This window comes from Solihabitans fulvus (genome assembly GCF_008386585.1).
Taxonomy (GTDB): Bacteria; Actinomycetota; Actinomycetes; order Mycobacteriales; family Pseudonocardiaceae; genus Solihabitans; species Solihabitans fulvus.
In genome coordinates, this window is the sequence record NZ_VUOB01000028.1 from 115,344 (window position 1) to 219,511 (window position 104,168).

The window sequence follows — 104,168 nt, forward strand, 5'->3', positions numbered from 1 at the left end:
GCGGCAACCGCGCTGGCGCCAGGCCGCCCGCCTCCGGCAGGAACTCGAAGTGCCACCACTCGTTGTCGTAGACACGGTAGAGGTCGAAGCGGTTGCCATGCCGTTCGAGCCAGCGCGCGCCCTGGACCGGGCGGACGTCCATGGCCGTGCCCCGCACATGGCTGGACTCGTTCGGCGGCAACACCCTGCGCCGCGCCGCCTCCGGCGAGCCCGTCCTGCGGACCTCGACGGCGAACAGCTGGTGCTGCGTCGCCGCGTCGCGATGGCCCGAGGTCAGCCCGATCAGTTCGCCGTGCCGCCACAGCGCCTCCGTGCGCGCCGAGGTGAACGCGGCCCGCGTCGCCTCGGTGAGCCCGGCGAGGTTCTCGGCGGGGAACCGCACGGCCAGCGCCCACTGGCAGGCCGTGTGGCGGGCACGACCGGGGGCGCGCACGGCGGCCGCTGGCAGCAGGCACAGCGCCAGAAGTCGGGCGGCGATCCGCATGACGTGGTCGCGCAACCGGTCCGGAACGACGTCAGGTGAGGTCATGACCTCACGATCGGCGGCGACTGTGCCGCGGGGTCCGTGGGACGACGACAGCGCCGTGACCGAATGTCACAGTTGCGCACGGGCCCGGGCGCTCCCAACGCCGGCGGGACAACCCCAAGCTCCGCCTACCCGGTCACCACCTCGGCACCTGACCGGCGGCGGTCGCGTACGCCGGCAGCACCCCGTTGGGGCAGCACAGTTCCCCGGAGAACACCCGCACCGCCTCGCCGGCCAGCCACACGTCACGGTGGCCGTCCGTCGGGTCGCCGAGGTCGACCGACAGCGAGCCGGCCGACCGGTTGGACACCAGCACCCGCCGGCCGGCCAGCAGGCCAAGCCGGCTGGCGACCACGGCCGCGCTGACCGCGCCGCTGCCGCTGGACAGCGTCTCGCCCTCCACCCCGTGCTCGAACGTCCGCACCCGCAGCTCCGAGCCGCCCTGGGGCGTCACGAAGTTCACGTTCACGGGGAGGTGCGCCAGCGGCGCGTGGCGGCGCACGGCTGGACCGAGCACGGCGACGTCACAACTGTCCACATCGGACACCATCGCCACCGCGTCCTCGTTCGGCGTCGGCACGTAGTACACGGCGAGGCCGTCGACCTCGTAGGGGCCCTGCGGCCGGGGCACGGCGCCGACCCGCACGGACACCTCGTCGCCGGCGCACTCGGCCGCGTGCTCCCGCCCGTTCATCACCAGCGTCGCGGACCGTTGGCCGTAGCGGTGCCGGATCTCCCGCGCCGCGCACCGCAACGCGTTCACCGACATCTCGCTCGGCGTGCCGTCCGGGTTGAGGCTGTCGACCGCGAACCGCCCCTGCTGGTGATGGGTGAGCACGACCAGCCCGTCCGCGCCGACCCCCAAGTGCGGTTGGCACGCCCAGCGCGCCAACGCCGGCCAGTCGTGAAAACTCTGGTCCGCGGTGTTCACCACGATGTAGTCGTTGCCGGTGCCGTGCACCTTGCTGAACCGGATGTCCATCGGTCACCGACCAACGGGCGCGCCGGCCGGCGCCCATCGCTGGTCCCGCGCGGCATGGTGGTCCGCATAGCGCGACAGGGCGGCGTCGGCGCGGTCGAGCGGCGGCAGGCCGGCCCGCCGGGCGAGCGCGTCGGCGCGGTCGGTCTCGAACTGCGCCGCCGTGCCCTGGAACAGCTCGGCGACGCGCGCCGCGACATCGGGACCGTCGGCCGGCGGGATCACCGCGAGCGCGCTGCGCAGCGGGGCGTCGTCCGGCCGGTCGGCCGCGACGCCGCGCAGCACGTGCCAGAACTCGGTGTAGTCCAGCCGACGCAGGTCGAACCGCGTCGCGAAGGCCCCGAGGACGTCGTCGAGCGCGACCGGTCGCGGTGCCAGCACGTGGAAGTGGCCGGTCGCGGCCGAGGCGAGGCCAGCGACCACCAGCCTGCCGACCCGGTCCACCGGCGTGTAGTCGGTGACGCTGCCGCTGGAGAAGACCGCGCCGACGCTCAGGCACGCGTGCACCAGCAGCTCCACGAGGCTGCGCGGATTGGGCACGCCGGTCGCCGAGTGCGGCATGACCTCGCCGAGCCGGTACACGGCCACCGGGATGCCGCGCTCCGCCGCGGTCTGGAGCAGCCGCTCGGCCACCCATTTGGACTGGCTGTAGCCGTCCGCAGGCGCGGTGTCGGCCGGCACCGGGCCCTCGGGGAACCGGCCGGCGCGGCCGTCGGCGACGACGACACCGAGCGTCGACACGAAGTGCACCGGCTTGGTCCGCGCCTCGGCGGCCAGCCGCAGGACGTTCAGCGTGCCCGTGACGTTGGCCAAGCGGTGCGCGCCGTAGCCGAGCAGCAGGTTCACCAGCGCGCCGTTGTGCACGACCGCGCCGACCCGCTCGGTCAGCTCGCCGTAGGTGTCTCCGGACAGGCCGAGCCGGACGGCGCGCAGGTCGCCGGGCACCGCGACGATCCGGTCGGCCACGGCGTCGTCCCAGAGCCGGTAGGCCCGCAGGGTGGTGGCGAGCCGGCGTTCGGCCTCGGCCGCGTCTGCCGCCCGCACCACGCAGTGCACCGTCGCGTCGGTGCCGGCGAGCAGGTCGGACACCAGCTGCGCGCCGACGAACCCGGTCGCGCCGGTCAGCAGCACATCGTCCACTGTGGACGACGCGAGCGGCCGGTCTCCGGTGATGTCCTCCGGCAGCAGGACATCCGCCGAGGGCTCCTCCGGCGTGCGCGCGCGAACGGCGGCCACCGGCGCGCCGGCGACCAGCTGGGCCTGCTGCTCGATGGTCGGCACGGTCACCACGTCCCGCACGGTGATCCGCACGCCGAAGTGGTCGGACAGGGCCAGCGCCAGTCGTTGCGCGCTGAGCGAGTCGCCGCCGTGCTCGAAGAAGTCCGCCGAGGTGTGCGGGATCGGCTCGGCCAGCAGCCGCCGCCAGATCGTGTGGATCACCTGCCGTACGTCGCCGGACTGCTCGGTGTCCTCCGCTTCGGCCGAGCGGTCGGCCAGCTTGGCGAGCCGACGCCGGTCCGTCTTTCCCGTTGGGGTCAACGGCATCGCGTCGAGCAGCACGAACTGCTTGGGCACCAGGTAGGGCGGCAGCGCGTCGCGGGCGTGCCGCCGCAGCGCCGCGACGTCGGGATCGTCGCGGTGGGTCAGGAACGCCACCAGCCTTGCGGCGCCGTCCGTCCCGCTCAACACCACCTTCGCGTCGAGCACCTGCGGGTGCGACAGCAGCGCGGACTCGATCTCGGACAGCTCGACCCTGACCCCGCCGACCTTGACCTGGTTGTCCCGCCGCCCAACGAAGCCGAGCAGCCCGTCCGGCCGCACGTACCCGATGTCGCCGGTCCGATACAGCTGCGGCCCAGGAATCTCGTCGAACGGGTTGGGCACGAACGCGGCGGCCGTCTTGTCCGGGTCGTTCAGATAGCCGAGGCCGAGGCAGTCGCCGCCGATGTGGATCTCGCCGTGCACCCCTGGCGGCACGAGTTCGCGGTTCTCGTCCAGCACCACGGCGTAGGTGTTGTCGATGGGTCGGCCGATCGGGATCGACTCGGCGTCGGCGTCGGTCACCTCGTGGAAGACCGACCCGATGGACGCCTCGGTCGGCCCGTAGGTGTTGGTGATCCGCACCTGCGGCAGCAGCCGGCGAAACCGTTGCACGGCCCCGGTGTTGATCTCCTCGCCGCCGATCAGCAGGCGGCGCAGCGACCTCAGCTCGCCGGCCAGTTCCGGCGTCGCGTCCAGCATCTCCACCAGGGTGTTGAAGATCGACGGCACGAAGTCGGTCATGGTCACGCCGTGCCGCTTGATCAGGGCGGTGGTCGCGGCCAGGTCGAGGATGCCGGCGCGGTCCGGGATGACCACCTGGCTGCCGGTGGTCAGCGGCCACAGCAGCTGCCACAGCGAGGAGTCGAAGGCCGGCCTGCTGTTCTGGAGCACCACCTCGTCGGTCCGGTCGCTGAACGCGCGGGTCATGTAGCCGAACCGGTTGAGCAGGCCACGATGGATGTTCAGGGTGCACTTGGGCAGCCCGGTCGACCCCGAGGTGTAGAAGCCGTAGATGAGGTCGTCCATGCCTGCCGGCGACCCGTGGTCGTCGGAGTCGCGCTCGGCAAGGTCGTCGACGTCGACCGACAGCGTCGCGGGCCAACCGGGGCGCGGTTCGGTGGCCGGCGAGCACACCAACACCGTCGGTCGGAGGGTCTCGATCATCCGGTCCAGCCGGTCGCCCGGCCACAGGTCGTCGAACGGCACGAACGGCGCGGCGAGCTTCATCGCCGCCAGCATCGACAGCGGCAGCTCGAACCCGTTGCGCAGCAACAGCGGCACGAGGTCGCCCCGGCCGACACCCGCCTCGCGCAGCCGCCCGGCCAGCGTGTTGGCCAGCCGGTTCAGCCTGCCGTAGGTCAGGGTGCGGTCGCCGAAGGTCACCGCTGGGGCGTCCGGCTGCCGTCTCGCCCTGTCCTCGAAGAGTTGGAGAACCGTGCGATCCTGTGGGTAGAACACCCTTCTGCCGTTGAACTCTCCGAGCAAACGGCTGCGCAGCTCCGACGCGACCGGTGCCATCCCGCTCCCCCTTGTTCGACTCGCCATGACTGCCCGAAACTATTGGTGGCGACCGAAAACCCACCCCAAACCCTATCGGCGGCGGACATTTGCGGCGGGTAACGCTGGAGCTAATCGTGAGTAATCACCACACTTACCCGGCCGACGAAAAAGTAAGCAGAACTCGCAGTGACCTCGCGTTCGTTGACACCGCGAACGCGTTAGATATAGCGTCCAAAACACAGATTCGGCCAGAAATCAAGCCATACGTCCAAAAATCCTCGGAGTGCGAACTACTCCGATCGCGATGAAATGGGGGAAACGTGGAACTTGACGAACTTCGGGGCGAACACGTCGGCATGCTCGTGTCAGGCGGTTTATCGTGCGTCGCGGTGGCCGCCTGGCTGGCGGAGTGCGGCGTCGACGTCACCTGCTTCGTGGCTGATCTCGGCCAGTCCGCGCCGTTGCCGCCCGCGGAGCTCGTCACGCTGCTCGGCCGCCAGGGGCTCAAGGCCAAGCTGGTCGACCTGCGCAGGGAGATGGCCGAGCTGTACGTTGACGTGCTGCGCTACCAGGCAAGCTACGAGGGCGGCTACTGGAACACGACCGGCGCCTCGCGGGCCGTGCTGGTCGCGGGACTCGCGGACACGTTGCGCGCCAGCGGATGCACGGTGCTCGCGCACGCGTGCGTCGGCGGCGGCAACGACCAGGCCCGCTTCGCCCGCTACGGCGCGGCGATCGCGCCCGACCTGCGCGTGTTCACGCCGTGGACGTCCCGGTTCATGCTCGACCGGTTCCAGAACCGGGCCGACATGTCGCGCTACCTCACCGAGATCGGCTATCCGGCCGAGATCGCCGACTACGCCACCTACTCCATCGACGGCAACCTCGGCGGCTTCTCGCACGAGAGCGACGAGCTGGAGGGCCTCGGCACCTCGGCGCAGGCGGTCCGTCCGCTGATGACCGCGTGGCCGCAGCGGGCCCCGGACTTGGTGGAGGACTTCGAGGTCCGGTTCGAGCGCGGTCGGCCAGTCGCGGTGAACGGCAGGCCGGTGTCCGCGTTGGAGGCCGTGCTCGCGGCCAACGACGCGGGCGGACGCAACGGGCTGTCCATCCAGACCGTGGTGGAGAACCGGGTCAACGGCACCAAGTGCCGAGGCACCTACGAGGCGCCAGGGCTCGAACTGCTCGGCCGCTGCCTGACCGCGCTGTACCAGGTGAGCCTGGACAAGGCGGCCACCGAGCTGATGCGCACGCTGTCCGTCCGGCTCGGCCGCGCGGTGTACGAGGGCAGGCTGCGCGAGACCGACACGGTGGCCGCAGCCTCGGCGGCGGACACGCTCACCGCAACCGCGACCGGCACGGTGCAGGTCGGGCTGTACAAGGGAAACGTCATCTTCCAGGGGCTGACCGACCTGGTCGACACCCCCGGCACCGCCCGCCAGACCCGGTTCAGCAACGGCGGCCACGCCTGGCACGTGCTCCCGGTGTGACCGTCGGCGCCAGGAACTCCCGACACGATGGCCATTCGGCTCGCCATCGTGTCGGGAGTTCCTAGCCCGCCGCGACCATCACTGGGACCACTCGGTCGGTTCCCGGTCCCAGCGGTGTTCGCGCAGCCGCGCGAGGAGTTCCGGCGACAGCGGTGTGCCGTCACTGACACCGAGGTTCTGCCGCACCCGGTCGATGTGCCGCATGCCGGGGATGACCGTGCTCACGGCGGGGTGCTGGAGGATGAAGCGCAGCGCCAGCTCGGGCATGGTCATCCCCGGCGGCACGATCTCCTTCACCCGGTCGGCCCGTTCCACGGCGGGGATCAGGTTCTCCGGCACGAAGTACGAGTTGCGCCAGTCGCCCTCCGGCCAGGTCGAGTCCTTGGTCAGCGTGCCGGTCAGGGTGCCCTCGTCGAACGGGACCCGCGCGATGACCGCGATGTCCTTCTCCTGACAGATCGGCAGGAGATCGTCCTCCGGCGCTTGGTCGAACACGTTGTAGATCACCTGGACGGCGTCGATCAGCCCGGTCTCCAGCGTCTTGAGCACGTTGGTCGGCTCCCAGCGGTTGACGCTGATCCCGATGCCCTCGACCAGGCCCTGGTCCTTCAGCTCCGTGACCGCCCGCTGCCAGCTCTCGTCCTCGGCCCAGGCGTCCTCCCACACGTGGAACTGCAACAGGTCGATGCGCTCGACGCCGAGCCCGGCGAGGCTCTTGTGGGTGTACTCGACGATGTGGTCGGCGGGGAAGACATCGGCGAGCGCGGACTCCCTGGTGGACGGCCAGGTCCGGTCCTTCGGTGGGATCTTGGTCGCGGCCCACAGCCGGGTGCCGGCGTTGGCCCGCAGCAGCTCGCCGAGCATGCGCTCGCTGTGTCCCCTGCCGTAGATCCACGCCGTGTCGAAGAAGGTGCAGCCGAGGTCGACCGCGCCTTGCAGCGCGGAGTGACCGACAACGTCGTCAGCGCCCGTCCAACCGCCCTCGCCGCCGGCAACGCCCCACATTCCGTAACCGACCTCGCTGATTTCCCAGCCGAGTCGACCAAAACGACGGTACTGCATTCATCACCCCTGTTCACGGATGCTCGACGCGTCAACCATAGCGTTCGACAATTGCACTGGTAAGGCCCGAACCAGTCAGGTCACGCTGCGCTACGCTTGGCCTTCGGCACCGTCTTTGCACGGAAAGCGAAAGGGGCACCCGACGTGGCTGTCAATCCAGGGCTGTACGCGCTGTTCGTCACGGCGGCCCTGCTGATCTGCGTCACCCCCGGGCCGGACATGATCTACATCCTGACCCACGGCCTGAGCCAGGGCACCAGGGCCGCGCTGGTCGCCGCCGGCGGCATGGCCGCCGGCATGCTGTGCCACACAACGGCTGTGGTGTTCGGGGTGGCCACGCTGGTGCGGTCCAGCCCGCTGGCCTACGAGATCCTGCGCTACGCCGGCGCGGCCTACCTCGCCTACATGGGGGTGCGCACGCTGCTGTCGACGCTGCGATCGCACACCGAGGAGGAGCTGGTCACCGACGCGGCTGCCCTGCCGACGTGGCTGATCTTCCGCAGGGCCGCGCTGACGAACCTGCTCAACCCGAAGATCCTGTTGTTCTACCTGGCCTTCCTACCCCAGTTCGTGTCGTCGTCCGACGGGCCCGCCGGGGTGCAGCTGCTGGTGCTCGGCCTGACCTTCGTGGTGCTCGGCCTGGTGGTCGACGGCCTGATCGCGTTGCTCAGCGGCAAGATCGGCACGCTGCTGCACCGTCGTCCGCGCGCGAGCACCTGGCTCGACCGGTTCAGCGGAGTGGTGTTCCTCGGCCTGGCCGCCAGGGTCGCCATCGCCTGAGCGGGTCCCCTGCTTGATCAGACAGACAGCCGCCTGGTCAGGAGGTACTCGTAGAACGGCAGGTGGTACTCGTAGAACTCGGCCAGCCGGGGATGGTTGTCCACGGTGGCCTCGTAGGCGGTCTCGGTGCGCACGAACGCGCCGGTCTGTCCGGCGTCGAGGTGCCAGCGCTCGGTCTTGCGCCACTCCTCCGGCATCCTCGGCTGCCAGGAGAGCCGGTCCGCGTCGAACGGCAGGCCGACCCGCTCGCAGTAGGCCCGCACGACCGCTTCCGGTTGCGTCACAAGGTCGTCTGCGTCCACGACGACCGGCTCCGCGCCGGTCGCGTCCACCACCGCCAGGTAGAGCTCGTGCAGCCTGGCGAAGCCGACCTCGTCGCGGGTCAGCCCCGGGTGGAGCGCGAAGTGCGACGGGATCACCTCTCGCGGATGCCGGATGATGAACGTGTGCCTTGCGGCGCCGAGGAAGTCCCGGTCCGCGAGCAGCCCCGGATACGCGTAGTCCGTGGTGTCCTTGAAGAAGACCGTCGTGTGGCCGGCAAGATCTCGGATCGCGGCGATCAGCTCGGCCTCAGTGCCGGCGGTCGTGTCGGCCACGGCGCTCGTGCCGAAGTGGACCAGGCTGGAGAACGGCTCGTGCAGCGTCGTGACCTCCTCCCATTCCATGATCATGCGTAGGAAAGCCGTCGACCGGGAACGCGGGGCGCTCCACAGTGCGATCACCGGCAGCCCGTCGCGATCCCGTTCGTTCACGGTCCGTCCTCCCCGTAGCGATCATCGAACCGGATCCAACGGTAATGGCTCGGAAGGGCCCGGATCCAGCTACACAATGGGCGACCGTTCTGCGCCGAATGGCGGTAAGTTCCGTTCCTGTCGGCATCGCTCGTCCAGCGACACCGACGCCACACCCTCGGCGGGCACGCGAAAGCCGGAGCGGCGTCCGCACCGTGCGCAGGCGTAGACCGCGACGTCGACCGCCCGCTGGCCGGAGCAGTCGGCGACCCGCTCGACCGGCGTCTCGCGGTGCTCGCCGACCGTGCCGCACAGCGGGCAGGCGCGGGTCACCGCGCGCCTCCCGTCCGGTCCGCCTGCGGCAGCGCCGGGAGACCGACGCGCCTGCCGGACAGCAGCGCCGCGGCCACCAGGAACACCTCGGGGCGCAGCAGCGCGAAGCCGCCCGACCCGGCCGAGCCCGACAGCACAAGGACGAGCCCGATGCCGAGCACGGCGATGAACGCGATCGTCCTTGCCTGGACGGCGATCCTGAGGTCGAAGTACATGACGACACCTTTCCGATCTTCCTGGTGGCCCTCGGCCTGACCCGCCCACAGCGGAGCGGTGGCGGTAACACCAAGGATCCCGTTCGCTCACGGTCGGTGCGCGGTTTTCGACACCGGGCGACAAGCGCCATCAACCGTCCGGACATGCCGATCGGGTCGAATGCCGGCGACAGGCGCCGACAACGCGCGACAATCGTCGACAGGGCCATCACCGGGAGGGTTTGCCGTGCCAGCTCAGCAGTCGCCACCGCCGGAGCCGCAGGCGGCGTTCGCCGCCAAACTCCGCGACCTGCACGCGCGCTGCGGCAGTCCGACCCAGGTCACCCTCGGCGAGAAGATGAACGCCGTCCACTCGACGATCTCGGAGAAGCTGACCGGCCGCCGTTTCCCGACGTTGGAATGGGTCGAGCGGTTCGTCAGGGCGTGTGCGCCCGATGCCAACCTCGATCCCTGGCGAGCCGAGTGGTACGCGACCCGCAGAGCGCTGGACGCCATCCGGCACTAGCTGCCCGGCGCCGACCTCGCCGCGAAGCAGGAAGCCGAGTCGGACGGGGCCCGGTCCCTGTTCGCCCAGCCCGAGATCACCGCGACGAGCACCATCGGCGCCACCTGGTACACCAACCACATCGAGTTCTACGCGGCGTGCGCCGAGCAGGCCCGCCGCGCCACGACCGAGATTCGCGTGACCTACGTGCGGCGGTACCCACCGACCGACTTCACCACGCCGACCTCGGCCGAGTACTTCAAGGCGCTGCTCGACTGGGCCGACACGCGCGACGACAGCGAACGCAGCGTCCGCCGCATCATCGGCGTGCCGGAGAAGAACGGCGTGCCGGAGCCGGCCATGCTGGACTGGATCCGCGACCACCACGCCGCGACCAAGGACATCCGCAACTACGAGATCGCCGTGCTGCCCTGGCACACCACGGCGGACGGGCTGAACATGGCCCTGATGGACCAGCACACGGCGTTCGTGGCGTTCTCCGGCGGCAGCAGGCAGAAGCTCAACGGGTTCAGCGTGGCCGACCCGACGTTCACCGCGTACTTCATCCGGCACTTCGACCAGCTCTGGGCTCAGCTCGACCCCCTGGACGTCTTCCTCAGACAGCTGGGGTCCACCCAGTCCTGACCACCAGGAAGCCGGCCGGGCTTATCACGCGCCTTCCGCCAGGCCCGGCCGTAGCCGGGTGAAGAAGTCCAGCGTGGCGCGCGTCTTGGTCTGCTGGGCGCCGGCGAGGTCGATGCCGCGCGCACGCAGCAACGCCGCCGCCTGGCCGGCGACCCGCAGCGCCACGTCGGCCGCGCCGCGCGTGGACAGCTCGAGAAGCCGGGAACCGTCGGGATAACGCCACTGCTGGACGACCAGCACGCCGTCGACACCGGCCGGCGTCACCTTGCGCCTGCGCACCTCGACCGGCCCGAAGACGGTGAGCCCGTCGAGTCCGGCGTGCCGGGGCGCGTAGGCGGCGAGCAGGGCGAGCTGCGGTTTGGAGAACAGCGAGCGCAGCGGGTGCCCCAGCGTCACCACCCGCTCGACGTCGGCCACGCCGAGGCGCTTCTTCAGCGCGCCGGAACACACGTAGCCGCCGGGCATCCCGTCGACCTCGACGACGAACCCCCGCGCGCGGCGCAGCGCGGGCGGAAGGTCGGCCGGCACGACTGGCCGCAGCTTGATCACCGAGTCGTCCGGCTTGCGGTCGATGCTGCGCACCCTGGCGACCACGCCATGCCGGTGCAGCGCAAGGTCCTCGGTGTCGAGGAAGTACACCCGGCGGAGCCGGGCGCGGGCCAGGTCGACCCCGAGCGTCGCGCAGGCGGCCTCGTGCGCGGGCTCCGGGACGACGAGCTTCAGCTCGGTGCGGCCCGCCTCGCGGATCAGCGCGAGCAACTGGTCGAGCTCGTCGTCGGGCAGCTGCCAGAACTCCCGCGCGGCGCGCAACGTCACGGCGGCGTGCTGGTCCACCGCAGCACGGTCCGAACAACGCATCAGGTCCCCCTCGCCGCGCCGACCGTCCTTCGGGTGTCGCCGCTCCCCCACCGGTAACGATCCCAGATCGCCCCGGCATCGTCCGCCCCCGGGCTGCCGCTGGACCCGCCGATCGCCCGACTCGGCTGTGTCGTGGCACACGCGCTCTCGCCACGCCACCGTGCACGAGCTACCCCATGCCCCGCAGCCACTCGCGGGTTAGGGTGTTGCTCGGATGCGCCGGGAAGTCTGGTCGGCAATGGGACTCGACCCGGTGGAGGGCCGCAGCGATGCGCAGCGTGGAAACCGTTCTCTTCCTCGTCGTGGTGGCCACGCTCGTGGCCACGTCGGCGCGACGGTTGCGCGTGCCGGCCCCGTCGCTGTTGGTCGTGGCCGGTGTCGTGGTCGGCCTGCTGCCGGGTGTGCCGGAGATCCGCGTGACACCCGACGTGGTGAGCCTCGTGGTGCTGCCGCCGCTGCTGTACGCGGCCGGCGAGGAGATGTCCTGGCGGGACCTGCGGCGGGTGTGGCGGCCGGTCACCGTGCTCGCGGTCGGCCTCGTGCTGGCGTCCGCCGCCGCCGTCGGCGCGGTGGCCAGCCTGGTCGCCCCGCTGCCGACGAGCATGGCGTTCGTGTTGGGCACGGTGCTCGCCAGCACGGACCCGGTCGCGGTGTCCGCGCTGGGCCGCCGCCTGTCGCTGCCGCCGAAGGTGCAGGTGCTGGTGCAGGCGGAAAGCCTGTTCAACGACGCGACGAGCCTCGTGCTGTTCCGGGTGGCCGTCGCGGTCGCGGTGGCCGGCGGCGCCGTCTCCTGGGGGCACGCGGGCGGCCAGTTCCTCGTGCTCGCCGGCGGCGGCCTGGTGATCGGCGGACTGGTGGCCGGCGGGCTGCTGCTGATCCGCCGCCGCACCCAGGATCCCGTGCTGGAGACCGTCATCGCGCTGGTCACGCCCTACACCGCCTACGTGCTGGCGGAGGCCGTGCACACCTCGGGGGTGACGGCCGTGGTGGTGGCCAGCGTGCTGCTCGGCGCGCAGCACGCGCGGCTGACCACCGCGCACATCCGCCTCCAGGTCGGCGCGGTCTACCAGACGGTGATCTTCCTGTTGGAGAGCGTGGTGTTCGGCCTGATCGGCCTTCAGCTGCCGTGGCTGATCCGCACGTTGGAAGGCTCGGACCGGAACTGGCCGTGGCAGGCGCTGGCCGTCACCGGGACGCTCATCGCGGTCCGAGTGCTGTGGGTGTTCCCGCTGTCCGTGGTGGCGCAGCTGCGTCGCGGCGCGCGGCGACCGGCCTGGCAGGTGCCCGCGGTGGTGTCGTGGGCGGGCGCGCGGGGCGTCGTGCCGCTGGCCGCCGCGCTGTCCATTCCGCTGACCACCGACGGCGGAACCCCGCTGCCGCAACGCAATCTGGTGTTGGTGTTGGCCACGGCCGTGATCGTGACGACGCTGGTGGTGCAGGGTTTCACGCTCGCGCCGCTGGTGTGGCTGGCCGGGGTGGTGACCAAACCGGACGAGACGCGCAACGAGGAGACCTCGGCCCGGCTGCACCTGGCCAGGGCGAGCCTCGCCCACCTCGACCAGCTGTCGGATCTGGAGGCCGTGCCCGACGTGGTGGTGCAACGGTTGCGGCGCAACCTGACCGCCAGGGTGGATCGGACGCGGGCGCGGCTGAACGGCTCGCCGCCGACCGACTCCACGGCGTCGGCCTACCGCAGGCTGCGGCGCGACCTGATCGCGGTGGAGACCGCGGCGCTCAACCAGCTCTACGACGGCGGCGAGGTCAACGACGCCGTGCGGCGGCGCATCCAGCGCATGCTGGACCTGGAGGACGCCGGCCTCGGCGACGACGCGTGACCGATGTCGAATCTCGACACCGTCGGGAGACGCGCCGCGAGGTGAGCTCGGCGTTCGGGTTTCGTCAAGACGTGCCCCGACGGCGTCCCGGCGGGCTATCGTTACCGCCGGAGAGCCGGGAAGCCTGGTCGGCGCCGCTGTCACAGCGGCCAACCGATCCAGAGAGGCACCTCGATGATCTCCGTCGCCGCACGCCGCCGCATCTCGTGTCAGGTCCACTGTGGACACTTTCGGCACGCGCACTTCCCTCCGCGATGAGCATCGGCAGCCGTCGCCTCGCGGCGCGCATGGGCCTCAGCCCCGCACGCACACACCGCATCGCGGTGCAGCGCGACCTCGCCGTTCCCATGCATGACGGCGTTCCCCTGCTCGCGGACCGCTACTACCCGCGCGATCTGGACAGCGCGCCGGTGATCATCCTGACGAGCCCCGACGACCACCGCCGGGGGCACGGCCTGATGGCCAGGCTGATCGCCGAGCGCGACCATCAGGTGCTGGTGCGCAGCACGCGCAGGGTGGGCCGCGACGAGGACGGCAACCTGGTCGCCCCCGTGGGGGTCGACGACCACGAGGCCACCGTGGACTGGCTGCGCCAGCAGTCCTGGTGCAACGGAACGGTGTCGACCCTCAGTCCCGGCGTGCTCGGCCTCGGTTGAGGCTCTTAGCGCCGCGTGAGGACTTCGCTGGTCGGCGTCAAGGGTTCGTCAGCCCGTCGTGCGCATCGCCGCGCGGCGGGCGCATCCTGGCCTCCGGCACCGCGGTCGGGCGCGGCGGAGAAGGGACGAACACCGATGACTGACTTCGGCTACACGATGGTGCTCATCGGCGGGTTCGTCGTGGTGGCGCTGGTGTTGCGCGCGCTGGAACGCTCATCTCGGTGACCCGCGCGGACTGACCCCGCCGATCAGAACACGGCCGCCGGGTCGGCCGCGCTCCTGGCCAGGTTCGCGCGCGAGGCGCGTACGGTGGTCGGCGTGATCAAGGATCCCCGGCTGCGCTGCGGTGCTGGTCGAGGGGCCGCGTGCGGTGCGGTGGCCGCGGCGGCATCAGCGGAGTCGACGGGCGGATGGTGGAGCGTGACGGCGGGGAACCCACGGTTGACGGGCGGGGTCGGGGCGAGGCTACTGCTGGGGTCCGCGGCGGTCGTCCTGGCCGCCGTCGTGACCGGGTGTTCGCCGTCGCCCACCGGCCAGGGGGCCGCCCCGGCGAGCGGGTCCGCGTCGTCGGCGACCAGCCCGGCACCCGCGCCGAGTGCGAGCGCGCCGAGCCAGGGCTCGCCGGCACCGAGCGCGGACTACCGCCCGGAGCGCTTCGCCGACCAAGTCGCCACCCATGCGGCCAGCGCGGGAGTCGACCCGCAGCTGCTGATGGCGATCCTGTACAACGAGTCGTACAAGCCGCACGACCCGGCCTTCGAACGCGCGTGGCAGAAGTCGAAGCCGGACTCCGCGTTCGGCATCGCCAACATGCACAAGGCCGCCTTCGACGAGGCCAAACGGGGCCGCCCGTTCGCCGGCAGGGACTGGCAGGAGCTGCCCGACGACCCGAACCTGGCCGTCCAGGCCGCGGCCTGGCACCTGCACGACCTCGCTGCGCAACTGCCCGGCACGTGGCCGGCCAGCTACACCAAGGACGAGATGCTCGCCTTCGGCTACAACGCGGGCGCCGGCAACATGATCCTGTTCGCCCAGGGAACGAAGCCGGGCACGCAGGCCCAGTCCTATGTGGACACGCTCCGTTCCAACTGGGACAAGGCCGGACAGACCATGAAGCACTCCCGTTAGCCCGACCCGACGGCCGCGCCCCGGCCTACCCCAGCTTCTCGAGAATCCGGTGCATCCCGCTCTCCCAGTTGCCCTTCAGCGCGGCCACCGCACCGGCGGCGTCCCCGGCCGCCAGGCACTCGGCGATCTGCTCGTGTTCCTCGGCGGACCGTTCCAGCACCTGCTGGTCCCCAACCACCACGCGCTCATACCGGTGCATCGTCAGCTTCAGCGTCGTGATCAGGTCCATCAGCCGCTCGTTCTGGCACCCCGACAGCAGCATGTCGTGCCACGCGTCGTCGTAGCGTTCGATCACCTCGTACTCGGCCTTCGGCGCGGAGAACGCGTGCGCCTCCTCGAGGAGCCGGGGCGCGATGTCCTTGAGGTACTCCGGCGGCGACAGCTCCAGCGCGAGGGCTTCCAGCGTGGCCACGATCGTGGTCAAGTCGCGGAACTCCTGGGGGCTCATCGGCGCGAAGCGGAAGCCCTTGCCCCGCTCGCTGACGATGATGCCCTCGCGTTCGAGGCCGATCAGGGCCTCACGCAGCGGGGTGCGGCTGACGCCGAGCTCGGCGGCCAGGTGGACTTCGTTGATCGGTTGGTCGGGGTGGAACTCGCCGCGACCAAGGCGTTCCAGGAGAACGTCCTTGATCTGCTCGCGTAGTGGCCGACGCTCGATCGACATCGTTGCGGTCACCTCTTCCGGGGGAGATCGGCCTGGTCGACATTGTCCATATGGTTCGGCGACTCCGCCCGCTCAGGCGGTGCCGGCTCCGTCGACCGGGATGATGGCACCGCTGACGAACGCCGCCGCGTCGCTCGCGAGGAACGCGACCGTGTTGGCGATGTCGCGGGGCTGGCCGATCCGGCCGAGCGGTCGGTCGGCCGCGTCGGTGTAGAAGGACTCGACCGGCTGGCCGAGCTGGCGGGCCTCGTCGGCGAGCATCCCGGTGGCGGTGTCGCCGGGGCACAGGCAGTTCACGCGGATGTTCTGCGGGCCGTGGTCGATGGCCATCGCCCGGGTCATGTTGACGACCGCGCCCTTGGACGCGCAGTAGGACACCGCGCTCGCGCCACCTTTGATACCCCAACCGGAACCGGTGTTGATGATACTGCCGCCGCCCGCCGCAGCCATCAGCGGGACCGCGCGGCGGCTCAGCAACATGATCGACTTGATGTTGACGGCCATCACCAGGTCCCAGTCGTCCTCGGTGATCTCCAGGACGGTGGAACGGCGGATGATGCCGGCGTTGTTGAAGAGAATGTCGACGCCGCCGTAGGTCTCGGTGGCGGCGGAGACGACGGCGTCGCAGTCCGCTGCCCTGGACACGTCGCAGCGCACGAAGGTTCCGCCGATCTCCTCGGCCGCCTCGGCGCCGCGTTCGGCGTCCAGATCGGCGAGGACCACGCCTGCGCCGAGCTCCGCCAGCACGGCTGCGGTGGCGCGGCCGATGCCGGAGGCGGCGCCGGTGACGATGGCGGTCTTGCCCGTGAGGTCCATGAGACTGGCCATATCGAGGGTTCCGTGTTCCTTAGCTCGTGGGATAGAGAAGCGTACGGCGGCGGCCGGTGACCACCCGCAGGTAGCGCTGGAACTCCCGGTCAACCCCGTCGTCGCCGGTGTCGATGAGGAGCGGACGGCCGCGCAGCGCGGCCACCTTCGCCTCGGTGGCGACGACGAGGACGCGATCGGGGCCGACCGCGCGCAGGACGTCGGGAGAGAGTTGCTGGTTGCCTCGCCCGAGGAGGAAACCCTGACCGCCGATGGGAGTGACGGCGATCCGGGCTGGCGTGGCGGAGACGAGGGCGAGCAGGCGATCGGCGGAGACGTCGGACGCGACGAGGCCCGCGGTGCGGTTGTCGGTGAGGCGCAGCACGTTGACCCCCATGACCGGCACGTCGACGCCGAGGACGGCCGCGATGGACCGCATCGTGGTTCCCGGCCCGAGGACCAACAACTCGCCGGGAGCCAGCGAGTCGACGAGTTCGGCCGCGATGCCCGCGACCGCGTCCGGCGACACCGAGGAGCTGCCGGTCTTGCGCTGCTGGATCCGGACCGGGACGTCCGGCACGCGCAGGTGGCCGTAGAGGCGCGCGGACACCCTGCCCTCCCGGACCGCGTCCTCGTCGAGGTCCATCACCTCCGCGTCGCGGAGACCGGAGAACGACGCGGCGATCTCCCCGGCTGCCCTCGGGTTCACCGCGAACACGGCGGAGTGCATCTTGACGCCGGTCGGGATGCCGAGCACCGGGACGCCGGTCCCGACCGCGTCGAGGATGTCCCTCGCCGTGCCGTCGCCGCCGGCGAAGAGGATCAGGTCGACGGCGCCGGCCAGCGTCGCCGCCGCCGCGACCGTGTCGGCGGCCGAGGTCGGCGCCGACTCCGGCCGATAGACGACCTCCGGTTCCAGCCCGGCGGCCCGCGCCGCCTCCTCCCCCATCGGCCCCGCCGCGGTCAGGACCGTCGGAGGTCGTGTCCCGTGGATCTTTTCCGTCGCGAGCGGGGATCCAGGTGTCGTCTCGCAAGGCGCGCACGCGTCCCCATCCCGGTGTTGGATGGGGGCGTGGGCGCAACGCGGCGAGGCGGCAGCTGGGCCCCGCGCAGCAGGAAAGAGATCCACGGGACACGACCTAGAACCCAGCCGCGCGACCAGTTCCGTCAGGGCCACGCCCGCGCGCGCCGACGCCAGCGGGACGGCGCCAAGCTCAAGCGCCCGCCGCTGCACCTCGGCCCCGTCGCTGCCCTTCAGGCCGACCCGGCCGCCGATCCCGGCGACCGGGTTGACCACCAGTCCGAATCTCACGCGCCTGCGCCGAGCTTCCGCCGGTAGGCGCGCCACGTCACGGCCCACGTGTCCGGGTCGTCCAGCGATTCCTGCCTCAGCTGGTGGATCGTCGACCGGTGCGGAGCCGTCCGCACCACCTCGGGCTCCTCGTAGGCCTCCCGCGCGACCTCCGCCAGGATCGCCGCGTACTCGTCCAGATCGGCCTGCGAGTACGACTCGGTTGGCTCCAGCGTCATCGGCTCCGGCACCACATAGGGGTGGTGGCTGGTCCAGTAGTGCGTCCCGAAGTCCGCGGCGCGCACCCCGATCTGCTCGGAGTGGATCCCGGTGTCCGCGTTGAGCTGTTCCCAGCTGTAGCGCGCCTGCTCGACCCGCCGCCGCCCCTTCGCGTACGGCGCCGAGACGCCTCGGATCTCCAACACCTTGGCCATCAGGTAGTTGTTGTTCAGCACGGCGGTCTCCGCGACCTCGCGCAGCCCTTCTGCGCCCATCGACATGATCCACGCGTAGGCCCTGACCAGGTTCGGCACGACGCCGTAGAACGGCCGGATCTTGCCGACCGACTCCGGTCGGTCGTCCTCGAGGCGGTACCGGGAGCCGTCGAACTCGACCGTCGGCCGGGGCAGGAACGGGACGAGCGCCTCGGAGACCCCGCACGCGCCGGCCGCCGGGCCGCCGCAGGCGTGCGGCGTGGAGAACGTCTTGTGCAGGTTGAAGTGGCACAGGTCGAAGCCGGCGTCCCGCGCCCTGGTGATCCCCAGGATCCCGTTGGCGTTCGCCTGGTCGTAGCAGCACAGCCCGCCCGCCTCGTGCGCCAGCCGGACGAACTCCTCGATCCTCGGGTTGAAGATGCCGGTGTCCTCGGGGTTGGTGATGAGCAGCGCGGCGGTGCGCGGCCCGACCGCGGCCCTGAGCGCCTCGATGTCCGGGTAGCCGTCCTCGTCTGGCATCAGGGTGATCACCTTGTACCCGGCCACCTTGGCGCACGCGGCGTTCGACGGGTGGGAGAACATCGTGGTGATGACCTCGTCGCGCTGCTCGGCCTCACCGCGCGACGCATGGTAGGCCCGGATCATCGACACGTTCGCGTAGATGGCCGCCGATCCCGCACCGGGCTGGAGCGAGACCCGGTCCATGCCCGAGATCTCCTTCAGCAGGCCTTCCAGCCGGTAGATGATCTCCAGGACGCCCTGCACGGTGCTCTCGTCCTGCAACGGATGCAGCTCGCTGATCCGCTGGTCCACGACGAACGTGTCGTTCACCTTCGGGGAGTACTTCATCGTGCAGGTGCCCTGGCCGACGTCGATGTTCAGGTCGACGCCGAGATTCTCCTGTGACAGCCGCAGATAGTGCCGCAGCACGTGCAGCTGCGACAGCTCGGGAAGCTGCGGGGCGCTCTCGCGCGCGAGTCCGGCCGGCAGGGCCGGCACCGGCAGGTCGGTCGTCGGCACGCCGACGCCACGCTCGCCCGGGCTGGTCAGCTCGAAGAGCAGCGGCTCGTCCCAGCTGGCCTGGTGGAAGCGGCGCAGCCGTGGCTTGGCGCCGACGCGCGCCTCGGCTGGCGGCACGGAGGTTCGGGGCGAGTGCGCACTCATGCGGTGATCTCCTCCAGTGCCTGCGCGAGGCGGTCGATGTCCTCGCGGGTGTGGATCTCGGTGACGCAGTACAGAGCGTCGGTGGCGGACAGCACCTTGCCGCCGTGGATGCCAAGGGCCAGCAGCCTTGTGTTCACCTCCGCGGCGGTCAGCGAACCCGTGAACCGCACCAGGAAGTCGGCGAAGGACACCTGCCCCGCGGCCGCGCTCGGCGCCTCGACACCGGGGATCTCGGCCAGGCGCCGCTGCGCGTAGGCGGTGTTCGCGAGGATCGTCTCGCCGATCTCCCGCATCCCCTGCGGGCCCATCAGGGCGAGGTAGACGCCGGCCATGATGCCGTGCAGCGCTGCGGCGGTGCCGACCCACTCCTTGCCCTCCTCGCGCACCGCGAATGAGGTTCGCTCGTAGTCGACGTCGCCGAACCCGTACTCGCCTTCCACGGTCGTCGGGATGACGCCGAACAGCCGCGAGGGAAACTCGGAGACCAGCCGCGGGTCGTCGCGCGTGGCGATGAAGCCCGCGTTCCCGCCGCCGAAGCTCATCCGGATGCCGAGCGGCTGGATGTCGCCGCACACGATGTCCGCGCCGTAGGCCGACGGCGGGGCGACCACGCCGAGCGAGATCGGGTTGCACCCGGCGACGAGCAGCGCGCCCGCCGCGTGCGCCCGTGCCGCCAGGGCGGGCACCGAGGCGTCCAGGATCCCGTGGTAGTTCGGGGTCTCGCAGTAGACCGCCGCGACGTCCGCCGACAGGTCGAGGTCCGCGACGGCGGCCGCGTCGACCAGCACCACGTCGTGATCTGGTCGCACGTAGTCCGCGATCTTGGAGAGCTTGTCCGGGTCCACCGGCCCGACGATCAGCAGCGTGCGGCGCCCGGTGACCCGGCCGGCCATCCGCAGCGCCGTTCCGGTCGCCTGGAATCCGTCGTAGGTCGGCACGTTGACGACGTCGAGCTCCAGCAGCTCGCCCATCAGCGACTGGTACTCCCACAGCGCCTGGAACCGGCCGTGGTCCTCGTAGGGCTCGCCAGCGTAGGCGGTCAGGAACTCGCTTCGGGTGGCGACCTCGTCCACCACGGCGGGCACGTGGTGCTGGTAGCAGCCCGCGCCGAGGAAGCTCAGCGCCCCCGGGGTGTTCCTGGCCAGCAGGCCGTCCAGGTGCCGCACCAGCTCGGCCTCGGAGCGCAGCGGCGCCGGCAGGTCGAGGGGACGCCGCAGCCGGATCGACTCGGGGATGTCGGCGTAGAACTCCTCCACGCTCGCGGCGCCGACGGCCTTGAGCATGCGCTCCCGGACCGCCGGAACGCTGTTCGGGATGTAGGGGTGGGCCACGGACTCTCCGTTCTCCTGGCTCGAACCTCTTGACGACGGTCGTAATGCAGTGTGCTGTATACAGCATTCAGTATCACAGACCGAGGAGGCACGGTGTCAACAGGACGAACGCGGCGATCGGTGTTGCTCGCCGGGATCGTGGCCCTGACGACGGTCACGGCGCTGGCAGCCGGCGGCTGCGCGACCGGCGGGACGGCAGCCAAGCCCGCACCGGCCGTCAGCACGCAGGACCAGGTCGGTGGCACGGTCACCGTCTGGTCCTGGGACGTGGCGGCCAAGGCGCTCAAACGCCTGGCGCCCGAGTTCGAGAAGCAGCACCCCGGGGTCAAGATCGACGTCGTCGACATCGGCTACGACAACGCCTACGACAAGATCACCGTCGGGTTGAAGTCCGGCTCGGGGCTGCCGGACATCCTCCAGGTCGAGGGCCCGAAGATGCAGAGCTACCTCAGCAGCTTCCCCAACGGCTTCTACGACCTGACCGCGCTGGCCGGGAAGGACAAGGGCGACTTCAACGCCGCCGCGTGGCGCACCGGCACCGACGACAGCGGCAAGGTCTTCGCGCTGCCCTGGGACATCGGCCCCTGCGGCCTGTTCTACCGGACCGACGTCTTCAAGGACGCGGGCGTCGACCCGGCTTCCATCAAAACCTGGGACGACTACGTCGCGGCCGGCGAGCAGATCAAGGCAAAGACCGGCAAGAAGCTGCTGGTCATCGACCCGACCAAGGACAGCACCTTCCCGACGCTGCTCCAGCAGCAGGGCCAGCGGTTCTTCGTCGACGGCAAGGTCGCGGTGAACACCCCGCGAGCAGTCAAAGCGATGACCGTGTTGAAGACCCTCGCCGACAAGGGGCTGGTCGACTACGAGAAGGGCTGGGACGCCCTGGTCGCCGCCACCAAGGACGGCAAGGTCGCCACCACGCCGACCGCCGTGTGGTGGTCCGGCACGCTGTCCAGCGAGATGGCGGAACTCAAAGACAAGTTCGCGGTCGCGCCGCTGCCCGCCTTCGAACCCGGCGGGACGCAGACCTCGAACGACGGCGGCTCGTTGCTGAGCATCTCCGCGCAGACCAAGAACTCCGCGACCGCGGCGGCGTTCATGCGGTTCGTGCTCACCGACACCGGCAACCAGGTGTCGATGCTGAAGAACGAGGGCCTGTTCCCGGCGTACATGCCGGCACTGTCGGACTCCTACGTCACCGGGCCGCAGGACTACTACGGCGGCCAGACCGCCTTCAAGACGTTCGCCGACCTGGCTAAGAGCATCCCGCCGGTGGAGTACACCGGTGACAACTCCAAGGCCGCCGACATCATCGACCAGGCGACCGCCGGCGTGATGCAGGGCGGCAAGGATCCGAAGGCCGCCCTGGACTCCGCGGCCCAGCAGATCGCGTCCGCGACCGGCCGGCAGATCGTCCCTGGCTCCTAGGAATCCAGCCGATGTCAACGGATTCACTCACGTCGTCACCATCGGTGGCCGCGCCTGAGGCCGCGCTCCGGCGCGCGCGGCCCCGGGTCCGGATCACGCACTGGGCCTTCGCCGGCCCGGCCGCCGCGCTGTTCGTGTTCTTCTTCGCCTACCCGCTTGGCGCCAGCCTCTACCAGAGCTTCACCGCCGACCGGGCCGGCGTGCCGACCTGGGTCGGATTCGAGCAGTACCAACGGATGCTGCACGACCCGGTGTTCTGGAAGTCGCTCGGGAACACCGGGCTGCTGCTGGTGATCCAGGTCCCGCTGATGATCGTGCTGGCCCTGGTGCTGGCCGGCATCCTGAACCAGTCCTGGCTGCGGTTCCGCTCGTCCTGGCGCATCGCCTACTTCCTGCCGTCGGTGACGATGCTCGTGGCCTACGCCATGGTCTTCAAGGTGCTACTCAAGACGGATGGCGGCATGGTCAACCAGGTGCTCGGTTGGCTCGGCGCGCAACCGGTGGACTGGCTGAACAACCCGGTGTGGGCGCGGGTCTCGCTGATCGCCTCGATCACCTGGCGGTGGACCGGCTACAACGCGGTGATCCTGCTCGCCGGGCTCCAGGCCATTCCGAAGGAACAGTACGAGGCCGCGTCGATCGACGGGGCCGGGCCGATCCGGACCTTCGCCACGATCGTGGCGCCCCAACTGCGGCCGGTCATCCTGTTCTGCTCCGTCACGTCCACCATCGGCACGCTCCAGCTGTTCGACGAGAACCTCGTGCTGACCAGGGGCGGGCCGGACAACGCAACCATGACGCCGGTGCTCTACCTGTACAAGATCGGATTCGACCAGCTGGACTTCGGCTACGCCTCGGCGATCGCCTGGGCGGTGGTCCTGATCATCGGAGTGCTGTCGTTCCTACAGTTCCGGTTCTTCGGCAACGCTGAAAGGGAGAAGCGATGAACGCCGCCGCAAGCCCGCGCCGGCTCGGTCGTGCGCTCGTCGTGCTGGTGCTGGCGGCCGGCGCGGTGGTCAGCGTCGTGCCGTTCTACTGGATGATCGTCGCCGCAACGCACAGCAACTCCGAGCTGTTCCACTCGCCGCCGCCGTTCCTGCCAGGCGGGAACCTCCTGCGCAACCTCGTCGCGCTGGAGGACTCGATCGGCTTCAGCAGGGTGATGCTGAACAGCCTCGGGATCGCGGTGGTCTACACGCTCGGCAGCGGGCTGATCTCGGCGATGTGCGGCTACGGCCTGGCCAAGTACCGGTTCCGAGGTCGGGGGCTGCTGCTCGGTCTGGTGCTGGCGACCATGATGGTGCCGTTCCAGGTGCTGCTCGTCCCGCTGTTCCAGATGATGGCGAGCCTCGGCTGGGTGGACAGCTACCAGGCGGTGATCCTGCCGTTCCTGGCCAACTCCTTCGGCATCTTCCTGATGCGCCAGACGTTCCTGGCCTTCCCGAACGAGCTGATCGAGTCGGCGCGGATCGACGGGGCCGGCGACCTTCGGACCTTCTACCGGATCGTGCTGCCCTCGGTGCGACCGCAACTCGGCGCACTGGCGATCTTCACCTTCATGAGCCAGTGGAACGCCTTCCTGTGGCCGCTGCTGATGCTGAACTCCGAGGACAAGTACACCGCACCGGTCGCCCTCTACACGCTGGTCGGCGGGACGCACGTGGACTACGCCGGGCTGATCCTCGGCTCGTTCCTCGCGACGCTGCCGCTGATGGTCATCTTCTTCCTGTTCCAGAAGCAGTTCGTGTCGGGTCTGTTGGGAGGTGCGGTCAAGGGATGATCACGCGGGTCGAAGGGCTGCTGTACGGGGCCGACTACAACGCCGAGCAGTGGCCGGAATCGGTGTGGGAGCAGGACGCGAAGCTCATGCGGGAGGCCGGCGTCACCATGGTGACGCTCGGGGTATTCTCGTGGGCCAGGGTGCAGCCCTCGGAGGACGAGTGGGACTTCGGCTGGCTGGACCGGCTGCTGGATCTGTTCCACGCGAACGGGATCGCGGTCGACCTGGCCACCGCGTCGGCGTCGCCGCCTGCCTGGCTGGTGCGCAAGTACCCCGAGGTGCTGCCGGTGACCGCGGACGGCGTGCGGCTGGAGTTCGGCTCCCGGCAGCACTACTGCCCGTCATCGCCGATCTTCCGCGCCGCGGCGACGCGGCTGGCGCGGGCCCTCGCGCAGCGGTACGGCTCGCATCCGGCGTTGGCGTTGTGGCACATCCACAACGAGTACGGCGACCACGTGACCGAGTGCTTCTGCGCCGAGTCGGCCAGCGACTTCCGGCGTTGGCTGCTTAAGCGCTACGCGGACGACATCGAGCGGCTGAACTTCGCCTGGGGCACCGAGTTCTGGGCCCAGCGGTACTCCTCGTTCGACCAGGTCGAGCCGCCGCGCACCGCGCCGGGACCGGTCAACCCCGGCCAGGTGCTTGACTGGCGGCGGTTCTGCTCGGACGCGTTGCTCGCCTGCTTCCTCGACGAGCGGGAGGTGCTCAGGGAGCTCTCGCCGCAGATCCCGGTGACCACCAACTTCATGTCGATGTTCAAGGCCCTGGACTACTGGACGTGGGCCGCGCACGAGGACCTGGTGTCGGACGACGCCTACCCGGACCCCTCGGGCGCCTCGGACCACGTGCTGGCCGCGATGAACTACGACCTGATGCGGTCGCTCGGCGGCGGCCGCCCGTGGCTGCTGATGGAGCAGGCACCCTCTGCGGTGAGCTGGCGGACGGTGAACGTGCCCAAACCTCCTGGACTGCACCGGTTGTGGTCGTTGCAGACGGTCGCGCACGGGGCCGACGGCGTCATGTACTTCCAGTGGCGGGCGTCGCGGGCCGGCGCCGAGAAGTTCCACAGCGCCCTGCTTCCGCACGGCGGGACCGCCACCAGAGGGTGGCGGGAGACGGTCCGCTTCGGGGCCGAGCTGCGGCGGTTGGCCGAGGTCGCCGGGAGCCGGTCCTCGGCGTCGGTCGCCGTGGTCCTTGACTGGAACTCGTGGTGGGCGCTGGAGATGGCGGACCACCCGTCGGCGCGGGTGAAACTCAAGGAGCAGGTGCTCGGGTGGTACTCCGCGCTGCACGCGCGGAACGTGGCCGTCGACTTCGTGCCGCCGGGCGCGCCGCTCGAGGACTACCGGCTGGTGCTGTGCCCGAACCTGTACTCGGTGAGCGTGCCGACCGCCGAGTGGCTGACCTCCTATGTGGCCGGCGGCGGACGCCTGGTCTGCGGCTTCTTCAGCGGGATCGTCGACGAGCTCGACCACATCCATCAGAGCACGGACGGCAGCGGCGGCGGCTATCCCGGACCGCTGCGGGAGGTGCTCGGCGTCGTGGTGGACGAGTTCTGGCCGGTCGCCGACGGCGATGCGGTTCCGGTCCTGGTCGCGGACAACACGACCGCCGCGACGGTGTGGAGCGAGTGGCTGGACGCGACGACCGCGACGACGACCGGCTGGTACGCGGGCTCGGGTCCGCTCGCCGGACGTCCGGCGATCACCAGGAACGCGCACGGTTCCGGCGAGGCCTGGTACGTGAGCTGCCAGCTCGGCGCCGGCATCGACGTCGTCCTCGCGGAAGCACTTGGCGCGGCCGGGATCGAACCCGTGCTGGCGGTGCCGGCCGGCGTCGAGGTCACGCGGCGGACCGGCCCCGACGCCGCCTATCTCTTCCTGCTCAACCAAAACCACGACTCCGTCGACCTCGCCTCGCTGCCGCCCGGCGCGGTCGACCTGTTGTCCGACAACACAATCGACACGACACTCCGCCTCCCCGCCCTCGGTGCCGCCGTCCTCAGGATCCCTGCCTGACCCTCGTCCCCGCCCACCCCTTCGCCCCGCCCAGTCCCCCGTCCCGCTCCCTCTACCCCCGTTTCCCTCCCCTCCTCCCCCGGAGAGCTGATCATGCTTCGTTCCCTGCGAATCCTGGCCGTGGTGACTCTCGGCCTGGGTCTTGCGCTTCCGGCGGGGGCGGCCTCGGCCGCCGCTCCCCCGCACCCACTCACCTCGTTCGCCGACATACTCGACCTGCGGGGCACGCCGACGTCGGCGCAGCCCGCGGTGCAGGGCACGGACGTCAGCGACATCAACGTCTTCGCCGACCGAGGCGCGTGGCACGCCTACGCGCTGCCGAAGGCCGGCGACAGCTCCTCCTACGGCGCCTTCACCGGGCCTCTCTATGTCGCGCAGGAATATCCGTGGTGGCTGAGCAAGGGATTCAGCCGCCTGAACCTCAGCGAGGGCGGCCAGCCGCTCGACCTCGCCGCGGCGCGGAATCCGGTCCTCACCTCGCTGCCGGGCCTGCTGCGCCAGAGCTTCGACCTCAACGGCCTGCGGGTCACCATGGAGCTGCGCTACGCCAGCAACCGAACCGCGCTGGTCCAGTCCTCGGTGGAGAACACCGGGAACAGGCGTCGCTCGCTCGGTGTCGGCTGGAGCGGCGCGCTGCTGCGGCCCGACGCCGAGCCGATGCGGAGCGCGCCGTCGCTGTCGGCCACGCCGCAGGGTGTCGCGGTCGGCTTCGCCAAGGTCCGGGAGACGTGGAACTACCTCACCGATGGCACCGAACGTTTCCAGGTGACGCACGCCGAGCCGGTGACGACCACCGTCTCCGGCGACTCGTACGCGACGAGCCTGAACGCCCCGGTCGAGCTGAGCCCGCACGGCCGGCAAACCCTGACCTGGGCCGAGTCCTACACCTTCACCCCGGCCGAGGCCGCCACCGAGCAGCCGGTGGTGGCCCGGGCGCTGGCGCAGCCGTGGCTGACGGTCGCGGCCGACGAGGCGCGCTGGTTCGGGTACGTGGCCTCGGCGACGCGCGGCGTCCCGGTCTCCCGGCAGCGGCTCGCGGTGAAGTCGGTCGAAACCCTCGTCACCAACTGGCGCAGCGCGGCCGGGGCACTCAAGCACGACGGCATCACACCGTCGATCTCCAACAAGTGGTTCAACGGCCTGTGGGCCTGGGACACCTGGAAGCAGGCGGTCGGCACCGCGATCTTCGATCCGGCGCTGGCCGAGGCGCAGGTCCGGTCGATGTTCGACTACCAGGTGACGGCGGCGTCGGCGGACCGTCCGCAGGACGCCGGGATGATCCCGGACTGCGTCTTCTACAACGACGTGGCGCACGGTGGCGGGAACTGGAACGAGCGCAACTCCAAGCCGCCGCTGGCGGCGTGGGCGGTCTGGTCGATCTACCAGCGCAACGGCGACATCGGTTTCCTGCGCGAGCTGTACCCGAAGCTGGCCGCGTACAACGCGTGGTGGTACCGCAATCGGGACCACGACGGGAACGGCCTCGCCGAGTACGGCGCGACCGTCGACCCGAGCAACGTGACGGCCGAGGACAAGCGTCAGGCCGCGGCGTGGGAGAGCGGAATGGACAACGCGCCACGCTTCGATGCGACCCTCGGCGCGACGGTGGTCGACAACACCTCGGCGTCCGGGGCGGTGGTCGGCTACTCGCTGAACCAGGAGTCCGTCGACCTCAACTCCTACCTCGTGGCGGAGAAGCAAACGCTCGCGCTGATGGCCGACCGGCTCGGCGACCACTCGGCCGCGGCGACCTACCGCGCCTCGGCCGCGACCAGCACCGCGGCCATCCAGCAGACGATGTTCGACCCGGCCAGCGGCTGGTTCTACGACACCGCGCTGGGCACCGGCCAACCGCTGACGGCGCGCGGTAGGGGGATCGAGGGCGCGGTCCCCCTGTGGGCAGGCGTCGCGACCCCGCCCCAGGCGGCCGCGGTGCGCTCGAAGTCGGTGTCGGCAACCGAATTCGCCACACCGGTGCCGTTCCCGACGACCTCTGCCAGTTCGCCCTACTTCCAGCCGACCGGCTACTGGCGCGGCGCCGTCTGGATGGACCAGGCGTATTTCGCCCTGGAAGGCCTGAAGCGGTACGGGTTCGGCAACGACGCGACCGCACTCGCCACCCAGCTGCGCTCGACCGCGTCCGGAATGATGGGCAACGGCCCGCTGATGGAGAACTACAACCCCACCACCGGGGCCGCGCTGAACTCCCGAGGGTTCAGCTGGTCCGCAGCGATGCTGCTGGCCCTGGACCACTAGGCCAAGCCGAACCGACTGGCCCTTTCCCGACGCCGGGGAAGGGCCAGTCGCGTCCTATCCGGCCAGTCCGGCAGGAATGTTGCGAATACGGTCGCGGCAATCGGCACACGGCGAAATTCCCTTACCCGCGTGTACTGAACACCGGTAGCGACCGGTCGAGCCGCGCCTCGTTCATCGATTGTTCGCGCGTCACCAGTAGCCGGCCACGGTGTCGCGGCACAGGATGCGGAGGGTTTGCGAAGGCGTCGGGCAGACGGTTTCGCATCCTTTTCCTCCGACCGATCCAGTGTCGCATTGTGGAGGTCAGATGAAACGCGTCCTACGACACGCTGTCGCCGCTTTGTCCCTGGTGGCCGCTTCGGTTCTCGCGCTCCCCGGCGGCTCGGCGAGCGCGTCGACGTTCCCCGGGTACGACCACGTGTTCACGATCATGATGGAGAACCAGACGCTCAGCAGCATCATCGGCAACCCCGCCGCCCCGGAGCTCAACGCCCTCGCCAACGACTACGGGCTGGCCACCAACTACACCGGCGTCGGCGACCCGAGCGAGCCCAACTACGTTGGCATGCTCGGCGGCAGCACCTTCGGCCTCTCCGACGACAACCCGTACTTCTGGCCCGGCCACACGCAGAACGCCGCGAACCTGATGTCGCAGCTGGAGGCCGCCGGCAAGAGCTGGAAGGGCTATCTCGGCGGCCTGCCCTACGCGGGCTACAAGGGCTTCTGCTACCCGGAGAAGTGCATCGGCATCCCCGACAGCGACCCGCTGTACGCCTCCAAGCACAACGGCATCGTGAACTTCGCGAATCTCCAGACACCGGGCGAACTGGCGAAGATGACGCCGATCGCCCAGCTGTCCACCGACCTGGCCGCGGGCCGGTCGCCCAACCTCAGCTACATCGTGCCGGACATGTGTCACGACATGCACGGCGCTCCGCCGTACTGCGTGGACTCCGGGAACGGCAAGAGCATCGAGGACACCTGGTTGACCGCGACCGGCGACGCGTTCGTCGGCCAGACCGTCAACCAGATCACCGCCTCGTCGGTGTGGTCGACCGGCAACACCGCGATCGTGATCACCTTTGACGAAGGCAGTTCCGCGACCAGCAAGACCGCGAACATCGTGGTCGCCAACCACGGCCCCCGCGGCGTGAAGGACAACACCTCCTACAACCACTACAACCTGCTCGCCAGCCTGCAACAGACCTTCGGGCTCGGCTGCCTGCTCAACAGTTGCGGTGCGACACCGATGACACCGCTGTTCCAGATCACCGGCTCGACCACCACCCCAACCCTGCCGCCGCCCTACGTCACTCCGCCCAACGGCACCAACTCCGTCTCGCCCGCGAGCGTGATTGCCAGGGGCACCGCGGCGTCGCTGACCTGTGCCGGCGGCTGGAACCGGGTGCCAAGCCCCAGCGTCGGCAACCTGGACAACAACCTCGACGCCGTGTCGGCCGCGTCCGCAACCGACGCCTGGGCCGTCGGCAACTACTACGCCGCAACCAATCCGGCCGTGTTCGCGACCATGGCGCAACACTGGGACGGCACCAGGTGGACCGAGTACGCGCTCCCCGACGTCGGCGCCAACCAGAACACGCTGTACGGCGTCTCTGAGCTGCCGTCCGGGCACACCTGGGCGGTCGGCTACTACACCAACGCGAACTACGTCGACCAGACGTTGATCGAGCACTGGGACGGCAACGCCTGGTCGGTCGTGCCCAGCCCCAATCCCGGCGCGCAACGCAACCTCCTCTACGGCGTCGCCGCGATCTCCGACACCGACGTGTGGGCCGTCGGGCAGCAGACGGACTCCGCCGGCACCTGGCACACCCTCACCGAACACTGGGACGGCACCGTCTGGTCGGTCGTGCCCTCCGCCGACCCGGACGCGGGCGGGAACCTGTTGTTCGGCGTGAAAGCCGTGTCCGGCACCAGCGTGTACGCCGTCGGCGAGCGATCCGGGTCCGGATTCCCCGACAGGGCCCTGATCGAGCACTGGAACGGCTCGACGTGGTCGGTGCTCGCCTCGCCGGCGGACAGCTCCGAGAGCCTGATCGCCTACGGTGTCACCGGTTCGGACACCGCGCTGACCGTCGTCGGCAACCGGGCCAGCGGCACCGCGCCGTTCACCACGCTCGCGGCCGCCGGCGCGCCGAACGGCCTGGCATTGCAGAACACCCCGAACGCCACGGGTGAGAACAACCTGTACGCCACCACGACTGCGGCAGACGGATCCACCTACGCCGCAGGATGGTCGGTCGACCCGAACACCGGCGTGTACCTCAGCGAGGTCCTGCACGGCGTCAACGGGCAGTGGTCCATCGACACGACCCCCAACCCCGGCAACGGATCGAACGGTTTCGCCGGCGTGACCGCCGTGCCAGGCGACGGCGTCTGGGCGGTCGGCGTGACCAGCAACAAGGCCAACAACTCCACGTTCATCGCCTACCACTGCTGAGCCCACTCACTGCTGAGCCGACTCGCCGCTGAGCCGACGAACCACCCACCCGCTCGCGCGCGGCGAGCGGAGATGCGGCCGGCCGACCGGACCCGCCACACCCGGTCGGCCGACCCATCGATCCACCGGTTCGCGGTATTTCCTCCTCGATTGTTTCGAAACGGTTACCAGTCTCACCCGCGGCGCGACGCCACTTTTTACCTGAAGTCACGACAGATATTGCAGCCGCTTTCCCTCCGCCGAAGTCATGAGCCCGCATGCGCCGTCCCAGCAGCTAAGACACGACCATCGACGGTCACTGGCGCGTCAACTGGCAACGCCTTCGGAATCGAGAAACCTCCTTGCCCGACCCGAGTTCCATGATTAACGTTCGGGCTCGTTTTACCTCTCCCCTGCAAGGAGTGTGAAATGGACGGAAAGTACTGGAGCCGCATACTCGCCACCATGGGCGCGTTGACCGTATTGGCGGGAATGGGCGCCACGCAGACCGCGACCGCCGCGCAGCCAGAGACGGTCAGCCACGGGATGGCGATCCGCGACGGCCACGCCACGACCGCCGCCCCGACCCGTCGAACCACCAACCTGAGCTACCACGGCGGCCAGGTCTCGGTGGCCCCGAAGGTCTACATCGTCTACTGGGGCTCGCAGTGGGGCTCGGCAGGCGGCGGCGGGCTGCCCACGCAGGACCCCTCCGGCGTGGCATCCGTGCAGACGTCGTTCTTCCAGCACCTGTACGGCGCCGGGGACGCCTGGAGCAACTCGACCACGCAGTACTGCGAGGGCGTCGCCACGGGCACCACGCAGTGCGGCACCTCGGGCACGCACGTCGGCCACCCGTCCAGCTCGCCGCTTGCCGGTAGCTGGGTGGACAACACCGTGACCACTCCGGCCACGCCCTCCAGCGCCGACATCACCGCCGAGGCGCAGCGGGCCGCCGCGCACTTCGGCGACTATTCCAACGGTGTTCAGTACATTGTGGACTCACCGCACGGCGTGATCCCGCAGGGCTTCGCGGCTGGCGCGGGCGGAACCTACTGCGCGTGGCACGACTCCACGGTCGCCTCGGGCGGCACGATCGCCTACACGAACATGCCCTACATGCCCGACGCGGCCGCCAGCTGCGGCGCGGGCTTCGTGGCCACGGGCGGTTCCGGGGTCAACTCCGCCACCGAGGGCGTCACGATCGTGGGCGGCCACGAGTACGCCGAGACGGTCACCGACCAGTGGCCCAGCACCCAGCTGGCCTGGGTGGACAGCAGGGGCGCCGAGAACGGCGACAAGTGCGCGTGGATCTCCAGCGGCCAGGGCGCCTCGGCGATCGTGAACCTCAACGGCGCGTCCTTCGCCGTGCAGTCCCTGTGGAGCAACAACTTCAACAACGGCGCCGGCGGTTGCGTGGTCAGCTACACGTCCGCCACCAACCAACACTAGGAAGAATCCGCACCGGACAGGGTCGGGGTGGCGCGCGTGGCACGCCACCCCGACCGCCGGCCGAAACCCGGGCGCCGTCACCGGGTCAGCGAGGCGCGATGCCGACGACGAAGCCGTGCAGGAGCGCACCGGTCCTGTCGGGGGCCTCGAACATCGGTGTGTGGCCGACGCCGTCGAGGATCTCGATCCGGGCCGAGGGAACTCGGCGGTAGTCCTGGGCGGAGGCCGGCTGCCAACGCCGGTCCTGGGCGCCGAAGATCACCAGGGTCGGCAGGCCGAGGTCGGCGAGCCGGTCGGGCACGGGCCGCTCCCTCATGAACGCGTCGGAGGCCTGGTCGGTCTCGGTGAGGCTGCGGTAGGTCATGCCCCGGATGTCGGCGATGATCTGGTCGGGGACTCGCACTTCGCGGGTGAACGCGGTGTCCAGCGCGCCGCGGATCGTGGTGTCGCTGCGCAGTCGCCAGATCAGCTGCCCCACCACCGGCACGGTCACCAGGTGGCCGACGAAGCTGTCACCGACGAACGCGTCCACCCGGGGGCCGGTGTCGATGACCACGATGGCCGCCACCAGATCCCGCCGCTGCTCGGCCAGCGATGTGGCGACCGTGCCGCCGGTGGAGTGCCCGACGACAGTCGCGCGGCGCACCCCGAGCTGGTCGAGCACCGCCCCGACCCGGCGCGCCTGCTCCGCGATCCCGTAGCCACCAGCAGGTTTGGCCGATCCACCGTGCCCGAGCAGGTCCACCCGCACCACGTGCCGGTCCCGCAATGCCGGCAGCACCGGGTCCCACCATGCCGTCGAGCCGGCGAGGCCGTGCAGGAGTACCACCGTTGGCGCGTCGGGCGGGCCGTCCTGCACGACGTGGATGTCACCGCCGGGCAGGCGCACGATCTGCCCGCCGGAGGCCTCGGCCGTCTGCGCGAGCACGGACACCGTGTTCCCCGCGAGCAGGGCGGCCAGCACGCCGACGGTCACCACCGTGATCCGCCGCCGTCGGCCCCACGCCCGCCATCCCTTCGGGGCACCCGGCGCCGCGCCGCCGCGGCCTCGGATGTGGTGGCGTTGCGCGACAGTCGTCTCGTCCATGGCTCCTCCATCGGTCGGTCCGCGACGCCACCACCCTCCCTGCGGCCACCGCGACGCGTCTTGGAGAAATGTCGGAGCCCGCGTGGACTTGGCCCCGCCGCAGAGCCGCTCGTACAGTCACGGCGTGCGAGCAGTTCGCCGAACGGCAAACCCCACCGCAGCCTGGGAGATCGCGCGACCGTCGCGGACGGCCGCGCCGCGTGGCGTCGACATGGCGGGGTTCCGCATTCGCGGCGACAGCCCGATCGAGCTGCTGGCCATCCCCCACCCGGCCGTGACCATCGCCGTCGAGTTCGGCGACCGCTCGTTCGACGTGCACGGCGAGGCGGGCCGGATGCGGTCGGGAAGCCTGGCCGCCGGGCTCGCCTTCGGCGCGTTCCAGGTGCGCGCCGAGGCCGTCGAGTGCGTGCAGATCCGGCTGTCCCCGGTTGCCGCGCACGCCGTGCTCGGGGTCCCTTCGGTGGAGTTGGGCGGGAGCGTCGTCGCGCTCGACGACCTGTGGGGCCGCGATGTCGCGCGCCTGCGCGAGCGGCTGCACCACGCGCAAACCTGGCCGGAACGCTTCGCATTGGTCGACGCGGAGCTGTCCAGCCGACTCCTGGCGGGCCCGGCGGTCGACCCTGAGGTGGCTTTGGCCTGGCGGCAAATCGTGGCGAGCCGGGGCCAAATCCGCATCGGCGACCTCGCCGCCGGAGCGGGGTGGAGCCGCCAGCGCCTGTGGTCGCGCTTCGGCGCGCAGATCGGACTGACGCCCAAACGCGCCGCCATGCTGGTCCGCTTCGACCACGCCATCCATCGGCTGGCTGACGGACACGCCCCGGCACAGGTCGCCGCGGACGGCGGCTACGTCGACCAGTCCCACCTGCACCACGACGTCCGCGCGTTCACCGGGGCAACCCCCACCGCCTCAGCGAACGAGCCATGGCTGGCCGCCGACGACACGGCCTGGCCTGCGCACCTCAGTCCGTAGCCGGCCGACCGGCGAGCAAACCAGCTGACCTCGCCCCAAAAGCCTCCAGGGCGAGGTCAGGCTCAACCACGTCCGCTCGGAGCCTGCGGCGTCGACGCCTTCGCCGGGCTGGCGGGAGATGCGGCTTGCAGGACGGCGTCGGCGCGCTGGTCGATGAGGCCGGTGAGCAACTGCTGGGCGTAGCCGAAGATCACGGCATAGGTGAGGATCGCGGCCTGGCTCTGTAGCTGGCCGATGCTCGAGACGATGCCGGAACTCAGCAGCAGGACGCCGATCACGGCCGTCGTCGCGCCCGCGGTCGCCTTCAGCGTCGCCTGAGCCACCGCGAGCGAATACGAGGACTCGACCTTCCGGCTCGCCGAGATTGCCCGGACCCCGGCCAGCGCCGCCCCGACGAGCCCCATCAGCTCGACCAGAAACACGTCTCCTCCGCTGGGACCGTTGCCCAATCCGTAACGGACGTTGGTGGGGCAGATCAGTTGCGGCCCCGACCCCGACGCGGCACCCGCGTGCGGAACGCAGAGCGACACCGCCGCGGGCCAGCGCGAACCGACCAGACCCAGCCCGATCAGCAGCACGCCCATGGCGAGCGCGGCGCCGAGCAGAATGTTGCGGAAGCTCCGCACCCTGGCGTGTTCGGTGTCGCCGTACAGGTAGGCCGCGCGCAGGGTGGTGGCGATCAACTCGCGGTGCTCGTCCTCCACTCTCGCGGGCCGAGGACGCACCCTCAGCGACGACCACGGCACGCTGGTGGCGGCGGTGGTCCCGGCAGCCGATCCCCAGTCCTCCAGCGCCAACCGGCGGAGATCATCCGGCGGCAGGTAGGCCTGCACCGTGCTCCGCACCTCGGCCAGGTGTCCGGTCAGCTGATCCTCGGGCAACAACTCGATCAGCTGCACCTCGCCCTCGTGGATGTGCGCGAAGGCCGTCTCGACCGAGCTTCCCCGCAGCCAGCCCAGCAGCGACGGGGAGCGGTGCGTGACACATCGCTCGGCACTGTCGGCGTGGTGCACGACGTTGCGATAGCCGGCGACCCAGCGTCGCTGCCTGTCGGACGTCCCCGGCTCGACGTTTCCGTTGGCGCCGAAGGTCATCCCGCGCCCGAGAGCGGCCAGTTTCGCCGAGGCGCGCAGCGCGTCCGCACGCGCCACCACTCGCGAACACCACGGTGGCCGGTTCGTGGATCTGCTCATCGCACACCCCAACACCATCACCGAACATGGCGGGGCGAACCGCGACGTCGCGGCAGCGACACAGGGAAACGTGGCAGCGGTCGGCCTCCTGTGCACTGTTAATCGGACTTCCACGCCGGAGGGTTACCTTGTCCGTCAGGTCCACCATGGACGTGACCCCATCGAGACAACGACACCGGTCACGCTCCCCGGACCGACCGCGCCACGGGCCGTCGGGTCTGGGCAATCGGGCCCGCACCATGGCAGCCCGAAAGACTTCGCCCCAACGGTTCTTGGCCCGGTTCTCGACCGAACCGGGCCGAGATCCGTTGGGGCGCAATCCAGGCACTCAGCAGTCCTGCCACCACCAGGTCACGCCGTCGTACTCGTAACCGCCGCAGGGTTGCCCTCCGGAGTAGTCGCCGCCGTCGCCGAACCAGGGCACATAGGGCTCGCCGGGGCCCATCGGGTAGTGGCCCGTCGGCGGCACGGGATGACTGCCGCCGCCGGCGGGCTGGGAGCCGGCCGGAACGGGGATCAGCGCGTCGCCGTACTCATCGACCTTGGCGGTCGTCTTGGTGATGTATCCGGGCCTGATGCCCGGCTGGTTGGGCTGCATCGGCCGGGCGAAGGGCAGGTTGAAACCCGGGTAGCGCAGCGTCGGGAACTTCGCCTTCAACAGCTGGTAGATCACCGGCAGGTAGAGCCGGGCCATCGCTTCGGTGCCCTCGCGGTTGGGGTGCCCGGACTGCTGGACCATGTTGAACGTGCTCATCCTGGCGCCCAGATCGGACAGCGACACGACCAGCCCGTTGACGTAGTTGTCCAGCACGCCGAGCTCATGGCCGTCGAAGGCGCCGTACAGGTCCACGAGGCTGGCCGGCACCCCGTGGGCGACCAGCAACCGTTGGGCGCGCTTCATCGACTCGTCCAGGTTGCCGGCCAGCTTCCACAGCTCGTTGCTTTCCTCCTTGTCGATGTAGCCGTGGAACTGGATCGGGGTCAGGTCCTGGCGCAGGCCCTGCGGATAGGTCGCCATCAGGATCTTCGCGTTGGGCGCCCTGGTGTGCACGTCCAGGGCGATCTGGGTGAGCCGCCCGGTGATGGTCTGCGCCAGCCGGTAGACGTTGCCGACGATGTCGGGCTGTCCGTCGGCCCACTCCGTGGCGTCGGCGCGCGCGGCGAGCAACGGCGCGTACTGGGCCATCAGGTTCTTGAGGTCCTGCACGTTGTCCGACCGCAGCGCCTTCTCGATGAGCGGCCCGAACTTCGCGTCGTTGCCGCCGAAGCCCATGATCACCAGGTCGGCGTCCGCCGTGACGGCGTCGCGCTGCGCGGGGTTGTTGCGGCCGTTGTCGCTCTGCGGAATCCAGTAGTTGGTGGTCTCCGCGCCCGACGCGGCCACGAACTTCACCTCGATGACCACCTGCGGGTTGGCCGTGCGCAGCGCCTGGAGCGCGAGCAGAGCCGGGGCGTGCACGGAGCGGTGGCTGAAGTCGGGGATGTAGTCGTCCCAGCTCGCGCCCGCCGGCAGCACGTAGTTCCCGTTGATGTCGCGCGTGAGCGCCTTTGCCAGCACCCCCTTGAGGTTCAGGTAGTCGCCGGCGCCCTCGCCGGACATGTAGGAGTCGCCGATGATCACCACGCGGATGACCTGCTTGGTCGGCGGGTAGGGCTTGACGGGGTCCGGCGGGGTGAACGCCGGGTCCATCGGCCCGGACGGCGCCGGCTTCTCGGTGATGCCAAGGGTGTCCACGACCCCCTGCCAGCCGTCGACCGTCGGCTTGGGAGCCGGTGGGGCCGGCGGCGCGGGCGGCGCGGGGTCGTCCGGCTCGGTCGGTGGCTTCGGATTGCCCTGGCAGGTGCCCGGCGGACTGGGGCACTGGGTGGGCGGTGGCGTGGCAAATGCCGGCGCCGTCGGCCCGAACAGCGCGGCGGCGGCGAGCAGTGCCGCCGCCAGGCGAAATCTCTTCGTCACACGGTTCCCTCCTCGAGCGGCTTCTTCCTGACGAGGACCGCGAGTCTGATCGGGACGTGTTGGAAGGCTGTTGGAACGTGATTGGACAGCGCGAGCAACGGCGGCGAAGCGCGGCGCGGCTGGCGCCCGACGCGACGGAGTTACCGCAGTGAGTCGCCGCGCGGCCGATGCGCGGCCAGGAAGACCCGGACGGCCTGGTCGGCATACCGGTCGAGGTCCGCAGCGCCCAACCTGCTGTCCTCCCCGCAGAACATCATCTGGTTCACCGGCACCCAGAGGATCAGCCCGGCGAACTGGTGCGCGGCCAGCAATGGATCCGGGACCGTCAGGTGCCCGGCCCTGGCCAGTTCCGCCAAGCCGGCGCCGAGCGTGCGCAGGCCGCGTTCGAAGCCCTCGTCCCAGTAGCTGCGACCCATCTCGGGGAAGCGCTCGGCCTCGGCGATGAGCATCCGGCGGAACTGGATCACGTGGGGCTGGAGGATCGAGTCCGCGAGCTGACGGGCCAGCGCGCGCAGGTCGCGCTCGGGATCGTCGGTGCCGTGCAGCGCGCGGGTCGCGGCGACCAGCCGCTCGTCGACCATGCTGACCGTGTCCGCCACGATCGCGGCGAACAGGCTCTTCTTGTCGGAGAAGTGCTTGTACACGGTCTGCTTGGACACGGCGGCCCGCGTCGCGACCTCGTCCATCGAGGTGCCCGGGTAGCCGTTGCGCAGGAACGCCTCGGTGGCGGCGGCCATGATCACTGTGCGTTTCTGGGCCGAGCGGCCCTCCTCGACGGTCATGACCCCAGAGTACTGGACAGTCTAGTTCTTCGTGCAGTACTGTACCGTCCAGTTCCCAACCGAGGAGATCATCATGTTGAAGGCAGTCTCGAAGGACGGCACCACCCTCGCGTACGACCAGCTCGGCGACGGCCCGGCCGTGCTCATCGTCGGCGGAGCCTTCACCGACCGGCGCGCCACCCGCCCCCTCGCCGACCTGCTCGCCGCCGACTTCACCGTGCTCAACTACGACCGGCGCGGCCGAGGCGACAGCGGCGACACCGCGCCCTTCGCGGTCGAGCGCGAGATCGAGGACATCGCCGCCCTGATCGAGCAGGCCGGTGGAGCCGCGGCCGTGTTCGCGCACTCCTCGGGAGCCGCGCTCGCCATCGAGGCCGCCAGGGCACTGCCCGGCATCACCCAGCTCGCGCTGTACGAGCCGCCGTTCATCGTCGACGACAGCCGGCCGCCGCTGCCCGGCGACTACGTCGCGCACCTCCAGGAGCTCACCGCGGCGGGGAAGCGCGAGGAGATCGTCGAGTACTTCATGACGGTCGCAGTCGGGCTGCCCGCCGAGTTCCTCGCGCCGATGCGAGACGGCGAGATGTGGCCGCACATGATCGCGCTCGCCCCGACCGTCGCCTACGACGGGGCCGCCGTCGCGGCCAACATGATGGGCAGGCCGCTTCCCTCGGAGTGGTCGGGCGAGATCACCGTCCCGACCCTGGTGCTCGACGGCGAGAACAGCCCCGCCTGGCAACGGGATTCCGTGCAGGCGCTCGTCAACCTGCTGCCCGACGCCCAACGGCACAGCCTGCCTGGCGCGGACCATGGCGCCCCGCCGGAACAGCTCGCCCCCGTGCTGACCGCCTTCCTTCGCTGAGTCCCTTATGGACACTGCCCGCCGGGCACGTTCGTGGTCGGTCGGTTATCCGCGGACAGGGACATCGAGTTCGGCGAGCAGGCTGCGGACGCGGCGTTCGATCTCGTCGCGGACGGGCCGGACATCGGCCACGCTCTTGCCGGCCGGGTCGTCCAGGGTCCAGTCGAGGTAGCGTTTGCCGGGGAACACGGGGCAGGCGTCACCGCAGCCCATGGTGACGACCACGTCGGCGGCGCGGACGATCTCCTCGGTCCAGGGCTTGGGGAACTCGCGGGAGATGTCGATGCCGCGTTCGGCCATCGCGGCGACAGCCGAGGGGCTGACCTCGTCGGCGGGTTCGGAACCGCCGGACCGGGCGACCGCGCGGTCCTGGGCGAGGTGGTGGAAGAACCCGAGCGCCATCTGGCTGCGGCCGGCGTTGTGCACGCACAGGAACAACACCGTGGGCCTGCCGTCGCGGGCACGGCCTCCCACGGGAGAGTCCTTGCGGTGCTGCCCTTGGGCGTCAGTCATCGTCATCTCCAGGGTTGCGCCCGACGGGGGCCAGCCGGTCGACCCGGTCGGCGAGATCGCGGAACGCGTGGTCGAACGCGGCGGCGCTCCACCAGCTTCAGGTGGTGGGCCAGCAGATTGCTGGGCAACTCCAGTTCGCGTCCGATCTCGCCGGGCGAGGCGTCGCCCAGCAGCAGCTGGTCCACGATCGCCAGCCGGGCGGGCTCGCTCAGTGCCGCGCAGGCCCGCACGCGCCACCAACGAAGACGACCACTCAGCGTTCATTGACTCAATGATGGTTGACGCGGGCGTCTCCGTCGAGGCGTCCCCGTCAGGTGCTCGGCACCGGGACCGGCCTGGCCAGCACCTGGTCCAGGACCCCGGTGAGGAACCGCACCGGGTCCGGTGCCGGCGCCATGGCGCGCATCGCGACGATCCCGTCCGGACGGACGAGCAGGGCCCCATCGTCCGAGAGCCACGGGACCGCGACGCGGTGGGCGGGGAGCCCGACGTCCACCGCGGCGGTGAGCCAGCCTTCACCCTCGGCACCCACCAGCAGGGTCCACCGGGACGCCACCAGGTCAAGCGTCGAGACCCCGTCGATCCACGCGTGGGGCACCCGTGAACCCGGTGAGCCGTCCAGCGCCGCCGCCAGGTCCACTGTGGATGGGAGCTCCGGCCGAGGGTCGACGACGGCGGCCGAGTCGTACCGCTGGCCCAGGTGCACCACCGGTGCCGCCCACACCCCCGCCGCCACCCTGGCGGCGTCGGCCTCGGGTCCGCGTCCCCAGTGCAGTCCCGGGTCGGCGAGCCGGCGCATCGCCTGGTCCAGCGTCGCCGCGGCGACCGGTTCGCGTTCGTGCGCGTAGGTGTCGAGCAGGCTTGCGCCTGCCGCACCGTGGTGGACCGCGGCCAGTTTCCACGCCAGGTTGTGCGCGTCGGCGACGCCGGTGTTGAGGCCGAACGCGCCGATGGGTGACACGGTGTGCGCGGCGTCGCCGGCGAGGAACACGCGGCCGACCGCGAACCTCTGGGCCGCGGCGCTGCGGGGGCGCCAGGAGAGGACGCTGCGCACCTCGACGTCGAGGTCGGGATCGCCGACCGCCGTCCGGACGATCGCGGCGCAGCGCTCGGGCGTGAAGTCCTCGGGGCGTTCGCCGGCGTCGACGTCGCAGGCCACGTGGAAGACCCAGTTCGTCTCGCCGTCCACGGTGGCCAGCAGGCCGGGTGCCTGCGGCGTGGTGATGGTGCAGGTGGCGAAGGCCATGCCGCGCAGGTGGGGTCGGAGGTCGGCGCGGAACAGGATGTTGATCATCGACTTGCCGAGGTCGCCAGGGCCGGTGGTGCCCACGCCGAGGGCGGTCCGCACGGTGCTGTGCGTGCCGTCGGCGGCGACCACGTGCGCGCACCGCAGCGCGTAGCGGCCGTCGGGTCCGTCCAGTTCGACGTCGACCCCGTCGGCGTCCTGCGCGATGCCGACCAGGCGGGTCGACCAGCGCAGGTCCGCTCCTCGGCGCGACAGGTCGGCGGCCACGACGGCGTCGAGCCGGTCCTGCGCGCAGACGCCGCGCAGCCTGAACGGCGTCACGTCCGGTTCGTCGGCGGAGGGGGTCGGCATGGGCACGGTCACGACATCGCCCGCGCCCATGTCGACGACGGTCCGCGCCACCGCCTTGCCCACGCCGCCCCGGAGGTCGACCGCGGCGGCGTCCACGGCGGCGTCGAGCCCGAGTTCGCGCAGGATCTCGACGGTGCGCGCTCCGATGCCGGTGGCGCGCGGGTGGACCGAAGGACCGGACCGCCGTTCGACCAGCACCACAGGGACGCCATGGTGGGTGAGCAGCGCTGCGGCGAGCAGGCCGACGCTGCCGCCGCCCACCACAAGCACCGGCACTTCTGGATACAATGTTTCCGTCATGGATACACCGTAGCCAGAAGGTAGGATGGGGGTCAACGAGGAAAGGAATCGCCCCGATGACCGAACCCGCCCCCTCGTCGGTGTGGACACGGCCGCGCCCCGAACCGCGTCGACGCGCTCCCGGAGTGGACCAGTACGTGGCCGCCGCGCTGGCCGTCGCGGACGCGGAGGGACTGGCGGCGGTGTCGATGCGCAGGGTCGCGGGCGATCTCGGTTCCGGGACCGCCTCGCTCTACCGGTACATCACCAACCGCGACGAGCTGGTGGACCTGATGATCGACGCGGCGCAGGGCGAGGATCCGCTGCCCGAGTCCACCGAGGACTGGCGCGCCGGCCTGGGCGCGGTCGCGCACGCGCTGCGCGCGACGCTGCTGCGACACCCCTGGCTGGCGGGTGAGCTGACGGGAAGGCCCGCCCTCGGCCCCAACTCGTTGCGGCGGTCCGAGTCCGCGCTGCGGGCCGCCGTCGCGCTCACGCCCGACATCACCCTGGCCTCGCAGGCGCTCGGCGCCGTGCACGCGTACGTGCTGGGTTCGGTCGCCACCCAGCAGGCACTTCGACGCGCGGAGCAGCGCACCGGCCTGACCGAGGAGGAATGGCAGCGCAGCGTCGGTCCCTACATCAGCGAGGTCCTCGCGGCGGGTGAGCACCCGATGCTCGCCCGCCGCGTCCTCGAAGCCGAGGAGCTCGACCCCGACGTCGAGTTCGCGTTCGGCCTGGACTGCGTGCTCGACGGACTCGCCGCCCGACTTGGTCGCTGAGCGGACAGGCCGGGACCGCCGGTGGACGTGCTGGTCAGCGACCACCCGGCAGGCCGGCGTTGGGCGGCCACGCTGGGTCGTTCCTGGGCAGCAGTGCCGGCGACGGTCGCAGTAGATAGCGGGCGATGAGACAGTCGATCACGGCAATCGCGCACGCAGCGAACGGGAGCAGCAAGTAGACCGGGACCGGCAGGCCGCCGTGCACGTCTGGCCGGGCCGTTGATCCACCTGCGTGCGTCGGGGTCATGACCAGGACGAAGCAGGCCAGCGCTGCGGTGCCAACAGTGGCGATGCCCAGCACGAGCAGGACGCGCAGCGCGACCCGAGTTCCCGCGATGTCGAGGTACTCGCCGGTCGCGTAGCTCGTGGCCCACAGGAGGCTGAACGCGATCAGGAGCAAGAAGAACACCGAGCACAACTCGATCGCGATCATCATCCAGTTGAAGGGACTGCGGGCGTTGGGCAGCGCGCCGCCGCCCCACCACATGAGGACTCCCACCACCAGGCTCACGGCGGCCGAGACGGCTCCGGTCAGCATGCTGGTGGCGCGGATCTTCCGCACCACTGAGGACGACACCCAGAGGTACTGGGGCGTCGGTTCCTGGCCCTGGATGATGATCATGCGTTGATGTGCCAGTTCATTCCGTCGGGGTCGTTCACGCTGGCGTGCCCGAGCAGGTCGGCGTTGGTCCTCGCCCAGTCCCCGAGGTCGTCGTGGATCTTCTGCTTGATGTTGCCCTGCTCGATCGCGATGGTCTGGGTGAACGACTGCATCGCCACCACCGCGGCGATGATCAGGCCGATGGAGAGCCCAGCCGCCCCGGCCAAGGCCGCGACGGCCGCGGGAAGCCCCACGACCGTGCACGCGGCGACGATGGCACCGATCGCCCCGACAACGAATATGACCAGAGCGGCGATGATCGCGATCCAGAAGTTGTCGATCGCGTTGGCCAGATTGACCAGCGACGACTTCATCTGGTTGGCGAGGTCCTTGATGCTGTTGAGGCCCGACACCTGCGCGGGGACGATGGCCTTGTACGCCTCGGCGGCGCGTCCGTGCCACTCGACGGTGGTCTTGAGCTTGTCCAGCGAGAGGTTCCCGGCGATGTCGCCCGCCGGGTTGCCGATCTGGTTCACCCACTGGTCGCCGACGTTCTTCAGCCGGTCGGAGTCTCCGGCCTTGTCGAACAGCTGGTTCACCTTGCCCCAGAACTCATGCACCTTGTCCCGCAGCACGATCAGCCCGGCACGAATGGGATCGACAAGATCGGACAGGAAGTCGGGCACCCAGCTGAGGATGCGGTCGGCCTTGTCGAAGAACTCCCTGAGCTTGCGGTCGATGTCCCGCGTCTTCTGTCGAGCCTCGGCGATCAGAGTGTCGGCCATGGCGTTCTCCCCCCTAGTAGATTCCGTTGAGCCGGTGCAGGTTGGCATCCTCGTCGCGCTGGTAGACGTCGGCCGAGGCGCGCAGCGCGGTGCCGACCGCGTGCAGGTTGTCCGCGGCCTGCTTGATGATGTCCTCCAGCTTGGTGCGGGCGTCGTTGTAGGTCGCGTCGAGGCCATGGTCGGCGGCCCACTTCGACACGTCGTCCGGGGTGAGGTGCAGGCTTCCGATGGTGGTCCTGGGTCCACCGGTCAGGTCTGCGGCCGCGTTGTCCCACGTGGTGGCGTCGGACCGCAACGCGTCCAGGGCTACGGCGACCTGTTTGCCGTTCGGTGTCGGGCTCATCCTCTGCTCTTCCCATCCCTCATGCGACCGGTGGCGTGGGCATCAGCCCGAGCCTGCGGAGAAACGCGGTCGGATCGCTGACCAGCGCGGTGAGTTCGCTGATTGCCGGGCTGTGCGGCCCACTCGCGAGCTCGCCGGGCGAACTCCTGGTGTGCAGTTGCCGCAGCACGTTCAGCAGTTCGTACTCGATCTCGGAGTTGCGCGCGCCCGCCGCCCAATGCGCGTCGACCACCAACGACAGGATCCGGCCTTGTTTGGCCGTCCCGCTGGCGTGACGGCCGGGACTCTCCGCCGCGACCGTGCGGTCGACGATCGGGGACACTTGGTCGGAGAACCGCGCCAGGTCCGCCGACACGGCATCGACCAGTCTCATCACGTCCGCCCGGCTCAACGGCACCTCCTCGACCCGGCTCGATGGCGTCGGCCCTGTGTCCGGTGTGGACGATTGCTGTTCCACCTGCACGGCAAGGGCTTGCATGGTGGCGGCGTTGGTCGCGGCCAGCACGCAGGCGTGCAACCCGTGCGGATCCACCAGCGTCTTCCACTCGGCGGCGAGGTTCACCGACACCACGTCCGCCGTCGGAGTGACCGCGACCGTGATCACACCGTCAGGGTCCCGGCCCTCGATGCTGTCGGCGGCGGCCTCAGCCGACGGTGTGGCCGGTCGAGCGTTGTAGTCCTCGTCGTCGGCTTCCTCGAAGCCCCAACGGCGATCGTTCATGTCCCGCTCCTGCGGTTGGTGACGGCGGCCAGCATCTCGGCCAGTCGTTGGTTGATGCGATCCCCTGTGACACACAGCAGCGCTTCGACAGCACTGCGTAACCCCCGGCGAGATGGTGCCACAGCCCGCCGGCACGTCGCCACCACTTGAGCCAGCCGACGCATCTCCTTGCCGCGCACGGCTCCCGGCAATCCCCGCTGCTTTCATCCGGCGAGACACCGCCGACCGGCCCGGCCACTGGATCGTTTCACCACTATTGCCGCTTGCCAGTGAAAAGCGCGCGCCGATACAGTGCCTTTTTATTAGGAAACTTTCTTAACAGTTAGGTTCCAGGCCCCAGGTCCACGAACGACCCGAGTTCCCTGTCCGGCCCGAAGGAGCACGACGTGCGCCCACACCTCCTCCGCCGAACCCTGTCCGCGCTCGTGGCCGTCACCGCCACGGGCTTCCTGCTCTCCTCGGCCGTCTCCGTTCCCGCGTACGCGGCCGACATCCTGCTGTCCCAGGGAAAACCGGTGGCCACCTCCACCGTGGAGAAGCCTTCGCTCAGCGGTGACAAGGCCGTCGACGGCGACACCACGACGCGGTGGGCGAGCGCCGTGAGCGCCGATCCTCAGTGGCTGCGCGTCGACCTCGGCCAACCGTCCACAGTGCACAGAGTGCAACTGAACTGGGAGGCCGCCTACGCCAAGAAGTACCGGATCGAGATCTCCGACGACGGCGTGCACTTCAGCGTGGTCACCACCGTCGACAACGGCCGCGGCGGGACCGACACCCTCTCCGGCCTCAACGCGCACGGCCGGTACCTGCGGTTCGTCGGCACCACCCGCGCCACGAAGTACGGCTACTCCCTCTGGGAGATCCAGGCGTTCGGCACCGCCGACTCGACCGGCGACACCCAGCCCCCGACCAGGCCGACCGGGCTCACCACCGGCGCGGTCACCGCGAACAGCGTCGCGCTGTCCTGGTCGCCCTCGACCGACAACGTCGGTGTCGTCGGCTACGACGTGCTGCGCGCCGGTCAGGTGGTCGCGACCAGCGCGACCACCTCCTACAACGACACCGGTCTCGCCCCGGACACCAGCTACACCTACGCCGTCCGCGCCAGGGACGCCGCGGGGAACACCTCGGCGGCCAGCGACGCGGTCACCGCGCGGACGCAGTCCGGCGGCACCGGCTCGTTCGTGCTCGCGGCGGCCGGCGATATCGCGGAACGCTGCACCGCGAGCGACCCGAACTGCGTGCACCCGAAGACCGCGAAACTGGTCGAGGCGATGCGGCCAGCAGCCGTGATCACCATGGGCGACAACCAGTACGACGACGCCCACCTGTCGGACTTCCAGAAGTACTACGACACGACGTGGGGCAGATTCAAGAACATCACCCACCCGATCCCCGGCAACCACGAGTCCTACGACAGCCCGAAGTACCAGGGCTACCACGACTACTTCGGCCAGATCGCCACCCCGCAGGGCAACAACTACTACAGCTGGGACATGGGCAACTGGCACTTCGTCGCGCTGGACTCCAACGACTTCGTCACGCACGAACTCGCCGAGTCCCCGCAGCTCACCTGGCTGAAGCAGGACCTGGCCAAGAACACCAAGGGCTGTGTGGCCGCCTACTACCACCACCCCCGGTACAGCTCCGGTGACCACGGCGACAACCCGGACAGCATCGCGCTGTGGCAGCTCATGGTCGACAACAAGGTGGACCTGGTGCTCAACGGGCACGACCACGACTACGAGCGGTTCCTGCCGCAGAACACCGACGGCAGGGCGGACCCGAACGGCCCGGTCGAGATCGTCGGCGGCACCGGCGGCGCCGACCTCTACGACCTGCACGCGACCCACCCCACCACGGCGAAACTGCTGCGCACGTACGGCGTGCTGAAGCTGTCGATGACCGACACCACGTTCGCGACGCAACTCATCGGCGTCGACGGGGCGGTCCTGGACAGCAGCCCGACCTACACCTGCCACTAAGAGCTCCTATGTACATCGCCGCGAACCACGCCCCTGACCCGCCGACCGCCACCGACCGAGGCCCCGGGCTGAGCCGGGTGTCCGCCAACGTCGTGGCGCTCGGCATGGTCAGCCTGGTCACCGACGTCTCCTCGGAGATGGTGACCGCCGTGCTCCCGCTGTACCTGGTGCTCGGCCTCGGTCTGAACCCGTTGCAGTTCGGCCTGCTCGACGGGCTCTACGCCGGGGCGACCGCGATCCTCCGGATGCTCGGCGGGCACCTCGCCGACCGCTGGCGGCGGCTCAAGGCGGTCGCCGGTGTCGGCTACGGCCTGTCCGCCGTGTGCAAGCTCGGCCTACTGGCGGCCGGGTCCTCGGTCGCCGCGATCGGCGTCGTGCTCGCGGCCGACCGCACCGGCAAGGGCCTGCGCACCGGGCCGCGCGACGCGCTGATCTCGCTGAGCAGCGAGCCCGCGCTGCTCGGCAGGTCGTTCGGCGTGCACCGGACGCTGGACACCGTCGGCGCGTTCCTCGGTCCGCTGGCCGCGATGGCGGTGCTGGCGCTCAGCCTCGGCAGCTATCCGTCGGTGTTCTTCGCCAGCTTCTGCGTCGCCTCGGTCGCGGTGCTGCTGTTGGCGCTGTTCGTCCGCGACCGACGGGGAGCCGTCGAGCGCGCCGAGGTGTCCGTGCGGGCGGCCGTGAACCTGTTGCGGCACGGCGACTTCCGCAGAGTGGCCCTGTGGGCGGCGGTGCTTGGCCTGGCCACCGTCGGCGACTCGTTCGTCTACCTGGCGCTGCAACGGCGTTGGGACGTCGCGGCGACGTACTTCCCGCTGCTGCCGCTGGGCACCGCAGGCGTCTACCTGCCGCTGGCCGTCCCGGTCGGCCGACTCGCCGACCGGATCGGCCGGTGGCCGGTGTTCCTCGCCGGGCATGCGGCGCTCGGCGCGGCGCTGCTCCTGCTGTGCGGACCGGTGTCCTGGGCGGGTTTCGCCGTGCTGGCGCTCGGCCTGCACGGCGTGTTCTACGCGGCTACCGACGGGGTGCTGATGGCCGCGGCCGGACCACTGGTCCCTGCCGGGCTGCGGGCCACCGGGCTCGCGGTCGTGCAAACCGGGCAGGCGGTCGCCAGGATGCTCTCGTCTGTCCTGTTCGGACTGTCGTGGACTCTTCTTGGGCTGCGCCCCGCCATGCTCGTCGCGGCGGGCGCGCTCACCGTTGTCGTCCTCGTGGCGGCGTTCAGCAGACAGGTGCGGACATGAGGAAGATCGTTCTCGCGCTCGCCGGGTCGATCCTGCTGATCGGGGCGGCGGTGATCTTCACCGTGACCGCGCGCCAGGGCTCCTCCTCGGCGGAGCCCCCGGTCGAGCAGCTCACGCTCGCGCCCGGCCAACTGTTGTTCCGCAGCAACGACACCGGAAGGGTCACTGCGGTGCCGCTGGCCGACCCCGGCGGGGCTCGCCGATCCAGCGGCATGAAGTGCGACCGGTTCGCCGTCGCGCGGCAGACCGCGGTGTGCCTGGCAGCGCGGCCGGGCGTGCTCCCACCGGTCACCGATATCATGGTCCTCGACGCCAATCTCGCCGTCCGCCACCAGGAGGCCCTGCCGGGAACGCCGAGCCGCGCCAGAGTGTCCCCGGACGGGAAGCTCGTGCAGTGGACGCTGTTCGTCACCGGAGACTCCTACGCCGCAACGGGTTTCTCGACGAGGGCCGGGCTGTACGAGGTGGAGACCGAGCGACTGGTCAAGACGATCGAGGAACTTCCGGTGTTCCTCGACGGCAACCGGTACTTCGCATCGGACGTCAACTACTGGGGCATCACGTTCGCGCCGGACGGCAACCGTTTCTACGCCACCCTCGGCAGTAGGGGCAGGACGTACCTGGTCGAGGCGGACTACGCGCGCTACCAGGGCAAGGCGATCCGCGAGAACGTCGAGTGCCCGTCGCTGTCCCCGGACGGCACCAGGATCGCGTTCAAGAAGAAGGTCGGAGACGGAGTCTGGCGACTGTCGGTCCTCGACCTCGCGACGCAGCAGGAGACCGCACTCGCCGAGACCCTCAGCGTCGACGACCAGGCGCTCTGGCAGGACGACAGGACCGTCCTCTACCGGCTGGACAACGACATCTGGGCAGTCCAGGCCGACGGCACCAGCAGTCCCCGGCTGCTGGCCCGCGACGCCTCCTCGCCCGCGGTCACAAGCTGAGCAGGAAACGAGCACAGCTCCCGCAGAACGGTCCAGCGAGCCCGCTCGGCTCCGGCCAACTGGTTGACCGTGAGCCTCTCGTTGGCGGTGCCCGGATCCCGTGGACCACCCTCCTGGCCCATGACAGCGCCGTGTCAGGAGTGCTGTCACCGCGGTGGCCGTCCGGTGTCAGCGCGGCGGGCGATCGTTGCTTCCGTGATCAGCACGGGGTCCCCACCAACGGGGACGCCCGAACGAGTTCTCAGGAGCACACCATGCAGACCTTCGCCACCCCCTCCCCCGTCTCCGTCGTCCTGGACATCCCCGCCGGGCGCGTCCAGTTCATCGCCGCTGACCGGGCCGACACCACCATCGAGATCGCGCCGGTCGACGCCTCCAGGGGCCGCGACGTGAAGGCGGCCGAGCAGATCACGGTCGACCACGGCGACGGCGTGCTGCGGATCCAGGCCCCTGAGGCGCGCAACCAGTACTTCGGCCAGTCCGGATCCGTCGAGATCACGGTGTGGCTGCCCACAGGTTCCCGGGTCGAGGCGACGGCAGGGGCCGCCGAGCTGCGCACTGTGGGACGGCTCGGCGACCTCGCCTTCGAGGGCGCGCACGGCGTGGTCGAGCTTGACGAGGCCGACAGCGTCCGCCTCACCGTGCACGTCGCCGACGTCTCGGTCGGCCGCCTGGGCGGACCAGCGGAGATCAGCGTCGCCAAGGGCGACATCCGCATCGGCGACGCCGCGCGCGGCAAGGTCACGCTGAGCACTCAGGCCGGGTCGATCTCGGTCAGCGCCGCCCCCGGCGTCTCGGCCGCCCTCGACGCCAGCACCTCCTACGGCCGGATCAGCAACAGCCTCAGGAACGACGGCACCACCCAGCTCGACATCCACGCGACCACGTCCTACGGCGACATCTCCGCGCACAGCCGCTGAACAGCACCTCCAGGAAATCGCTGCGGCCCTGACCGCCCTGACCCGTGAACCCCGTGGCCGGTCAGCCCGCGCGGTAGCGCTGGTCCTGGTCCAGCGCCGGCGCCACCGAGGGCTGCCGCCCGGCCTCCTCGGGTGCCGGCTCCACCACCAGCCGGCTCGGCGTCTTCCTGCCGGACTCGACCTGGGTAGCCATCTCCTCAGCCAGCAGCTGTTCCCTGCGGCGCCTACGGATCCGGATCAACACCACCATCACACAGCCGTGCACCAGGGCGAGCAGCAACAGCGTGTAACCCAGCTTCGCAACGAGGTTCTGCGCCGGGCTGCCCACATCGATCCGGACGGTCGACATCAGGGCGAGCAGACCGAGCATCACCAGGTGAAACAGCCCCACGACGAGCTGGTTGGCCGACCGAGCCCCGGGCTCGTCGGCATGGAACTCCGTCAGATAGGCACGGCCGCTGCGCGCGAGCAACTGCCCGTCCGCCAGGACGAGCACAACGCCAATGACCAGGTAGACGACGTATTCCTGAGTGCCCATCACGCGTCCTTCCTCGTTGGCTCCCGACACCGCCCGGCCGGCGAGGTCGCTCACGAAGGGGAATACCCCGCGACGGCCGCCACCATGCGGCAGACGCGGTCACAGCCCTCTCGGGTATGCACAGCGGGTCCCGCAGTGGGGCCGCCGTCCGCCGCACCCAGGCTCGCTGCCGTGTCCGAGAGCTGACCGGCCAGACCGTCTGGCGTACCGTTTCGGCAGCGATCCATGTCGACGCTCGCTGACACGGGGAGGCTCGATGACCGACGCGCTGCGGTTGGGCAACTGGGAAGGCGAGTGGCCCGAGGTGAAGCTGCTCGACGAGCGGCTGTACGTCCAGCTCGCCCCGGAGAGCGACGACTTCCAGGCCACGCTGCTGGCCGAGTACGGCCGGCCTGGGCAGGTGGCCACCCGGCACGACTTCCGTTGGGGCACACTGACCGCGATCGCATTCCCGGCCGCGCCGGAGCGGCCGGAATGGATCACGCACCTGGTGTTCGGTGGCTGCACCGAGCCGCAGGCCCGCGAACACCTGGTGGCGATCGGCCTCGGCGGCGCGCCGATCACCACGGTGTACCCGCCGGGCGTGCCGATCGAGGGCGGATCGCCTTCGGACGATCCCGACGAACTGTGACTCCGTTGGCGCTCACCCCCTACCGGGCAGGAACTCCGGCGTTGCGGCGGTAGGGGGTGCCGGGGCTGGTCAGCCGCTGGCGTGGGCGGCGTTGTCGAGCCAGTGCTGGGCGAGGTCGGTGTCGCCGTCGACGCTGATGTTGGTGGTTTCGCGGTCGGTGAGAGGGAGTCGTCGGGTCAGGATCAGCAGCAGCGATCGCGCCGGGCCGGTCACCGTCACATCGGCCCGCTGGGTTCCGGGCTGCCACGTTGCCCCGTCCGGCCGCCGTTCGACGAACCACGCGCCCGCGCCGTCCGCGGTGTCGGTGGCCAGCCACTGGAGGGTCTGCCCCGTGCCCCGGAAGGCGTGAGCGGACTCGGGCCGCTGCATCTCCCAGGTGGGCGAGGTGAGCATCGCGAGGTGGTTGGTGATGAGCGCGGCCGCGATGTCGGCTTCGATGTCGGCCGGCCGGCCCGCCGCGTTGGCTGCGTCAAAGCCGTGGACGACCGCCTCGTTGAGCATGCTGGCCATCCAGAATCGCGTCCCGGACCGCTGGTCGCCCGCGGCGTTGAACACCGGCGCGTCAAGCGCGTCATCGGAGCAGGCGCTGGCGACCCGCTGCGCGGACTCCGACAGCCATGCCTGCCACTCGCGGGGGTCGGTGGGAGGCACCGCCATCTCCATGGGCAGCTGTGTGGGGTCGGTGATGCGCCGCTCGATGATCTCCGCGACCCAGTGCTGGGTCTGGCCCACGTGGTTGACCAGGTCAGTGACAGTCCACTTCGGGGCCGTCGGCACGGCGGCGTCAGGTCCGGCCGCGACAGCTGATTCCGCCAGGCGCCGGGTGTGTTCGACGATCGCGCGCCGGGCAGTTTCCGCGTTCAGTTCGGTCATGAGAGCTGAGCATGCCATCAGGGCGCTCTACTTTCGACTGTGGCGGCAGCACACCGAGCCCAACGACCCAGAGACCGGCTGGCCACTCAACGCAAGGAGCGGACTACCGGGCTCACGGCGACCAGGCAGGCGCACGCCAACACCGCGCCGCCGCAGACCAGAAACAGCGTCGTCGTGCCGTACGGGAGCAGGACGCCGGCGACCGTGTAGGAGAACGGCTCGAACGCCACCGTGGCCAGAACGACGAGGCTCATCACCCGGCCCAGCAGCTGCCTTGGCACTCGCTCCTGCAACGTGGCCACGACGACCACGCCGAGAAACGCGGACCCGAGGCCGACGAGTGTGACGACGGCCGTCGCGGCGACGACCTGGGTGACGGCTGCCAGTCCGGCCGTGCCCGCGCCGATCGCCGCGATCCCGCCGACCACGGTCCAGCCGCGCCGGGTGGGCGGACGCCACCCGGCCATCAGTGAGCCGGCCACCGAACCAGCGCCGAAACCGGAAAGCACGATGCCAAGGGACCCCGCGCCACCAAGGCGTTGGTCGGCGAGCACCGCGCCGCCCACGATCACGGGGCCAACGACCGCGATGTTGATCACGGCGATGGCCACCAGCATCCCCCGCACCAGCGGTTCGCGCCAGGCGTAGCTCAGTCCCGCGCCGAGGGCACGCGCACTGCTGAGCTGCCGCTCACCGTCGATGGCATCCGGATCGGCGTCGTCCCCGGCACCTCCACGACGTCGCACCACCCGGACGAGCGTGCTGAACGCGATGGCGGTCAACGCCGCCAACACAGCGATCCCACCCAGCGTCGCGTCAAAGCCGATCGCCGCGATGGCCCCGGCAGCCACCGCAGGACCGACCAGATCACCCCCCGACTCCGCACCCTGCACCAGCGCGTTGACCCTGGCGAGCCGCTCGGTCGGCACGACGGCCGGCAACAACGCCAGAGCCGCAGGGAAGTACGCCGCGTCGGCCGTACCGAGCAGCGCGGCGAGCAGCGCGACCATCGTCACCGACGGCGAGGTGAACGTGATCAGCGCGCCAAGGGCGAGCAGGACCGCGACCCGCAGCCAGGCGGCGGCGACCGCGACACGGGCCGGATCGAAGCGGTCGACCAGTACTCCGGCGGGCAGCAGGAGCACCGCTCGCGGCAGCGCCACCGCCACAAGCACAAACCCTGTGGCGATCCCGGGTTCCGACAGCCTGAGCACGAAAAGCGTGAGCCAGATGACGAACAGCGCATCGACCACGGCCGCCAGCCCCTGACCCACGACCAGGCGGCGCAACTGCGGATCGCCGAGCGGTTCGTGCGGAGGAGAGTGGGCGGTTGATCCCCTCGTCATCGCACGCTCCTCAGGCCACCGAGTGGATCGGCCCCGTCGGCGGCAGCCGCGGCGTCCACGCGGCCACTCCCGGCCATCCCGAGGCGGCCAGGTCCGCATCGCGCACCGATCAACAGCATGAACACCTCCGCTCGTAGATTCCGGTGGGACGTGCTGCTCGGCCAGAACCGTGTGACTAGCCGATGTGCGTGCCTCCGTCCACCGTCAGGGTGGCGCCGGTGATGTAGGACGCCGCGTCGGAGACAAGGAAGACCAGAGCCGCGGCGAGTTCGTCTGGCCGCCCGACGCGGCCCGCGAGCACTCGCGGCATCATCGCCTCGAGATAGCCCTCGGCGTAGCCGTCGGTCATCGCGGAGGTGAAGAACCCTGGCGCCAGGGCGTTGACGCGGATGCCCTTGCTGGAGGTCCACTGCTGGGCGAGATCGCGGGTCAGCCCGAGGATCCCGGCCTTCGACGCCGAGTAGGCCGCCTGCGGCAGGCCTCCCGTGACCATCGCGAGGATGCTGGAGACGTTGACGATGGCACTGCCCGGCAACATCACCGCGCCCGCGGCCTGCGCCATCCAGTAGGAGCCGTTGAGATTGATGTCGATGACCTCGCGGAACTGCTCCGGGGTTTCGTCCGTCGCGGGTTGCTCACTGCTGACCCCGGCGTTGTTGACGAGAATGTCCAGCCGCCCGAACTCGCGCACAGCCGCGTCGACCAACGCACGGCAGTCCTGCGGGTTGGCAACGTCGGTAGGCACGGCGACGGCCCGGCGACCACGCTTCTCGACGGCCGCGCGCGTGGCCTCCAGCCCCTCGATGCGCCGCGCCCCGAGCACGACGTCCGCGCCGGCCTCGGCGACCGCGGTGGCGAAGGCGACGCCCAGTCCGGAGGACGCGCCCGTGACCACGGCGACCCGACCGTCGAGCCGGAAGCGGTCAAGCACGCTCATGGCGCGCGCCCCTCACCGGTGGTTTCGGTGTTGTCCACCATGGGTTTCTCCTTCTCCGCTTGGCCGACCTGATGGCCTGCCGGTGGGTGTGGCGTGCCTCGGCGGAGGCGTCAGACCCCGAGGCGCCGTCGGTAGGTCAGGAGGGTGCGCAGGAAGCCGTCCATCTGTTCCTCGGTGTGGCCCGCGTGCGGGAACAGGCGCAGCAGCGCCTGGTTGCGTGCGACGGCCGGGTAGGAGAAGACGGGGACGAGGTAGCCGTCCTCGACGAACCACTCCCGCATCTGTAGGGCGGCGGCGTCGTTTCCGATCGGCACCGAGAGCATGTACGACTCGGTCGGCGTCGTCGGCGTGTTGATGTCGTGCATCTGCTGGCGAAGGCGGGCGGCATGCGCCAGGTAGTCGTCGACGATCTTCGGGTTGCCAGCAAGGACCTCGATGGTGCGCTCGGCGGCGTAGGCGGTGGGCGGTTGGATGGCGGCCGTGAACATCGAGGTGCCCGACAGCAGTTCGAAGGCGTCGATGGCCTCAGCCGGCCCGGCGATCGCGCCGCCCTCCAGGCCGATGGCCTTCGACAGCGACACCATCACGAAGTCGGCTCGCTCTCGGATCGCGGCCGCCTCCCGCGCGTACGGACGGTTCTCGGGCCCGTAGACCATGAAGCCGTTCGCGTCGTCGATCATGCTGATGGCGCCGTGCCGGTCGCACTCGTCGAGGATCTCCACGATCGGTCCCATGGTGCCGTCGGCCGAGTAGATGCTCTCGGCGATCACCACGGTCTTGCGGGTCCGGACCCGGCCGAGGATGCGGGCCAGGTCGACGACGTCGTTGTGTCGGAACGCGTGGACGTTGCGGCCGTAGCCAAGTCCTTCCAGGCCCTTCCAGATACTCCAGTGGACGTCGCGGTCGACGACGAAGACGGTGTCGCGATTGCGCACCTCGATCCCGACGTCGAAGTGCGCGGAACTGCTCATGGCGTTCACGAACCCGATGTTGGCCAGTAGCCCGGTGGCGAAGCTGATGGCCCGTTCCTTGCCGGTGTGGCGGGCGATCGTCTCCTCCAGCACCTGATGCGGGCGGCAGATCCCCTGGGTCATCCTGGATCCGCTGGTGCTCAGGCCGTGGGCGAGCGCACCCTCGGCGAAGTGTCGTCGGACCGGAACGTGGCGCTCCAGATCGAGAAAACTGATGCTGGCGAAGTTCACCAGTTCGCGGCCGTTACGGACGATGGTCGCACCGACCGGACCGTCCACCACCGGCGGGCGGTAGGCGGTCTCGTGGGTGTTCGCCTCGACGAAGGCGGCGAAAGCCCATGGGGCCAGGCGGTCCACGGACTGTGCGGAGGCGCGGGAGGCGGTCATGGCGAGGGTTCTCCTCCACAGTGGACACGGGATGATAGGGGCTTCAGGGCTGCGGCGAGGTGGCCGAGCGAGGTCGTCCCGGCCAGCTCGTCCGACGCGATCCCGGTGAGGCCGGACTTGTGCAGCAGCGCCAGCAGCCGAGGGATGGCGACCAGCGTGACGCCGTGGTCGGCGAGGCAGCGGTTCATGTCCACAGCGCCGGGGCCGTCGACGGAGTCGGCCGCTGGCTCGTCGGGTCGGACGGCGGCCACGGCGGCGGCCAGGGCGCGTTCGGCGACCGTCGCGGGCGGCCGCGACGGAATCCGCGGGGTGCCCGTGCCGCCGGTGGTGCGGGATCGGTCGGGGCGACGGCCGGACTCGGGGCAGGCCGGGGAAAGGACGTAGCGGCCCGGTGCCAGGAGGCCGGGCACCTCACCGAGCTGGTCGAGCAGGTGGCGGTGCAGATCGCCGGAGGTGACCTCGGGGGCGGTGCGGGCGTGCGCGACGAGGTGCGGCTCGTCGCCCTGCTCCTCTTCGGCGTCCCCACTGGGCGCCACCGTCACCTCGAGCACTCCAGGATGGCCGCGCAGCACGTCTTCGACCGTGGTCAGGCACACCCAGCCCTGCGGGGCGCGCCACCATCCGGAGCCGGCCGGTGTGCGCGAGCGCGCCGGGACCGGGCACTCGGCACCGTCGGCGAGCGCGCGCAGGAGACCACACAAGCGGATGGCCAACGCCACGGCCTGCCCGGCGTCGAGCAGGTGATCCCCAACGGTGACATCGATTGTGACGACCCCCGCGTCGCGGCTGACGTCAACATAGAGCGTGTCGCAGGGTTCGTCAGGCGCGCTGGTGATCCAGGTGGCGGACCCGTTCGGCGGGGTGTCCTGCACGGGGACCAGGTAGTCGCGTGGCCACGAGTAGCAGTTGTACTCGATGGTGGGCACGGTCAGGACACCACGACGGCGGTCCATGCTGGCCCAGGCGGCGACCAGTTCCGCTGGGCGGTACCGACCGTGCCGGTAGGCCGCGGCGCAGGCGGCGGCGACCGAGGCGACCACCTCGCCGAACACCGCGCCAGGCCGGAGATCGATCTGCACCGGAACCGTCAGCGCCTGGACGTCGACGCTGGTGCGCAGAACGGCCCTGGCCCGGTTGGAGACCACCACTGACGCGAGGAACCGGTGTTCACCGGTGCGGGTGGCGACGTCGTGGGCCAGCGCCGCCAGCACAACGACCTCCGGGCTGGCCCGATAACGCCGGGCGACGCGTTCGAGGTCGTCGTACGCGCCAACCGAGCGGTGCTGGAGGCGGTGACGCCCTGCGCCGTTGTCGGTCCCGCCGAACGGGGCCAGCACGCCGGTCGGGTTGCTCGCGAGCCGCCTGAGCCACTCCCGCTCCGCCGCGCGGGCGCGTGCCGGGTCCTGGGCGGCGACCGAGTCGAGCGGGTGCATGGCTGCTGCCTGTGCCGGTCCGTCGTCGCCGCGCAGTTGGTCGTGCAACTGGTTGATCAGGACCGCCAGTCCCCATCCGTCGATCATGACGTGGTGGGCGGCCACCAGGACCGCACGCGGTTCTCCCGCTTCCAGCAGCACCCTGGCGAACCAGGGCGGCTCCCGCTCGGGATCGATCGGGCGGGCCGCCAGCGCCGCCGTGGCGGCCTCCAGGGTGCCGGCATCGGCGGTGGGAACGTCGACGTAGTCGACCGGCGGCGGGGCCCAGTCCGCGCGGTGGACGTGTTGGATCGGGTGGAGCGGGTCGATGGTGCTGCGCAGCGCCTCGTGGCGGGCGGTGAGCGACGCGAGCGCCAGGTGCACGTCGGCGACGGTCGCCCGAGGCGGGATGCGGCAGTGGTCGGCGAGCGGTGTCGGGTTCACCCGCCGTGGTGCGGGAATGGTGCGTTCGTACCAGTGCCACTGCTGGATCCAGGTCAGCGGCCCGCTCCGGGTGACGGTGGCGGGACCCGGGGTCGCATCCGAAAGGTGGTCCACGGCCGGCCTCAGACTGCCCGGACGACGAGAGCGGCGTTGTGGCCGCCGAAACCGAACGAGTTGCTGAGCGCGATCCGCACACGCTCGTGGTGCTGCGTCCGGTGCGGCACGAAGTTGATGTCCGGGTCGATCGGCTCGTCGCAGTTGATCGTCGGCGGGACGTCGCCGGTGCGCAGGACCTGGATCGACGCCACGAGCTCGACCGCCCCTGCGGCGCCGATCATGTGCCCGGTCATCGACTTGGTGGAGCTCACCGGGATCTGGGTGACGCGATCGCCCAGCACCTTCCGCAGGACGGCGGTCTCGGTGGCGTCGTTGAGCACCGTTCCGGTGCCGTGCGCGTTGACGTAGTCCACGTCCGCCCCCGTGATCCCCGCGTCCCGCAGCGCCGCATCGACGGCAAGGCACGCGCCCCGGCCCTCCGGATGCGGGGCGGTCCAGTGATGGGCGTCGGAACTGGCTCCGTAACCGGCGAGTTCGGCCAGGGCCCTCGCCCCTCGCCGGTCGGCCACTTCGGCGGCCTCCAACACCACCACGGCGGCTCCCTCGCTCATCACGAACCCGTCGCGGCGCGCGTCGAAGGGCCGGCACGCCGCGGTCGGGTCGTCGTTGCGTTTGGACAGCGCGCGGGCGTTGCCGCTGCCCGCGAGGTCGACGGTCGTGACGCAGGCGTCGGCGCCGCCGGCCAGGACGATGTCGGCCTCTCCGCTGCTGATCATGCGCATCCCCGCGCCTATCGCGTCGGCGCCGCTGGCGCACGCCGTGCTCTGGGCCCGGCTGGGCCCCTGGGTGCCCAGCCGCATGCTGATCTCGCCGGCAGCGCTGTCCATGGCGGTCGTGACCTGGGTGAACGGGCCGATGGCCCGCGGGCCCTTGTCGCGCAGCCGGTTCGCGGCTCGGTAGATCGAACTCACCGGGCCGTAGCCGCTGCCGATGATCACGGCGATTCTCGGCGCCAGGCCGTCGTCGACGACGAGTCCGGCGTGCTCGCAGGCCTCCAGTGCCGCGGTGAGGGCGTACTGCGCGTACGGGTCGGCGCGACGGCTGACCGTCGGTGGCATGTAGCGGCCGGGCGTGAACCCACGGACCTGGCCGCCGATCCGGACCTCGAGATCAGTCACGTCGATCGCGTCAACGGTGTCGATGCCGCTGCGCCCGGCCAGCATCGCCGTCCAGGTCTCGTTGACGCTGTGGCCCAGCGGCGTCACCGCCCCGTACCCGGTGACCATCACCCGGCGGCTGGCGTCGCACCGGTCTCCTGCGTCTGTCACTGGGGAACCACCTCGGCGTCGCGGATGGGCGGGGCGATGTCGTCGGGGGCGACCTGTGCCATGAGCACGGCAGTGCCGCCCTGCGCGCAGAACCGCCGCGCGGCAAGGATGTCGTCGGTCAGCGTGGCCTTGTCGCGCAGCACTCGACAGTGGATGTCCGGCCCGTCCACCGCAGGCGGCGGCGTGCCGGGGCGAACGAAGGAATAGCGCGCGGCGTCGAGGCCGAGGCGGGCGCGTTGGGCGTCCAGCCAGCCGTAGCCGCCGTTGCACAGCACCACGTACAGAACGCCGCCGTGGGACGGGGCGGCTGCGGCGATGTCCGCGCGGGCCGCGAGGAACGCTCCGTCCCCGACGAACGCGGTGACCTCGTGGTCCGGGGCGGCCACCTTCACCCCGATGGCCGCCGACGCGCCGAAGCCAAGGGGCGTTTGCTCCGACGGCACGATGGACCCGCCGCCGGCGTGGAAGGGGAAACAGTAGGACCACATGTCCTGCAACCCGTTCTCCTGCACCAGCACGCGCGGCTCGCTGGCGGTTGTGTCGAGCGCGGCCAACAACTCGGCGACCCGAATCCCCGGCAGCGTCGCCGCGCGGGCCAGTTCCTCCTTCACCTCAAGCCACATCGCCTCGCGGGCGACGGCGATCTCGTTCGCCCACACCGTGATCGCGGCCGTGTGCTCGGCCCCTCGGTCCTCGTCCAGCGCCCACGACCAGCCGAGCACGGCATGCCGGGCGTCTCCGAGCACGCGCGGACCAGGGAACTCGGCGGACAACCCGGCCGGATCGAGGTTGACCTGCACCACGGTGACCGAGGGCCACGGCGTTCCGCCCTCGACGACGGTCTCCTCGAGTCGACCGGCGAGCGACACCACCAGGTCACAGGATGACCAGAGCGCACGCGCGGGGGCCGTAGCGTAGAGGCCTGCCACACCGCAGAACAGCGGGTGGCGCTCGTCGACGGCACCGCGGCCGGACGCGGTGGTGAACAGCGCCGCACCGAGGCGTTCGGCGAAGCGCTCGACCGCGCCGTCGTCGTTGCGGTGTCGCATTCCGCCGCCCACCAGCACCACCGGACGCCGGCCGGCGCGGATCGCCGCCAGTGCCGGCCCCGGCAGCACGGGAACGGACTCCGGGACCAGTGGCACCGGCAGCGTTGGCCGCGGTACGGGGACACGGATCTCCGCCGTGCGGACGTCGTCGGGCACTTCCAGGTACACGGGCCCGGACGGCGGCCCCACGGCCCGGGTCAGCGCCGTCACCGTCGCGGGGACGACCCGGTCGGGATGACCGACCCGGTGCGCCCACCGCACGAGGGGCGCGGTCACGGCGACCTGGTCGAGTTCCTGGAATCCGCCGCTGCCCCTGCGCCGTTCCGGCACGCCTGCGGCGAGCACGAGGACCGGCGCGCCGGACTCCCTCGCCTCCAGCAGCCCAGTGGCCGCATGCGTGACAGCCGGCCCCTTGCCCAGTGCGCACACGGCGATCCGGCCCGACTGAAGCGCGTAGCCGGTCGCCATGTACATCGCGTTGCGCTGGTCGCGGCAGGGCACGAGGTCCAGGCCTGCGGCGTCCAGGGCGCGCAGCAACTCCAGGTCGTCGCCGGGAAGCCCGAAGCAGGTGTGCACGTCGTTCGCCACCAGCACGTCGACGATGGCGGACCACGCGTCGGCGTACCGCTTGCCCACCGTGGTCACTGCCCACCCGCCGCGATAGGAGTGGCCGTCGGCAGGCTGCGCGCCGCGGCCTGCGACATGAGCAGTGGTTCGGCGTGCCGCTCACCGCCGTAGGAGCGGTAGTTCGCCATCATCCCGAACCCGCCGAAGGCGCGGTTGCCGTCCTCGGCGTCGAGCAGCGTGTGGTTGACACAGGTCTGGTGCTGCCTTGACAGGACCCGCACCGTCTCCGGGTCGTTTCCGTAGACCATCGCGCCCAGTGCGCGTTCGCTGAAGTACGGGCTCGACAACCGTTCGCGCAACCGCGTCGCGCTGGGATAGGCCACGACGTTGAACACCGGGGCGAACATCTCGTCAAGGGGGATCTTGTCGTCGAAGTCCCACAGCAGCATGGTCGGCTCGATCCGACGGGACCGCAGATCAATCCGCCCGCCGTGCCGGATGTGACTCGCATGACGCGCCAGGTAGTCCGAGCAGTGCACCAGCGCCGAGTCGTAGTAGATCGGACCGTAGTCGACGGCGGGGTCGCTGTTCTGACCGAAACGCAGCGACATCAGGTTCGCGGACAACAGGTCGACGAACTCCTCGGTGCGACCCCGTGGCGCGAACACCACGTCGGGACCGAAACAGTCCTGACCCGAGTTGTAGAGCCGGATTCTCGCGACGTCCCGCACGGCGCGCGTGAGGTCGGCGTCCGGTGCGATCACGAAGGGGTTGATGCCGCGACCGAAGAAGAGAAAGAGTTGGTCCTCCGCCAATCCCTCGCGGACGGTCTCGGCGTTGGCGTAGGCGCCGGTGAAGACGATGATGTCCGCCTCGCGTACCGGTCCCGTCACGAACTTGCGCTGGCTGAGGTCGAACAGCTCGATGGGTAGGCCGTGAACCGGCGCCAGCAGAGCGTGCAGGCGTCGCAGCTGGCCCTGGATCTGGGAGGACGGCCGAAAGGTGACTGTGTCGGCGTAGAGAGACGCCACGAGCAGGTAGAGCGCGTAGGAGTAGAGCGGGACGTTGGAGGGCATGAACACCGCGGCCCGAGGAACGCGGCCGGGCCGGACTCGGCGGATCTCCTCCTCCGCTCCGTCAAGGGTTGCGAGGAACGAACGGATCTCCGCGCTCGCGGTGTGGTGGGGCGAGATCTCGGTGAGAGTCCTCAGCACCGCCGCTTCGTTGTCGGCCACGTACCGGCGCACCGCGCGCAGCGCGTCGACACGGTGCTCGAAGGGGATGCGGTAGTCGGTCGCACTGACGGCCGCGTCGGACGCGGTTGCGTCGGCGGTCGTGTTGTGCGACGCGGGCAACGAGGTCATGGCGATCTTCTCCAGAACGGCCAGGTCGGGCTTTCCTGTGTTCGTCAGGGGAAACGCGGGAAGCACGACGATGTGGTCGGGCTGCTCATAGCGGGCGAGCACGGACCGCAACAGCTGTTTCCAGTGCGCGGACTCGTGGTCATCCGGGTCCACGATCACGAAAACCAACCGGCAGCCTCGACGTTCGTCGGGGACCGCGACCACCTCCGCCTGCACGCCGGCCGCCTCGGCCTGCCTGGCGAGGTGGTCGGGGTAGAGCGTGTGGCCGTCCCGGTGCACGGCGTGCCTGCGCCCGATCGGGAAGACGTGGCCGGCGTCGTCGAGCAGGCCGATGTCGCCGGTGCGGTGCACGGGACCCGACACCGGAACGATCTCGCCGTCGTCCCCCAGACAGCCGGTCATCAGGCCGTCACTGCGCACGACGAGCTCGCCGAGCCGACCGTTGGGAAGCGGGCGGCCGTGGTCGTCGTGGACCTCGACGACCACACCGGGCAGCGGTGTTCCGCACCCGACCGGATCGGTCAGGGGCGCCAGCGCGATGTTTCCCATCTCGGTCGCTCCGTAGCCGTCGAGCAGGTGTTGGCCCGTGCGGGCGTGGAACCGGGCTGCCAGGTTGCGCCCCAGCGGCGCGCCGCCAACGCACCAGGCTCGTACCGTCTTCAGCGTGGCCGCGAGGGCGGGACGACGGTCGAACAGGTTGAGGAGGCTGTAGTAGGTCGACGGAGTACCATCCACAATGGACAGACCGTGGTCGACGCCGACCGCCAGCACGCGATCCAGGCGCGAGGTCGGCCCGTAGACCACGAGTGTGCCGCCGCCCAGCCACCAGCAGAGCACCAGGGACAGGCCGTACTGGTGGGAGTACGGCAGGACGGGCAGGAACACGTCGTCAGGCCGGTAGCCCATTCGTTCGGCGCTGAGTGCGAGGTTGTCCAGAATCGAGCGACCGGAACGGACGATGCCCTTGGGGCTGCCCGTCGTGCCAGACGACCAGGAGATCGCGGCGTCCCTGCGCCGGGCCCAGGCCGCGACATCGGGCACGGCAGCGCTGGTCGATGCCGGCGGCGGCGCGGCGGTGTCGACCGCGCCGTCGCCGATCTCGAGCACCACGCGTGCCTTGGCACGGATCCGCGATCGCTGTGCCGGGGTGGCTCGATGATCGGCGAGGACCACCGAGGCGTCGAGATGGATCAGCGCGAGCAAATCAACGACCCATTCGGCGGAATTGGCGCCACTCAGCATCACCCGCGACCCGGGCCCAATGCCTCGGCGCGCGAGGAGTTCCGTGGCAGCGAACACGCGGGCCACGATTTCCTCGGTCTCCGAGATGTTCCCTTCGGTCGAGACCAAACGCTTGAAGACGGGCAACTCGTGCTCCTTGATGCCAGGGGTGTATTGAGCTTCCTGGACGTACTCGTTCGTAAACCCACAGATCTGCGATGACTTCACTAGCTCTCACCTGCACAAACAGTGCAGCTCTCAGCCAACCTCACACAATTCGATCCCGCAGTAACTAAATCCACAACTCCTGTGGCTGCCACAATGCCCGCAGTGGCGACGGCCCCAAATGTCGCCGTCCATCGCAGCATAATAGTGACGACACAGTCCTTTGCAGTCTCCAGGTAGATTCGTGAACAAGACATGCCCCTCTAGCCAGAATCAGTGACACGCGGCACGAGTTTGGGTAGAATCATCAACCATCTCAGTCAATTCCACCCGGATTCGCAAACAAAGCGCAGATCTATCCCGGTAGTCGTTGTCGTCGCCAAGTTCGATCGTCGCAGCGACGCGGCCGGTCGCCTCGCGCATCGGTTGGCGGTACTGCGCAGGGGCGAGGCCGACGAAGCGCCTGCGCGGGCCGACCACGGTGGTCCACAGGCTCAGCAGTTCGGGCGGGACGGCGCGGCGGTCCTGGTCGCTTGCGAGGGAAACCTTGCCGTAGAGCAGCCGCAGTCCGGCGTCGACGACCTGGGCCTGGGGCAGATACTGCCGGCGTACCACCGAGTTGACCCCGTCCGCGCCGATCAGCACGTCACCGGTGGCGCTGGTTTCGTCCGCGAAGTTTGCGGTCACGCCACCCGACGGGGCGGTCACGTAGCGGGTGAGCCGAGCGCCGTAGTGCACGGTCTCGTCCAGGTCCGACAGCAGGATCTGCCGCAGCGTCGCGCGGTTGACCGCCAGGTGTCCGCCCATTGCTGCTGCTTCTCAAGCTGACGGGCCCGAAGCGAGGTGACGCGTGCAGCATCTGAAGGATCCGTAGGAACTCATCCGACGACAGGGCGAGGGCCTGCATGAGCCTGTCAGTCCGGCGCGGAGCGCTTCCCACACCGTCTCGCCGGGTAGAAGGCTGGCTGGAAGAGCCGAGGAGCTCACGGCCAGCCATCGCGTGCGGTTGACAGTGCTGCCGCTGGACCTGGCTCAGCCGGGAGCCGGCCACCGCCTGCGAGGGGGTGGACAGTCGTGGACTGACCGTCACAAGCCTGGTCAACAACGCGGTCTTCGCCACCTTCGGCCCATTCCACACCGAGGATCCACGGCGACTCGAGCGGGAGATCATGGTCGATGTCGGCACTGTGGTCGACGTCAGCCGGGCGTTCGCGCTCGAGCGCCGCAACCCGCCGCCCAGCGTCATTTCAGGTCGGCTGAACCGGATCGCCGCCGTCGCGGGCCGACTTGCGTCCCGCCGCCGCAGCGTCCTGTTCATGCAGCGCCTCACCCGCGTCAACGCGACCTGACGGCGGTCACGCCAGGAGTACACCCGTGCTGTGGCCCTCCACGACGACATCCGTATCGCATCGGACGAGCGCGTCGAACGCGATCCGCACACGGTCACCTGCCGGGTCGACGCGGGTGACCTCCACCTCGGCGATCAGTGTCTCGTCGCGTCGCACCGGCCGCGCCACGCTCCACGTCATCCGGGTCGGCAGGCAGTTCAGCTCCGCACTGAGCCCCACGAGCGGGGCGATCACCATCAGGTAGGGCAGGAACTCCGGCAGCGGCCGGGCGGATCTGCCCACCAGCGCACAGAAACGCGTCACGTCGTCGTCGGTGTAAGTCCGGGAGCAGGTCGACACCAGCCCGACGGCGACCACCCCGTGCAGGCTCGTCACACGCGTCATGAGGCGGCAGTGTGCCCGCGTGGACCCGGTCCTGGTAGCTCCAGATGGAGACCCCTCAGCCCGGCACGCCCGCAGCCCTGGCGTCGCCGAGCGCGATCTCCAACTCCACCAACGACTGCTCCGCGCGCCGGCAGGCGACGTCCAGCGACACGGCGGCCCCCGGCCCGGCCAGCCTCCTGGTCGGTTCCCGAAATCTGGCCAGGGTTTCCGACCAGCGGGAGGTGCGCTCCACCATGTCCTCCAGAGCCGCCACCAGTTCGACGATCGTGGCGGGTGGGGCTGGTCCCGGCTCGCGCACGGCGTCTTCCCGATGCCGCATGGCACCCCCTTTGCTTGGCACAGAGTGTTCCGGTGCTGCTTCCGCTCTCCTCGGGCCAGCGTAGGCAGCGCTTCTCCCGCCCACCACGCGACCGCCGCGCCCCTCCACCAGCGGTAGCAACGACACGATCTGCGGGGCAGCGGCACGGCGAACGGGCCATTCCCCGCGACCAGTGGCCCGTCGGCGGTCGGCGGTCCGCCGAACCTGGTGCGCGCCGCGTCCGCCCGGGGGGACGAACGTGGTCGAGTTGCCGGGATCGAGGCGCGCTGTCGTGAGCACGCCGCACTCCGGCAGCGGGCTGAGCGCCTTCGGGTGTCCGTCCGGTGTTGAGCACGACCAGTCGACCGCTGGTCGCGGTCGGGCCGCCCGCTCGTCGGCGGCCCGTGGCCCGCGTACCTCGCGGAGTCCGCCGCTCGTCGCTCCGAGTCCTCCGATGTCTATCTGGACGCTGAACGGCTTCCTACGGTCATCCGTGTTCATACGTCGTCCGTGACACGCCGCCACGCCACCAACGGAGGTCCGCATGTCGACGCGCCGCCTTCTCACCGCCCTCCCCCAGCCCGCGAACCCCGCTCCCCGCATGGACAACCGGGTGCTCGCCGACCTGGCCCGCCAGCACGCCCCCGTGCTGCTGCGCTACGTCACGAGACTGACCTTCAACGACCCCCACCTTGCCGAGGACATCGTGCAGGAGACCCTGTTCCGGGCCTGGCAACACCCACAGACGCTCACGACCCAACACGCGTCCATCCGGCCGTGGCTGTTCACCGTGGCCCGAAACCTCGTCCACGACCACCGGCGGAGCCGGCACGCCCGCCAGGTCGACTACTACGGAACCGAGTGCGACCTCCCGCGCCGAGCGGCCGTCGCCGCCAATCCCGCCGAGAGCGTCGTCGAGCACCAGGCCATGCTGGTCGCCCTCGGCCGGCTCAGCGCGCAGCACCGCGAGGTCGTCGTTCAGCTGTACTACCTCGATCGCTCGCTGGCCGACGCCGCCCGTGTCCTCGGCGTGCCGGTTGGCACGGTGAAGTCTCGCGCCTACTACGCCCTGCGCGCCCTGCGCCTGGCGCTCGACGAACCCGAGACCCGTTCCTCCCACGCTGAGCCCCTTCGCCAGGTCTGCTGACCGCGTCGCGCTGCCCGTCCGGGACCTGATTCCCCGTCACCAAGCCGAAAGTGAGCCGCAGATGTCTACCACCGCCCACACCTCCGACCTCTCCCGCCGATGCCGCTCGCTGCGCACCGACCGGCTGCTCGCTCCCCTGGCGGGCTGCACCCGGCGCGCTGCCATCCTCGACGGTCTCGTCTCGCCCGGCGTCGCCGTCGAGACCCCCGAACACCTCGATGTCGCCTGGCACGGTGACCGGCTCGTCGTGGAGCTCGACGAGTCCACTGTGGACTCTCAGGCGGTGCGCTGGACCCGGCTTCCCCACGAGCTGCCCGACGACGGCGCGTTCGTGCACCTGGGCACCGCGCCGCAGGGCTGTCTGTTCGTCGACTTCGCCCGTGCGCCTGGCCCGATCTCGCTGTGCGGGGACGCCCCGACGGCGCGTCAGCTTGCCGAGTGGGTCGTCCTCCAGTTGGCGACCGTGTTTCCCGCGCACCGCCCGCACCTGACCATCGTCGGCCCGCTGGCCGAGGCCGTGCGGCCCTCCGACCACGTCGACCGGGTGCCAACCCTGGAGCAACTGCTCGACGACCGGCCGCCGGCCGAGGGTCACGCCCTGCGGGCGGTGGTGTTCGCCCAGCACACCACCGTCAGCGCGCAGGCCCTGCGGGCGCTCGCGGCCGCCGGAGACGCGCCGGTCCTGCCGATCGTGCTTGGCGACGTGCCCGACGCCGCGTGGCGACTGACCGTGCGCGACCACGAGCGGTCGGCCGGCTCTGCTGTCTAAGGACTCATCCCGCGTGCACACCAGGTGGCGCACTCGTATTCGTTGCCAGGGACGCCCGCTGTCTAAGGGCTCATCCCGCGTGCACTCCCGCTCGGTACTTGGGCACCCGCACGTGGATCTTGGCCCCGGCGCCCGGGGCTGTCTCCACCACCAGTCCGTACTCGTCGCCGTACACCTGCCGCAACCGCTCGTCGACGTTGCCAAGCCCGATCCCAGCGGACTCCTCCGTGTCGCCGCCGAGGATGCGACGCAGCTTCTCCGGATCCATCCCCACGCCGTCGTCCTCGATGGTGATGTGCGCCTCCAGGCCGCTGTCGGCGGCGGTGATAGTAATGTGCCCGGCTCCCGGCCGCCCCTCCAGCCCGTGCCGCACCGCGTTCTCCACCAACGGTTGCAGGCACAGGAACGGCACGGCCACCGGCAGCACCTCGGGGGCGACTTCCAGGGTGACCGTCAGCCGCTCCCCGAAGCGCGCCCGCTGTAGCGTCAGGTACTGGTCGATCGAGCGCAGCTCGTCGGCCAGCGTGGTGAAGTCGCCGTGCCTGCGGAACGAGTAGCGGGTGAAGTCGGCGAAGTCCAGCAGCAGGCGCCTTGCCCGCTCCTGGTCGGTCCGCACGAACGACGCGATGACGGTCAGCGAGTTGAAGATGAAGTGCGGCGAGATCTGCGCGCGCAGCGCTCGTACCTCGGCCTCGATCAGCCGCCGCTTCGACCGGTCGAACTCGGCCAACTCCAGTTGGCCGGACACGAAACGCGCCAACTCGTTGGTGGCACGGGCCAGGCTGGCCGACGAGTGGCCCCCGTAGGCGATCAGCGCGCCGAGCACGCTGCCGTCCACCACCAGCGGCGCGATCACCGCGCTGCGCACCTGGCAGTCCGGCTCGGCGCAGGTGACGCGGCCGTCCCGCAGCACCTGGGTGCGGCCGGTGTCCATCGCCAGCTTCGCGTGGTCGAGCACGTGGTCGGCGTGGTGATCGCCGCCTGCCCCGTCCCACGCCAGCATCCGGGTGTCGTCGGTCAGCGCCAACGCCGGGATGTCGAGCAGTTCCCGCAGGGACTTCGCCGCCCTGCGCGCCGTGTCGGGCACCAGGCCGGCGCGCAGCGGAGGCGCGGCCGACCACACGGTGTGCAGGGTCTCGTAGGTCGCCCGTTCCGCGCGGGTGCCGAAGTCCCTGCTGGTTCCGACGATCCGCAGGATGACGAGCGCGAGCAGGGTGGCCAGTGCCAGCACCACCGCCAGCCACATCAGCGTGTTCACCGCCATGCCCCGGTCCTTCCTCGTGTCTGGCACGGATCGGCGGCCGGGGTGACCCGGCCGGACACCGCGCCGTTCGTCGTGCCGGTGAACCGTTTGTCCTCCCGGACCGTGTCCACTACTTGTAGTCCGGTACCGCGCGTCGCGGTCTCCACGCCACTGGTCGACCGGAGCGCCGCCGGCACTGTCGAGGCGGAAACGGGACTATCTAAGGTGATTTCCATCATCCATCCGGCGCGAACGCAAGCCGTCGGCGTCGCGACCCCCAGCGCGAAGGAGCGAGTCTGCCATGACATCGCAGCAAGCCTCGGCCTCTCCCGAAAGCCTCGAGGACTGGACCTTCCGACTGCGGCCCCGCGACCCCCACCCGTCGGAGCTGCCCGAGTCCACCTGCCACCGCTGCGTCGGTTCCGACGACGTGGACCGGCGCAACGCCCAGCGCAGAGGCGAGACCTCGATGCAGCGCCTCGACCGGGTGTACGCGGAGATCCTCCAGGAGGTCCGGGTCGCCCAGACCGGGGTCCAGATCCTGTTGGCGTTCCTGCTGACGCTGGCGTTCACCCCCCGGTTCACCGAGCTGACTGCCTTGCAGCACAACACCTACGTGGCCACGCTGGTCACCAGTTCCGCCGCGGTGGCGCTGCTCATCGCGCCGGGGCCGTTCCACCGACTGGTGTACCGGCGCGGCCTCAAGCGGCAGGTCGTCACGGCCGCCAATCGGTTCGCGCTCGGCGGGTTCGCGCTGCTGCTGCTGGCGATGGGCTCGGCCATCTTCCTGATCCTGGACATCGCGACCAACGACCAGACCGCCTCCCTTGGCGCGGTCGGCATGCTGATCATGTTCGCTTCCTTTTGGTACGTGTGTCCACTGTGGATTCGTTCGCGTCACCGCCATCAGGACTCCCTGTCCGAGGCCGCCGTCGACCTCAGTCCTCGTCCCGAGTCCTCGGATGCTGCTCCGTCGAGGCCAGTCCGAGTCCCTCGGGCACGTGCAGCCGAGTCATCGTCGAGGTGACGTTGTGAGCGACTCGACCAGGGGTGGCAAGCGATCCCGCGATCATGGCCGCGAAGCCAAGCGGCACAGTCCATGCCGCCGGGCGGACCATGAGATCGCGCAGCCACCCCTCGCCGAGGTGCACCACCAGCGTGCACAGTCCGGCGCCAAGGGCCAGCCCGCCGCCGACCAGCATGCCGGCCGCGGCCCCCACCGAGGTGAGTCGCCGCCACCAGATCCCCAGCACCAGCAACGGGCAGAACGAGGACGCGGCCACCGCGAACGCGAGCCCAACGACATCGGCCACGGGCAGCCCGGTGACGAACAGCGCCGCGGCGCAGGGCACCGCCGCCGCCAGCACGGTCGCCAGCCGGAAGCTGCGGATGCCGCCGCGCAGCCGCAGCACGTCCTGCGACAGCACGCCCGCGACAGTCACAGTCAGGCCAGAGGACGTGGACAGGAACGCGGCGAACGCGCCGCCCGCGACCAGCGCGCCAAGGATCTGGCCGCCCACCCCGCCGATCAGCCGCGACGGCAGCAACAGCACCACGGCGTCAGTCTGGCCGGTCAGCAGCAGTTCGGGTGCGTAGAGCCGGCCAAGCGCCGCGTACACGGTCGGGATGAGGTAGAAGATCCCCAGCAGCCCCAGCACGACCAGCGTGGTGCGGCGCGCGGCGCGGCCGTTGGGGTTGGTGTAGAAGCGGACCACGACGTGCGGCAGGCCCATCGTGCCAAGGAACGTCGCGATGATCAGCGAGTAGGTGAGGTAGAGCGAGCGCGGCGTGCCACCGCCGTCCAGCGGCAGCGCCCAGCGGTCGTTGCTGACCGCGTCGATGCTCGACACCTGCGGCACCGCGGCTCCGGCCGGGAACACGAGCTGCGTCTGGCCGCCGACGTCGTGGTCGCCGACCTCCAACGGCGTGTCCTGGTGGTCGTAGCGGCGTCCGTCGACCACGCCGGTCGCCTGCACCAGCACCGGCTCCGGCGCGTGCACCCGGACGGCCTGTTGGAGGGTGACGGTGGTCTGGTTCTGGAACGCCGGCGGGTGCGGCCCGCCGATGCTTGGCGCGCCACCCGCGCGCCACGCCAACACGATGAACACCACGGGGATCGCGATCGCGGCGAACTTGAACCAGTACTGGAACGCCTGCACGAAGGTGATGCTGCGCATGCCGCCTGCGGCGACGTTGGCGCACACGATCACCGCGACCAGCACCGGCCCCAGCCACGGCGGCGCGCCCGTCACGGTGCGCAGCGTCAGGCCGGCGCCCTGCAACTGCGGCAACAGGTACAGCCAGCCGACGCCGACCGTCAGCACGCTGGCGACGCGCCGCACCGGCAGCGACTCCAGCCGGCTCTCGGCGAAGTCGGGCAGCGTGTACGCGCCGGAGCGACGCAGCGGCGCGGCCACGAACACCAGCAGCACCAGGTATCCCACCGTGTAGCCGACCGGGAACCACAGCATGTCCGGGCCGAAGGCGAAGATCAGCCCGGCGACGCCGAGAAAGGACGCGGCCGACAGGTACTCGCCACCGATCGCCGAGGCGTTCAAGAACGGCGGGATCGACCGCGACGCCACGTAGAAGTCCGACGTGGTGCGGGAGATCCGGAATCCATAGGTGCCAATAGCGACGGTGGCGACGAGCACCAGTGCCACGACGACGACGCTGTAGCCGTTGACCATGCGGCGAACTCGCCTCCCGAGGATTCAGGACTGCTCGACCAGTTCGACGAACTCGCGCTCACCGCGCTCGGTCCGCCACACGTACATCCACCCGGCCAGCAACACCACGGGGTAGACGGCGACTCCCAGCACGACCCACACCAGCCCGACCCCGAAGACCGTGACCGTCCACAACGCCGGCGCGAACGCGAACAGCAGCGGAACCACCGCGAGACCGCCGGCCACGACCGCGCTCACGATCAGGCCGCGCCGAAGCTGGCCGCGTATCAGCGAGCGCACGTAGACCTCGCGCAGTTCGCTGGTGCGGTCGTCTGGCCGGCTCACTGGCGCGGGACGCGTCCTGCGCGACGCCCTCGTCCTTGGGCTCATCACGACGACGCGCTCGGGGACGGGTTTGCGGTTCACTGGGCTCCGTCCCGGGGAAGGCCGATCTTGGCCTGGCGGATCAGCAGGTCTCGCAACTGTCTGGCGTGCCTGCGGCTCACCGCGAGGTTCTCGCCGTCGACGCGCACGGTCAACTGGCCGCCGTGCATGTGCAGCTGCTCCACGTGGTGCAGCGCGACGAGGTGGCTGCGGTGGATGCGCACGAACCCGGCCTGCCGCCAGCGTTCCTCCAGGCTGGTCAGCGGCGAGCGCACCAGGAAGCTGCCCTTGGCGGTGTGCAGCCGCGCGTAGTCGCCCTCGGCGATCACGAAGCGCACCTCGGACAGCCGTAGAAAGCGGGTCACCCCGGCAAGTTCGACGGGGATCGTCTCGTCGTCGGCCGGCACCACCGGCGAGGGCGGGCTGGGCGCCTCGACGGGCGGCGGCTCGGGAACCAGGGCGCTCTCGCCGGAGGCGTGCGCCACCCGATGCACGGCCTCGGTCAGCCGTTCCGGGCGCACCGGCTTGAGCAGGTAGTCCACGACCTTGAGCTCGAAGGCCTCCACGGCGGAGTCGTTGTAGGCCGTGACGAACACGATCGCCGGCGGCCTGGCGAACTGGGCCAACAGCCGCGCCATGTCCATGCCGTTGAGGCCCGGCATCCTCAGGTCGAGGAACACCGCGTCGATCGGTCGGCCGCTGTCCAGCGCGCGGTGCAGGTGCCGCAGGGCGGCGGTGGCGTCGGTGACGCCCTCGGCGGCGGCGACCCTGGGGTCGGCGCGCAGCAGGTACACCAGTTCCTCGAGCACGGGCACCTCGTCGTCCACGGCCAGGATGCGCAGCGCGTGGTCGAACGCCGACCGGCGGCCCTGCCGCTCGCAGATCGGACAGTGCGCGGCGTGCGTCACCGGCCCACCTCGATCCGGCGGACACCCGATCCCTGTGTGATCCAAAGCACACGCCTACGGTGGACCGCGCAAGTTGCGCGCGAAAGCGCCATTCGAGGTGAACTCCTGCCGGCCTACCCGGCCGATCGGCGTAAGAACTCCCTTCGCGAGCAGGTGGCGCGAATCTGGGCGGCGGCCAGCTTCGCGCCCCGTTGCCCGATCGCTGAGGAATCCGCTCAGTCGACGACCACGGGAAGGCTGGCCATGCCCCGCACCAACTGGCTTTCCAGCCAGGTCGGTTCGAACCCGTCGGCCAGCCGGTAGTCCGGCATGATCCGCAGCACCTCCTCGGCGACCAACCGCATCTCCAGCAGCGCGAGCGGCTCGCCGACGCACCGGTGCACGCCGTACCCGAACGCCACGTGCGGATTGCGGTCCCTGGGGCACACGAACTCGTCGGGACGCTCGAACACCTCGCCGTCGCGGTTGGCCGAGCCCAACACCATCAACACCCGCTCGCCGGCCGACAGCCGGTGCCCGGCCAGTTCGGTGTCCCTGCTGGCCGTCCTGGCGATGCTGACCGCGGGCGACTCCAGGCGCAGCACCTCCTGGATCATCGGGCCGATCAGGTCCGGCTGGGCGATCAGCCGCTCCCGCAGACCCTCCACGGTCGCCATCAGGTGAAGCATGCTGCTGATCCCGTGCACGGTGGTCTCGTGGCCGCCCAGCATGAGCAGGATCAGCATGGAGATCCGCTCGTCTGCGGTCAGCGCCCTGCCGTCCACCTCGCCGCGCACGATCGAGGTGAGCACGGTGTCGGTGCCGGCAACGAGCTGCCGGTCGATCTCGACGGAGAGCTGCGCGGAGAACGCGTCGACCACCCGCCGCCGGCCGGCCTCGTCGCCGGCGGCCATGGTCAGGAAGATGTCGTTGGTCCAGCGGATGTACTTCGGGCCGTCCTCGTGCGGCAGTCCCAGGATCTCGGCGAGGGCGACGGGCGGAAGGTACTGGCCGATGGCGGGCACCAGGTCGCCGCCGCCCTCGGCGGCCAGTGCGGTCAGCCGTTTGGCGGTCAGCTCGCGCAGCACTGGCTCGTACCGGGCGATCGCGGGTCGGGTGAAGTGCCGTTGCAGGATCCTGCGGTACCCGGCCTGGTGCGGCGGGTCCAGCTCGATGGGGATCAGCACCAGATCCCGGCCGGGGGTGGGAATCACGTCGCCGTCGACTGAGGTGAAGACGCCGGTGTCGAAGGCGACCTCCTGCACCGTCGCGTGGTCGAGGACGGCCCAGTAGCCGCCGTGACGGTCGGTGTGCGTCACCGGGCACGCCGTCCGCGTCCTGGAGAGGGTCTCGTGGAAGACGGGCGCGAGTGTGGGGTCGAGGTGGTCGAACTGCCACGCGGGATCCGCTGCTGGCACGGTCATGCTGGATTCCTCCCGGATGAGCGGGCGCTTTCCCGGAACCACGCCAGTCACCGTGCCTGAGGTTCACTCCCCCGCCGCCACCGACCCCGCCTACCCCTTGGCAGCACGGTCACGACGGCCATCAGGGCTGGAACACCATCTCCGGGAACCGCGGCGACGGGCCGTCGAGCAGCTGCTCGTCGCGGTGCCGCAGGTGCAGGTTGAAGAACGCGTCCACGTAGGTCGACTCGACCGTGATCGCCCGCGCCGGGTCGATGGTGCCGATGATGGCGGCGAGTTGCGCCGGCGTCAGACCCATCACTCCTGCGGTCTGCGGGAAGATGACCTCGGCGTCGGTATACGAGAGGTGCTGCGAACCCTGGAGCTGGAAGTCGCGTTTCCAGCCGGCCGAGGCGTTCCAGAACGGACCCCAACTCGGATCGGTGTCGCGGGTCTTGCCCTGATGGGCCAACAGCATGACCGGGCGATCCAGCCCCGCGGTGACGACCGGCCCGAACAGGGTGCCGTCCAGGTCGATGCCGGCCTTGATCCGCGGATCGTCGAGCATGGTCGCAGCCGCGGTCGCCCCGCCAAGAGAGTGGCCGAACATGGCCACCTGGTTCAGGTTCAACGCGCCGCACAGGCCGTGGGGCAGCGCGTGATGTTCGGCGTCGGGGTTCTGGCCGTGCTCGATCGCGGTCAGCTCGTCCAGCACGAACCGGGTGTCCTTGTCCCGCTCCACGACCTCGTCGGCGAGCTGTTGGTCGGTCTGGCGGGCTGGCAGGACCCGGTGTGCCACTGTGCCGTCGGGAAACTCGACCTCGTCGTCGCTGTAGGTGTGGTCGATGGTCGCCACGAGGTAGCCGTGGCTGGCCAGTTCCTGCACGAGCGTCGTATTCACGGCGCGGTCGCCGCCCGAGGGCGGCGAGTACAGGATCACCGGCAGGCCACCAGAATGGCGGTCCACGGGAGCACCGTCGTGGCCGGAGGTCTGCGGAACCACCACGGAACCCGCCGGAATTCCCCGATTGTGCTCGAAGGACGCCCACGCCTCCGCCTCCATGTAGGGCGCGGTCGGATGGCGATCGGCATGGTGGGCCGGGTACCACAGACTGACCATCAACTCCCGAGTGCGGCCGGACACCCACGGATCCAGCCGACCGGCCTGCACCAGGTGCAGCGACACCGTGCCGATCCGATCGGGGCCGGTCGGCGCCGGCAGCGTGAGTTGCAGCGGTGTGGTGGCCACGGCCGTGGAACCGGCCGTCACCAACGCGGCAGCCAGGCCGGCCGCGAGCACGAACGACAAGAGCGGACGCACTGCCATAAGGAATCCTTTCGAGGAGGCAACATCATGGGATTGCACAGTGAATTTCCTGTGTGTATTCACACTGAAGTCAGGTACCGGAGAAGGTCCAGTATCAGCACGTGCTGTTCGTCACCGTCAACCCGTCGATGTCGTTGCGGTGAACTGCAATTTTGCAATGCGCTGCCGTGTCAACGAGTGTCCGATTGCACGCCGTTTACTCCACTTCGCGTCGAATATTCACCCTCCGTAGCTTTTGACGCGCAGGGCGGAGCAAATCACCGAGGAGCTTCGAGAAGAACTCACCCACGTGTTACATCGGATTGAATCGGTTTCACGCCTCAGTGGATCGATGGATATAATCCAAACTGGGATTCTAGAGGTACTGGGGGCGTTGTATGCCGGGCGACCGGACATAGCCATCTACCGATGGGGTCGCCTGCGAGTTACACAGCGAAGTTTACGAGGCCACATCAGATATCCAGAAATTGATGAGCTGGTGGCTCAACTACAGCCAGAGCTTGGCGCATCCAAATCCTCAGACGAGGCCTCCCAAGGCGATCCTATATTCATTCGCGGCGACAATACCGTCAGCCGCTTCCGTAGCTCGTTCACTCCCAAGGCCGCCGACGGCTGCTCGATTCGGTCACTATCTACACTTCCGGTGACGACGGCGAATCGGTGCGCACTGCCCTGGCTGAACTACTCCAGGTCTGCGGCTTTGAGTCGATCACCTACGGCACGTCCGAGAAGGGTTCCTGGTTCGGGAAGCTGTTCACGCGTGCCCCCGACGGCAAAGCGGTACAGAAGCTTGGCCATCTGGCCCGCAAGGTCGAGCGCGCGGCCGAGCTCAAGTACATCGGTGGGCAGCGTTCAGAGAACGACGAGCGGGAAGCGAACGCAATAGCCAAGCTGGCTCAGGCCATGGAGAGCCAAACCGAAGTGGTTATCCGCACCAGCTCGGTGCTGTTCCTCAAGGTGGATGGCCGAGTGCTGGCATGGGTACTCAGCGAAGCAGAGATCGACGGCCGTGCGCCCGCAGCCGCTCAGAACTGCCACACCAACCTCGGACTACTTCTCCGCCTCCTTCGCGGCGAGGTAGAGATGTTCCACCGATACGAACCCGGGCTGGCCCGCCACGTCCGGGATGATCCGACCGGGAACCTCGCCGCGCACCAGGCGGTGAGGAACGCGACAGCACCGCCGTCGAACCGCTGCCACCTGCCGAGGACCGAGTCGCACAGCACCACCGGCCACGCGTCGGGGTCGCCCTCGTCGGCGAGCCAGAACAGGTACCCGGCCGAGCGGTTGTAGCAGGTAGCCCAGGGCAGCAGGCCCGGCAGGTCGGGAAAGACCCCGTAGGGCCTGCGGCGCGCGCGACGCAGGTCGTCGACGATCTCCCGGAAGAAGTACAGCAGGTCGCCCTCATGTCCGGTGGAGGTGGGCGGGGAGACCATCGCGGTCCCCGCGAACTTGCCCATCGGGAAGACCGCCAGCAGGCGCTTGAAGTCGCTGGGCAGCGGACGGCCGAGCAGGTCCTCGGTGACCCGCCAGTCCAGCGAGGCGGCCGGTCGACCCGATCACCCCGTCAGCGCCGCCAGCCCGTCAACATCCGTTGAACTGGACATTTCCGTTGTCTCTCTGTTGTCGCGTGACGTTGGGGATGAGCACCGCGCAGGACCACCCGTTGTTGCCCACCGCCACCACGGAGATCCCGCTTGGCACGGGATTCTGGCCCGAATAGAACGGCGTGACGTCCATGAACACCGGGTTGCCGCCGTCGACCTGCGCGGCGATCCTGCTCTCCACCTGGTGGTACATCCACGAGTTGTTGGTGACGTCCTGGTAGCAGGGCACGAAGTTGGCCCGGTCCGTGTTGGACCCGTGCAGCATGTGCGCGATGAGGTGGCAGCGCGCCATGCCTTGGTACTTCTCGTAGCCGAAGGGCCTTGGCGGAGTGGGCCGGGGCGCTCCCCGGTTGGTGGTGACGGCGCACGCCTGGGCGTCCGTCGCGCGGTCGCCGGGCCTGCCCTGCCAGATCACGGTCTCCATGGGGTCGTAGGTCCGCCAGTTGGTAGTGCAGTTGCGGGGAGCGCCTCTCGGCCGCGTCTTGCCGCCGGGGTCGTCGTCGGGCAGCGGCAGCGGTCTGGGAATCCGGCCAGGGTCAATCTCTGGTTTGTCCGTGGTCCTGTCGACGTTGCGCACGATGGGTTTGGCCAGATCGACCAGAGTGTCCCGGAAAGCGGTCCAGATGGCAGCCCCATCGGTGACGACCGTGGCCAGCGCCCCCACTGCCGACGCGGCGACTGAGGCTGCCGAGGAGATCAGCGTCCCGGCTCCGGCGAAGGCCGGCATCCACAGATCGGGCCACGGGTCGAACGGGTGCTTGCGGGCGTAGTCCTCGTTGTCCTTGCGAGCCTTGATGGCCGGGTCCGGCGGCGGCTCGACGGGCTTCGGCTTGCCGGGAGGCAGCGGTTTTCCTGGCGGCTGGCCGCTACAGTCGCGTGCGCCCAGCACCACAGCGCCACACTGGGCGGGCGGCGGAGACGTGATCGGCCACTGGTTGCGCTTCCGTCGCCGTTCGGCGTCCAACTCATCCTCGGCGAGGATCTGGCGCTGCCATTCCCATGCGATGGGTCCGCACGGAGTGCCGTCGGGGAGGTAGAGAACGTCGTCGCACCCGCTGGCCGTCGACGGGGCGTTGCACACCATGTCCACGGGGATGCCGATGAACGACAGCGCCCCGTCCCAGAACGAGCTGGGGACCCGCACGCCGTGGAGACTGCCCAGTTGGCACGCGGTGTCGATCGAGTCGTGTCCGGTCGGGTCGACGTGGCTCAGCGGTGCACCGAGCGCATAGGTGTAGCGGTTCGCGCGACCGGACGGGCTGGCCGGCAGGGCGATGCCGTCGCGCGAGTCGAACCCGCCCGTGGCGGGGTTGTACCACCGCGCGGCCATCGTGACCTGGCTAGTGTCTGGGTCGGTCCACGCGCCCTGGAACCCCTACCCCGGTTCCGTCGGCCGGGTTGAGCCCGCCGACGACGTCGCCGTGCCGGTCCGACAGCGTCAGCCGCTTGTCGGTGCCCTGCTGGAGCACCACTAGGTCGCCCGCCGGCCCTCGGGCGAACTGCGTGCCGCCGTCAGAGGCGAGCGTGTTTCCCATCCCGGAGTAGGCGAACCGCTTGGCGTTGCTGGCCGCCGAGGTCGGCATCCGCATCACGCAGGGCAGCGCCCTGAGCAACCTCGGCGTCGTGCACCAGCTTCGCGGCGACCACGAGCGGGCCGAGGAGTGCCACCGGCGGGCGCTGGAGGTGGCGCGGGAGATCGCCAACCGGCTCAGTGAGGGCGGCGCGCTCACCGGGCTCGGCCGGGCGCATCTGTCGGCGGGTCGCTGCGAGGAAGCGGTGTCGCGCTTCGGGCAGGTGCTGGCGCTGGCGCTGGCCACGACGATCGGCGATCTCAACATGGAGACCGAGGCACTGCTGGGGTTCGGCGACGCCGCGTGGGCGGCGGGCGACCCTGCAGGCGCGCTGGAGCACCACGGGCGCGCGCTGGCCCTGGCCGACCGAACCGGCGACCTGCACTGCCAGGCCCAAGCCCACGACGGCCTCGGCCAGGCGCACCACCGTCGAGGCACGGCTGGTCCCGCCGCCCGACACTGGCAGCGGGCGCTGGCGCTGTACTCCGGTCTCGGCGCGCCGCAGGCAAAGCGGGTCGACGGCCACCTGTCGGCCCTGGACGGCGGCCACCCGGCAGCAGGCTGACGAGCGGCCCGACTTCCGGCGGCTCCGGGCAGTGCCATCCGACGACTCCTCGGTATCCACAACGACAGTGAGGCAGCACCGGGCAGCGTCTGGCCCGGTCACCAGGTCGAGCGGTGCGCCCAGCGGGATTCGGCGTCGGTCAACGCGTCTCGAATTCGTTGCTGCTCACCGCTTCCCGTTGTCGGCAGACGCAACAGCGGCATGTCATGCACAGCCAGGATCTCGTTCTTGATCGCGTCCCGCCTCAGCTGGATCGGGTTGTTCTCGTGGAAGGCGAAACCGTCGACCTCGATGGCCAGCAGTGGCCGGTTGGTCACCCGGTTGTACACGACGAAGTCAATGGACGCTCGCCTTCTCACGTAGGCGGCCTGGTCCGGGGTAAGCCGGTCGAAGTTGGGCAGTAGGTTCTTCAGGAGCACCTGCGGAACGGCCTTCATGTGCGCATAGCGCGGCTCGGCGAAGACGTCGTTCAGCACGGTCCAGGCGATGTCCTCGGACGGGTACCTGAGTTCCCTCCTGAGCCGTGCGGCGAGTGGTCGCAGGCGCTGCGAGTACGCGGTGTAGAGCAGGTCGAACACGGAGACCACCGAACTGTCGACGATCTCCTCGTCCGGAATGTGATAGCGGATGTAGCCGATCAGGTCCTGGATGTGCCGGCTGGTGGGCAGCAGGTCGTGGTTGGTCACCAGGATGAAGCGCTGAATCGCCCGCGACACCGCGACATTGATCATCTGCGGATCGTCCACGAAGGACAGCCCGGTACGTCCGCGCCAGGTCTCGTCCAGCACGGTGGTCATGATGACCACCTGTTTCTGCCGACCCTGGAACCGGTGCACGGTGTCGGCCTCGATCTGGTCGAGCTCGTCGCTGACCTTGCCGGCCTGCAGGCGATACGGAGTGGTGACGCCGATGTCGGCGTCGACGAAGCCCTGACAGTGTCCCGAAATCACCTCGTCAGCGATGACGTCCACCTCGCGCTGGTTCGAACGACCTCCTCCTCGGTGTTGCCGCATGTGATTGCCCTCGACGGTGCGTACCACGACCATCGGCCGCTCAGCGGTGCTGGCGGTGTACGGGATCAGCTCGCCCCCATAGAACTTCTTGTTGCAGAATCCGATGATGACCGGGTCACACCGATAGTGCTCTCGCAGCAGCGAGCTCGGGAGGTTGGCACCGTGCAACTCCGACAACGAGGACAGGAGATTGTGCCGTTGACAGTCGTAGGCCGGCATCGGCGGCGCGAGGTCGGCCGCAGCATCGATGGGTATGGGCGGGAGCTGCTTCTGATCACCAACCACCACAACGTTGCGGGCGCACGACATCGCCAGCCCGGCCAGCAGCAGGTTGACCTGTGATGCCTCGTCGATGATGAGGTAGTCGAGCAGGTGTCCGTCAGAGATACTGGCCTGGAGCGAATGGCAGGTGCTCAACAACGCCGGGTAGTCCTCGATGAACCTCGGGAACACGCGGCTGCCTCGGTAAGTGTCCGCGTCGTACACAGTGGATCCCAGTCTGCGGTACCGATCAGCGAGTTCAGCGTGCAGGAGCTGAGTGGACAACTGTTGGTGATCCCGGGAGATCCGGTCGAAGTCGGCGCGCCGCAATCGATCCTCGACCAGCTGGATCTCCCGTTCCAGCTCGGCGATCCGTTTGGTGTAGTACGCCAGTTGCAGTCGGAGCACGACGTCGGTGTCCGATGGGTCGAGCGCGCGCAGCGAACCGTACCTGAAGTAGTTCCCGATTCGCCGTAGTAGTCCGGGACGCCTGCCCGCCAGTTCCACCTGGCTCTCGGCGAGGTAGTCCATGACGCGGTCGGCCGACTTCCTCAGCAGGGGAAGCTTGTCCAGGTCGGGTAGCTGGTCCTGCTGGAGGTGCGCCTCGAAGTGCCGCAGTTCCAGGCGGTGGCCTTCGAGTGACTGACGTCGATCGGCGCGGACGCGCTCGTCTTCTTGGAGCCCACGCAGGCGCCGGTCCAGATCGGCCAGCCGCCTTGGGTCCGGCGGTTGCGGGGCACTGGCCACGAACTGAGCCACTGCTGCGTTGCGCACCGCTTGCCTCGCAAAGAACTCCGCCCGTCGCTGCTTGCGGCCGAGACCGCCGAGCACGTGTTCGAACCCGAGCTCGTCGAGCTTGTCGCGGACGTTGTCGACGGCCGCGTTGCCGAACGAGACGATGCCGACGGTCTTGTGCTGCAAGCCGACGATGTTGGCGATCAGGTTGAGGATCGTCTCGGTCTTCCCGGTGCCCGGTGGTCCCTCGATGACCGAGACCGAGCGGGTAAGGGCGTTCTCGACGGCCGTACGCTGGCTGAGGTTGCAACGGAACGGAAAGATCGGGGCCATGTCCAGCTGGCGCGACTCGATTGGCGCTCCGGCCAGGTACGAACTGAGCGCGCTGTCCGGGTGGACGAAGGTGAGCCGGTCGAACGCTGGTCGCATGGGATCGTCGGAGTCGAGGCGGGAGACGATCGTGCGCCAGTAGCGCAACACGTCGTTGACGAGCGGTATGGCGGTCCCCGATGTGACGACGCGAACCTGCGCGGCGGGGCGGGTCCGGTACATCTCGCCCGCGCGGGTTCGATAGAAGACCCGGGACCATGCGCCATGGGCACCCGTGAAGGTGACGACCTCGGTTGCGGTGTCCCAGATGCCGCCGTCGACTTCGACCCTGTCGTCGCCCGTCACGACGCGTCGCGCGGAACTCCGCAGGATCTGCACGCGGTCTGGCCCGTAGGGGAAGACCTTGTTTCGGCCGGCGAAGACGATTCCGATTCGATGGCTCGCGGGCTGGAACTCGTATCGCGCTATGTTTCGGGTCTGATCCTCGAAGGCGCCGGTCTCGCGATTGCGGATCAGCACTGCCTCACTGCGCGGGTCGATCATATGCCCCCCAATGATCCCGCACTCGGCCGAGGCGGTGCGCTCAGCGTTGACGAACTACCAACGTTTGCGGGATGGACGGGAAGGCACAGGTCGTGTCCGGCCATACAGCCAACAGGGTGTCGAGGATGCCGACTATCTGCCACTCGCTCTCGTGATGGTCTCTGGTCCAGGTCACGCCGAGTGATTCGACGAGGTTGTGTCGCAGTGCGGCCAGGTACAGCGACGACGCGGCAGCGAGCGCTTGGTCCAGTGTGCCCCAGTCCACCGGGTACGTGCGCCCGTCCATCCCGGTGACGCTGGGTTCGACCAGAACGTGGGCGTGGATGTGCGGCTGCTGGCTGACGCTGGCGAAATGCAGGACAACCGTCGTGTTCAGTCCTCGGCAGTCAAGAAAGGCCGGCCCACTGCGGGCGAATGCCGCTTCTTTGTCGAGCCATGAGAGGGTGTCGGCGAGTGCCGCCTCGTGGCCAGTGAACACTGCGCCGGGCCCATAGTCTTCAGGTGATAGGAGCGCCATCAGCACGGATACCGACTTCGGCGCCGCAAACGTGATATCGCGGATGCCCGATGGAACCGTCAGGGCGTCCTGGACCGTCGGTGTGACGGAGCCGGGCAAGGCGTTGTGTGCGACTCGTTTGAGCTTGCGGCGCAAGAAGGGCACGATCAATCACGGTACACGCTGTGGCCGCATGTCGGTACGGCACCCACACGATTACGCCTCACGCCTACATCATGGCAGTGAGATAGACCTGGATCGTATACTGTTTGAAGGTTGCCCTACAATCGCCCACGATCTTGATTGTCCCGCCCCGGGTTTGATGGGGGACTTGAACCCCCACCGGTTGCATGCCCGCGCATTGCGGGCGTCCATGCGCAGAACGTTAGCTTCAGCGAGTCGAGCCTGTCAAACGTTCCGCAGAAGCGGCGAGCCCCAACGATGAACCTCAGCGGACATGGCCAGCGGGTGCTGCTCTCCGGTCAGGACCGAGAGAGCAAGAGCAACTTCTTGTAGGTCCGCACGAATGTAGGTGGACGTCGAACCCGCATCGCTCTTCCCATTGTGACCGGCGAAGGCGCGCGCGACGGCGTAGCCGAAACTCCGTTCGACCCATGTGAGCGTGGTGTGCCGCAGCCAGTGAGTGCTGATCTGCTGTGTGGCGACCCACGGAAGATGCTTCCCCAACCGCGCCCACAGGTGGTCGTAACGACGAGCGGTAATCGGACGGCCATTGCGGTAGCGGAGAAGTTGTTCGCCGGGACGGCTTCCACGCTCCTCGGCATGGATCACAAGGTGTTTCATCAGCGTGCCGGACACAGGTTGCCAACGCACCGTCTCCCCCTTCTCCCGAAGGCGAACGAGACACTGCTCGCTGTCGAGGTCGCACGGCCGGAGCGCCAAGGCGCCGCCCCTGCGGCAGGCCGTCTCGGTGTGGAGCCGCAGTAGCAGCGAGTCCAGCTCAGGATCGTTCCCGGTACTCCCCGCCACCTCGTTGAGCTCGACAAGGCGCGCATCTGGCAGAGCACGTCGGGTGCTGGCCAGTCGTCTCGGCTTCGCAACGCGCGCCGCGGGGTTGTCGGCTTCCGAGATCAGCTCGTCCGCGACCGCATGTCGGTAGAGGCAACGGAGTGCGGCGATCAGATGCTCAGCAGCAGAACGGCCACCTCGCGAGTTCTTCCGCACCACCACATGAAGCTTCACCTGCTCGGCCAGCTGCTCGACTTCCAGCGGCGTCGGTTCGTCGATACCTCGTTCGCCCCACACTTCCTCGACTCGCCGCCAGTATGGCTCGTAGGCGTGACGCGATCCGGAGGGCACTGCATCAGACACGCTGCTGATGTATTGGCTGAAGGTCGGCATAGGACGGTTGCGCACGGGCTCGTCGAGCAGTTGCTCCGGACTGATTCCCAGACGAGCGAGCAGGAAGCGAGCCGCCTCGATCTCAGCATCCTTCATCGCCCGGCCTCCTTGCTGAGAGATGCGTGGTATTCCAGCAGCATCATGTCCAACGCATCTGTCGTGTAAGCGGCAAGCAGGTTGTGGTCGGGACAGACCGCCACGAGCAGTTGCTGGCCTGGCTCGATACGGCACCGATGTCGCACTGGCGCCGGTAGTCGGAGATGCCCTTGTCGCGTGATGGAGTCCGGCCCATCGGGTCGAGCCACCACAACCACTACGCCCTGCATCACCGAAAGGAGAACCGAGCACCCGGCGCCCCAGCCAAGAATACGCATGGCTGACCGATCTGCGAGCCGTCCTCGACTATCGACTGGTGTCACGGCGTAGTGCACCGAACTGACGCGCATTGGCGTGAGAAGCTGCGCAAGGGGAAGGCCGCGGTTAGCCACGTGCGCTACGGGACGGTTCGGGTTCAGCGAAGAGGCGATTCGATCGCCGAGGGAACCCGGTTCGCCCGTCGAGTCACCTCCGGCGGACTCAGTCCCGCGTCGAACGCGGTCGACCCACTCCAGGGACGAACTCGCCATCGCATCATCCATGCTCGCTGTCATCCCTGCACCCTCCGTCTCCGCGATTGCGGAATCCGAGGGGTCGCGCCGGAGATGTGCCCATTGGTCGTGCCGGTGAGCCGCCGTGCATGGTGATCAACCGCGTCGTAAATCTGACCGGTGGTATGGAGTAGGTCCGGAACTCCAACCGCAGCGTTGGTGGCAGTTTGAGCAACAGACGTGTTCGCCCGTCCGACCAGACGCACGATGGCGGATTGCACCACGGTGCATAGCGCCTGCTGCGTACCTCCGACCGGCGCGTCGATCATGACCGCGAGTTGTTCTGCGGAGAGACCTGGGCCGCATGTCGGTTCACCGCGCTGCTGCTCCCACATCACGGTGACATAGTCCACCGGGCTGAACCGTTCACAGTGGACCTTCATGACCACACGCCACGCATTGGTGGTCTGTGTCGTCGGGAAATCCTCGGGGCAAAGGCGTTCGACGAGTTCTTTCCGCAGGTTCGGGAAGACGATGGCTGCGTGGATCACGCGACGAGCAGCACGCTCCACCGTCTCAGACGAAGGCAACGCCGCTGGGTTCGGCAACCGGGCCGAAGCGCGCAGCGCCGGCGATGGCTGCTCGACGGGCCTGGCGAGCCCGTGCACGTGCCCGTGCGCGACTTCGACGCGGGTGTTGAGCTCGGCCAGCCAGTCTGCGAGGGCCTCGGCGGCCTCAGTGATCGCTTCCGGGCTGCCTTCCGCCGTGGGCACCGAGATCGCGGCCTGATCCATCCGCACGCCCCACGCCAGAACCTGCCGCCGGATCGACGCCTCCTGCACCATCTGTCCGTAGCGGACGTGCTGGCTTGCCCCCGCCGGGACCGCTGCCATCAACGTGTGCAGGTGCACTGCGTGCAGGAGGTTGTGTCGCACGTCGGTGTACGTACCCGCTTGCAACAGGTCGGGCAGCGCCAGGACCAGTTCGGGCAGCGTGGCGTTCGGGCTGATGACGTGTTCGCTCGTCCGAGCTGCTGCTGCGCCCGGATCTTGGCGGAGCGCCCCGACCAGGGTGCCGTAGACGCCCCGATGCGTACCGAAGGCAAAGTCGTCGGCGTCCAACCAGCCCCACACGTCCATTACCCGCCGCGGATCCCACAGCAGGCATCCGAGCAGCGCGCGTTCGGCGAGGACGTGCGGGGCGAGACTCACGGTTCGGCGTCCTGGTCCGGAGACGGCACGGCACTTTGCGCAGCAGCTACTCGCTGCGCAAGCACGTCGAGCGCCGCAGCCACCTGAAGGCCGGCGGGCTGATAGTCCGAACCGTCGGTCGGCACGACCCACCACTGACCTGCATGGTGAACAGGCGCCGGGTCGTAACCGACCAGCAGCGGCTGAGCAGCGCCGGCGTTGCGGTGGATGTTCATCTGCTCGATGCTCAAGTTCATCGGGACAACCTTTCGGGAAGTCGGAGCCGTCAACGAATGCGCGGCTGGCGGCGTGGCGACGCCGATCTGGCAGTCCGCGCGGTGGTGACCGCCGCGGTGGCGATGGCTTGCTCGCGAACGCCGTCTGCGAGTTCGCGAGCGCCGTCGGCCTGTCCGGCGGGGTCTTCGCGCGGCAGGGTTTGCGGTTCGTCGCGAGCGGCAAGGTCGTGCTCGGCATGCCGTAGTTCGCGATCGGCACGGCCAAGCCACACCGACGCCTCACCTTGCGCCATCGCGGCGAGGACCTCGTCGATCACGCCAGGGAACTTCTCGGCAAGGATCGCGTTGACGTCATCACCGTAGCGACCGACGGCACCCGCGATGACGCGGCGCGCGAAGGGCATTGGCGTGTCGGGATCCAGAGATCGTGCCCATCGCAGAACCTGTTCGTGGTCGCGAACCTCTCCGGTGTTCCGGGGAAGGCCGTCATCAAGGTCCTGTTCAGCTCCGGGTCGACCGTCTTTCTGCCGGCGCAGGATCGCCGGGTCCTTGAGCAGCGCGGAGGCAACGGCTGCGGGCTTGCGGGCGCGGACGTAGCTGGTTTCGGCCAGCAGGTCGAGCATGACCGGCAATGCGTGTTCGGGGTCTTCCGCCTGACGAAGCTGCCTGTTGACCGTGGCGACCAGCGCCGGCCAAGCCGAACAATCGGTGAGCTTGCTGCTGGCCGCGCCCATCCTGGTGTACAGGAGGTCGGCGAGCTCCCGCCGCGACAGCTGCAGAGCCGGGGCCGCCGTCGACGACGACGACGACCATGGACGCTCGGCGGAGTCAGTCTGGGCAGGGGCTTCGGCGGCTGGCACCTCTGCACCTTCGAGAACGCGGCGCCGATTCGCGACGACGTAGTCGAAGAACCGCAGGTGCTCGGGCTGCGTACTTCGCCGGAGGAACTCGGCAACTGCATTCGCCTCCTCGGCCGTATCAACGACCCAGTACCCACTGGCCGTGCGCTCGTTGTCCATCCAGGCGTGAGCCTCCACGCACCAGGCGGTACCGACGGGGGCGGTCCATACGGTGACGGGCTCGTTTCCGCGCTGTTGGGCGCTCAGCAGCGAGGGCGACAGCTGACGCCACCGCTGGTGCTGCTTGTCGGTCATCGGCCGGGCGGTCGGCGCAATCCGCGCGTACACCGAGCCCTGACCCCATATCGGGATGTCCGGGTCGAGCTCGTCCGGAGTCCGCCAGGGCACCACACCCGCCAAGTCCACAAGGGACTTTCGGGTCGGTTTGCTGCGGAGGTAGCTCAGCACCTGGTCGAGTTCGGGCTTCGAGCCCAGCAACCAGTAGCCATCGGCGGTACGTTCCCCGCCTTCCCACGTGTGCGCCTCCAGACCCCAGGAGCCGCTGAGCCTCCAGCTCCAGGTGGTCAACGGCTCATCGCCCGATTGTTGATCGGCGAGACCGGCTGGAGCGACCTGGCGCCATTGCCGACGTTCCTCGGCGTTCATCACCCGGACCGGGGGCGGGATGCTGCCGATGTCGTCTATGAGGGCGGTGTGCTCGGCGTCCGACCAGGCGAGCCTCCCCTGCTTCGCGCGGCGGTGTGCCAGCGTTTGCGTGAGCACGTTCGTTGCTTGCGCCAAGGCGTAGAGCTTCTCGACCGGAAACCACAGCCGTGGAGTGTCGCCGACCGTCGCGGACGTCATCGTTGCCAGCCGTGTGTTCGACGGGGTGACAGCGCCTTGGCCAGCATCTGCCGCCGCGACAGCGGCCGCTCCCCCGCCAACGCTGTGGTTGCGCGCGCCGCCGGAGGCGGAGCCGGCGCAAAGAGCGCCTGCCCCTGCGGACCAAACAGCGACACCCGCGCGGTCTGCGGGGCCGGCGTCCGAACTGGCGGCGCCAAAGTCGGTTGCTGCTGTAGGCGGGTCACCGCGCTCGCGAGCTCTGCGGACGCCGCGTCGAACGTCGTGGAATGCACGGTGACCGACCCATCCGTCGAGTTGATTGTCGGCCCGGCCGGCCGAGGCATCCCCGGACCGTGAACCGTGTACCCGAGCAGCTCGGCCTGCGCCACCAGCTGTGCCCAGTCGCGCGGGACGGTCCGAGCGTGCAGCTCGGCAACTACGGCAGCCAGTGCTTCGCGACCAGCTCGTGCCGTCGGAGCTGCCGGCAGCGTTACGAGGCGAGCCGCGTCATCAACGGTGGGGACGACCCGCACTGCATAGCCGAGCGCCACGGCGTGTTCCATCAACAGCGTGCTCGCACGATCGGCGACGTCCGGATTCGGCTCGGGGCCGGCGACCGTGACGGGAGGTGCCTGCCTCTGCGATTCCGGCGCGGCAGTGGCTCGTGCCGGGCCCTCGCCGACGCTGGTGGTGTCCGCCCCCGGGGACGCTGGAGCCACAGTGCCGGCGACCCGAGTCTGGCCGTCTGTGAGTGCGGTCTGAAGCTGGACAACCTCAACCCGCATGGCTGCCAGCTCCTGCTCGACCTCCTCAAATCGGCGGCCCAGTGCGACGTATCGCTCTTCGAGGTCAGCCCCTTTGGCCTCAGCGGCTCGCCGTGCCGTCAGGTGGTCGCCCGCCCGAGCGGTCGCTGCGGTCGCGGCAGCGCGGGCCTCGGTGATCTGCTCGTCAGCGACATCTGCCTTGCCGCGCGCGTCGTCGCGTTCGCGCTCGGCGACTTCTGCACGCTTGACCGCCGCGTTCGCCTGCTCGCGCGCGTGCTCCAGTTCGCGTAGAGCTTCGACCAACTTCTGCTCGACGGTGGGTTCCTTGGCCTTCGCAGTTGCCAGCACGCGGTCGTCGGTCCGGCTGGAATCGGGTGTGGACATTGTGGGCACCTCCAGAATGGTGAGGTCATCAGCCGAGTGATCGCCGGTCGTGGTGGCCGATGCCTTGTGGGCACGGCCAGCCACTTGACGTTGAGGTTGTTGTGGCCCTCCGGGCTGCCGGAGGTCGGCGCCGGCCCGGTTCGAGTCCGCCTCGTCAAGCGTGGGCGGGCTCTCGCCGACGGGTGCCAGCGTCTCCGCCTTCGCCGCCGCTACTTTCTGACCGCGTCGATCTCTTGCGTCTTGGGCGCCGTCGAGCTCTGGGGCCTTCGCCGCACCGACCTCGTGGAGAGCCCCTACCGGGTTCCAGAGGTCGAGTTGCTCACCGCGTTCCTGAGGTTGATGCGGCGTGATTGGGCGTGCATGGTCGAGCCTCCGCGAGGAAGGGCGTTGGACCGCCGCGACGGTCTCGACTTGTTCTGCGATGTTGTCTTCCCCCGCCGGACCAGCATTCGGCCGAGAAGGCGTAGCAGCTGTCTGCTCGTCCTCGGCGTCGTCGTTGACTTCGATCGCGTCACCGTTCAACTGCGGCGGCAGGGCGGGTTCGCGACCTCGTCCGAGTTCGGTCCCTGCAGCCTGCTCCCGAAGTGGCCGATCGGGGATCTCGGAGTCCACGACGCCAAGGGGCGGCTCCGATCGGTCCGTGTCGCCCTCGATCACGACGCTGACTGCGCGGTCGTGGGCACGCAGCAGACGGGCCGTCCGCTCGATCCGTTGCCGAGTAGCTCCGCTGAGCACTTTGTTGCGGGTCGACCGCAGGTACCAAGCACCAAACTCGCCTGCGGCAGTCTCGATCCGACCGCTCCACAACCACTTGAGCGTGAAGTCGCGATTGAGCTTGGACCAACCGTCGTGTTTCTCCGTGCCCAGAAGCAGCACACCTTGCGTCCGCGTATAGGTGATCATCAGTGGAGTTAGACGATCGGACATCGTCGGCGGAGTCGTCTCCTCGTCCGAGTTCCTGTCGGCAGCATCGTCGTTCTGCGTCAGGTCGGAGTCCCCTTGTGAGACGGGCAAGACCGCTGCGGCGGCAGGTGTGGTGTGCGGCCCTCCCTGCGGGAGCTCAACGGCGGCAGCCTCGCCGTCGACGGGCGCGGTCTTCCCCGCAGGATCTTGTGGGCTGACTCGCGGCAGAGTGAGTGGCGCGACCGCGTGGTCGTCGAGATCGACAGTAGTTGCGCGAGGTCTGTCGGCGGGCACCTCCAGAGCCGCTGAAGGTTCGCGCTCGCCAGCCGTCACCTTGGCGGGGCGCTGCTCCTGGTGCAGTTCGCCACTCATCGTCGAATCGGCGGCGTCGGCCGCAGTCGGCGGCTCAGTGCGATCCGGTTGGTCGTTTTCCAGTGCGTCCGCGTTGAGCTCGGCATCGAGTGCATCGCGGCGAGCCTGCGCGGTGGCCAGATCCGCAGCGTGCGGGAACGGGGTGCCGAGCTGACGTTCTGCGTCAGCGATGTGTTGGCGGCTCGACGAGATCAGGTCCTTGAAGTGGGCGGCGTCGCTGGCAGCATCGGTGACTCTGTTCACGATCTCGTCGCGGATTCGGTACTGCTGTCCCTTCCTTGTCCAGAGAAGCTCAAGCTGGACGGCGTATTCCCTGTTCCACGCCAGCCTGATCACCGCGTCGAGGGCCGTCCCCGACGAGAGACGGGTCGCGCGGAATCCGATCTCCAGGTCGCGCCAGGTCAAACCTGTCGCCGTCCGGCTGTCCACGACAGCAGCAGTGGCCAGCGTCCCCAACGTGCGAGGCAGGTCATCAGGATCCACAGCATGGTCGCGCAATCGCCACACGTCGTCGCCGCTGCTCGCGATACGTTCGGACATCTCGTTCAGCAGTCCGACGAGGTGCTCACGTTCTCGGATCAGCTCGTGACTGTTGCCGATCTCCTCAGTCAGGCGCCGTTGAGTGCGCGAATGAGCACTGGCTAGCTGACGTAGCCGCCGGATGTCGTGATCGAGCTCGGTCAGCTCGGTGAAGCGCGGATCACCCGTGGAGGCGGCCTTCATCTCGGCGCAGTCCATGGTGTCATCGCCAAGTTCTTCGATCTCCCGCGCCGTGACACGGCCGGACAGCAGTTGGTCGATGAACGCAGCCTTGCGTTCCAAGGTCTGGAGCCGGTAGGCATCGAACGACCGACGCAGGATGTAGCGGTACTCGAACACCTCGTCGTTGCGATTGCCGGGGCGGTGTCCTCGCCCGCGCCGCTGCTTGATGTCGGCGGGCCGCCACGGGAAGTCGAGCTGATGCCAGGCCACGCAGCGGTCCTGGACGTTCGTGCCGACCCCCAAACCGTTGGTGGAACCGAGCAGGACGGCAACCTCCCCGGCGCGGCAAGCAGCGAACAACGCCTTCTTCTGGTCGTTCTTCTTGGCATCCTGAACGAAGCGGATTCCGGTCGCTGGTACACCCGACTCGATCAAACCGGTGCGGATCTTGCCGTAGACCTGGGTTCCTTTGTCCTTGTTCGGCGTGCCCAGGTCGCAGAAGATGATCTGCAAGCGTCCGCGAACACCCGTGTCGACATCGCCGGGGAGTTCCAAGTCCTTGTTCTGGTGATAGATCTCGGCGGTCTTGGCGACGACAGCGTCGATCTTGGGCTGGCCGAGCTCGGGCTTGCCCACCATGGCAGGGTCGAGCGCGAGCTTGGTTCCGTCCGAGCAGATCCAGAGCAGGTTGTCTTCGTAAGGCTCGACCATCTTGCTTCGCACCAGCTCGGCGCGGCCGATGATCCAGTCGAAGGCCGCGGCCATGTCGTCACTGGGTTCGAGCACGATGTTAGCTGTCACCAAGCGGGGACGTTCGACGTCCAGATCGGCCTCGGTACGAACGTCCGCGATCTCGGCGAACATCGAGATGAGCTCTGGGAAGTTACCGAACTTGGTGGGACGGGTCTTGAGGCCGGGTGTGCCTTCCGGTCCGATCTCGACTCGGGTCTCGAAGACGACGAAGTTGCGTACCCAGGCGTCGGCACGGGCCACGCCGGCCGATGCCAGCCGTTGCGGGTTGAGGTAGTGCAGCATGATGAAGAGCTCAAGGAGGCTGTTCGCCACCGGCGTTCCGGTGTAGAAGGTCGCGACTCGATCGGAGCGACGCGCCAGCCACCGCATCTTGAGCTCCAGGTCGGTGGCCTGTTTGGACGGCGCGATGGAGAAGCCGTCGCTGGCACACTCCACGTTCAGGTTCTTGAAGTAGTGGGCCTCGTCGACGAACAGGTAGTCACAGCCCAACTGCTCGAACCGGACTCCGTCCTGGCGGGCTGCCCGCCGAAGTTCCCGGGTCTTTGTCCTCGTCCTCTCGATCCGCTTGGAGATCTGCTTGAGAGTCTTGTCGCTTGCTCCGGAAGCACGGGCGGACAGCTGTGCCTGGCGTTGGTCTTCGGAGCGCCGTTCCAGGAAGTCGGCCTCGACGTCGGCACCGACGGGCAGACTGGTGAAGGTGGAGTGAGCCATCACGACCGCATCCCAGGTGCCGGTGGCGCATCTGGCAGCGAAGAGCTTCTTGCCGCCTGGCTTGGCGAGGTCTTCCTGACTGGCTACGAGGATGCGCGCGAGCGGGAACAGTCGCTTACCCTCGGCAGCGGTCTGGTCCAGCAGGTGGTTTGGAACCACGATGAGCGGCTTGGTCACCAGTCCCAACTCGCGCAGCTTCGCGGCGGTCAGAAACATCGTGGCTGTCTTGCCCGCACCGACAGCGTGCCCGCAGAGCGTTGCTGGGTTGGAGATTGACCGGTAGACCATGTCGAGCTGGTGCGGACGAGGATGGAAGTCCGAACTCAAGCCAGGGAACGTCAGGTGGTTGCCGTCGTACTTACGAACGACGACAGAGTTGAAGGTCCGGTTGTAGAAGCTTGAGAGCCGGTCAGCCCGCTTGGGCTCTTCCCAGATCCACTCGGCGAACCGGGCCTGCAGAGCCATCTGCTTGTCGATCGCGGCCAGCGTCTCAGTAGCGTTCCTGACGTCGACGATCCGACCGTCCGGCAGCTCCGTGGGATCCTTGACCACAGGGACTCTGCCATTGAGCGCCAGCTCGATCAGGCGATAGGCGTGCCGCCGATCGGTACCCCACTCCGCTGTCGCCGCGACGCCGGTGGGGTCGCCGGCGCGCACCTGGATCTCCCACGACTCGTTAGTCCGGTCATGGACGATCCTGACACGTCCACCAAGCAGTTCCCCGACAAACTGCTCTACGTCATGGGCGGGAATCCACGAGGTGCCCAGCTTCACCTGGATCTCCTCGGGCCTGAGGTCTGCCGGTTGCACCGCCTCCAGCGCGGCGACGTTGCGCGACCACTTGTCTTCGCCCTCACTCTCCGCAGCAGCGCGTGCGTGGCCAAGCTTGGTGCGCACGTCACCACACAGGTAGTCCTCGGCGGTCTGCCATTCACGCGTCTGCGGATCACGGTAGGCCAGGTCGCCCAGCGCGTCGGCTACCGCCTTGGCCTCGATGCCGAGAAGAGCCGCGATCGTGTCGAAGTCCAGGCTGTTGTGCCGATCCAGGCACAGGAGAACCGCTTCGCGTGGAGAGTCCGCGTGTTCCTTGAGGTCACGAGGACAGTTGACCCGCTGGGTGAAAATGGCCGCCTTGGTTCCGGTAAGGGCAGTGTCGTTCCACTCCTCCAGGGCCAGCACCGTGGCGAAATCGGGATCGATGCGGAAGCCGCCCATGCGCGGCCGCTCCTGACGGACCTCGGGTTCGCCCGTGAGTTCGTTGATCTTCTCGGCGTAGCTGCGGGTGACCTTGTCCAGCACCTTGACAGGCATCTCGGTGTAGCGATGCAGGTACCCGTGTGCAGCCACGTAGGACTCGTAGGTCAGGTTGAGGTCACGCCGGAGCGGATCGAGGTCCTCCTCACTGGCGTCGAGGTCGGTCTCGGCATCGAGCACCGCCAGGACGGCATCACGCAGACGGATGAGGTCGCGCAGCTCCTTGCCGGCTCGATCGACAGGAGTGAGCTTGCCTTCGAGAACCTGCTGCACGAGTCCATCAACGACGTAGAAGCCGCATTCTTTGCAGCCGTCCGGAGGCGCCGGTACCCAAGCTGGCATGCCGCCTGCCGAGGAGACGGCGGCGTCCCAGGTGAGTCCTGCTGGCGTAGCCCGTTGGACGAGCTCGTCGACTGCACGGGCCAGGTCGTGCTCCATTGATCGAAGCTCGGCATCTCGATCGACCCTCAGTACCCGTCCAAACTGCGCGGCGCGATCTCGGTTGAGCCGGCCAAGAACAAATCCCGGATGTTCCTGAAACCAGAGGTTGACCGGTTCGCCGCCGAGTTCTGGAACCTGCTGGGAAACCAACCATTGCTGGTCTCGCGCGTCCTCGTCGGCATGACGCCGGCGCAGCAGCAGGATGTCCGCCACCGGTTCGACCCCGCTCGCCGTCCACGCCTGGTTCGGGAGCCGGATCGCGCCGATCAGGTCCGCGTCGGCTGCGAAGGCGCGTCTGGCGGCATCGCTCCGGGAATCCATGGTGTACCTGGAGGTGATCAGGATGGCGATTCCGCCTGGTCGCAGAGTCTGAATACTGCGCCAGATGCAGTAGTTGTGCAGGTTGACCGTGACCGCTCGCGGCGCCGCCGGGTCGAACACCGAGGTATCGGCAAAGGGCACATTGCCCAGCGCAGCGTCGACTGAAGCGCCGGGGATCGCGGCATCCTCCAAGGCCGAGGCGACGACCTGCGCATGAGGGTGCAGAAGCGCCGCGATCCGCGCAGTGGATGGGTCGCGCTCCACGCCAATCCAGTCGACGCTGCCGGCAAGATCCGGTGGCGTGTACGCCATGAAGACCCCGGAGCCGCAGCCAGGCTCCAGGACGTGGCCGCCGGCGAAACCGAGATCACTCAGCGCTCGCCAACACTGAGCAGCAACCTCAGCCGGCGTGTAGAAGGCCGTGGTGATCGCCGCGAGACCCTCGTTGTAGTCCCCGTCGCACAGCAGTAGGCGCAGCTCGTCGCCGATTTCTTGCCAGGACCCGCTTCGTGCAGGATCGAATGCCTTGTCCAACGGTCCCCAACCAGACCAACCATCAAGCAATGCCCTGTCCTGCTCGGTGGCTGGCTGCCGAGCCGCAGCCAACCTCGTCGCGGTCTCCAACGCCGCCAGGCTGGCGCGAGCGCGGCTGACCGGCCCGGTCACGACGATCGGCTCGGCGGCGAGTCCAGTGACGGGAACGCTCATCGCTGCTCCGCAGCGGCATCGCCGGCCTGCTCGTCGCCAAGCTGAGGCTCAGGCTGGTCGTAGGCGGCCTGCCCGAGCGGCGGCTGCGGGTCGTGTTGGTAGGTCGTGCACGCGAAGAACGGGCCCGCCGGGTCAGTGACCACTGCCAGGTGCGGGTCCAGGTGGTCGCGCAGCCACACCGAGAGCCAGGTCGGCGACTTCGGTGCGGCGGTGACCGCTTCCGTCCACGCCAGGTAGATCGCCCAGAACCTCTCGACAGCGTCTGGATGGTCGAACCAACGGGAGCACCACCGGATACCGCCACCTTCCCCGGTTGTCGACACCTTCCGGACCCGCGAGGCGATCATGGCTTCTACCCACGGAACAAGCACGTCCCAAGCGGGATCGATGCCGGGGACGAGATCGTCAGCGCTGGTGGCGAGTGTCGGAAGCTGGGATTCCTGATCATCTTCGGTGTCGGACGCCGATTGAAGGAGCTCGCGAACGGCGACATCGAGTTGTCCAAGCGCACCTTCGAGATCGTCGAGCCCCTCCGCAACGCGCTCGGCGCGGTTACTCGCCTGCGTGATTCGGACCCCGAGGCCGGTGATCTGCACTTCCAGCCGGCGGATCCGGGCCAGCATCTCAGCCGGCTCGGTGTCCCGAACCTGGCCGCTCATGGTTGCCCACTCCCATGCTGCTGAAGGAGAGCGCGGGCAACTGGGTTGTCGGCGCCGAGGTACGCGACAGCGGCCTGTTGGATCTCGCTGGTGGCCTGTTGGTAGCGAGCGGTGATGTCGGCGGCATCGCGTTCGCTGTACCACGGCGCCAGCCGCAGCATGCCCGGCCGGCGGCCGCTGGTCAGCAGAAGCGCATGGGTCTTGGGCAACGCGGCGATGTCTGCGGCCTCCATGATTCGTTCACGATGCAGCGAAGCTGAGGTCGACCGTCCGCCCGCGCCGGTCGACGTCGACAGTTTGGTGACTTCGTGCTCGCCGACCAATCTGGACAGGTCCTCGGCGAGGTCTGCGTCGCTGACTCCAGCCCCTACCAACTTGATCGTGGCTGCCGACCACAGGGCGTCGAAGCCGTCGCGGCCCCACACTTCCCGCCCCTGGTTGCGGGACTGCACGATCGTGGTCAGCATGATCCCCATCGACCCGCAGAAGCTGTACAGCGACGGCAGCGAATCCAACTTGCAGATGTTCGCGGCCTCGTCCAGAACGACCGTGGCTGGCGGGTCGAGCCGACCTCCGCGAGCGCGAGCGGCCTCCGTCATCAACGTCAGCAGCTCCTTCACGAAGGCGGTGATGATCGGCCGAGCGGTGCCCTCGCCTTCGCGCGAGAGCAGATATAGCGTCGCCGGGCGACTGTGGCCGCTGGCGATCAGTTCCCACATGTCCAGTTCGACGACCTGCCCGGACCGTGGCGGTAGCTGCCAGGTGTTTGGCGGCGTGACCCAGCGGAGGTTCGATTCCGAGCGCAGCGAGCCGAGGGCGGCAAGGACGTTGGCGAACACTCCACCTCGGGTCTCTGGAGGGAGGTCCAATGTGCCGCGTAGCATCGCGCCAAGAGCAGGAAAGCCCTGCTGGTCAAGGATTCCCGCCGGCGCGTGCGACCGGTTGGCGACCCAGATGAGCACGTCGCGTAGGTTCTTCAGTCCAACTCCGGCAGCGAGGAGTAGCAGCGTCAAAGTGTCCTCGGCCGCTGTGGTGAAGAAGGGGTCTGAACGCAGCGTTGCCTGGCCGCTTCCACCCCCGACCTCCTGCATGAACGGCTTCGCCAGGCGCGCCGCGGAGTCGACGTCGCGCACGTAGCGCAGGAGATTCACCCAGAAAGTCTGCTCCGCGTGGACGACGCGTTGCGGGTCGAAGGTGAAGGTCTCTCCGACCTCTTCGCGCAGCGACCTGGTCAACTGCCAGACGTCTGGCTTGTTGCTGGTTGCGACCACCACGCCGCAAGCGGACAGGACTTCCGGCACCACGCAAGCGGAAGTCTTGTTGCTGCGAGGCCCCATGACCACCAATTCAGCATCCTCAAAGGACTTTCGAACTTCTCTACCGCCGATTGTGCCGAGCTTCACACCGAGGTCGTCACCACCGAGTTGTCGACGGCTCCGAAGACCCAGCGAGGGACGAAGCTCCTTGGTGCGTGTGGCCAACGGACTCCCCCGCATGTCGCTCCAGGAAGCCGCTTTGCTCATGGCTGCTCGACCGTCGGGAGTGCTCACATGTCGTCGAATGAAGACCACAACGCTCGTCGCGATGCCGACGAGGACCGTCAACTCGACGGTCGTCGCGACCGCGAACCATGTCGTCGATCCGTGCGGGCCGATCAGTCCAGCGACACCGTTACGGAAGAGCGCTCTTGGCACTGCACTGAACCGTGGCACCACCCAGTCAGAGGGGGCAACCAGATGGGCCACGGTCCAGGGCACCGCGATGCCGACGTACACCGCGGCAACCAGGCCCGCCACGACCAAAGGTGCGATCGGCGTGAGCGTTGCACTCCGTGCGTTCATGCTGACCACCTCGATGTGGTGGGCCGGTTCCGCTTCGGCGACGAGGGGGTAGTCGACACCGAGCGGAGCAGAGAGTTCGGTTCGCGAATGGTCACGGTGACACCGTCTTCACGAAGGCGGTGTCGGTGTTGTAGAGCTCGCGTTCGACCTCGGTAAGCTCCATCCGCACCGGCAACCCGAGTCGTTCCCCTGCCTTAAGTAGGTACAAGCCGCGGCCGGGGTGTCGGTAGCCGCGAACCCATGTGCCCGCCGACTGCCAGGATGCGAGCATCTCGGCCTCCCGATCCGCTACCGGCAGCGACGCGAGCTCTCGGGTTGGCAGTCCGCCGTAAACGTGTATCGCGCACCGGGCGGCGATACCGCGAGCCTTGGCTCGATCCTGTTCGGACGGCAGCGCTTCCAGATCGTCTCTGGAGTGCGTCAGGTACGCCGACGCCACACCCTTGTGGCGGTTGAACCTCGTCATCCGATCGGACAGTTCCACAAGCCGAGGGCCGGCACGCAATGCCCGCCACATTTCGTCCTGAACCCAGAAGATGTTCTTGCGCGCGGCGCCCAACTGACGTGCCTCGACCAGCGCCGAGCCCCACGCCCACGAGCAAAGCATTGCCGCAGCGACGGTCTCGTCGGTCTCCTCGTCCAGCGCGCTGATGTCCAAGGAGATCGCCGGCGCGTCCGCAGTTGGGCGAGCAGTGGAACGACGGTCGAACAGACCGCGCAACGGTCCGTCGCACAACAGGTCCAGCGCCGACAACATGGGCCGCACCAGGTCCAGATAGCGAGTCAGGTCATCGTCGGTCCGAGCCATCTGCAACAACTGGTCCGGTGCTTCATCCAGGCACTCGCGAACCTCGGGGATCGTCGGTTCGGTGGACCTCGCAGCGTCGGTGGCCAGGTCGAGCGCACGGCTGAGGATCGCACGTTCAGTGGTGTTGGGTGGCCGGCCGATCTCCAGCAGGAGTAGCCCTTCGAGCAGCGCTGCCTGCCGAGCACGAATGATCTCCCGCACAGCGTCGCGTTCCCGGCCGGCAGGCGTCACAGCGAGGAGTGCGGCGAGCGGTCCCGGATCCAGCGGATTGACGGCCTCGGCTCCCCTACCCACGACGATGACGGTGCCGCCCAGCCGGCGGACCAACTGCGTGTACTCACCCTTGATGTCCGCTGGAATGAAGAAGATCCAGCCGAAGGCGCACAGCCCCACGCCCAACCGCTTCGCGAAGCTGCTCTTACCCACGCCCGGTTGGGCTTGAATCCACAGACCGGTGTTGGTCACCAACCCGTCGGCGAGCCAGGCTCCGGGATCGAGGCCGATCGGCTCGTGCGTTGTCAGGTCGCGACCGATCGGAATGCCACGGACTTGGGCGCCGGATCCGCTCAAGAATGGGTACAGGCCGGCAAGTTGTGTGCTCGTGCCCTGCCAAACACTGGATTGACCGACATGGTGGTCACGACCGCCGCCCCGCACTGCCCATCCGCGGGCAGGCGACACGGGCATGGCGCGAAGAGCTGCCAGGGGATCGGCGGCCGGGGTCAGTTGGTCGAGGTTGTCCAGGTCGTCGACGGCGATCGCCATCGGCAGCCGTGAACCGGGCACGGAGGCAGTAGACTTGTTGCACCGCAGCAGTTTCACCGTGACCACCGCCCGCGCTTGACGAGCTCGGGCGGGTACACGCCGGTACCCAGCGAGGCGGCGAAGCCGACGTGTTGCCAACCCCAGCAGCGACGAAGCCGCAACTTCGAGCCCCGAGCGCGAGACTCGACGTCTGCGATCGCGCTCTTCAGTTCGCGCGGGTCAGTGACCGTGGTCGTGATGTAGAGACCCCACAAGCCGACACCAGCACCGTGGGCCTCCTCCTCGGCCGCTTGCCGGGCACGCGCTTCGTCCGCGCGATCCCGAGCGGTCTCATCGATCCCTCGCCGCCGGCGCAGCGCCGAGCGGAACTGGCTGCCAGAAGCCTCCTTGGCGACGACCTCCGCAGCCTGGTCGGCAACGTAGGGCTGGTAGGTGATCGTCAGCCGGCGGTGGTAGCGGCCCGGGGTGACCAACGGCGCAAGAATGGTTGAGCCCACCAGTTGCTCAGGCAGCCCGGCCAAAGCCCACGACACCGACCAGCCGCCGTCGTGGGCGTAGTGATCGTCAGCGGCATAGTGAGTGACCGGGCCGGCGTCCGCCCACGCCAGTAGGTGATCCTCTGCGGACAGCCGGTCGAGTTCGGCCCTGGCGGAGGGCTCGTAGGACGCGCGGATCCAATGCGTCCACGTCGCGGCGGTGGCGCGCCCGAGCACCGCGACCCCGCACAGTCCGAGGTCGCCTTCGATTCCGGACAACGCGCGGGAGACCTCGGCGACGCGTTCGGCGTCGTCGGCCGGTACCGGGACGGCCTTCTGGGGTTGGAAGGTAATGGAGACGCGGGTGGTGATATCGGCCGTCGAACCTCGGTGGGCAAGAGCAACATCGCGCATGACCTGTTGCGCCAACGGAGGCGAGGTGGTGTCGATGTTGCGTTCGACGTACTCGGCGAGCTGCGTTCCGGTGCCCGGCGCGGACTCGACGGTGATCGCAATCCACTGCACAGTGGGCTGGTGCCCCAGGCCGGCGAGCCAGCCGGCGAAGGATCCGATCCACAGGTCCGTGGTGTCCTGCCCAGCCAGCACCGTGCCCACAGAGGCGAGCCGCAACGCGGTCGTCAGCCGTCCGGTACGTCGGTCCCACAGCAGTCCATACGGCCGGCCGAGCCCGTCATGAGCGCTCAACGGCATGGTCGGCGCCAACACGCCGGGAAGTTCGTAACGTCGCGGATGTGCCGTGAGGACACCCGACTCCCAACTGGTCCATCCCTTCCGGCGGGCCGTCGCGGTGCGCAGGCTCGCGATCACCGCGCCGCCCAGGGAGATCCCCAGCTTGCGATGCGGAATGAGCGCCAACGGCAACGTGATCGCCACCGCGCCGGTCGGCACGAGCATGAGGACCAGCGGCAGGACGAATGTCGTCACCGCCAACCACCATGCCAGCGGTACGAACACGCAGCCGGCAATGACGATGGTTTGGCTCTCTGACAGGTTGCCGACGCCGAAGCCTCGACGCGCGCGCCAACCGCCGTAGGTACGCGGCTCAACCATGATCCGCTCCGTCCGTCATGTTCCGGCCAAGCTGTTGGCCGGCCTGCTGAGCGACCTGCGCGGCGACGACCGCTGCGCCCACTGCCGCGCCACCGGCTCCTGCTGCGGCCGAACCGCCTCCTGCGGAGCCGCTGGCAGACGAGGCGGGTGCGCCGGTGCCGACTTGAGTCGCAGCAGTCGTTCCCGTGCTCGTTGCGGTGGTGGCAGAGGAGCCGCTCGGCGCGGTGCCGCTACCCGTGGACGAGCTGCCGGGACGCGCTGCGTTGACGCCTTCTCCCTCGTTGCCTGCATTCCCGCCGCTGGCCGATGCGGGCGTGGGCTGGCCACCGCAGGGGCCCGTGCCGGTATTGGCTGCCGCGAGCGTGGTCTGGGCACCGGACGGCCGAGAACCACCGACGCCTCCGCCGGATGGTCCGGTGGCGTCCATGTACTGGGCCATACCACCGCCACCGCCGCCCTGGCTGCGCCCGGCGAAGGTCATGCTCGCGCCAGTGGCGGCCATGGCCGCGCCGCTGCCGCCACCCCCGTGATGGCCGGTAGTGAGCTGCTGACCGCCCCAGTCGAAGAAGCGCAGCATGACGGGCATGGCCAACACGGCCAGCACCAGCACCGCCAACCCGGTCATCAGCTGACTCAGGCTCGCGCCGTTGCCCACCAGGACGAACCCGATGCTGAAGATGATCGCGGCGAGCGGTTGGTACAGGTCGAGCGCCAGCGTCCAGGACAACACCTTCTTCAGCCACGGCTTCGTGGCCTCGTTGAGGCTGCCGGCGGCCGCAGTGGGCATCAGCGCGAGCAGGATGACCAAGGCACCGATGCGCAGGAATCCAATAATCCAATGGATTCCCGAGACGATCATCAGGATCAGCGCCAGCAGTAGGATCAACGCGACGGCGGCGACGTCGCTGGTAATGGCCGCGCCCATGGCTTCGGCGAAGTGTTTGATGGAGTCACCCAAAACCTGGGAGGCAAGGGCGATGCCCGCCTCGTAAGTCATGATGGTGACCGTCGCGCCCAGGGTGGACCAGGCAACGAACTGCAGCAGTCCGGTCGCGGTGTTGACGAGCGGATCTGGCTTGCGCTTGATGACCAGGACGGTCGCCTGCCAGATAATCGAGCACGTCAGCATCGCCAGGCCGACGTAGCTCAGCAGGCTGTGCACGATGCCGACTGCCGAGCTGTGCAGGATCGAGGACTGGTCGGCTTTCGTCCACCAGGACGCCGCCTCGCCGAGGAAGTCGGCGGAGGCTCTCGCGAAGTCCTTGACCAGGTTGTGGAACCAGTCGTTGACTTCGCAGCTGATGTCGACCATGCCGCACATCAGCGCTGCCCGCCCAACTCGGTAGCGCCGTCAAGGTCCCCGGTCAGTCGAGGACGAGGCCGCGGAAGTTGCAGCCTCCAGTCACCGTCCAGCCAGCGCAGGGTCAACTCGAGTCGTGCGTACTGATCGCCGCGAGCGCGGGACTGTGGCGTGGAGGCGATCAGGACGACGCCGACGAGTTCGCCGTGCGGGTCGCCGGCCGAGAGCCGGTACCACCATCGGCTCGGTCTCGTTTCCTCTGCCGTGGCAGAGGACTCCTCGCGGGAGATGTCCGCGATCGCCGACGTGACGTCGCCCAGGGTCTGTGTGTTGGCCGTACCCTCGTAGACCCACTTGCCGCAGTTGCTCGACAGCCGGCTGGCGATATTGATGCCCGCGATCACCGCGCCGAGCTCGTCGTGGGAGAACCCCGAGGCGAGTTCGAGTTCGGTTCGGGTGGTGGGGCCGTAACAGTCGCTGACCGGCAGCGACGTCGCATCCGGACCCGGGTACCACTGGATGCCGCAAACCAGTTGCGGCGCAGTGACTTCATCGGTCGGCACGAGGTCGCTGCCTGGCGACGAGGACAGCACGGACGGCTTCGAGGACACGAGGGTCTGTTGCCGAGTCGATGGCTGGTCCTGCGCCACCAGACCAAGCCCGGTGCCGACTACCGCAGCCACCGCGACAGATCCTGCAACGATCCAGCGGGGCTTCATCACGAACTCCCCGACACGAAGAGCACGATGGACACGGCGCCCAGGCCCATGCCGATCCCACCGACGACCCAGGGCAGAGACATCGCGCCTTCCACCGCCATCTGATTACGGTTGCGGCGACCCGTGATCATCATGATTCCACCGACCACGAGCGCGACCACGGCCGTGATCAACAGGCCCCACTTCAGCCAGCCGACGAACGTCGTGGCGACCTCAGCGAGTTTGCCGGGCGGCGCGGCGGGCGGTGGATCATTGATCTGGGTCAACCACCAGAGGTGAAGCAAGCTGAGCTGTCGCATGAGGAGTCTCCTCGGTGACGTCACGCCAGCCAGTCACCTGTGCAGGCGACCACGGCGGCAGTGGATGAGATTCGAACTGCGCGGGCTGTGCGGCGGCCGGAGGCCACATGCGGTGCAGGGCCTCCACAAGGGCGCGCGGGATCTTCCGCGCGCCCTTGGGCAGCTCGATGCCATCGCCGAGTGGGTCGTCGCGACCCACCCAGTCCGGGATGTAGGGGATGGTCACGAGATCGGCCAGGTAGGGGGTGGCAGCGCGCAACCGGGCCCGCGTTGCCGAAGGTGTGACTGGCGCGATCCCGACCACGACCACCACGGGCTGCGGCGCCTGCGGGTGTCGACGGATCTCGTCGAGCACCGTCAGCAACGCCCTCGTGGCGCGTGCGTGGGTCGAGGTGACCACCACGTCGACCGGTCCGCCGAGGTAGCGACCCAGGTCGTGCACCTCAATCCGGGTCAAAGCCAGCAGCCGGGCGGCGGTGGAGGTTCCCACGCCGCCGGCCACTCCGGCGATGAGGATCGGCCGAGTCTGCGGCGGGGTGGGGATCGTCCACAGGCCACCGCGCGACTCGCTTCTGCGTGTGTTGTTCACGAACAGCACAGTAGGCCGATTCGACACACATACGTCTGATTCGGCCGCGTGTCGCTGCAAAAGTTCTACCCGGCCGTATGGTGCGGAGATGTCGAACTCCGTACAGTGGACACGCGAATGTCACCCTGATCCGGCCGAAGGAGGCTCCGGTGGAGCAGGCAGCCGCTCCCACGCAGTGGCTCCAGTCCGTACGAGCCCTGCCCGAGGTGCTGACGGTGGCCGAACTCTCCCCCGTCGCCGGCTTCGCCAGCCAGGAACACGCTCTGCGGCTGGCCGCCCGCAAGGGGCAGATCCCCGGCGCGTTCCAGGTCGGCACCGAGTGGCGGTTCGTCCGCGACCTCGTACTGGCCGACCTGACCGGCACCCAGGCACACCCCAACGACCTCCCCTGGGCAGGACTGCCGGCGATCCTGGTCGAGGACGAGGTCATGACCCTGCTGCGCATCGATTCAACCCGCACGCTGCGAGCACTGCTGCGCCGCGGAGCCATTCCCGGGGCGATCCAGCTCGGTCAGCTCATCAGGGTGGTGCGCGACGTTGCTGTCGCCGGCCTGACCGGCATCCCGATCGCCTCGCCCGAGCTGCCCTGGGACGGCGTCGGCGAGATCCTCGGTTCCGAGCAGCTGCGCGACATGCTGCGCGTAGCCGAACGCACCTGGCGCCGGCAGATCGCCGAGGGCAGGGTGCCCGGCATGTTCCAGATCGGCTCACAGGTGCGGTTCTGGCGCGAAGTGGTCGCAGCCGAACTCCTACCTACCGCCGGAACGCCAACCAGCGCACCGGCCTCGGCCATCGCCTCGGCCGCGGTACTGACGCAGCAGCCGCCTACGAGGTAGCCAGCCTCCAACGACGGCCTGCGGGACTTTCCAGGAGGTCGTCGTGACGACCTCACCTCACGCTGCTGGCAAGCTCATTGGCCTGGGCGCGTTAGCGCTGATCGGCATCGTCCTTGGCCTGTGCATCCTTGGCGGCGGCAGCCACGTCGCTGGCGACGAAGCGCAGAAGGCGTGCGGCAGGCCCGGAAGCCAGCCTGAACAGGTGGGCGACCACGACTGGAGCGCCGAGCAACTCGGCAACGCCCGCACCATCACCCAGGTCACCGCCGACCGGCTGCTACTACCCAAGAAGGCGGCGGTCATCGCGATCGCGACCGCGATCGTCGAGTCCACGCTGCGCAACCTCGACTACGGGGACCGTGACTCGCTGGGCCTGTTCCAGCAACGCCCCTCACAGGGATGGGGCACTCGCGAACAGATCCTCGATCCGGTGTACGCCACCAACAAGTTCCTCGACGTCCTGGTCCACGTTCCCGACTGGTACTACCGCCCGCTGGGCGAGGACGCCCAGGCGGTGCAGCGCTCCGCGTTCCCCGAGCGCTACGCACCCTGGGAGCACAACGCGCAGTTGCTGGCCGACATGTACTGGACCGGCGAGGACGACATCGGGCACATGCCGGCTGTCCCACCGGGGAGCCTCGGTGCTCCAGTGGCGTGCAACCCCACCCTCGCGACGAAAGGGAGGTTCGTCAGGCCCGCCGAGGGCATCGTCACCTCAGGCTTCGGTCCGCGCGACGGCGGGATGCATTGAGGTGATCTCACCAGGATTC

General features: G+C 69.2%; 88 protein-coding genes (1 of these 88 only partly in view). 30 read left to right on the top strand and 58 right to left on the bottom strand.

What is annotated here, in order from left to right; translation table 11 throughout:
• The 3 genes from vanY-N to F0L68_RS16890 form a co-directional block, all read right to left on the bottom strand.
• Nucleotides 1-529 carry the 5' portion of a D,D-peptidase/D,D-carboxypeptidase VanY-N gene (gene vanY-N / locus F0L68_RS16880; RefSeq protein ID WP_149850534.1) on the bottom strand. It extends 35 nt beyond the left edge of the window, so only the first 529 of its 564 coding nucleotides appear in the window; the start codon lies at nucleotides 527-529; its stop codon lies beyond the left edge, outside the window.
• 133 nt (nucleotides 530-662) lie between these two features.
• Nucleotides 663-1,508, bottom strand: a complete 846-nt coding sequence (gene dapF / locus F0L68_RS16885) for a diaminopimelate epimerase (protein WP_149850535.1) — start codon at nucleotides 1,506-1,508, stop codon at nucleotides 663-665.
• Between the two features lie 3 nt (nucleotides 1,509-1,511).
• Entirely contained in the window at nucleotides 1,512-4,565 is a 3,054-nt protein-coding gene (locus F0L68_RS16890) for a non-ribosomal peptide synthetase (RefSeq protein ID WP_188316616.1), read from the bottom strand.
• Nucleotides 4,566-4,903: 338 nt separating this feature from the next.
• Between F0L68_RS16890 and F0L68_RS16895 the strand changes: the two genes are divergently transcribed.
• The gene (locus F0L68_RS16895; protein WP_223198870.1) at nucleotides 4,904-6,037 is read left to right on the top strand and encodes an argininosuccinate synthase domain-containing protein; all 1,134 of its coding nucleotides are present in this window, start codon (nucleotides 4,904-4,906) and stop codon (nucleotides 6,035-6,037) included.
• A 78-nt stretch (nucleotides 6,038-6,115) separates the two neighbouring features.
• On the opposite strand, the gene F0L68_RS16900 is transcribed toward F0L68_RS16895, so the two are convergent.
• Nucleotides 6,116-7,099 carry an aldo/keto reductase gene (locus F0L68_RS16900; protein ID WP_149850538.1) on the bottom strand — a complete coding sequence of 328 codons (984 nt, stop codon included), beginning with the start codon at nucleotides 7,097-7,099 and terminating at the stop codon, nucleotides 6,116-6,118.
• Nucleotides 7,100-7,243: 144 nt separating this feature from the next.
• On the opposite strand from F0L68_RS16900, the gene F0L68_RS16905 reads away from it, so the two are divergent.
• Complete coding sequence (locus tag F0L68_RS16905; RefSeq protein WP_149850539.1) at nucleotides 7,244-7,879, top strand: LysE family translocator; 636 nt, start codon at nucleotides 7,244-7,246, stop codon at nucleotides 7,877-7,879.
• Nucleotides 7,880-7,896: 17 nt separating this feature from the next.
• Here F0L68_RS16905 and F0L68_RS16910 read toward each other — a convergent pair whose 3' ends face one another.
• The 3 genes from F0L68_RS16910 to F0L68_RS16920 all read right to left on the bottom strand — a co-directional run bounded on the left by F0L68_RS16910 (nucleotide 7,897) and on the right by F0L68_RS16920 (nucleotide 9,158).
• Complete coding sequence (locus tag F0L68_RS16910; protein ID WP_149850540.1) at nucleotides 7,897-8,631, bottom strand: sulfotransferase-like domain-containing protein; 735 nt, start codon at nucleotides 8,629-8,631, stop codon at nucleotides 7,897-7,899.
• A 69-nt stretch (nucleotides 8,632-8,700) separates the two neighbouring features.
• The gene (locus tag F0L68_RS16915; RefSeq protein WP_149850541.1) at nucleotides 8,701-8,943 is read right to left on the bottom strand and encodes a hypothetical protein; all 243 of its coding nucleotides are present in this window, start codon (nucleotides 8,941-8,943) and stop codon (nucleotides 8,701-8,703) included.
• Nucleotides 8,940-9,158: a hypothetical protein gene (locus tag F0L68_RS16920; protein ID WP_149850542.1), complete on the bottom strand. Its 219-nt coding sequence runs from the start codon at nucleotides 9,156-9,158 to the stop codon at nucleotides 8,940-8,942. The genes F0L68_RS16915 and F0L68_RS16920 overlap by 4 nt, the downstream gene beginning before the upstream one ends.
• A 226-nt stretch (nucleotides 9,159-9,384) precedes the next feature.
• On the opposite strand from F0L68_RS16920, the gene F0L68_RS16925 reads away from it, so the two are divergent.
• Complete coding sequence (locus F0L68_RS16925; protein ID WP_149850543.1) at nucleotides 9,385-9,663, top strand: helix-turn-helix domain-containing protein; 279 nt, start codon at nucleotides 9,385-9,387, stop codon at nucleotides 9,661-9,663.
• 177 nt (nucleotides 9,664-9,840) lie between these two features.
• Nucleotides 9,841-10,287, top strand: a complete 447-nt coding sequence (locus F0L68_RS16930) for a phospholipase D-like domain-containing protein (protein WP_149850544.1) — start codon at nucleotides 9,841-9,843, stop codon at nucleotides 10,285-10,287.
• A 24-nt stretch (nucleotides 10,288-10,311) separates the two neighbouring features.
• Here F0L68_RS16930 and F0L68_RS16935 read toward each other — a convergent pair whose 3' ends face one another.
• A complete protein-coding gene (locus F0L68_RS16935) occupies nucleotides 10,312-11,121 on the bottom strand; it encodes a CYTH domain-containing protein (RefSeq protein ID WP_223198854.1) in 810 nt (269 codons plus the stop codon).
• A 293-nt stretch (nucleotides 11,122-11,414) separates the two neighbouring features.
• On the opposite strand from F0L68_RS16935, the gene F0L68_RS16940 reads away from it, so the two are divergent.
• The 3 genes from F0L68_RS16940 to F0L68_RS16950 all read left to right on the top strand — a co-directional run bounded on the left by F0L68_RS16940 (nucleotide 11,415) and on the right by F0L68_RS16950 (nucleotide 14,764).
• A complete protein-coding gene (locus F0L68_RS16940) occupies nucleotides 11,415-12,980 on the top strand; it encodes a Na+/H+ antiporter (RefSeq protein WP_149850546.1) in 1,566 nt (521 codons plus the stop codon).
• Nucleotides 12,981-13,234: 254 nt separating this feature from the next.
• Nucleotides 13,235-13,636, top strand: a complete 402-nt coding sequence (locus F0L68_RS16945; RefSeq protein WP_149850547.1) for a CocE/NonD family hydrolase — start codon at nucleotides 13,235-13,237, stop codon at nucleotides 13,634-13,636.
• A 318-nt stretch (nucleotides 13,637-13,954) separates the two neighbouring features.
• A complete protein-coding gene (locus tag F0L68_RS16950; protein ID WP_223198855.1) occupies nucleotides 13,955-14,764 on the top strand; it encodes a transglycosylase SLT domain-containing protein in 810 nt (269 codons plus the stop codon).
• A gap of 25 nt (nucleotides 14,765-14,789) precedes the next feature.
• On the opposite strand, the gene F0L68_RS16955 is transcribed toward F0L68_RS16950, so the two are convergent.
• From F0L68_RS16955 to gcvPA, 5 genes are all read right to left on the bottom strand, one after another.
• Nucleotides 14,790-15,428 (bottom strand): GntR family transcriptional regulator, encoded by a 639-nt coding sequence (locus F0L68_RS16955; RefSeq protein WP_149850548.1) that lies wholly within the window; start codon nucleotides 15,426-15,428, stop codon nucleotides 14,790-14,792.
• 72 nt (nucleotides 15,429-15,500) lie between these two features.
• The gene (locus tag F0L68_RS16960) at nucleotides 15,501-16,256 is read right to left on the bottom strand and encodes an SDR family NAD(P)-dependent oxidoreductase (RefSeq protein WP_149850549.1); all 756 of its coding nucleotides are present in this window, start codon (nucleotides 16,254-16,256) and stop codon (nucleotides 15,501-15,503) included.
• 19 nt (nucleotides 16,257-16,275) lie between these two features.
• Nucleotides 16,276-17,595 (bottom strand): ATP-NAD kinase family protein, encoded by a 1,320-nt coding sequence (locus F0L68_RS16965; protein WP_306463155.1) that lies wholly within the window; start codon nucleotides 17,593-17,595, stop codon nucleotides 16,276-16,278.
• A complete protein-coding gene (gene gcvPB, locus F0L68_RS16970; RefSeq protein ID WP_149850551.1) occupies nucleotides 17,544-19,124 on the bottom strand; it encodes an aminomethyl-transferring glycine dehydrogenase subunit GcvPB in 1,581 nt (526 codons plus the stop codon). Before gcvPB ends, F0L68_RS16965 begins: the two co-directional genes overlap by 52 nt.
• Nucleotides 19,121-20,455 (bottom strand): aminomethyl-transferring glycine dehydrogenase subunit GcvPA, encoded by a 1,335-nt coding sequence (gene gcvPA / locus F0L68_RS16975; RefSeq protein WP_149850552.1) that lies wholly within the window; start codon nucleotides 20,453-20,455, stop codon nucleotides 19,121-19,123. Before gcvPA ends, gcvPB begins: the two co-directional genes overlap by 4 nt.
• A 93-nt stretch (nucleotides 20,456-20,548) precedes the next feature.
• On the opposite strand from gcvPA, the gene F0L68_RS16980 reads away from it, so the two are divergent.
• The 7 genes from F0L68_RS16980 to F0L68_RS17010 all read left to right on the top strand — a co-directional run bounded on the left by F0L68_RS16980 (nucleotide 20,549) and on the right by F0L68_RS17010 (nucleotide 31,832).
• Nucleotides 20,549-21,886, top strand: a complete 1,338-nt coding sequence (locus tag F0L68_RS16980) for an ABC transporter substrate-binding protein (RefSeq protein ID WP_223198856.1) — start codon at nucleotides 20,549-20,551, stop codon at nucleotides 21,884-21,886.
• 44 nt (nucleotides 21,887-21,930) lie between these two features.
• The gene (locus F0L68_RS16985; protein WP_223198857.1) at nucleotides 21,931-22,833 is read left to right on the top strand and encodes a carbohydrate ABC transporter permease; all 903 of its coding nucleotides are present in this window, start codon (nucleotides 21,931-21,933) and stop codon (nucleotides 22,831-22,833) included.
• Entirely contained in the window at nucleotides 22,830-23,666 is an 837-nt protein-coding gene (locus F0L68_RS16990; protein WP_149850553.1) for a carbohydrate ABC transporter permease, read from the top strand. The genes F0L68_RS16985 and F0L68_RS16990 overlap by 4 nt, the downstream gene beginning before the upstream one ends.
• Nucleotides 23,663-25,684 (top strand): beta-galactosidase, encoded by a 2,022-nt coding sequence (locus tag F0L68_RS16995; protein WP_149850554.1) that lies wholly within the window; start codon nucleotides 23,663-23,665, stop codon nucleotides 25,682-25,684. Before F0L68_RS16990 ends, F0L68_RS16995 begins: the two co-directional genes overlap by 4 nt.
• A gap of 93 nt (nucleotides 25,685-25,777) precedes the next feature.
• Nucleotides 25,778-27,940, top strand: a complete 2,163-nt coding sequence (locus tag F0L68_RS17000; RefSeq protein WP_149850555.1) for an MGH1-like glycoside hydrolase domain-containing protein — start codon at nucleotides 25,778-25,780, stop codon at nucleotides 27,938-27,940.
• Nucleotides 27,941-28,247: 307 nt separating this feature from the next.
• Nucleotides 28,248-30,401, top strand: coding sequence for an alkaline phosphatase family protein (locus tag F0L68_RS17005; RefSeq protein ID WP_188316618.1), 2,154 nt, complete (start codon nucleotides 28,248-28,250; stop codon nucleotides 30,399-30,401).
• A 408-nt stretch (nucleotides 30,402-30,809) separates the two neighbouring features.
• The gene (locus F0L68_RS17010) at nucleotides 30,810-31,832 is read left to right on the top strand and encodes a hypothetical protein (protein WP_149850557.1); all 1,023 of its coding nucleotides are present in this window, start codon (nucleotides 30,810-30,812) and stop codon (nucleotides 31,830-31,832) included.
• Nucleotides 31,833-31,917: 85 nt separating this feature from the next.
• On the opposite strand, the gene F0L68_RS17015 is transcribed toward F0L68_RS17010, so the two are convergent.
• The gene (locus F0L68_RS17015; protein WP_149850558.1) at nucleotides 31,918-32,919 is read right to left on the bottom strand and encodes an alpha/beta fold hydrolase; all 1,002 of its coding nucleotides are present in this window, start codon (nucleotides 32,917-32,919) and stop codon (nucleotides 31,918-31,920) included.
• A 124-nt stretch (nucleotides 32,920-33,043) separates the two neighbouring features.
• On the opposite strand from F0L68_RS17015, the gene F0L68_RS17020 reads away from it, so the two are divergent.
• Entirely contained in the window at nucleotides 33,044-33,889 is an 846-nt protein-coding gene (locus F0L68_RS17020) for a helix-turn-helix domain-containing protein (RefSeq protein WP_223198858.1), read from the top strand.
• A 62-nt stretch (nucleotides 33,890-33,951) separates the two neighbouring features.
• On the opposite strand, the gene F0L68_RS17025 is transcribed toward F0L68_RS17020, so the two are convergent.
• The 3 genes from F0L68_RS17025 to F0L68_RS17035 form a co-directional block, all read right to left on the bottom strand.
• Nucleotides 33,952-35,043, bottom strand: a complete 1,092-nt coding sequence (locus F0L68_RS17025) for a hypothetical protein (RefSeq protein ID WP_149850559.1) — start codon at nucleotides 35,041-35,043, stop codon at nucleotides 33,952-33,954.
• 367 nt (nucleotides 35,044-35,410) lie between these two features.
• A complete protein-coding gene (locus F0L68_RS17030) occupies nucleotides 35,411-37,039 on the bottom strand; it encodes an SGNH/GDSL hydrolase family protein (RefSeq protein WP_149850560.1) in 1,629 nt (542 codons plus the stop codon).
• Between the two features lie 140 nt (nucleotides 37,040-37,179).
• Complete coding sequence (locus F0L68_RS17035; RefSeq protein ID WP_149850561.1) at nucleotides 37,180-37,821, bottom strand: TetR/AcrR family transcriptional regulator; 642 nt, start codon at nucleotides 37,819-37,821, stop codon at nucleotides 37,180-37,182.
• 73 nt (nucleotides 37,822-37,894) lie between these two features.
• Here F0L68_RS17035 and F0L68_RS17040 point away from each other — a divergent pair, with 73 nt between their 5' ends.
• Entirely contained in the window at nucleotides 37,895-38,683 is a 789-nt protein-coding gene (locus F0L68_RS17040) for an alpha/beta fold hydrolase (RefSeq protein WP_149850562.1), read from the top strand.
• Between the two features lie 45 nt (nucleotides 38,684-38,728).
• Here F0L68_RS17040 and F0L68_RS17045 read toward each other — a convergent pair whose 3' ends face one another.
• On the bottom strand, nucleotides 38,729-39,196 hold the full coding sequence (locus F0L68_RS17045) for an arsenate reductase ArsC (protein ID WP_223198859.1): 468 nt from the start codon (nucleotides 39,194-39,196) through the stop codon (nucleotides 38,729-38,731).
• Nucleotides 39,197-39,506: 310 nt separating this feature from the next.
• A complete protein-coding gene (locus F0L68_RS17050; protein ID WP_149850563.1) occupies nucleotides 39,507-41,093 on the bottom strand; it encodes an FAD-dependent monooxygenase in 1,587 nt (528 codons plus the stop codon).
• Between the two features lie 56 nt (nucleotides 41,094-41,149).
• Here F0L68_RS17050 and F0L68_RS17055 point away from each other — a divergent pair, with 56 nt between their 5' ends.
• Entirely contained in the window at nucleotides 41,150-41,854 is a 705-nt protein-coding gene (locus tag F0L68_RS17055; protein ID WP_223198860.1) for a TetR/AcrR family transcriptional regulator C-terminal domain-containing protein, read from the top strand.
• Between the two features lie 34 nt (nucleotides 41,855-41,888).
• On the opposite strand, the gene F0L68_RS17060 is transcribed toward F0L68_RS17055, so the two are convergent.
• The 4 genes from F0L68_RS17060 to F0L68_RS17075 are packed head-to-tail and all read right to left on the bottom strand — an operon-like array spanning nucleotide 41,889 to nucleotide 44,304.
• Entirely contained in the window at nucleotides 41,889-42,476 is a 588-nt protein-coding gene (locus F0L68_RS17060) for a hypothetical protein (protein WP_149850564.1), read from the bottom strand.
• Nucleotides 42,473-43,240, bottom strand: a complete 768-nt coding sequence (locus F0L68_RS17065) for a hypothetical protein (protein WP_188316619.1) — start codon at nucleotides 43,238-43,240, stop codon at nucleotides 42,473-42,475. The genes F0L68_RS17060 and F0L68_RS17065 overlap by 4 nt, the downstream gene beginning before the upstream one ends.
• A 13-nt stretch (nucleotides 43,241-43,253) precedes the next feature.
• Nucleotides 43,254-43,583, bottom strand: coding sequence for a hypothetical protein (locus F0L68_RS17070; protein WP_149850565.1), 330 nt, complete (start codon nucleotides 43,581-43,583; stop codon nucleotides 43,254-43,256).
• A gap of 19 nt (nucleotides 43,584-43,602) precedes the next feature.
• The gene (locus F0L68_RS17075) at nucleotides 43,603-44,304 is read right to left on the bottom strand and encodes a hypothetical protein (RefSeq protein ID WP_149850566.1); all 702 of its coding nucleotides are present in this window, start codon (nucleotides 44,302-44,304) and stop codon (nucleotides 43,603-43,605) included.
• Between the two features lie 425 nt (nucleotides 44,305-44,729).
• Between F0L68_RS17075 and F0L68_RS17080 the strand changes: the two genes are divergently transcribed.
• From F0L68_RS17080 to F0L68_RS17095, 4 genes are all read left to right on the top strand, one after another.
• A complete protein-coding gene (locus tag F0L68_RS17080; RefSeq protein ID WP_223198872.1) occupies nucleotides 44,730-46,289 on the top strand; it encodes a discoidin domain-containing protein in 1,560 nt (519 codons plus the stop codon).
• Between the two features lie 8 nt (nucleotides 46,290-46,297).
• Nucleotides 46,298-47,530, top strand: coding sequence for an MFS transporter (locus tag F0L68_RS17085; protein ID WP_149850567.1), 1,233 nt, complete (start codon nucleotides 46,298-46,300; stop codon nucleotides 47,528-47,530).
• Nucleotides 47,527-48,474, top strand: coding sequence for a PD40 domain-containing protein (locus tag F0L68_RS17090; protein ID WP_149850568.1), 948 nt, complete (start codon nucleotides 47,527-47,529; stop codon nucleotides 48,472-48,474). The genes F0L68_RS17085 and F0L68_RS17090 overlap by 4 nt, the downstream gene beginning before the upstream one ends.
• Before the next feature lie 254 nt (nucleotides 48,475-48,728).
• Nucleotides 48,729-49,394: a DUF4097 family beta strand repeat-containing protein gene (locus tag F0L68_RS17095; protein WP_149850569.1), complete on the top strand. Its 666-nt coding sequence runs from the start codon at nucleotides 48,729-48,731 to the stop codon at nucleotides 49,392-49,394.
• Nucleotides 49,395-49,455: 61 nt separating this feature from the next.
• On the opposite strand, the gene F0L68_RS17100 is transcribed toward F0L68_RS17095, so the two are convergent.
• Nucleotides 49,456-49,986 (bottom strand): hypothetical protein, encoded by a 531-nt coding sequence (locus F0L68_RS17100; RefSeq protein ID WP_149850570.1) that lies wholly within the window; start codon nucleotides 49,984-49,986, stop codon nucleotides 49,456-49,458.
• 202 nt (nucleotides 49,987-50,188) lie between these two features.
• On the opposite strand from F0L68_RS17100, the gene F0L68_RS17105 reads away from it, so the two are divergent.
• A complete protein-coding gene (locus F0L68_RS17105; RefSeq protein ID WP_149850571.1) occupies nucleotides 50,189-50,563 on the top strand; it encodes a hypothetical protein in 375 nt (124 codons plus the stop codon).
• A 69-nt stretch (nucleotides 50,564-50,632) separates the two neighbouring features.
• On the opposite strand, the gene F0L68_RS17110 is transcribed toward F0L68_RS17105, so the two are convergent.
• The 9 genes from F0L68_RS17110 to F0L68_RS17150 form a co-directional block, all read right to left on the bottom strand.
• Entirely contained in the window at nucleotides 50,633-51,436 is an 804-nt protein-coding gene (locus F0L68_RS17110; RefSeq protein WP_149850572.1) for a maleylpyruvate isomerase family mycothiol-dependent enzyme, read from the bottom strand.
• An 86-nt stretch (nucleotides 51,437-51,522) separates the two neighbouring features.
• Nucleotides 51,523-52,782: an MFS transporter gene (locus F0L68_RS17115; RefSeq protein ID WP_149850573.1), complete on the bottom strand. Its 1,260-nt coding sequence runs from the start codon at nucleotides 52,780-52,782 to the stop codon at nucleotides 51,523-51,525.
• A 175-nt stretch (nucleotides 52,783-52,957) separates the two neighbouring features.
• A complete protein-coding gene (locus tag F0L68_RS17120; RefSeq protein WP_149850574.1) occupies nucleotides 52,958-53,719 on the bottom strand; it encodes an SDR family NAD(P)-dependent oxidoreductase in 762 nt (253 codons plus the stop codon).
• 110 nt (nucleotides 53,720-53,829) lie between these two features.
• Entirely contained in the window at nucleotides 53,830-55,077 is a 1,248-nt protein-coding gene (locus tag F0L68_RS17125; protein ID WP_149850575.1) for an aminotransferase class I/II-fold pyridoxal phosphate-dependent enzyme, read from the bottom strand.
• On the bottom strand, nucleotides 55,074-57,047 hold the full coding sequence (locus F0L68_RS17130) for a condensation domain-containing protein (protein ID WP_149850576.1): 1,974 nt from the start codon (nucleotides 57,045-57,047) through the stop codon (nucleotides 55,074-55,076). Before F0L68_RS17130 ends, F0L68_RS17125 begins: the two co-directional genes overlap by 4 nt.
• A gap of 8 nt (nucleotides 57,048-57,055) precedes the next feature.
• Nucleotides 57,056-58,318: a beta-ketoacyl-ACP synthase II gene (gene fabF, locus F0L68_RS17135; RefSeq protein ID WP_223198861.1), complete on the bottom strand. Its 1,263-nt coding sequence runs from the start codon at nucleotides 58,316-58,318 to the stop codon at nucleotides 57,056-57,058.
• Entirely contained in the window at nucleotides 58,315-60,012 is a 1,698-nt protein-coding gene (locus F0L68_RS17140) for a thiamine pyrophosphate-binding protein (protein WP_223198862.1), read from the bottom strand. The genes fabF and F0L68_RS17140 overlap by 4 nt, the downstream gene beginning before the upstream one ends.
• Entirely contained in the window at nucleotides 60,009-62,606 is a 2,598-nt protein-coding gene (locus F0L68_RS17145; RefSeq protein ID WP_223198873.1) for an aldehyde dehydrogenase family protein, read from the bottom strand. The genes F0L68_RS17140 and F0L68_RS17145 overlap by 4 nt, the downstream gene beginning before the upstream one ends.
• 351 nt (nucleotides 62,607-62,957) lie before the next feature.
• On the bottom strand, nucleotides 62,958-63,491 hold the full coding sequence (locus tag F0L68_RS17150) for a flavin-dependent monooxygenase (RefSeq protein WP_149850578.1): 534 nt from the start codon (nucleotides 63,489-63,491) through the stop codon (nucleotides 62,958-62,960).
• A 257-nt stretch (nucleotides 63,492-63,748) separates the two neighbouring features.
• Here F0L68_RS17150 and F0L68_RS17155 point away from each other — a divergent pair, with 257 nt between their 5' ends.
• The gene (locus F0L68_RS17155) at nucleotides 63,749-64,033 is read left to right on the top strand and encodes an SDR family oxidoreductase (protein ID WP_149850579.1); all 285 of its coding nucleotides are present in this window, start codon (nucleotides 63,749-63,751) and stop codon (nucleotides 64,031-64,033) included.
• A gap of 6 nt (nucleotides 64,034-64,039) precedes the next feature.
• Here the strand turns inward: F0L68_RS17155 and F0L68_RS17160 are convergent, their stop codons facing one another.
• Together F0L68_RS17160 and F0L68_RS17165 are read right to left on the bottom strand one after the other, a co-directional pair.
• Nucleotides 64,040-64,417 carry a hotdog family protein gene (locus F0L68_RS17160; RefSeq protein ID WP_149850580.1) on the bottom strand — a complete coding sequence of 126 codons (378 nt, stop codon included), beginning with the start codon at nucleotides 64,415-64,417 and terminating at the stop codon, nucleotides 64,040-64,042.
• Nucleotides 64,418-64,472: 55 nt separating this feature from the next.
• Nucleotides 64,473-64,736, bottom strand: a complete 264-nt coding sequence (locus tag F0L68_RS17165) for a hypothetical protein (protein ID WP_149850581.1) — start codon at nucleotides 64,734-64,736, stop codon at nucleotides 64,473-64,475.
• A 523-nt stretch (nucleotides 64,737-65,259) separates the two neighbouring features.
• Here F0L68_RS17165 and F0L68_RS17170 point away from each other — a divergent pair.
• Together F0L68_RS17170 and F0L68_RS17175 are read left to right on the top strand one after the other, a co-directional pair.
• Nucleotides 65,260-65,862, top strand: coding sequence for a sigma-70 family RNA polymerase sigma factor (locus F0L68_RS17170; RefSeq protein WP_149850582.1), 603 nt, complete (start codon nucleotides 65,260-65,262; stop codon nucleotides 65,860-65,862).
• A gap of 61 nt (nucleotides 65,863-65,923) precedes the next feature.
• Entirely contained in the window at nucleotides 65,924-66,631 is a 708-nt protein-coding gene (locus F0L68_RS17175) for a hypothetical protein (protein WP_149850583.1), read from the top strand.
• A 70-nt stretch (nucleotides 66,632-66,701) separates the two neighbouring features.
• Here F0L68_RS17175 and F0L68_RS17180 read toward each other — a convergent pair whose 3' ends face one another.
• Complete coding sequence (locus tag F0L68_RS17180) at nucleotides 66,702-67,895, bottom strand: sensor histidine kinase (RefSeq protein WP_149850584.1); 1,194 nt, start codon at nucleotides 67,893-67,895, stop codon at nucleotides 66,702-66,704.
• A gap of 280 nt (nucleotides 67,896-68,175) precedes the next feature.
• On the opposite strand from F0L68_RS17180, the gene F0L68_RS42390 reads away from it, so the two are divergent.
• Entirely contained in the window at nucleotides 68,176-68,901 is a 726-nt protein-coding gene (locus F0L68_RS42390) for a DUF6328 family protein (protein ID WP_188316621.1), read from the top strand.
• On the opposite strand, the gene F0L68_RS17190 is transcribed toward F0L68_RS42390, so the two are convergent.
• From F0L68_RS17190 to F0L68_RS17210, 5 genes are all read right to left on the bottom strand, one after another.
• On the bottom strand, nucleotides 68,813-70,564 hold the full coding sequence (locus F0L68_RS17190; RefSeq protein ID WP_149850585.1) for a sodium/solute symporter: 1,752 nt from the start codon (nucleotides 70,562-70,564) through the stop codon (nucleotides 68,813-68,815). The genes F0L68_RS42390 and F0L68_RS17190 overlap by 89 nt on opposite strands.
• A gap of 24 nt (nucleotides 70,565-70,588) precedes the next feature.
• Entirely contained in the window at nucleotides 70,589-70,888 is a 300-nt protein-coding gene (locus F0L68_RS17195; protein WP_149850586.1) for a hypothetical protein, read from the bottom strand.
• Nucleotides 70,889-70,965: 77 nt separating this feature from the next.
• The gene (locus F0L68_RS17200; RefSeq protein ID WP_223198863.1) at nucleotides 70,966-71,835 is read right to left on the bottom strand and encodes a LytR/AlgR family response regulator transcription factor; all 870 of its coding nucleotides are present in this window, start codon (nucleotides 71,833-71,835) and stop codon (nucleotides 70,966-70,968) included.
• 215 nt (nucleotides 71,836-72,050) lie between these two features.
• Entirely contained in the window at nucleotides 72,051-73,238 is a 1,188-nt protein-coding gene (locus F0L68_RS17205) for a cytochrome P450 (RefSeq protein ID WP_149850587.1), read from the bottom strand.
• Nucleotides 73,239-73,359: 121 nt separating this feature from the next.
• Nucleotides 73,360-74,538 (bottom strand): alpha/beta hydrolase family protein, encoded by a 1,179-nt coding sequence (locus F0L68_RS17210; RefSeq protein WP_223198864.1) that lies wholly within the window; start codon nucleotides 74,536-74,538, stop codon nucleotides 73,360-73,362.
• Nucleotides 74,539-75,204: 666 nt separating this feature from the next.
• On the opposite strand from F0L68_RS17210, the gene F0L68_RS17215 reads away from it, so the two are divergent.
• A complete protein-coding gene (locus tag F0L68_RS17215; protein ID WP_149850589.1) occupies nucleotides 75,205-75,837 on the top strand; it encodes a hypothetical protein in 633 nt (210 codons plus the stop codon).
• Between the two features lie 291 nt (nucleotides 75,838-76,128).
• On the opposite strand, the gene F0L68_RS17220 is transcribed toward F0L68_RS17215, so the two are convergent.
• Both F0L68_RS17220 and F0L68_RS17225 read right to left on the bottom strand, forming a co-directional pair.
• Nucleotides 76,129-77,481 (bottom strand): DNA/RNA non-specific endonuclease, encoded by a 1,353-nt coding sequence (locus tag F0L68_RS17220; protein WP_149850590.1) that lies wholly within the window; start codon nucleotides 77,479-77,481, stop codon nucleotides 76,129-76,131.
• A gap of 10 nt (nucleotides 77,482-77,491) precedes the next feature.
• Nucleotides 77,492-77,734 (bottom strand): hypothetical protein, encoded by a 243-nt coding sequence (locus F0L68_RS17225; protein WP_149850591.1) that lies wholly within the window; start codon nucleotides 77,732-77,734, stop codon nucleotides 77,492-77,494.
• Here F0L68_RS17225 and F0L68_RS17230 point away from each other — a divergent pair.
• On the top strand, nucleotides 77,706-78,287 hold the full coding sequence (locus F0L68_RS17230; RefSeq protein WP_149850592.1) for a tetratricopeptide repeat protein: 582 nt from the start codon (nucleotides 77,706-77,708) through the stop codon (nucleotides 78,285-78,287). The two genes, F0L68_RS17225 and F0L68_RS17230, sit on opposite strands and share 29 nt — an antisense overlap.
• A gap of 98 nt (nucleotides 78,288-78,385) precedes the next feature.
• On the opposite strand, the gene F0L68_RS17235 is transcribed toward F0L68_RS17230, so the two are convergent.
• The 15 genes from F0L68_RS17235 to F0L68_RS17295 all read right to left on the bottom strand — a co-directional run bounded on the left by F0L68_RS17235 (nucleotide 78,386) and on the right by F0L68_RS17295 (nucleotide 102,571).
• Complete coding sequence (locus F0L68_RS17235) at nucleotides 78,386-80,971, bottom strand: AAA domain-containing protein (protein ID WP_223198865.1); 2,586 nt, start codon at nucleotides 80,969-80,971, stop codon at nucleotides 78,386-78,388.
• A 238-nt stretch (nucleotides 80,972-81,209) separates the two neighbouring features.
• Nucleotides 81,210-81,830 (bottom strand): relaxase domain-containing protein, encoded by a 621-nt coding sequence (locus tag F0L68_RS17240; protein ID WP_149850594.1) that lies wholly within the window; start codon nucleotides 81,828-81,830, stop codon nucleotides 81,210-81,212.
• Nucleotides 81,831-82,073: 243 nt separating this feature from the next.
• Entirely contained in the window at nucleotides 82,074-83,123 is a 1,050-nt protein-coding gene (locus tag F0L68_RS17245; protein WP_149850595.1) for a site-specific integrase, read from the bottom strand.
• A gap of 550 nt (nucleotides 83,124-83,673) precedes the next feature.
• Nucleotides 83,674-84,825 carry a DnaB-like helicase N-terminal domain-containing protein gene (locus F0L68_RS17250; protein ID WP_188316622.1) on the bottom strand — a complete coding sequence of 384 codons (1,152 nt, stop codon included), beginning with the start codon at nucleotides 84,823-84,825 and terminating at the stop codon, nucleotides 83,674-83,676.
• Entirely contained in the window at nucleotides 84,822-85,061 is a 240-nt protein-coding gene (locus tag F0L68_RS42395; RefSeq protein WP_188316623.1) for a hypothetical protein, read from the bottom strand. Before F0L68_RS42395 ends, F0L68_RS17250 begins: the two co-directional genes overlap by 4 nt.
• 29 nt (nucleotides 85,062-85,090) lie before the next feature.
• Nucleotides 85,091-86,743 (bottom strand): hypothetical protein, encoded by a 1,653-nt coding sequence (locus tag F0L68_RS42400; protein ID WP_188316624.1) that lies wholly within the window; start codon nucleotides 86,741-86,743, stop codon nucleotides 85,091-85,093.
• Nucleotides 86,740-94,035, bottom strand: coding sequence for a helicase-like domain-containing protein (locus tag F0L68_RS17255; RefSeq protein ID WP_149850597.1), 7,296 nt, complete (start codon nucleotides 94,033-94,035; stop codon nucleotides 86,740-86,742). Before F0L68_RS17255 ends, F0L68_RS42400 begins: the two co-directional genes overlap by 4 nt.
• Nucleotides 94,032-94,694, bottom strand: a complete 663-nt coding sequence (locus F0L68_RS17260; protein ID WP_149850598.1) for a DUF4913 domain-containing protein — start codon at nucleotides 94,692-94,694, stop codon at nucleotides 94,032-94,034. The genes F0L68_RS17255 and F0L68_RS17260 overlap by 4 nt, the downstream gene beginning before the upstream one ends.
• Nucleotides 94,691-96,535 carry a type IV secretory system conjugative DNA transfer family protein gene (locus F0L68_RS17265; protein WP_223198866.1) on the bottom strand — a complete coding sequence of 615 codons (1,845 nt, stop codon included), beginning with the start codon at nucleotides 96,533-96,535 and terminating at the stop codon, nucleotides 94,691-94,693. Before F0L68_RS17265 ends, F0L68_RS17260 begins: the two co-directional genes overlap by 4 nt.
• Before the next feature lie 91 nt (nucleotides 96,536-96,626).
• On the bottom strand, nucleotides 96,627-98,165 hold the full coding sequence (locus F0L68_RS17270) for a putative type IV secretion/conjugal transfer ATPase (protein WP_223198867.1): 1,539 nt from the start codon (nucleotides 98,163-98,165) through the stop codon (nucleotides 96,627-96,629).
• Nucleotides 98,162-99,655: an SCO6880 family protein gene (locus tag F0L68_RS17275; protein ID WP_149850600.1), complete on the bottom strand. Its 1,494-nt coding sequence runs from the start codon at nucleotides 99,653-99,655 to the stop codon at nucleotides 98,162-98,164. Before F0L68_RS17275 ends, F0L68_RS17270 begins: the two co-directional genes overlap by 4 nt.
• Nucleotides 99,648-100,967 carry a hypothetical protein gene (locus F0L68_RS17280; protein ID WP_149850601.1) on the bottom strand — a complete coding sequence of 440 codons (1,320 nt, stop codon included), beginning with the start codon at nucleotides 100,965-100,967 and terminating at the stop codon, nucleotides 99,648-99,650. The genes F0L68_RS17275 and F0L68_RS17280 overlap by 8 nt, the downstream gene beginning before the upstream one ends.
• Before the next feature lie 8 nt (nucleotides 100,968-100,975).
• Nucleotides 100,976-101,674 (bottom strand): DUF8175 domain-containg protein, encoded by a 699-nt coding sequence (locus F0L68_RS17285; protein WP_149850602.1) that lies wholly within the window; start codon nucleotides 101,672-101,674, stop codon nucleotides 100,976-100,978.
• Complete coding sequence (locus F0L68_RS17290) at nucleotides 101,674-101,940, bottom strand: hypothetical protein (protein WP_223198868.1); 267 nt, start codon at nucleotides 101,938-101,940, stop codon at nucleotides 101,674-101,676. Before F0L68_RS17290 ends, F0L68_RS17285 begins: the two co-directional genes overlap by 1 nt.
• On the bottom strand, nucleotides 101,924-102,571 hold the full coding sequence (locus F0L68_RS17295; RefSeq protein ID WP_149850604.1) for a hypothetical protein: 648 nt from the start codon (nucleotides 102,569-102,571) through the stop codon (nucleotides 101,924-101,926). Before F0L68_RS17295 ends, F0L68_RS17290 begins: the two co-directional genes overlap by 17 nt.
• Before the next feature lie 140 nt (nucleotides 102,572-102,711).
• Between F0L68_RS17295 and F0L68_RS42405 the strand changes: the two genes are divergently transcribed.
• Both F0L68_RS42405 and F0L68_RS17305 read left to right on the top strand, forming a co-directional pair.
• Nucleotides 102,712-103,398 carry a hypothetical protein gene (locus F0L68_RS42405; protein ID WP_188316625.1) on the top strand — a complete coding sequence of 229 codons (687 nt, stop codon included), beginning with the start codon at nucleotides 102,712-102,714 and terminating at the stop codon, nucleotides 103,396-103,398.
• A 43-nt stretch (nucleotides 103,399-103,441) separates the two neighbouring features.
• Nucleotides 103,442-104,149, top strand: coding sequence for a hypothetical protein (locus F0L68_RS17305; protein WP_149850605.1), 708 nt, complete (start codon nucleotides 103,442-103,444; stop codon nucleotides 104,147-104,149).
• The last annotated feature ends 19 nt before the right edge of the window (nucleotides 104,150-104,168 follow it).

Bases quoted from the DNA above. Each gene is read 5' to 3' on its own strand.
- dapF (WP_149850535.1), bottom strand. From the start codon at position 1,508: ATGGACATCCGGTTCAGCAAGGTGCACGGCACCGGCAACGACTACATC.
- F0L68_RS16890 (WP_188316616.1), bottom strand. From the start codon at position 4,565: ATGGCACCGGTCGCGTCGGAGCTGCGCAGCCGTTTGCTCGGAGAGTTC.
- F0L68_RS16895 (WP_223198870.1), top strand. From the start codon at position 4,904: ATGCTCGTGTCAGGCGGTTTATCGTGCGTCGCGGTGGCCGCCTGGCTG.
- F0L68_RS16900 (WP_149850538.1), bottom strand. From the start codon at position 7,099: ATGCAGTACCGTCGTTTTGGTCGACTCGGCTGGGAAATCAGCGAGGTC.
- F0L68_RS16920 (WP_149850542.1), bottom strand. From the start codon at position 9,158: ATGTACTTCGACCTCAGGATCGCCGTCCAGGCAAGGACGATCGCGTTC.
- F0L68_RS16940 (WP_149850546.1), top strand. From the start codon at position 11,415: ATGCGCAGCGTGGAAACCGTTCTCTTCCTCGTCGTGGTGGCCACGCTC.
- F0L68_RS16945 (WP_149850547.1), top strand. From the start codon at position 13,235: ATGAGCATCGGCAGCCGTCGCCTCGCGGCGCGCATGGGCCTCAGCCCC.
- F0L68_RS16955 (WP_149850548.1), bottom strand. From the start codon at position 15,428: ATGTCGATCGAGCGTCGGCCACTACGCGAGCAGATCAAGGACGTTCTC.
- F0L68_RS16960 (WP_149850549.1), bottom strand. From the start codon at position 16,256: ATGGCCAGTCTCATGGACCTCACGGGCAAGACCGCCATCGTCACCGGC.
- gcvPB (WP_149850551.1), bottom strand. From the start codon at position 19,124: ATGAGTGCGCACTCGCCCCGAACCTCCGTGCCGCCAGCCGAGGCGCGC.
- F0L68_RS16990 (WP_149850553.1), top strand. From the start codon at position 22,830: ATGAACGCCGCCGCAAGCCCGCGCCGGCTCGGTCGTGCGCTCGTCGTG.
- F0L68_RS16995 (WP_149850554.1), top strand. From the start codon at position 23,663: ATGATCACGCGGGTCGAAGGGCTGCTGTACGGGGCCGACTACAACGCC.
- F0L68_RS17000 (WP_149850555.1), top strand. From the start codon at position 25,778: ATGCTTCGTTCCCTGCGAATCCTGGCCGTGGTGACTCTCGGCCTGGGT.
- F0L68_RS17005 (WP_188316618.1), top strand. From the start codon at position 28,248: ATGAAACGCGTCCTACGACACGCTGTCGCCGCTTTGTCCCTGGTGGCC.
- F0L68_RS17010 (WP_149850557.1), top strand. From the start codon at position 30,810: ATGGACGGAAAGTACTGGAGCCGCATACTCGCCACCATGGGCGCGTTG.
- F0L68_RS17015 (WP_149850558.1), bottom strand. From the start codon at position 32,919: ATGGACGAGACGACTGTCGCGCAACGCCACCACATCCGAGGCCGCGGC.
- F0L68_RS17035 (WP_149850561.1), bottom strand. From the start codon at position 37,821: ATGACCGTCGAGGAGGGCCGCTCGGCCCAGAAACGCACAGTGATCATG.
- F0L68_RS17040 (WP_149850562.1), top strand. From the start codon at position 37,895: ATGTTGAAGGCAGTCTCGAAGGACGGCACCACCCTCGCGTACGACCAG.
- F0L68_RS17045 (WP_223198859.1), bottom strand. From the start codon at position 39,196: ATGACTGACGCCCAAGGGCAGCACCGCAAGGACTCTCCCGTGGGAGGC.
- F0L68_RS17050 (WP_149850563.1), bottom strand. From the start codon at position 41,093: ATGACGGAAACATTGTATCCAGAAGTGCCGGTGCTTGTGGTGGGCGGC.
- F0L68_RS17055 (WP_223198860.1), top strand. From the start codon at position 41,150: ATGACCGAACCCGCCCCCTCGTCGGTGTGGACACGGCCGCGCCCCGAA.
- F0L68_RS17060 (WP_149850564.1), bottom strand. From the start codon at position 42,476: ATGATCATCATCCAGGGCCAGGAACCGACGCCCCAGTACCTCTGGGTG.
- F0L68_RS17065 (WP_188316619.1), bottom strand. From the start codon at position 43,240: ATGGCCGACACTCTGATCGCCGAGGCTCGACAGAAGACGCGGGACATC.
- F0L68_RS17070 (WP_149850565.1), bottom strand. From the start codon at position 43,583: ATGAGCCCGACACCGAACGGCAAACAGGTCGCCGTAGCCCTGGACGCG.
- F0L68_RS17075 (WP_149850566.1), bottom strand. From the start codon at position 44,304: ATGAACGATCGCCGTTGGGGCTTCGAGGAAGCCGACGACGAGGACTAC.
- F0L68_RS17085 (WP_149850567.1), top strand. From the start codon at position 46,298: ATGTACATCGCCGCGAACCACGCCCCTGACCCGCCGACCGCCACCGAC.
- F0L68_RS17090 (WP_149850568.1), top strand. From the start codon at position 47,527: ATGAGGAAGATCGTTCTCGCGCTCGCCGGGTCGATCCTGCTGATCGGG.
- F0L68_RS17095 (WP_149850569.1), top strand. From the start codon at position 48,729: ATGCAGACCTTCGCCACCCCCTCCCCCGTCTCCGTCGTCCTGGACATC.
- F0L68_RS17105 (WP_149850571.1), top strand. From the start codon at position 50,189: ATGACCGACGCGCTGCGGTTGGGCAACTGGGAAGGCGAGTGGCCCGAG.
- F0L68_RS17110 (WP_149850572.1), bottom strand. From the start codon at position 51,436: ATGACCGAACTGAACGCGGAAACTGCCCGGCGCGCGATCGTCGAACAC.
- F0L68_RS17115 (WP_149850573.1), bottom strand. From the start codon at position 52,782: ATGACGAGGGGATCAACCGCCCACTCTCCTCCGCACGAACCGCTCGGC.
- F0L68_RS17120 (WP_149850574.1), bottom strand. From the start codon at position 53,719: ATGAGCGTGCTTGACCGCTTCCGGCTCGACGGTCGGGTCGCCGTGGTC.
- F0L68_RS17125 (WP_149850575.1), bottom strand. From the start codon at position 55,077: ATGACCGCCTCCCGCGCCTCCGCACAGTCCGTGGACCGCCTGGCCCCA.
- F0L68_RS17150 (WP_149850578.1), bottom strand. From the start codon at position 63,491: ATGGGCGGACACCTGGCGGTCAACCGCGCGACGCTGCGGCAGATCCTG.
- F0L68_RS17160 (WP_149850580.1), bottom strand. From the start codon at position 64,417: ATGACGCGTGTGACGAGCCTGCACGGGGTGGTCGCCGTCGGGCTGGTG.
- F0L68_RS17165 (WP_149850581.1), bottom strand. From the start codon at position 64,736: ATGCGGCATCGGGAAGACGCCGTGCGCGAGCCGGGACCAGCCCCACCC.
- F0L68_RS17170 (WP_149850582.1), top strand. From the start codon at position 65,260: ATGTCGACGCGCCGCCTTCTCACCGCCCTCCCCCAGCCCGCGAACCCC.
- F0L68_RS17175 (WP_149850583.1), top strand. From the start codon at position 65,924: ATGTCTACCACCGCCCACACCTCCGACCTCTCCCGCCGATGCCGCTCG.
- F0L68_RS17180 (WP_149850584.1), bottom strand. From the start codon at position 67,895: ATGGCGGTGAACACGCTGATGTGGCTGGCGGTGGTGCTGGCACTGGCC.
- F0L68_RS42390 (WP_188316621.1), top strand. From the start codon at position 68,176: ATGACATCGCAGCAAGCCTCGGCCTCTCCCGAAAGCCTCGAGGACTGG.
- F0L68_RS17190 (WP_149850585.1), bottom strand. From the start codon at position 70,564: ATGGTCAACGGCTACAGCGTCGTCGTCGTGGCACTGGTGCTCGTCGCC.
- F0L68_RS17205 (WP_149850587.1), bottom strand. From the start codon at position 73,238: ATGACCGTGCCAGCAGCGGATCCCGCGTGGCAGTTCGACCACCTCGAC.
- F0L68_RS17220 (WP_149850590.1), bottom strand. From the start codon at position 77,481: ATGGCCGCGCGGTGGTACAACCCCGCCACGGGCGGGTTCGACTCGCGC.
- F0L68_RS17225 (WP_149850591.1), bottom strand. From the start codon at position 77,734: ATGCCGACCTCGGCGGCCAGCAACGCCAAGCGGTTCGCCTACTCCGGG.
- F0L68_RS17245 (WP_149850595.1), bottom strand. From the start codon at position 83,123: ATGAAGGATGCTGAGATCGAGGCGGCTCGCTTCCTGCTCGCTCGTCTG.
- F0L68_RS42395 (WP_188316623.1), bottom strand. From the start codon at position 85,061: ATGAACTTGAGCATCGAGCAGATGAACATCCACCGCAACGCCGGCGCT.
- F0L68_RS42400 (WP_188316624.1), bottom strand. From the start codon at position 86,743: ATGACGTCCGCGACGGTCGGCGACACTCCACGGCTGTGGTTTCCGGTC.
- F0L68_RS17255 (WP_149850597.1), bottom strand. From the start codon at position 94,035: ATGAGCGTTCCCGTCACTGGACTCGCCGCCGAGCCGATCGTCGTGACC.
- F0L68_RS17260 (WP_149850598.1), bottom strand. From the start codon at position 94,694: ATGAGCGGCCAGGTTCGGGACACCGAGCCGGCTGAGATGCTGGCCCGG.
- F0L68_RS17265 (WP_223198866.1), bottom strand. From the start codon at position 96,535: ATGAACGCACGGAGTGCAACGCTCACGCCGATCGCACCTTTGGTCGTG.
- F0L68_RS17275 (WP_149850600.1), bottom strand. From the start codon at position 99,655: ATGGTTGAGCCGCGTACCTACGGCGGTTGGCGCGCGCGTCGAGGCTTC.
- F0L68_RS17280 (WP_149850601.1), bottom strand. From the start codon at position 100,967: ATGGTCGACATCAGCTGCGAAGTCAACGACTGGTTCCACAACCTGGTC.
- F0L68_RS17285 (WP_149850602.1), bottom strand. From the start codon at position 101,674: ATGAAGCCCCGCTGGATCGTTGCAGGATCTGTCGCGGTGGCTGCGGTA.